This is a genomic window from Gemmatimonadota bacterium (genome assembly GCA_016712265.1).
Lineage (GTDB): Bacteria > Gemmatimonadota > Gemmatimonadetes > Gemmatimonadales > Gemmatimonadaceae > RBC101.
Genome location: JADJRJ010000030.1, coordinates 1 through 115343, shown reverse-complemented (window position 1 = coordinate 115343; position 115343 = coordinate 1). Strand labels below are relative to the sequence as shown.

Here is a 115343-nt window from a genome sequence, read left to right as displayed (position 1 = left end):
GAGTTGTTTCCGGCCCTCCTGGCGCTCGAGTCACTGGCCCTGCTGGCCCTCGGATGGACGCTGTACCATCGCTCCAGCCGGACGCGCATCGGCCCGCCCCTCGGGTTGCTCTGTCGCTTTCGATTCAACGACCAGTTGATCTGGGGTGTGGTGCTGGGCGTCACCCTGCTCGTGCTCCCCGGCCTGGCCGAGCTGCGCGCGATCGGGCTCAATGTCGCCGTGTTCTTCGGGGCGCTCTATGCGCTGCGCGGACTTGGCGTGATAGCGTGGTTCCTTGCGCCGGGGCGCCCTGCCCCGGTATTGCTGATACTTGCCGCGTGCCTCGCCGGCCCGGTCGTCGGAGTCTTCTCCGTTGGCCTTGGCCTCGCCGACACGTGGATTGACTGGCGTGGCCGGTTGCGGCCGGCCACCTAACGACTGGAGTCAACGACCATGGAAGTGATTCTGCGACAGGCCGTGGACAGCCTCGGCCACCCCGGCGACCTGGTAAAGGTCTCGGCCGGATTCGGGCGCAACTTCCTGCTCCCCCGCGGCATCGCGGTGGAAGCCACGGAAGGCAACAAGCGCCGCATCGCCCAGGAGAAGGCACGACTGGAGGCGGCCGAGGCAGAGCGTCGCCAGGCCGCGGAAGGGCTGGCGGCCAAGTTTGAGGCCGTCTCCCTCACCTTCTCCGCGCGCGTCGGCGAAGAAGGCAAGCTGTTTGGCTCGGTAACCGCCTCGGACATCGCGCATCAGCTGGAGGCTCAGGGCTTCTCCGTCGAGAAGCGCCAGATTGACCTCCATGAGCCGATCAAGGCCCTTGGGGTCTACCGGGTCCCGATCCGCCTGCACGCGGACGTGAAGCCCGAGATCAAGGTCTGGGTCATCAAGGGATAAACGCCGGGTTCCCGGCTACTGAGCACATCGCGGGCGCACGGGGTACCACCCTCGTGCGCCCGTGGCGCATCCGTACGGCTCCTGTTGCGCCCGCAGCATGGGGGCGAACCGCGGCCGCGTCCCGGGCGTACATCCACGGGAACGCCCTGCCCACCGACTAGGGTAGACGCGGCCGTGGCGTGTCGCTGGAGTGGAAGCCACCGGTTAGCTGGGGCAGTTGGCAGCACTCACGGCTCACGTACGAGGTTCACCGTTGGCAGGGACTCGCACTTCTACTCGCGCGTCGTCCGAGCAGCTGGCCCGCCGCATCGCGGACCTCTGCCTGGACAACAAGGCTCAGGACGTCCTCATCCTCGACCTGGATGGTGTGACCGACATGACGGACTACTTCGTGATCGCGAGCGGCACGTCGGACACCCATGTGCGGAGCACCGCGGACCGGGTGGTCGAGACGCTCAAGGCGGCAGGAGAGGGCCCGACCCACATGGAAGGGACCACCCAGGGGCGCTGGGCGCTCGTGGATTTCGTGGACGTGGTCCTGCATGTGTTCCACCCGTCGATGCGCAGCTTTTACCAGTTGGAACGCCTGTGGAGTGATGCCCGGGTGATCCCCGTTGCCGCACAAGGAGCCACCGTATGACCAGGATTCGCCGCCTGCTCGTGCTCGCCCTGCTTGCCGGGGCCGCGCCAGCCGCCGCCCAACAGTACTTCGGGCAGAACCAGGTGCAGTTCGACGAGTTCAAGTGGCAGGTCCTGGAGACCGAACACTTCCTGATCCACTACTACCCGGAGACGGCGGACATCATCAACGATGCCGCCCGGATGGCCGAGCGGTCGTATGCGAGGCTCTCGCGGCTCCTGAACCACCAGTTCCGCGAGAAGAAGCCACTGGTCCTGTTCCGCTCGCGAACGGACTTCGGGCAGAACAACGTCACGGGGGACCTGGGCGAAGGCACGGGCGGCGTGACCGAAGCCCTGCGCCATCGCGTCCTGTTGCCGTTTACCGGCGACTTCCAGTCGTTTGAGCACGTGTTGGCGCACGAGTTGGTGCACTCCTTTCAGTACGACATCTTCGCCCGCGGCCGCGCCGGTGGCGGATTGCAGACCCTGGCCCAGGTGCAGCCCCCCTCTGGATGATGGAAGGGATGGCCGAGTACCTGTCGCTTGGACCTGGCCACGTCCTGACGCACGCATGGATGCGGGATGCCGCGCTCAACGGCAATCTGCCGACGATCAAGTTGATGACGGATTATCCGGACCGGTTCTTCCCGTACCGGTTTGGCGAGGCGTTGTGGGAGTGGATCGGGGAGCGCTGGGGCGATGATGTCATCGGCGAGATCCTCAACGCGACCCCCAACGTCGGGGTGGAGCGCGCCTTCCGTCGCGAACTCGGCCTCTCGCTCGAGGAGCTCGGCGACGAGTGGAAGGAAGCGATGCAGACCCGCCACCTCCCCAAGGTGGCCCAGCTGGACCGCGCGCGGAAGTTCTCCGATGCGCTGCTCAACCAGCGTCGGACGGGTGGCTTTTCACAGTTGTTCATTGCCCCGGCCTATTCGCCGGACGGCAAGTACATCGCCTTCATCTCCCAGGGCAGCTTCCTGCGTGGGGAGGTCTTCCCCGACCTGTGGCTGGGCGATGGCGAAACCGGCAAGCGTATCAAGCGGCTGATCAAGTCGACGCTCGACCCCGACTTCGAAGAGTTGCGGCTGATCTATTCGCAGAGCGCCTTCTCGCCCGACGGCAAGACGTTGGCCTTCACGGCACAGCGCAACGGGCGCGACGTCTTGTACCTGATGGACGTGCAGCGCCGGAAGATCACGCACACCTTTGACAAGTTCGCGCTCGACGTGGTGATGAACCCGTCGTTCTCGCCCGATGGGAAGCAAGTCGTGATCAGCGGCTACAACTCTGGGGTGTTCGACCTGTTCATCGTGAACGTGGCCGACGCCACGCTGCGCCAGCTCACGAACGACAAACACGCGGAGATGATGCCGCAGTGGTCTCCAGACGGAAAGACGATCGCGTTCGCGACGGATCGCGGCGAGGGCACCGACCTCGACGTCCTGCGTTTTGCGAAGTGGAAGATCGGGACCCTGGACCTGACGGCAAATCGCGTGGAGGTCCTCCCGAACCAGGATGGCCTGAACCTCAATCCGATGTGGGCGCCGGACGGCAAGTCCCTGGCCTTCCTCTCGGATCGGAACGGGACGTCGAACATCTTCCTGTACGACTTCGAGAAGAAGGAGCACTACCAGCTCACCAATGTGGTCGGCGCGATCTCGTCAATTTCCGAGTACTCGCCCGCGATCACTTGGGCACGCGGCGCTGACAAACTCGCCTTTACCTACTACGAAAACGGCGACTACACCGTCTGGACGATCAACAACCCGCGCAAGCTCAAGAAGGACCCGTATCGCGCGACGCCGAACACCGTGGTCGCCAGCGCCGCCCCCGCAACGCCCGCCGTGCCGGCGGCTCCCACGCCGGCCGTGAGTGCGGCGCAGGCCGCCGAAGACATGCGTCGTGCCATCGAGACCGCCGCCCGCGCCGCAGACACCACACGTCGAGAGGAGACGGTGTCCATCTACCGCTCCGCGACGGGGCTGCGACCGTCGGCCGACATGCCGGGGACGAATGAGCGATCGGGCAATGCGCCCATCTCGGTGAGCGAACTGCTCGACAGCGCCACCTTCGCCCTCCCGGACACGAACAGCTTCCGGAGTTACCGGTATCGCCCGGGACTGCAGCCGGAATACATTTCGCGCCCCAGCGTCGGGTACGCGCAGGACAACTTTGGCCGCGGGTTGTTTGGTGGAACCGCGATCGTGCTCGGCGACATGCTGGGGAACAACCAGCTCGCCGTCGCCGGCCAGATCAACGGACGGCTCAGCGAAGCCTACTTCTACGGGGCGTACACCAATCGCGCCAAGCGCCTGCAATACAGCGCGGGGCTCGCCCAGACCCCGATCTTCTTCCTCAATGACTATCGGGAAGAGCCGGTCGGGAACGGCCTGCCCCGCACCGTCCAGAGCTACGACATCGCCCGCTTCATCATCCGGCAGGGCTTTGCCATTGCGATGCGACCGAAGAACCGGTTCACCCGATGGGAGTTCGGGCTCAACGCGACCAACCTCGCCTCGTCGGTCGCAACCATCGAGCGCCTCGTCGACTACGGGACCGGCTTCGCCTCGGACTTCGTCACCACGGCCGTGCAACCGGGGCGCAATCGCTCCTACTTCGGGCCGTTTGCCGCCTACGTCTCGGACAACTCACTGTTCGGCTACACCGCCCCAATCAGCGGACGCCGCTTCCGCTTCCAGGTCGAGCCATCCATCGGCCAGCTGCAGTGGACCGAGATCACGGCCGACTATCGCAAGTACGTCCCGATCCTGTTCAACTTCCTCACCTTCGCCTGGCGCACCCAGGCCAACGTGGGCGTCGGGCGCGACGAGCTGGAGTTCCCCAAGTACATCGGGCGCCCGGACTTCGTCCGTGGCTACGACCGCGAGCAATTCACCTCGCAGTTCTGCGGCGGACTCGTCAACGACACCTCGTCGTGCAGTGCCACCGAGTTGCTGGGATCGCGCGTTGCGTTCGCGAACGCCGAAGTCCGTTTCCCCTTGGTCCGCCGCTTTGACCTGGGCCTGATCCCAATTTCCCTGCCACCAGTTGACGGCCTCGTCTTCTACGACGCTGGCGTCGCCTTCCGGAGTGGTCAGTCGGTGTCCCTCAAGAAGCCGGCGGGCTACGACGAGGACACACAGCGCTACGTCCTGCGCAGCTACGGCGCGGGGATCCGGCTCAACCTGTTCGGCTTTGCCCTCGTCCGCTGGGACTACGCCATCCCGCTCGATCGGCCGGGACGCAAGGGCTACTGGATGTGGACGCTCGGCCAGTCCTTCTAGGTCGATCACACACCGGAACCAGCGGGGCCGCCAGCGAATTCGGCTGGAGGCCCCGCTTCGCACTGAGGGGGTTATTTTCCCCCGGTGCGCCCCCGCCCCTCCTTCCTTGCCCTGTGCTTCCTCGCCGCGTGTGGCGACCCGAAGCCCGAACCGTCGAGTGAGGGACGGATCCCGGCAGGCCCCGATCCGGTCGTCGTGCGGATCCCCCGCGGCGGCGGGCTGGTGCGAGCGTATCGCTTTGCTACCCTCGATTCCGCGATCTGGCGGTCCTCGCACAACGCACCGCCGACCGAACGTGTCCTTGCGTTCGACCAGGAGAACGGACTCCTCGCCTTCAGCGACACCGCCGGATATCCCGGGTGGATCGACCTGCGATTGGGCGCCGTGCGCCGACCGACGCGGGCCTCCTTTGCATCGGTAGTCTCCGCCGATGGATGGTCCCTCTACGGGACCACTACGAGCGGCAGCCTCGTGCGCATGACCCCAAGCGGTGACTGGCAGTCGCCGCAGTCCGATCCCATCCGCCGGGCGATTCCGGCGCCGGATGGCAACGTGGTGGTCGTGGCCAGGCGCGGCGGCGGCGACATGTTGTTTCGCATGCGCCCCCCGGATGACGCTGTTTCCGACTCGATGGCCGTCGGCACCATCTCGCGGGCCATGGTCACCTCGGTCGGAGATCGCGCGTACCTGGCCGTCGGCGGCACCCTGTGGAGCGTTCCGCCGGCAGACTTCGAGGGAGCCGAGGAGTTCATCCTCGGTGACGAGGTGCTTGCGCTCGCGCCCACCCCCTCCGGCGACCGGATCTTTGTCGCCGACGCCAGCACGGCGCGCCTGCAACGCCTCGACCGCTATGCGCGCAAGGTCAGCGGCAGTACGCGGCTTCCTGGCCTGGCCACGGAACTGCGCATGGATCCCCTCGGTCGCTATCTGCTCGTGCGACCGGTGCGAGGCGACAGCGCGTGGGTGGTCGACGTGGGGACTGAAGCGGTCGTCGGGACGATCCCCACAAAATGGCGTGCGGATCTGCCAACGGTCGCTGTTGATGGGTCGGTCATCGCGTGGCAGGCGAACGACGTGGTGTTCATCGATCCAAAGGGCTCGGCGGAGCGGCGCAGGGTCGGTAACGGCGCCAACGACATCTGGTTCTTCGCACGCTGGAATGGCTTCCGCCCCAGAGCGCGTGGTCTCGACCAGCCCGTCGCGTTCCGAAGCGGGGAGAGCGCCCCCAGGCGCGCCCCTGCCGCCAGTGAATCGGTCGCGACACCAGTTGCGCCCGCCGAGCCCCCGGGCCCACCCGCTGCTGGCAGCGACCAGCCACCTCCAGCTCCCCCGCCAGCACCGGTCGGGCGAAGTCGTTGGGTCCTCTCCTTCGCTGCGGTGCTGAGTGCCGAGCGCGCACAGGGTCTCGCGGAACAAATCTCCGTGAACGGGGAGCGACCTCGCGTCTCGACGACCGCGGCCGACGGGACGACCGTGTACCGGGTGATCATGGGCCCGTTTGGTTCGCGTGATGAGGCAGAGCGGGCCGGCCGCGCCTCCGGACACACGTTCTGGGTGTACGAGTCGGGAGGTGGGACGTGAGCGCCGAGCAGCTACTCTTTGAGAACGCCTGGGAAAATGCCGGCCAGCGAGTCGCGTCGCTCATCGACGGCGTGTCGGCTGTCGCGGTCATCGGGGACGATCCCGTGGCAATTCGCGCCGTTGCGAACGGGGTGGCGAGGGCGCAGGCCCTGCACCGGCGGGTCTTCCTGGCTCATCTCCTTCCGGAGGCGGAAACCGCCACCACGGACGACCAGCCGGGGATCAGCGACATGGTGCGGTACGGCGTCTCCCTGGGACGCGCCGCGGTGACAAGTACCGAGTCGCCCAACTTGTATCACCTGTATCCGGGGGCCGAAGGGGCATTTGCGCCGGACATCCTCTCCAGTCGGCGCTGGTTCTCCCTTAGCGAGCAGGTGCACAAGGCGGGGGCCCTCCTGCTCGTTAGCGCGCCTGCGGGGGTTCCCGATCTGGCGTCCCTCCTGACCCAACTGGACGGGGCGCTTACCGTGGGTGAAACCACCGCTCCCGCCGGCGTGAAGTGCCTCGGCGAGGTGCACACTGGGGCGACCCTGCGGACCACGTCACTGGCGTCGGTACCCCCCGAGGTGCCGGCACGGCAGGGTCCACTCTTGCGATGGGGAATCGTTGCCGCCGCCGCCCTCGCACTCCTGCTGGCCGTGCCGCAGGTGCGCTCGCGCATCGGCCTGGGCGGCGATCCCGTTCAAGCAGCGTTCGACTCGGTCGTCGCACCAACGCTGACCTCGCTGCCCGATGTGGCACCACGGGTCACCTCGGACGCGGCGTGGGTCGCTGAGCTGCGGTTCCTCAATTCGCGATCCGACGCCCAGGCGCTGGTCACCACCCTGGGCGACTCGCTCCCTGGGGCGACCTTTGCTCCCGTCAAAATGCCCGGCGACAGCGCGACCTGGTATCACGTCGTGCTGGGAGCCTTTTCAGACAGCGTCTCGGCGGAGAACTTTCTCGCCGCATTGCGGACGCGGGGAGTGGTACCTTCGGCGGGCGGTGGGGTGACTCACACCCCGTTTGCCCTGTTGGTGGATTCTGCGCTCGACAATGCCATGGCCCGCGTCAAGGTTGCCGGATATCATGGTCGCCAACTACCGGCGTACGCGTTGCGGGATTCGGCTGCGGTCTGGCGCATTTACGTTGGGGCGTTCGCGGCGGGTGCCGACGCGGCATCGTTCAAGCACGACCTGGATTCGTTGAACATTCAATCGACCCTGGTCGTCCGGGTCGGGAGCACATCGTAGTGCGGTTGACCAAGCTGGAAATGCAGGGCTTCAAGTCGTTCGCCGACGCGACGACGATGCTCTTCGACAATGGCGTGACGGCAATCGTCGGGCCCAATGGCTGCGGCAAGTCCAACGTCTCGGATGCCGTGCGGTGGGTGCTCGGCGAGCAGCGCGCCCGCCTGCTCCGCGGCGCCAAGATGGAGGAAGTCATCTTTCAGGGATCGTCGGCGCGGCGCGCCGTCAATCTCGCCGAGGTGTCCCTCCACTTCGAGAATGAAGACGGCCAGCTCCCGGTCGCCTTCAAGGAGGTCGTCGTCACTCGGCGGCTCTCCCGCTCGGGCGAGAGCGAGTACCTGCTGAACGGTGCGTCCTGTCGCCTGCGCGACATCCACGACATGCTCCGCGGCACCGGGCTGGGTGCGGATACCGGCGTGGTCATTGAATCCAAGATGATCGATGCCCTGCTGTCCGACCGCCCCGATGATCGGCGCGAGCTGTTCGAGGAAGCGGCCGGCGTCGGACTGTATCGGGATCGCCGACGGAGCACGGAACGGCGTCTCGAAGAAACGGCGCTCGACCTCAATCGCCTGGACGACCTCATCACCGAGGTCCAATCGCAGGTCCGCTCGCTGGCGCGCCAACGCAAGAAGGCGGAACGCAGCGAAGAGTTGATGAAGCGACGCTTTGGCGTGGAATTGACCCTCGCCTCGCGTGAGATGGCGGCGTGGCACGCCGAATTGCAGGAACTCGAAGTGCGCGTCGCCGACCTGCGGGAGAGTGCGCCCGATGCGGGCAGTGCGGTTACCGATGCCGAGCAGGCGCGTGCCGCCGCCCAGGAATCGCGTGCCGCCAGCGAAGGCTCCCGCAACGAACTCGCCCAGCTTCTCGCCCAGCAACAACAGCGCGTGCAGGCCCTGCGCGGTGAGATGGCCGTTGGGGAGGAACGCCGACGTCACGCCATCGAGCGCCGCCAGCGCGCCGAGGACGAACAGCGCGACGGTGCCATGACGGGTGAGCGCCTCGTCGCTGAACGCCAGCGCGCCGTTGAGGAACTCGAGGTCGTACGCGCCGACACGGCCGCGGCCCGCGAGCAGGTGGCCTTGTTGAGCGAGGCAGAGGAAGCCACGCGGACCCTGGTCACGGAACGCCGCCGCGCCGTGGAGGCCGCCGAACGCGCCTTGCGTGAGGCGCGCGACCAGGTCCGCCGCCTCGAAATGGAAGCCGACGGTGCCCGCCGCGAGATGGCCGAGCTGGACGCGCGCACGTCGCAACTCGCAGCCGAACGCGAGGTGCTCGTGGACGCCGCCGCCGCACTCCAACGAGAGATTGCAGCGTCCGACGAATCCATGATCGTCGCCGCGGCCAACGTCACCGCGGCCACCGCCGCCCTCGCCGCCGCACGGGAGGCGGCGCGCGAAGCCCGCGAACGCGAGGCCAGTGCCCGCACGGCCTGGCAGGCGTCGCAGGATAGCTGCGCCAACCTGGAAGCCCGACTCAGCGCCCTCGAGGGACTCGAGCGCGAACGCGTCGGTCTGGCCCCTGCCGCCGCACGACTCCTCCGTGAGCGTGAACGATTCGGCGACGGGGCCATCCTCGGCCCGGTCTCCGACTTCGTGAGTGCCGGCACGGCCTCGGCGGCGCTCGTCGAGCGCTTCCTCGGCATGACCCTGCACGCGGTCGTTGTACGTGACCGCGCCGCCGCCGACGCCGTGCGGGCCTGGCACGTTCAGACCAATCCGGGTCCGCTCCTGCTCCTGCCCCTGGACGCGGTCTCCAACAGTCCGGAACAGCAAGCCGGCGACCTCCTCACGCAGGTTGACGTCACCGCTGCTGCGGCCACCTGGGTGCGCACCCTGCTCGCGCAGGTCTTGCCCGTCGACGACGGCGCCGCCTTCGTGGATGCCCGCGGTGCCGTGTGGCTCCCGGGCTCCGTCTCCGGCCCCGGGCCCCTGCGTCGTCGTGCCGAACTCTTTGCCCTTCGGGCAGAGCTGCAAGCGGCACAAGACGCTCGCGCCAGGCTGCAGGAAGTCGCCGCGCTTGCCCGCGAGACCCTCGCCGAGGCCGATGCTGGAGTCTCGGCGGCCTCTGAACGCATGTCGCAGGCGCAAACCGAGGACCGGCGCGCCAACGATGTGCGCTCGGACCTGGAACGCCGGCGTCTCCGTGGCGCACGTGAGCTGGAAGAGGCGGACGCGCTCGCCGCGCGCCTCGTCCAGCGTCGTCAGTCTCTCGATGAGCGTTTGGCCACTCTCCTGGCCGATTCCTCCGGCCTCGAAGCTTCCCTTCCGGTAGCGGTGGACTCCGTGGAGTCGAGTCGCGCCGCGTCGGCCGAGGCCGATGCTGCCCTCGAGGCCGCACGTTCCGCGCGAACGGCCAGCCAGATTACCGTCGCACAACTCGACGCACGCGCGCACGTGGCCGAGGATCGCCTCGCGCGCATCGACCAGGAACACTCGAGCGCCACGGCCCGCCTCACCACCCTCGCCGCGGAACTCGGTGAACTCGGCGAGGTCGATCGCACGCTCGCCATGCAGATGGCGGAGTGGCAGGCCGATCTCGACACGCAGCTGAACACGTTGACCGATGTCGACGGCCGGCACCAGGTCGCCGTGGACGCCCTGCGCAGCGCGGACCAGGCCCTCGCGGAGGCCGACCAGCAGCTGGATGCCACACGGCGCGACTTGCACGACCGGGAGTCGTCCCTCTACCAGGGCGAGGTCCGTCTCGCCGAGTTGTCAGGCAAGCGAGCTGCCATTCGCGAGCGCCTGGAGGCCGAGTGGCGGCGTCCGCTGGAAGATCTCATGTCGAGCTACGAGGCCGTCGACATGGACGACGACACCCTGCGCGCCGAGGCCGAGCAGCTGCGCGCCGAGGTCGAACGCCTAGGCCCGGTGAACCCGCTGGCCATCGAGGAGCACGAGGAGGAGATCAAGCGCCTCGACTTCCTCACGACGCAGCGCACCGACCTCGCCGAGGCCCGGAACAAGTTGCAGCTGGCCATCCGCGAGATCGACCTGACCGCTCGGGAGATGTTCCTCACGACCTTCACACAGGTCCGTGAGAACTTCCGCCAGATCTTCATGACGTTGTTTGGCGGTGGTGAGTGCGATCTCCGCCTGGAGAATCCCGAGCTTCCGCTGGACTGCGACATCGAGGTGCATGCGTCGCCGCGCGGCAAGCGCACGCAGCGCATCAACCTGCTGTCGAGCGGCGAACGGGCGCTGGTCGCCCTCTCCCTGCTCTTCGGCATCTTCCTCACCAAGCCGAGCCCCTTCTGCCTGCTCGACGAGGTGGACGCTCCGCTGGACGACGCCAACATCGGCCGGTACGTGCGCATGTTGACCCAGTTCAAGGACAAGACCCAGTTCATCGTGATCACGCACAATCCACGGACCACCACCGAGGCGGCGGACGCGGTGTACGGCGTCACCATGCAGGAGCCCGGTGTCTCCTCGCTGGTCAGCGTGCGCATGCGCGGACTCGCCGTGGATGACGATGCGCCGGAGGCCGTGGCCGTGGTCGAGGCCGGTGTTGAGGCCGCGTAGGTCCCGTCGTCGTCAGGCACGGCTCCAGTGCGCCTGACGACGATTGGCACCGGCACTGCGGCGCCCCACCCGCAGCGGGTGCAGGCCGGGACGCTGGTGGAGGCCGGAGGCCTGCGGGTGTTGGTGGATTGCGGGAGCGGCGTCCTCTGGCGCATGGCGCAGTTGGGGCTGGACTGGAGCAGCATCACGCACGTGGTGCTGACCCACTTTCATGCGGACCATACGGCCGACCTCGTCGCATTCCTCACCGCATGGCGCTACGGGCAGTTGCCCCCGCGCGCCGAGCCGGTGACGATCATCGGGCCAGCCGGGACGGCCGCCTTCGTCGACCGCATCGCAGCTGCCTTTGCCCCGGCCATGGCGGCGTTCGTCCCGGGCCTTGAGGTGTTGGACCGTCCCCCGCACGATCCCCTCGTCCTGTCGGGCGGAGTAACGCTCGAGTGTTGCCCCGTTCCACATACACCCGAGAGTGTCGCGTGGAGTCTCTCGCACGAGGGACGGCGCATCACCTGCTCGGGTGACCTGGGTCCCTCCGACCACTTTGCCGAGTGGGCGTCGGGCAGCGATCTGTTGCTGCTCGAATGTTCACTCCCTGCCGCATTCGACGTCCCGATTCACTTGACCCCTGAGCAGTGCGCCGAGGTCGCCGCGCGTTCGCGTCCAGGAGCACTGTGGCTCAATCACTTCTATCCGCCGGTGGAATCACTCGACCTCGAGGGAATCATCGGCGCGCGATGGAGTGGATCGGTTGTTCGGGCCACCGACGGTGCGAGCGTTTTGCTCGGCCCCGGGAACGGCCCCCCCATTTCCGGGTAATCCTGCTCATGCGTGCCGCCTTCGTTGTCGCCCTTGTCCTCCCTGCACCAGTCGTTGCGCAGGCCACCGCCGCCGACTCAGCCATCGCGCGCGCCGTCGCGGCCTATGCCAGTGTGAGGACGGCGCGGGCCACCTTCGAGCAAACCATCACCAACACCCTGACCGGGTCGGTGATTCCATCGAAGGGGGAGTTCCAACAGTCGCGCCCGGATCGCTTTGCCTTTCGCTTCACCGATCCCAAGGGCGACCTGATCCTCAGCGATGGCAAGTTTGTCTGGTTGTACCTCCCAAGTTCGACCAAGGGCCAGGTGATTCGCGCGCCGCTCACCGCGGATCTCGAGGGGTCGATCGACCTGGTGGGTGCGTTCTTTACCAATCCGCGACAGCGGTACACGATCACCGACGCTGGTGCCGCGACGATCGACGGGCGCGCGACGCGCGCCGTGAACCTGGTCCCGCGCAAGGGCGACGCGAGCTTCACCCGCGCGCGCATCTGGGTGGACGTCGCCGACGGCTGGCTGCGGCAGTTCGAGGCACACGAACCCAGCGGGCTTACCCGCAAGGTGAAGATCACGAGCTTCACGCCTAACGCGCCGGTGGAGGCAGGGGCTTTCACGTTCAAGCCTCCGCGGGGCGTTCGCATCGTGGAGAGCGGGAGCATTCGATAGGGCTTCGCGCGAAGCGACCGCTGCCCCTCACCGCGAACCCCCCGCCGGATCGCGGCGATTACCACGCCCGGCTTGCCATCCTGCAACCGGTGCCCTCCGTCGGGCACGATCATGTGCACGAGGCCGAGTCGGTCGGCGACCGCTACATGCAGTTCCAGCCACACCGCCTTTGCCCGACGGCCGATCGACGTGTCAGGATTCTCCACCCGGCCCGCGGATAGCAGCGTCCCCGCGAGCTGCGGCCGACGTCCGCCCGCGGCGAGGGCCAGGCTGGCTTCCATCGCCTCGTACTCCGCGCGTGTGGTGCCCCGCATTCGGGCGCGGGCTGTCGCCTGGTTTTCACGAAAGCGTGCTTCCCCAATGATCTCGCGCTGGCGCACGAAGAATCCTGCGGGCGTGGGATCGACCAGGACCACCCCCTTTACCCGATCCGGGTGCCGCCGGGCGTAGGCCGTTGCGTACGCCCCTCCCAGTGAATGAGCCACCACGACGACCGGGGCGTGAGGTGAATGGGCCACAACGACTGAAGCCAGATCGTTCACGGCACGAAGTGGGTCGAAGAGCGTGTCTGTCGACGGCGATGCTCCAGTGCCACGACGATCGTACCGCACGACGCGCGCGAACTGACCAACGGAGTCAACCAGTGCTGCCCATGCCGCCATGCCTTCTCCCAGTCCGCTCTCGAAAACCACGGCGGTTTCCCCGGCACCCTCGAGACAGCTGTGCAGCGTCGCCTCAGTGACGGGGATCACGCGTGCGGTCCCGTCGCACTCCATTCGCGGACGCATCATCAGCCACCCTCGCGGTCTTCCATGCGCCACTCACCCAGCGGACCGACGCGCGCATCGCGCCTCGGGACCCCGCCCTATTGGATCGCCTCTACTCCCGCTGAAGCCTGAACTACGGTGGGAACGATTTCAAGCACACCCCCCCCTGCGCGCAGTTCGACCACAAGCGGACCGGTGGCGCGCAACCCGACCGTCTTCAGTTCTTCCGTGACGCGTCGGGCCTCAGTCACATCCAATACCACTCGGACCCGGTCAACGTCCGGCTTCGGGCGATCTGCGGGCTGCAGCCTCTTCAGGTACGACTCCCGGTCGACTCGCCCGCGGACCGCTGGGTTCTCCGGCCAACGTCGCGCGTTGTGTGAACTGTCGTACAGCGTATCGCAGAGCCCCACTCATCCGTTGGCGCAGCGACTCGGCGCCCTGCAGCGATCACCAGTGCAGAACGCCGAGCCACCGTCTCCGGAGCGATGCGCATATGCGTCGTGCTCGCATTGTGGTCAGGCGGAGTGCGGGTGAACGCCTCGGCGGACGCCTTGAGGGCTGCGGCGATATCTCCGTTTGCATCGAGCCCCGAGCCCTGGAGACGCTCATCGAAGGCATCGCGCAGCTCCACAATTTCCGTGGAGCTCGGCTGTCCCCGTATTAGGGCACCACCGTTCACCTCCCAACCGTCGAGGCTGAGACAGCGTAGAAGTTCACCCTCGCGATCACCGAACAGGTGCTTCGTCGGAGCATCCGCGCGGGCTGAAGCTCGTCGCAGCACCATGTCGGTAACCAGGCGATGCACGTCCAACGGCTTGGCGCGCTCAAGGGTCGAGAGCAGGTGGCTCTGGCCCTCGTACGCCGGTTCCACGATTGCTGCCTTTGCGAGCAGGACCACCACCGCGTCACTTCGCAGCGAGGCCAAGAGCTGTGCCAGTGCGGAGAGAGTCTGCCTGCCGAAGTATGAGTCATCCATGGTCAGTGATCGCCGCCTAACGTTGGTGTTCAGCAGCGAAGCCATATCATACGACGGCGGCGAAGCCGCCAACCATGCCAGCCGCGCCTGCTGCAACACATGGTTATGCCGTCCCTTGACGCGAGCCGCGTACTTGGACAAGTTCCCTGTGCAATACTGGAGGTGCTGCATGTCCGTCAAGACCAGCTACAGTCACGCCCGGGAGAACCTGGCCTCGCTCTGGGATCAGGTCGAGGAGTCGCGGGAGGCGGCCGTCATCCAGCGGCGCGGGCACGAAGACATGGCCCTCATCCCGGCCGACGAACTCGCGAGTCTGCGCGAAACCGCCTACTTGCTCCGCTCCCCCCAGCATGCCGTGCGTCTGCTGGCCGCGCTGACGCGCGCCCGCCGCGGGCGGGGCAAGGGAACGGATCTCCGCGCACTGCGTCGCGAGCTCGGGCTGGCGGAGGCCCCCTGAGCCCGTCGGCGAAGCGGCGGCGGAGCGCCGTCGTCGAGGCCGAGTGCCTGGAGGACCTACGCGATTGGGTGGACACCAATCGCAAGACCGCGCTGCGGGTCCTGGATCTGATGGAGGCCGTGCTCCGCGATCCGTTCGAGGGGATTGGCAAGCCTGAACCGCTCAAGCACCTCAGCGGGAATGTGTGGTCGCGCCGGATCAACGAGGCGGATCGCCTCGATCACAGCGCTCCATGCGCGTCTCGACACCGATGACGACTTCTGTGACGCCGCGGGACCGTTGCTCCACCTCCGCCGGCTGCGGCCTCCAACCATACACAACATCGCAGCGACCGAGCTGCAACGACTCATCCTCGGCATGGGATCCATGGCGTTCGTCGGCGCGGACATCGCGAAGACCCTGCGTGCCAACGACGTCGTTGTGGCCGATCCACGGTCCCTTGTCACGCTCACCCCCAGGGATGGCGCGCAATTCACCTGGGCACCAGCGCTCGACCCGGACCACGTGCCGAGGGTCATCGTCAATGGCCCGGGGGTGATCGGTGTGAATCTCCCCCCGTTGATGACCAAGCCCACCGGTTTCTCGAAGCTCCGCCTTCGGATCGCCACGCCCACCGACCTGATCGAGGTCGCGTTCGGCGTCGTGCGCCTGGACCCGACGGCCGATTGGGGCGATCAGGGCCACCCTCTTCTTCCCCGGATCCGCCACGATCCGGCGCCTCTCGGAACCTCCCTCGGCCGCGCACAAGATGAAGGCGGAAAGCGAGGAGCTGCTGAAGCGACTCTTCGCCCGATGACGAGCACGGTTGATTGCGCGTTGCCATCTCCTCCGCCAGGCCATAACATCGTCGCATGTGGTACCGTCGGCAGCCGCCAGGGGCTCGCCGCCACCAGGCACCTCACCTCACGAGGTCACGATGCAGACAGCGCGCTTCTTGTCGTTTGGGTTGCCGGGCCGGCCAGGCCGTCTCGTACGCGCGCTGTGCTTCACTGGTTCCGCGGTCGGACCGTCGCTGGGGGCCCAAGCACCCCCCGAACGCATCGATTACCTCACCTTTTCGCAGGGAGCCATTCCACTCACCGTCTCGGCGGCAGCCACCGCCGCCGGCGTCACCATGGACAAGGCCCTCAGCTCCGTCGATGGGAATCCCACGGGCTTCACGCTGTCACTCCGGATGCAGGGCGCAGATGGCGCCACCGAGATCACTTACGCCCTCCCCGCCCTGACCACCTTTGACCGGTTCGCGGTACCGAACGTCCTGGAGACCCCGAGCCCTGGCTCGACCTTCTCACGCATCGTTGAGGTGCACGGCTCCGCGTCCTCTCCCACCGACGGATTCGCCCTCCTCGGCTCGGCGACCCTCACCACCCACCCACAACGCGGGCAAGTCACCGAACTCACCCTGCACGCGCGCACGCCGGTGCGGTGGGTCAAGTTGCGCCTGGTTGGTGGGATCAACGTCCAGCGCGATCAGATGTTTTACGAGTTCAGCGAGATTGTCGGCAACGGCACACAGGAACCCATCGCACTGGCGACACACTTCACCGGGGCCTGGCAGGGCCGCGGCGTGCAAATCGGACTGCGGCAGCAGGGCGCCGTCGTGTCAGGGTGTTATGATGGGCTCGGCTCCCTCAGCGGGACCGTGACGGGGAACATCCTGCGGGCGACCGGCCAGGAATCACGAACCGGCGTCAAGAGCCTCTTTGTCCTGACCGTTGTCGAGGACACCCTGCTGCGCGGCGTGCGTTCCACCAACGGGGCGCCGTTTCGCCTCTATACCAGTGGTCCTGGTCCGCAGTCCGCGGCGCGCTGCCCCACCCCTCCGCCGCCGGCCCTGGGCTGCAACTCGGTCATCCACGGCATCGGGTTCGGGTTCGACTCGGCGGTCATCACCCCGGAGTCGGAGCCCGTGCTGTCGATGTTGTACGACGGCCTCCGCAACGACCCAAGCACCGCGATCCTACTGGAGGGACACACATCCAGCGAAGGGACTGAGGCCTACAACCTGTCGCTGTCCCAGCGCAGGGCCGCTGCCGTGGTCGCCGACCTCGTGCGTCGCGGCATCCCCGCCGGACGACTGCGCGCCGCAGGAATCGGCGAGGCACACCCGATTGCGACTAACGATGACGAGAGCGGTCGCTCGCTCAACCGTCGGGTCGAGGTGCGCTGCACGTGATCTCGGCACACCCGGGGCCTCGCACATCTCTGCTCTCGTGACGGGGGCAGCGGCGTTCGGCGCTCCCATCGCCAGTCCTCACCGGGGATCCTGCGGCACGACCACCTAAACCAGGCCACATGCATGACACGTTGGGCCTTCGCCACGATCACCCTCATTGGGGTCGCGCTCGCCCTTCGCGTCCCGCGCCGGGCGGTCCCACTCACCACGCCGGCGCCCACGGGCGTCGTTGATCACCACGTCCACATTCTCAGTCCGGATCTTGTGCGCGACTGGAAATCCCTCGGTGTCCCTTTCTCGCGCCCGGACTCCATCTACACTTCCGCAGCTTCCCTCCTCTCCGGCCGGGACGATTCGGTTGCGGCGACTGTGCTCGTGCCGATGGGACACCTCTACGCCAACCCGGAGTTTATTGGCGGACTCGCCATCGACACGGCGGAAGCACACGGCCGCGTCCGACGTGAGAACCGCTGGGTCGCCGCCGAGGCGGCACGATTCCCCGGGCGGGCCACCGCCCTCTGTTCGGTGCCGGCCATCGCGTCATGGGCACTCGAAGACCTCGCGTGGTGTCGCGACTCCCTGCACACCGCTGGGATCAAGCTGCACCTCGCGAGCTCCCAGGTCGATCTGCGCGACGCGGCTCACCTTGATCGGCTCCGCCTCATCGCCGCCTTCGCGACCGCCCACCACCTCCCAATCCTGCTCCACGTTGACCCACAGCGGCGTGGCCACGACTCCACACACATCCGTGCCCTCGCAGAGCGGGCCTTCGCGCCGCATCCCGAACTGACCGTGATTATCGCCCACCTTGGGGGAAGTGGGGGGTACGGCCCCTGGACGCGCACCGTCTACCGGACCCTTCGCACCTGGCTGAATGAGATCGAGGCCACCGGCCCGGTACGTCGGGTCTACTTCGAGTTGTCCGCCGTCGTCCTGGAGCGTCCCTCCGAGGGCGTGCCTGCCACCACCACTGGCGAAGCCACGCTCTTGCGCGAGGACCTGCGACGCCATGGCTTCGACCGGGTCGTCTTCGGGTCAGATTACCCGGTCTTCGACCCTCTGGACGGGGCACGCGCCCTCACCTCAACGCTCGGACTCACCGCTGCGGAGGCCGCCGGGATCGTACGCCGCGTGCCGGGACTCACCGCGCCGGCGCCGTGAGCCCTGCCGACAGCATGTTGATGAGCAACCGCGCACTCCCTGGCACTCCCGCCGACAACTGCCGCGTCAACGCCAGCGCAGACACCACCACCTGACCCCGCCCCAGTCGGGCCAACAGCAAGCTTCCACGATTCTCGCGCTCCCCAGCATCGTGCATCTCCAGCAACGAGACATACCGCGGATCGATCACCGTCGGCACGAACAACGCGCGTTCCTGCTGCCAGTTGGACCAGTCCGCGGGCCCCAACACATTCGGCCATCGCAAGAGCCGGTGCGACGGCGCCAGCAGCGTCACGCGCGCAGCCGGGTCACTCACTCGCTCCGCTGGCAAATTCCACCCGAGGGGATACGGAAGAAACGGTGTGAGCACGGTCGGCGTCGTCGAGTGGAACAGGACCAACGTACCCCCGGCGCGCACGAACGCCTGCAAACGCTCGGCAGACGCGGCGAGTGACGGAGCGCCATCGACGACCCGAGGGCCGAGAACCACGGTGGAGTACCGCGACAAATCCACAAGGGGGAGTTCAGCCGGATCGAGTTCGGTGACGGGGACATCGAGCTGCCGGAGATATGCGGCCGTGCCATCGTCCACGTTCCGCACCCACGCCACCGACAACCCGCGCGGGACGACCAGGTCCACGCTCTGCAGGTAGAGCGCACTGCTCCGGTAGAGGCGCGCTGGTGTGATATGTGGATACGCAACGGTGCGGAACCCCTCGGAGAACTGCGCGCTGTCCTCCCCAGTCCCGATCACCCCGAACTCGTAGCGACCGGGCGCGAGTCGCCCGCGCAACGGCAACCGAAGGTCAGCGCGTTCGCCCGCCCGGAGCGAGAGGGAGTCGAGCCTGGCGTCTACCTGAAGCCCATCCGGGCGCACGATTCGCAAGGCAAATCGACGTGTTGAATCCGAGTACGATTGCAGCGTCAGGCCAAGTTCCTGGCGAATCGGGGTATTGGCGCGAAGCCACTGCAGGTTGAGATCAAAGCTCATCGCCACGGGGGGGACACCAACCACGGGACGCCGCGCCTCGCCGATGGTGGGCCCGGTCACCACCGCCATCACCGGACCTGCACTCACGGCGAACGTCGCCCCCCCGATGTCGAACCCGACAGTGAGGTCGGTGAGCCGGCGAAAGTCGGCGGGCACGGCCACCGCGTTCAGCATCTCCGACGGCCCCGGGCTCACGATCCGCGCGATGCCGTCGAGTGGCGACGTTCGGGGTGGGTGCAGCCCCTGCAAGCGCGATCCCGCCCACCACGGATGGTCATCGGGGATCCCGGAGACAAACTGCGACCAGCGCACCGTACTGTCAGCGGGCACCGTGATCCGCGACGCCGCACCGTTGCGGGGTTGGCCGCCATACGCGATCCCGGTGACGACTACTGGCTCCCGCCCGCGATTGTGGACCGCGAGGGTTACCGCCACCTGCTCGCCGTACGCCACCATTTCGCGCGCGGCCGTGACCTCCAGGGTGACACCAGAGGCGAGCAGCAGCGCACGAGCTGCACGAGAGCGCATGACGTCGAGCGTCGCATCGAGGTCTGCTTGCCCCTCGGTACAGGTCGACCTCGCCGTCCCCTCACCCCACCACGGATCCATCGCCGGATGCCGGCATCGCGGCGACCTCGCGCGGGCCCGGTCCACCAACGTCACCACGCGCGCGAGCGACGGCACAGAGCGCCATGGGCGTCGCAGGTCAATCGTGTCGACGATCGAGTCGGACAACGCCGTCACGCCGAGCAATGCCATGCCGATCTCGGTAGGTGCGTCGGCGACCAGGCGCACCATGGTCGTGTCCACGCGATCGAAGAGCCCGGCGTCGTCCCCCGCGGCTTCTCCTCTCCGGCGTCGCAAGACCAACCACTCCATGCCGCCCCGTGAGCCTGGGAGCAACGCACGTCCAACCGCGGGCAGCTGCGACCGGTACATCGCCGCCGCACGCGCGGCCAAGCCGGCAGCGTCCTCCCCCGCGACCGGGTCGAACCCCTGCCCCTCGCGCGCCACGGCAAAACGACGACCATACAACTTCGTCGGCGTCCATGGGTCACCGATGGTGGCCCGCGGGAAGCGCATGGTATCCGTCGCGGCCTCGAACGACTCGGCGATGAGCGAGTCCGCGGCATCGCGCGTGGCGTTCGCCGCCCGGGGTGGGTCCGCGCCGTGCACCGACACGATCACATGCGGGCGAAAGGCGCGGATCACCGCGACCATGTCGGACACCAGGTCCTCACGTGGCCACCGCTGCAACAACTCACCCGCGTTCCGGGCAAAGCCTGGGTCGTAGGCACGCGTGAAGAACTGGCGGGCCCCATCGACCCTGCGGGCGGCAAGCGCCTCGTGCACACGCAAAGCGCCGAGTGCATCTCCGCCTTCTCGGCCGAGGGTGTTCAGGCTGACTTCACCGCGGGTGAGGGAGAGGTAGCCAGTCTCGATATGGTGCGTCCGCGTCAACGCGGCAATGAGGCGCAGGTCCTCGTCTCCGGGAAAGGCGCCGACCACGAGCACCCGCCCGGTGACCGCGATCCCTGCCGTGAGGTGTTCCAACGCGACCGCCCCTCGATCCTGCGCACCGCTCGGCGCCGCGAGGAGCAACGTGGTACACAGGACAGTCAATCGCGTACGGAGACTCATGCGCGGACGGGAAATGGTCGCTGCAATATCCCGCGCTCGCGCGGGTTCCCCGCAAGGCGACGACCGCGAACTTAACCAAACCGCAATGAGGAAGTGCCCACGCCATGGTCCCACTGGCTCGGCGCAATAGCGGTGCGAGCCAACGTGCGGGAGCACGGCCCCTGTGCCCCCTCCTCGCGGCCATCCCCAGGGCCGTCCTGCGCCCCTTGTGCGCACAAGCCGCCATATGTAGACTAAGGCACATGCAACGCCTCACGCGCACCGCAACGCGTACCCTCGTCGCCTTCCTGGATGCACCCCGGAGCTGGCGCCACGGGTACGACCTCATGAAGCTGGCCGACGTCTCCTCCGGCACCCTCTACCCCCTCCTCGCGCGCCTCACGGAAGACGGATGGCTCGAGTCGCGGTGGGAAGAGTCCGAGTTCCAGGGTAGGCCGCCGCGCCAACTCTATCGTCTCACCGCCACGGGGCGCGCCGAGGCCCGCACCGCGCTCGAACGCGCGGACGCGAACTGGCTGCGTCTCCCGAACCCCAGCGAGGTCGGACGATGAGCGCACCTGTCCCTGCGGTCACCCGACGCCTCCTGCGGTCCTTGTCGCGTTTCGTCGCTCCCTCCCGCGCCGACCTGGCGCGCGGCATGGTCGCCGAACTCGATGCCATCGAGGATCCGACCGAAGCCCGCCGCTTCGCGCTCGGCGCACTGGCGGCCATCGCCCGCATGTCCATTCGGCGCCCGCCGCAGTCCCCGGCGGCAACACCAGCACGCTTGTCTGCCCTGGGCACGGCATTCGGTTCACATCCTGGAGGCTCCCCGATGCTCCCGCTCTCAACGCGACAGCTCCTGCAACGCTGCCTCATCCCGTTCGTCACCGCACTCGTGGCAATCACAGGGGTGATGCTCTCAATGTTTGGGATGCGTGTCGTGAAGCAGTTGGGTGAACGCGGCGAATCCATCGGCACCATCCTTGGGACGATCGCCCTCGGGCTCCCCTTCACCATGGCCATGACGGTCCCGATGGCCGTCTTCGTGGCCGTCATCTGGGTCTTTGCCCGCCTGGGCGCCGAGGGAGGCCTCAGTGCCGCCAGGCACGACCGCAACGCGCTTCGTGCGCTGCTCGTCCCGGTCCTGATCGGAGCGACGACCATCGGGGCGCTGATGTTCGTCTCCAACACGCAGCTGCTCCCGCACGCCAACGCGCGCCTGGGCGAGGTGCTCTCGGGGGGCCGTTCCTACCCAAGTGACCGCACCATGACCGTCGGGGAACTCCGCGCGGCCGCCATCGTCGCGCGCGCCGAAGCTGGCACGAAGGGCAACGCACGCGCCGCGGCCTTTGAGGTGGAGGTCCAGAAGAAGTTCGCCATCTCGGCGGCGTGCATCGTGCTCGCGCTGGCCGGTGTGACGATCGCGCTGCGTTTCCCGCGTGGCGGTGCGTGGCTGGTGACTGGCTCAAGTATCATCGTCTTCATGGGGTACTACGGTGCGTTGATCGCCGGGGAAACACTTGCCGACCGCATGGTGCTCTCGCCCATGGTCGCGATGTGGACGGCGAACGCGCTGGTCCTCGGACTTGGGGCGCTGCTCTTGCGGCCGGCCATTGTTGTGCCACAGGCTGTGGCCAAATCCTTCTAGCGTTCGCTTGCCCGAGAGGCATGATCCGGACCATTCGACGTGCCGAGCGTCGCCGGCCTTCCGGCGTCAGCGGCCACGCCAGCACCGGAAACCGATCACCATGTCGCGATGGAGAAGCGCGGCATACAGCATTTGCACAGTGGCGTGGGGGGTATGGGCGCCGGCCTTGCCCCTCGGCACGACGGGAACCCCTTACGGCCTGAGGGTCGGCGCCCCCTTGGACATTCTCGCGTCACGCCCACATCTTGACGCGGTGAGCACTCCCGCCTGGCCCAACCACACCCGCCGCCCCGACCTCGAGGCCGCACTTAACGCCCTCGCCCAGATCCACCACGTCGCCGGCGAGCCGCCACAGGTCACCCTCTACGAACTCGCTCGACTGGCTACCGACGCCCTGCAGGTCGAGCGTTTCGGCGTCTGGTGCGCCACCGAGGACCGCAGCGCGATTCGCCTCTACTTCCTCTATTCGCGTTCCACCGGCGCCGTCGCCGACGGCACCATCCTGCGGAAGGACGACTTCGCGAGTTACTTCCGCGCCCCGGATGCGCGCACGGTCTGCATCGATGACGTCACCACCGATCCCATCGCGGCAGACCTCCTGGAGCCCTACCTCGCCCCCCTCGGGATCGGCGCCCTGCTCGATGCCCCGATCTACTCCGAAGGCATACCGTCCGGGATGGTCTGCCACGAGCACGTCGGTGGTCCGCGCAGCTGGACCGACGACGAACGCCTGTTCGCCGGGACCATCGCCGACAACGTTAGCCGGCTCCTCGAGGAATTCCTGCGACAACGCGCGGAGCAGAACCTCCGGGTCTACCAGCGGGAACTGCAAGTCCTCAACCGGCTCGAGGCGATGGGTCGCATGGCCGCAGGGATCGCGCACGACTTTCGGAACCTCTTGACCGTTGTATCGGCCAGCGCCGAGCTGCTCGCCGAGGAAGGACTCGCCCCGGGGCAACGCAGCCATCTCGACAACATGCTCGCGGCCGTCACCCGGGGGCAGGACCTCGCCCACGAACTGATGCACTTCGGGCGGGACGTGGCCGGGCGCCCCAGCGTGCAAGCGCTCCGTCCGTTCCTGGAGAACCTCATCCGCCTCGCTGCCCCCTCGCTCGGGCGTTGCACGGTGGAACTCCACCAGGAACGCGACGTCAGTCGGGTCCTCATCGACCGGCCGGAGCTCGAGCGCGTCATGCTGAACCTCCTCAACAATGCGCGCGATGCCATGGAAGGAACCGGGGTGATCCGCGTCGAGGTCACGCAGGCCGCCGGGGACCCCAAGTCGGCCGGGATCGGGCGCGCGGTCTCTATCGCCGTCGTCGACCGCGGCATCGGCATGGATGCCGATACGCGATTGCGCGTCTTTGAGCCCTTCTTCACAAACAAACCCGGCGGAACAGGGCTCGGCCTCGCCGTCGCACGGCAGATCGTCTCGCGCGCCGGCGGGACCATTGAGGTGGAGAGCAGCCCCGGTGTGGGGACCGCCATGCGGGTCATCCTCCCCGTGATCGAGTAACGCCACAAGGGGCAGCGTGGCGCCGCCGCCCACCATCTCGCGGGAGGCGCCCCCCCGAAATGGGTGCCTGAACCCCTACGCCGGATACGGTAAACGCCCACACACAACGAGGGCGCGGCGGCGTTGGTGGAGGTAAGGGCCGCCGCCGCGAGACCACCTCCGGTCGCACCGCGTGGCCCGTTCCGCCTGGAGGTCACATGAACCATCGCAGCGCACGTCCCAAGGCGCTCCGCCGGCTGTTCGTTGGCTCGTTGGTACTCGCCGCGTCCGTCGCCGCCTGTAGTGACGACAACGGCGTGGCTCCTGCCACCGACCTGTCACCGGCACTCACTGCCGTACTCGACACGGCGATCAATGACGAGTATCACGCCGAATACATTTACCTGCGCGTCCTGTCGGACTTCGGGAACGTGCTACCGTTCTTCAACGTGGTCGTGGCCGAACAGCGACACTCGGCGTCGCTCGCCTCGCTCTTCGAGCGACGCGCACTTCCGACGCCGGCCAATCGGTGGAACCTCGACAACGTGCCACGGTTTGCCACCCTCCCGGCCGCCTGCGCGGCCGCCGCGACCGCAGAACTGGAGAACATCGCCATGTACGATCGGTTCCTGGCGCAGGACCTGCCGTTTGATGTGCGCACCGTCCTCTCCAACAACCGACGAGCGTCGCTGGATCGACATCTCCCGGCGTTTCAGCAATGCGGCGGCTGACGAACCCTCTTCGCCCTGACGCCTAACGCTGGCGCGCGACCGTGGGACGCGGGAACAGGTCCTGCGGTTGGCGCGCCGCGCGCAGCCGGGTCGCGGCCGCCTGGACCAGGGCGTCCTCGGCCAGCGACCGACGCACCTCCGCCGCGTTCCCCAGAGTGATCCGCACCATCTCCCGGCCGAGGAAGGTCGCCACCAGCCGCGAGGCCCCATCAAACGTGGCCCGGTCGATCGCGAACCCACGGTCTTGGAGGGCACGCCACGCGCCGTCGAGGAGGTCCGGGGTCACCGCCGTGAAGGGCGAGCGGACGGCTCCGCGGACGGCCGGCGTCGTCGCATACGTCGTCAACACGTCGCGAAACTCCCGGATGCGGGATCCCAGCTGCGCCTGCAAGGCCAGCTCACCGCGCGTCGGTTCCGGGTCCGGCAACGCGACGTCCGGCGCGATGCCCCTGTTTTCGAACACTTCGCGGCCTGCATCCGTTCGGTAGGTAACCGGGTCCGTCGTTCCGTCCTCCCGGGCCTCCGCGCCGGCTCGATCGATGGACCGGCCCGACGGGGTGAACCAACGCGCCGTGGTCAACTTGAGCCCGCCGCGTCCCGCCTCGAACACCGCCTGCGCGCTCCCCTTCCCAAAGGTGGATTGCCCCATCAACAGGGCGCGATCATGGTCCTGCAGGGCGCCGGCCACAATCTCGCTGGCGCTCGCCGTCCCCTGGTCGACCAGCACCACCACCGGCAGCGTCGACCACCGCTGCGCCGTCATCGCCCGGTACGTCCGGTCGTTCGCCTCGCCGCGCCCCCGCATGCTCACGATCACCGCGGCACTGTCGAGGAACAACTCGCTCACCGCAGCCCCCTGGGTCAGCAGGCCACCGGGATTGTTGCGCAGGTCCAGGACAACCGACCGCATGCCGACGCGCTGCAGCGAATCCACGGCACGAATCAGCTCACGGTCCGTGGAATCCGAGAACACCTTGAGGTCGACATAACCAACGCCACCGTCCAGCAACGCCGTGCGCCGTACGGCCGTCCGGTGAATCTCCCGTCGCACCAGACGTACAGCGAACGACTGTGGCCGGCCCGGGCGCTCGATCTGGAGTGTCGCCGTCGTGCCGGTGTCGCCGCGCAACGCCGCCCGGGTTTCGTCGTCCGTCCATCCGCGTGTTGAGCGACCGTCGATCTGCGTGATGCGATCGCCGGACACCAAACCTGCTCGCTCCGCGGGTGTCCCGGCGATCACCGCGAGCACCATCGGCCACCCGTCGCGCGCATCAAAGCGGATCCCGAGACCGGTGTAGATACCAGCGGTCGTTTCGGTCAGGCGCGCGAGACGCGCAGAATCCAGGTACACCGTGTTGGGATCGCCGAGTTCGGCGAGCAGCCCCGTCAGCGTCCGCTCGAACAGGTCCGCGGTCGTCAACGAATCCACGTAATTGCGTCGGATCCGCTGCATGACGTCGTCCAGTAGCCGCTCACCCCGAGCATCGCCCCTCGTCGCGGGCAGCACCATCCCCTTCCCCAGCAGCCACCCTCCGCTGGCCATGGCCACGAAGAGAATCGCTGCGGCGATCGTTGTCCGGGAGCGAGAGATGGGACTCACCTGGTATCAGACCCGCGAAGGCCACCGAACGTTTCAGGGAGCCCCCTGGCCAGGGCGAGGCCGATCCGCTCCTCGACCTCAGACTCCGCTCCGGCAGCATCCACCAGGACGATCGGGCCGCACTCCGGATGCTGACCCTGCCAACCCGCCGATGCGAACTCCCGGAAGGCCAGGGCAACCCGGCGATGGAACTCCGCTTCGGCGCGTTCCAGCCGATCCGGCTCACCGCGAGCCGCCGCACGGCGCGTTCCCTCACCGACGGGGAGGTCGAGGAGCAAGGTCAGATCCGGGACCAGCGTGTTGGTGGCGAACTCGTTGGCCCGTCGCACCGCTCCTTCGTCGAGGCCACGCCCGGCCACCTGATATGCGTACGTCGAAAGGAAGAACCGATCAGTCAACACCACGGCGCCTTCGCGCAGGCGGGGTCGGATCACGTCGTCCACGAGCTGCGCCCGAGACGCCATGAACAACAACGCTTCGGCGCGGGCGCTGACGTCATGCGGCGCGTCGAGCAGCAGTCGCCGGATCTCGTCGCCCAGCGGAGTTCCCCCCGGCTCGCGCACCACCTGAACCGCCATACCTGACGCGCGCACCCGGGCGGCCAATCGCTGCAATTGCGTCGTCTTCCCTACGCCCTCGGCGCCCTCCAGCACAACCAGTGCGCCGGGCATCTCCGCCTCAGGCCAACGTGATGATCGGACTCGCCGCGCCCGCCTTGATCCCCTCGGCGATCCACTGGTTCACCTGCATCATCAGCTTGTCGAAGTTCTCTTGCGTCGCAACCGCGCGCTGGTAGGCTGCCGTCACCTGCACCTTGCCCAGCAACTCGTCCAGCTCCTGCTCCATCGCCGGCGTGGGCTCCTGGCCCTGGGAGATCATGCGCTGCGCGTCGCGACGAAGCGTCTCCATGCGCTGCAGGTTGGTCACCGCATCGCGATCGTTCCCGAGGTCGTCGTTGGCTCGCTTCAGCGCCTTGTACTCATCACTCTGTCCGATGAGCCGGCCGAGTTCCTTTGCTTTCGCGTCGATCATATCGCAGCGGGTGGGGGTCAGGTGCCGATGGAGCTTAGTCGAGCCTGGCGCACGAGGCCATCACGAATCGATCGCGCCCGGTATAGTCGGGGAGCACCCGCGTCTCGGCAAAAGCCCCCGACGCCTCGATGAGCCGCGCAACCGTGTGGGCACGTCGGCAATCCACCTCGAGCGCCAGCAGTCCACCGGGCTGGAGATGGCGGCCGGCACCAGCGACGACGAGACGCGTGACGGCCAGGCCGTCGTCATCACAGCACAGGGCCTGCGTGGGCTCCCAATCGCGAACGAGCCGCGGAAGGTCGTGGACCTCGTTCCAGGCGATATACGGCGGATTCGAGACCACCACGTCCACCCGCTCCCCGCGAAGCGGCGCAAAGCCGCTTCCCATGCGAAAGTCCACCGAGACGCGGAGCGAATCGCGAACACCGGCGGCATTGTTGCGGGCCACCGCGAGGGCATCCGCCGAGACGTCCGTGGCAATCACCCGCTCGAAGTGCCCCTCCGCGGCCAGAGCCAGCGCAATGGCGCCTGATCCGGTTCCCACGTCGACCGCGACCTTCCCTCTCCTCGCTTGAGGGCTGGCCAGGACCAGGTCGACCAGCCGCTCGGTTTCGGGCCGCGGGATCAGGACCCGCTCATCGACATCGAGATTGAGGAAGCGAAAGGCCGCGCGGCCCACCGCGTAGGCGAAGGGGGCGCCAGCGGCGCGCCGCCGGGCCGCGCGCGTTATGGCTTCCCGCTCCTGGGGCGTGGCACGTTGGGCCGCGTTGAGGTTGGGCCAGAAGCGGGGGCGATCCAACACGGCGGCAACGAGGTCCCTCGCTTCGGTCCGCGGCGCCTCGACGCCGGCATGTCCCAGCGCCACCTCTACCTCGGCGACCAGTTCACCAAACGACGCCCCTTCACCGGTGATCCCAGTGGGAACTGACCTGGGGCTCTGCCCGGGCTCAAATGCGCCGAACGTCATGAGCCGCCATCTCCCGAGAGTTTTTCCTCGAGGTCCGCGAGCTTGAGGGCATCGATCAGCCGCCCGATGTCCCCATCCATCACCGTGGGAAGGTCGTGCAGTGTCAGGTTGATGCGGTGATCCGTGACGCGGCTCTGCGGATAATTGTAGGTCCTGATCTTGGCCGACCGGTCACCAGTCGAGACGGCCGACTTACGCAAGCGCGAGCGGGCCTCCTGCTGTTCACGGATGCGCTCATCGAGTAGTCGGGCCCGGAGGACTTCCATGGCCTTCGCCCGGTTCTGGATCTGTGAACGCTGGTCCTGCTGCTGCACGACGATCCCGGTGGGGAGGTGCGTGATGCGGACTGCGGAGTCCGTGGTGTTTACCCCCTGGCCACCAGGCCCGGAGGCGCGAAACACGTCGACGCGGAGTTCCTTCTCGTCGATGTTCACGTCGATCTCCTCGGCTTCCGGCAGGACGGCCACCGTGGCAGCGGAGGTGTGAATACGCCCCGCGGCCTCGGTCACCGGCACGCGCTGCACCCGGTGTACCCCGCCCTCCCAGCGCAGGTCACCAAAGGCACCATCGCCGACGACCTTGAAGATGACTTCGCGAAGCCCACCGAGGGTCCCGGCCGACGCCGAGATGGTCTCGATGCGCCACCCGCCACGTCGCTCGATGTAGCGCGTGTACATGCGATGCAAGTCCGCCGCAAAGAGGGCCGCTTCGTCGCCCCCCGTCCCCGCCCGCACCTCAACGATGGCCGTGCGATCGTCGAGCGGATCATGCGGCACCAGGAGCGGTCGGACCTCCAGCTCAAGACGTGCGATCTCGTCATCGAGCCGCGCCGCCTCCGCGCGAGCTTCGGCCGCAAACTCCGCGTCCTCGCCGGCGGCCAGCTCGCGCGCCCCAACCAGCTCCGCGTCACAACGCTCCAGTCGCGACGCAATCACGAGGACGCCCTGCAGCCGTTGGTGCTCTCGGCCTAACGAGGCCAGGCGCCGCGCGTCACGGGTCGTGGATGGATCTGCGAGTTCTTCTTCTACCTGGCGGGCACGGCCCACCGCGTCCGCCAGGCGAGCGCGGATGAGGCTCAGGTGGCCTTACCGGCGTACTTCTGGCGGAAACGCTCCACGCGGCCGGCGGTGTCAACCAACTTCTGCTTGCCAGTGTAGAACGGGTGGCAGCTGGAGCAGATGTCGAGCGAAAGCTCGGCGACGGTCGACCGCGTTTGCCAGGTGTTGCCACAGGCGCAGCGGACAGTGCAGGTCGCGTACTCGGGATGGATATCGGTCTTCACGGCAGAGTCGGCGTTCTTTGAGAGCTGGGAAAGCTCACCAGAGAGGTAGCAAAGATCAAGTGGGACAAGGGGATAGCCACCGAAAGCCGCCGACAGTCCCCGCCCCCCCGTGCCCCCCGTGCTGCCCGTACCGCGCGGTTCCCAGCCCCCCCCGATGACCGGAAGCCCAGTCCCGAGCCCCGCCCCCCCAGCCCCCCAGCGCCCCCATATCCCCATCTGTGCCCCCCATCACCGCACCCCAGTGCCTTTCCCGCATATCCTCCCCCGCGCCTGTGACGCCGGCCTCAGTCTGGCGTCCCTCAACGTAGTGTTGCCCCCCTCGGGGGCTGCCCAAGCCCTTCCTCGTCCGGCTGATGTCGACCACATTGCTTGAAAGGCCCATCCGCGCCATGGATAACGCCGCTTTCCTTCGCTCAATTCCGCTCTTCACCAAGCTCGACGACGCCGAACTCGTCCGGTTCGGTGAGCTCATGCGGGAGAAGAACTACCCCAAGGGGAGCGTCATCGTCTTCGAGGATGACCCCGGCGACTCGCTGTTTGTGGTACGCCAGGGCCGGGTGAAGGTCGTCCTGATCGGTGAGGATGGCCGCGAGGTCATTCTGGGCGTCCTCGGCGTCGGCGAGCACTTTGGCGAATTGTCCCTCATCGACGACCAGCCCCGCTCGGCGCACGTGATCGCTATGGAGGAGACCGGCCTCCTGGTCCTCCGTCGCGACGACTTCCGCCGGCGCGTCGAGGCCAATCCGGCCGTGGCATGGTCGCTCATGAGCGAGCTGACCCGACGCTTGCGCCGCGCCGATGCCAAGATCCACGGCTTGGCCCTGCTCGACGTGCCGGGGCGCATCGCCCGTCTGCTCCTCGACTTCGCCGAAGAAGGCGGATCGGACCTCATCGAGAAGCCGCTGACCCACCAGACCATCGCCCACATGATCGGCGCCAGCCGCGAGACCGTCAGTCGGACGATCCGCGACTTCCAGATCCAGGGGCTCATCAAGGTCGAACGTCGGCGCATCTCCGTGGCCAACCGCCCGGCGCTTCGCCAGATGGCGCAGGCCCGCGTCTAACCCTCCGCGCTGGCATCGGGTCCATCGCTCCGGCGAGGGACCGAGGCCAGCGTCTCGTCACCCGCATGCGCGCGCGCTTCTGGGGTACTCGCGGTTCCTGCCCTGCCCCCGGGCCCCATACCGTCAAGTACGGCGGCAACACCACCTGCCTCGAACTCCGCACCGATGATGACACGCTCGTCATCTTCGACGCCGGATCAGGCATTCGCGAGTTGGGGCTCACCCTCGCCGCCGCCAGCAACGGCGCACCGATCCGTGGCGACCTGTTCTTCAGCCACGCCCATTGGGACCACATCCAGGGGCTCCCGTTCTTCACCCCGGCCTTCCAGAAGGGGAACCAGTTTCGCCTGTTCGGCTCACCGGCGCTGGAGCGCAGCCTGGAGGTCGTCCTGCGCCAGCAGATGAGCCCCGTGGTGTTCCCCGTGGCCTTCGACCAACTCTCGGCGCGCATGGAGTTCGCCCCCTTCAGCTCCTATGCGCACGAAGGAAGCGGATACGCGTTGCGAGCGATCAATGTCCGTCACCCCGGTGGGGCCCTCGGCTTCCGCGTCCATCCGCCTGGCCAACCCGATCGCTCCATTGTCTTCATCCCGGACAACGAACTCGACCGCGACGGTGACCGCGCCGAAGATGCGTCGACGCGTGATGCCCTCGTCGACTTCGCCCGTGGCGCGCGCATCCTCATCCACGATGCGATGTACACCGGCGCCGAGTACATGAACCACCGCGGCTGGGGCCATTCGTCCTATCGCGACGCCGTGGACTTTGCCATCGCCGCCGAGGTGGAAACGCTGGTGCTCTTTCACCACGAGCCGGAGCGCAGCGACGATGCCATGGACGCCATGCTGACCCTCTGTCACCAGATGGTTCAGGAGCGCAACGGACACGTCCGCGTCATCGCCGCGGAAGAGGGAGCCTCCCTCGAGGTTTAGCTGGCGCGCCAGCGACGCGCGAGCACCCACGCGTGCGGCAGCGCCACCAACAGCGCCACGTGCTCCGCGCGCTGCGGCGTCTGCAGCAGCCCCAACACCACCCCCACCAGGGCCAGCGCAGCCACCACGGCCACATACAGGCGCGCCCGCGGGCCGAGCGCCCCACGACGCCACACCACCCAGGCGAGCCCCCACCACAGCGGGTTGAGGTACAGCAGGTTCACGTTGCCGTACGCCCACGTGTGCCGCGTGAAGCCCCACAGGATGACGAGTAGCAGCCCGAGCAGCCCCGCCACGGTACACCAGGTGGCGGCCGCCACGCGTTCCGCGCGAGACGAGAGGCGCGAGGCCAGGGCCAGGGCCGCCGTCAGGGCAAGGGCGATGAGCGCGTAACGCCCCTGGTGATTCGCAGGGGCAGCCAGCTCGGCGGGTCGGGCGGCGCGAAATAGCTCGCGTTCGGCGGCGACCAGGGGACGGTTGGTGCCGCTCGTATCTGGCACCTGCACCTCGCGCAGGGCGTCCTGCAGGCGCATGGGGACGAACAGCGCTTCGTGCCGCGTCATCTCCCGATCCGACGGCGACCCCAGCCCGATATCGATCCCCGTGTACAACAGGTCCGCATCCGCCAGGCGACGCGCCTCATCGCGAAAGGTGCGACCGGAGCCGGTGCCCGCGAATTGGCGCTGCAAGATCCCGCCTAACGCCTTGTCGATCGCGTCGCGCGCCCGCGTGGAGCAATTGTCCCCGAAATAGTCGTACCGATAGTACTTGTTCGCCTCCAGCGCATTCCACTCCACAAACTCCCGCAGCGCCACGCGTTGCGCGGGGGTCAGGGCCAACTCCTGGATGGAGACCGACCGGTTCGCGCGGCGGTAGAACTCCACGGTGAGCTGTGCATCATACGGCTCGACGCGGTAGCGCATCTCCCCGCGGATGAAACGCGGCAGGAAGTCGGCTTCGCCAAAGTCGAAGACGCCCCAGTTGTACACCACGTCCGTCCCGGCCGCTCGGTCCCGGATGCCAACGGCGTTGTGGCCGAAGCGCTCCCAGATGAGGTCACCGGGCCCCATCGTCATGAGGTACACCTCAAGCTCCGCCCCCGGCACCGGAGGGGGCTGGGCGCCCGCGATCCCCGCCTGGGACGCGAGGAGCAGGCCACACAGCCACAGCTGACCGAGGACGCGGGTCACAGGCGCACTTCCTTGCCTTCTTCTGCAGATCGGTAGGCCGCATCCAGCACCCGGTGCACGATCACCTGGTCCGTCGGGGGATCATAGGGCACCTCGCCGCGAACCACGGCTACGAAATGCGTCAACTCGGACCGGTACGACTGGAGGAACGGGCTCTCCCGTGCCACCGCGCCCGTCGGGGTGACGTTCACTGGAACACCATTCAACTCCTTCACCACCCGCAGTGGGCCGAGGCGCGCCGTCCCGCGCTGCGCCGCCAGCTCGAACCACCATTGCTCCCCATCGCCGGCATGTGCCCAGCTCGTGTCGAAGGCGAGGGTCAGGCCGTGTTCGCACTCCACCACGAGAAGCGCGGACTCTTCCACCGCGTTCGTCCCGCGGCCTTTGTGCATACTCGCCCACACGCGTTGCGGCGCAGGAAACTCGGACGCCCACAGCGCCAGGTCGAGCAACGGCATCCCAAGCTCGAACAAGGAACCGCCCCCCGATTCCTGTCGACGCAGCCGCCACCCTTCAACGTGCCCTCGCACCTGGAGATGGCCCGTGCGAATCCCCGTCATGCGACCCAGTTCCTCACCGCGCAGGAACCCCATCAACGCCTGTACATCGGCGCGGAACCTCAGGTTGTTGCCGACCACCACTTTGCGCTTCGCCCGCGTGGCGGCGAGCAGGATGCGCTCGACCCCTCGCGCCGTCAGTGCCAACGGCCGCTCGCAGAGGACGTCCTTGCCCGCCGCAATCAACGCCAGCACATGTGGCTCGTGCAGGTGATTGGGGGTCGACACCACGGCGGCGTCGAACTCCGCGTCTTCGATGGCATCCTCGATGTCCGTAAAGACGTCCCGGACGCCGTGCCGGTCGGCCAGCGAGCGCGCCTTCGCCCGATCGTTGTCCACCAGGCACGCCACGGACACCCCGCGCGCCTTCGCCAACACCGGCAAATGCGTCAGCTGGGCAATCGCTCCAACACCGACCACGGCGACCTTCACGGGTTCACTCATCTCAACGCTCCGCGCAGCAGGACCGGTCGCCTACCGCACACGCGACAGGGTGGTTCCAGGGTAATAGGCCAGCAGGATCGTGGCCGCATCGGCCCCTGCGCGCGCGCGGGCGATGGCACCCCACTGACACATCCCCACCCCGTGCCCGTTGCCCCGTCCCCGCATGGTCAGCCCCTGCGTCGCCGACCAATCCGCCGAAACATAGGTCGACGGCAGGATCTCGCCACCGGCCGTCGCCAAGGCAAAACGCAGCGCGTTGCCGCGGAGGACGATCGTCCCTCGATCCGTCGCGAGTCGGAGCCCGGCGAGCCGACCGGATGCGGTTGTTCCGGCCTCCTCAACGCCGTGAATCGCACCGACCCCACGTCCCTCCGCACTCCGCGTCACCGTCGTCACCAGTTCCTGCTGGGACCACGATCGCTCCCAACGGAAGCGGGGAGAAATCTCGCACCACGCACGATCCGTCCCTGGCACGCGATCCGACACGGACCGGAGATACCCTTCCCCGGCGCCCGCGAAGACTTCATCCGGTGCCGCCGTCGCCCCACCGCACGTGGAGTGATACGGTGCCCGCACCACTTGCCCTCGATACGAAAGCACGATTCCCTCGGTCGCCGTGATCGCGGCGTCCGCCACCGCCGACTCCGCGTCCGATCCTCCATAGACCTGATCCACGGAACGCGAGGTGAGATCCCACGCGCGCGTCACTCCTTCCAGCGCACGCACGACGGTATAAGACCGGGCAGCAATCGCCTGCGCCTCCACCGCCGCCCGTTCGCCGCTCCCCCGCGGCCCAATTTCGAGGGGGACCACGCCGCGCAGGTACTCCTCGATCGGTAACACGTTGGCTACAAGGACCGCCGTATCGGTCGCGAGGTATCGCAGTTCGCCTCGGTACCGCCTGGTCTCCCAACTCACGCGACCACCTCCCGCCTCGTCCGCATCTGCCTGGACGGCAAACGGTTGGTCGCTCCATGCCGTCGCCCGACCGGTGGCCACCTGCACACCACGCAGGCGACGGCCATCACGCTCGATGCGCCATTCTCCAGCGCGCGATCCTCGCGCGTGCACCCGTCCCCACGCATCGAGCAACCGCCATGGCGCAGGGCCGCCAACGCCGAGGGATGCCACGCCAGACCCGAGCACCACGCGTATCTCGCGGGGCGCCCGAATGGTCGGTCCGGGTTGCGGCGGGCGAACCGCTGGAGAACCGTGAACCCGTGCGTCCCGGACTCCCCAAGCGACGAGGAGCGCGACCGCGAGGGCCTTCACCTGGCCGGCGATCGCCCGAACGCCGCGTCGGCCCCAAGTCCAACGACCGGCAGCGTTCGGCCAGTCGCCCGCGTCGCGGGGACCGGGGTAAGGGTGCGCGTGACGGTGCCCTGAAAGTCGTGGTCGTCCACGACGTCCGTGAGCTCCACCTCAACAATGGTGCCGGGCGGGGCGTCGGTGTCGACCCAGGTCACGCCGTCGATGTCATCCGCCTGGGCCGTGGTCCGTGCCTGCACCGCTCGCCCTGCGTTGCCCTTCCGATCAATGATGGCGGACACCCGCCGCCCGAGCAGCGCAGCGTAACGCTCGGCCGTGACCTGCCGCTGAAGTTCCTGCACCTGTTCGAGTCGCTCGCGTTTGAGACCGTCCGGCACGTCGTCGACCATGTCGGCTGCGCGCGTCCCCTCCTGCGGGGAATAGGTGAACGCCCCGACGCGCTCCAGCTGCACCTCATCGAGGAATTCGAGGAGCTCGCCAAATTCGGCGTCGGTTTCCCCCGGAAAGCCGACGATCACCGTCGTGCGGATCGCAAGCCCGGGAATTCGCGCCCGGAGTTCGCGGATCTTCTCCCGCTGGCGCGCCTGACGCTCCGGGCGGCGCATCCGGGCGAGCACCGTATCCGAGGCATGCTGCATGGGGATGTCGAGGTAGGGCACGATCCGCGGCTCACGGGCCACGAGGTCGATCACTTCATCGGTGAGCCCGGCACTGTAAATGTAGAGCAGCCGGAACCACGGGATCGACGTCTCGGCCACCAGGGTACGCAACAGCGCCGCGAGGCTGCGTCCGTCACGGCCGTCGCGCCCGTAGTGCGCGAGGTCCTGCGCCACCAGGTTTACTTCCCGCGCTCCCTGCGCCTCGAGCAGCTGGGCCTCGTGGACCAGGGTGTCGAGACCAAAGGACCGATGTTTGCCCCGCATGAGCGGGATCGCGCAGAACGCGCATCCGTGGTCACACCCCTCGGACACCTTGAGGTAGCGCACGTGGGGCAGGTCGCCGGTGTAGAGCCGCACCCCCGGGTGCACCAGTGACGGCGCGTCGCCCAGCAATCCGCGCGCCCCCACTTCCTCGATCAACCGGTCGGCTTCCGACGTGCCGAGGAACAGGTCGACCTCGGGCAGCGCCTCCCGCAACTCGTCCTTGTGCCGCTGAACCATGCAGCCCACGGCCGCGACCATCCGGCAGGACCCCGCCTCCTTGCGGCGAGCGGCCTCCACAATCGCGTCGATCGATTCCTTCTTGGCGGCGTCGATGAAGCCGCACGTATTCACGACGATCAGCTCCGCCCCGTCGAGGCCACTGGTCTCGCCGCCATGCGCGACCAGCTCGGCGACATAGCGTTCCGTATCGACGGTGTTCTTGTCACACCCCAACGTGACGACATGAAAGCGCATCAGTAGCCACGCTCGCGATCCACCACCCAGCGCGACGGGAGTCGTCCCGCCTCGAGGTCGGCGAGGCACTCGAGAAACCCGATCCCTGCCCCATGTGTGGTCGTCGGCCCCGAGGCGTGCGGCGAGATCATCACGCGCGGGTGGTCCCAGAGCGGGCTCGTGGACGGCAGCGGCTCGACCTCGAACACATCCAGGGCCGCCCCGGACAACCATCCCGCCTCCAACGCCTCCGGGAGGACGGCTTCGTCCACCACGGCACCGCGTCCCGCGTTAAGCAGTACCGCGCCACGACAGCGCCGCAGAAGCTCCCGGTCGAACAGGTGATACGTCGCCGGCGTGTTGGGCAGCGTCAGCACGATCCAGTCCGCCTCACCCACGAGATGTGACAGCGCCGTGACCGGGTACACGGCGCGAAAGGCAGGCTCCGTCGCGCGACCCGTGCGGGACACGCCGGTCACCGTGCAACCGAGCCCGCCAAAGGCCCGCGCGACGGCGCTGCCGACGTCACCGGTGCCCACCGCCAGCACGCGCGTCCCGGCGAGCGTGGGAATGTCGCGGCCGGTCCATTCATGCGCCGCCTGCGCGCGCGCGAGCCCCATGATGTCGAGCCGAAAACAGAGCGCGCGCGACAAGGCCCATTCCGCAATCGCCGGCCCAAAGGACTCCGGCGTGCGTGTGAGCAAGACCTCGCGACTGATTTCCACCGGGGCCATCCACGCATCGACCCCCGCCCCGGTGCAATGCACCCAGCGGATGTTGCCAAGCGTTGGCGTGGACGGGCGCCGGAACCCCACGTAGACCTCGCCCCACGCCAGGTCGGCGTCCGTCACGGCGGCGACCGGCGCACCACGCACCTCAAGCTCCGGACGCTGGACGCGGAGCCAGGCCGCGAGTTCCGCGTGGGCATTCGCCCCGATCACCACCCGGCGCGGGGCAAAGGGCAAGGTGAGAGTCATCAGCGGAAGTTGCCGAACTTCAGTTCGACCCCGAAGTCCTTGCCGCGCAGCAGCGCGATGGCGCCCTGCAGTTCGTCCTTGGAGGGAGACGCCACCCGCACCTGGTCCCCCTGGATGGAGGCCTGGACCTTCTTGAGCTTGGCCTCCTTGATCGCCGCCGAGACCTTCTTGGCGGTCTCCCCATCGAGGGCCATCGTGAGGCCGACGGTCTTCTTCACCGTATCGCCGCCGGCGGCAATGATCTCGCCCTCGTCGAGGTTCTTCACGGGCACGCCGCGCTTGATCAACTTGGTGAGCAGGATGTCGTACAACGCCCGCATCCTGAAGTCGTCGTCGGCAACGAGTTCCAGCTTGCCGTCTGCACGCGTGAAGGCGATCGACGCCTTCGATCCCTTGAAGTCGTAGCGCTGCGCGACCTCCTTCTGCGCCTGGTTCACGGCGTTGTCGACCTCCTGCAGGTCGACCCCGGTGGTCACGTCGAATGAGTAGTTGTCAGCCATGGGGACAAAATACGCAGCCGATCCCTACCGCACACGACCGCGGTCAGCTCGCGGGCCGCTCCGGACGCAGCGCGAGGTCAAAACCCAGCCAGGCGAGCTTGGAGATCGGGAAGAGGATCGCCGGGGTCACGACCAGCCCCAGGGGGACCATCACCTGCAAGGCGTCCCATGGCACCTCAGGCCAGCGCGCCGCCATGCTCCCCAGGAGGGCGAGCACAAAGACCCCCTCCCCGAGCACCAGGTTGAACATCATGGACCCGATGAAGTAGTCGGCCTCGCCACGTTGCAGGTCCAGGCCGCAGCTCCCGCAGGTCGCGCGCATCCGCCACCAGTGAACCAGGACGGGTCGCCCGCCACATTGCGGGCATCGCACGGTCAGGGCTCGTGCGGCGATACGCAGGGCAACGCCAACGCCGGGAAAGCGCAGCGGCAGGTCGGTGTTTGACTCACGGACAAGGGCGTCGCGGCCCTGCGGATCTACATCGGGGGGCACGGGGCTACCCGAGGTACGACTCCAGGGCGCGCGCGCGACTCACATGGCGCAAGCGCGAGAGCGCTTTTTCCTTGATCTGGCGCACCCGCTCGCGCGTGATCCCGAGGAGGGCCCCGATCTGTTCCAGGGTCATCGGCTCCTCCCCTTCCAGTCCGAAGTACAGCCGCAGGATCTTGGCCTCACGTTCCTTCAGGCTTCCCAGCGCATCTTCGATCGACTGCGTCAGCGCCTTCTCGAAGGTCTGCTCGTCCGGTGTCGGGTTGAGGTTGTCCGGCAGGTAATCGAGGAGGTTGTTGTCCTCGCCCTGCGAAAGCGGCGCATCGAGGCTCAGGTGCGCCTGGGCGATCGACATCGTCTTGGCCACTTCCTCGACCGTGATGTCCATCCCGTCGGCAATCTCGGCGTGGGTGGCCTCGCGCCCGAGCTCCTGCAACAGCGCGTTTGCCCGCTTGCCGATGCGGTGCAGCGTGCCGGCCCGATTGAGCGGGACCCGCACGATGCGCGACTGCTCGGCGAGCGCCTGGAGGATGGCCTGCCGAATCCACCACACCGCATACGAGATGAACTTGATCCCCTTGGTCTCGTCGAACTTGTGGGCGGCGCGAATCAAGCCGAGGTTGCCCTCGTTGATCAGGTCCGACAGCGACACGCCCTGGTTCTGGTACTTCTTGGCCACCGAGACGACAAATCGCAGGTTGGAGCGCACCAGCTTGTCGAGCGCTTCCTCATCACCCGTGCGAATGCGTCCGGCCAACTCCACCTCGTCCTCACGCGTGATCAGCGGGTACGCCGAGATGTCGCGGAGATATTGATCGAGGGACCCTTCCTCGAACGCGGATCGCTTGCTCAGGCGACCGTTGCCGACTGCCTTGCGGCGTGGCGGCGCGGGAGCGTCCGGCGGTTCAACAGGTGGAAGGTACGGATCGGTCACGCGGCGGGGCTGGGGCGGAGGGCGAAAGCTAGCGGATCCGGCGCCCAAGGCGGGACCAACGGACATTGGTCAGCCAGGCCGCCCCATCGGTCGAGTCCGGGGAATAGCTGTAGTACACCACGAGCGGCTGGCCACGAATGAGGGAATCCGAGACGAATCCCCAATACCTGCTGTCATACGAGTTGTCGCGGTTATCCCCGAGCATGAAATAGTGCTTCGCCGGGACAACGAGCGGCCCCCAGTTGTCGCGTGACGGCATATAGGAGCGCTCCGCGTATGCGGTCTGCACCAGGTGGTCCCGCTGCCAGCGGAACTCCTCTCCACCGGGATCCGTGTCCGGCGCCTCGTGCGAGACATACCGCTCCTCCACCCGAACGCCATTCCGGATCAGCACCCCACTCTTCATTTCCAGGGTGTCCCCCGCGAGTCCAACAAGACGCTTGACGAAGTTCTTGGTGGGATCCGGCGGGAACTTGAAGACCACGACGTCGCCACGATCGGGCTGACGCAGCGCTGGCAGCCGTTTACCCGCGACCGGAAGTTCCGCCCCGTACACCAGCTTGTTCACCAGGAGGAAATCCCCAACCCGAAGGGTGCCCTCCATGGACCCGCTGGGGATCTTGAAGGCCTCCATGATGAACACATGGAGAAAGAAGAACATCAGCAGCGCGAGGACCAGGGAGCGGGCCCACTCCCACAGGAACGGCCACGGGCGAAAACGACGGGTATTGACGCGCGTCAGCGCCTCGGCCTTTTGCTCGGCGGTAATCGCCAGGCCGGCTGCGTCAGCGGCTGCGCGCGTGCTCTCGCTCATTCGTGGGCTCGCGTGGAGCATTGGGCCCCGATGTCCAGCCCCGCCTGGCGTGCGGCCGCGACGAGGGCCTCGGGGACCTCGGCGATCACCACCGTGTGACGTCCCTCCGTGGCCACGGCCAACCGGCCCACATCCACGCCGGGTGGCAGGGCTCGGCGCCAGCGCGACGCCAGGTCCGGCGTGCTCTCGGCGTGGAGAATCACCAGCTGCCCCGGGGTCCGGGCCGCGGGGGGAACCACCGTCCCACCCGTCGCCGCGCCGGCCTCCCTAACCTTGCCGTGCCGGCGCGTGCCGCCGCCGGCGCGTTGTAACACGCGCCGCACCAACTCCTCACGATCGGCTGGGGTCACGTCCATAGGGAGGGGGCAATTAATGGCGTCCGTTCCGGCGACGGAAGGGACCTAGTCCGCGTACGTATCGATCTGGGCACGCTGCAGCGCCCCGGAGTAATCCACGTAACACACCTTGGTCTCCGAATAGAACTCATACACCTCCCACCCTCCTTCCCGGTGGCCGTTCCCTGTCTGCTTCACCCCGCCGAACGGCAGGTGGGCCTCAGCGCCAATCGTTGGGGCGTTGATGTAGGTAATCCCGTTGTCGAGTTCCGCCAGCGCACGGAACGACGTGTGCACGCTCCCGGTGTAGACCGAGGACGAAAGCCCGTACTTCACCCCATTGTTGACGGCAAACGCCTCATCCGCATCACGCACCCGCACGACCGACAAGACCGGTCCAAAGATCTCCTCCTGCTCGAGTCTCGACCCCGGCCGAACGGCTGAGAAAATCGTCGGTTCAAAGAAGAACCCATGCTCCAGCCCTGCCCCCGTCGCACGCGACCCACCGACCTCCAGCCGCGCCCCTTCTGACCGACCGATCTCCACGTACCGCTCCACCTTCTTGAGCGACTCCTCGTGGATCACCGGCCCCACGTCCGTCCCGGCGACGCGGCCGTCACCCAAACGCAAGGAACGCACGCGATCCACCAGCATCCCCAGGAAGCGGTCGTGAATCCCTTCCTGCAGGATGAGACGACTCGTGGCCGTGCAGCGTTGCCCCGTGGTGCCAAACGCACCCCACAACACCCCCTCGAGCGCCAGGGACAGGTCCGCGTCGTCCATCACGATCTGGGCGTTCTTGCCACCCATCTCCAGCGACAAACGCTTGTGCATCCGGCCACAGGTCTCGCCGACCTTGCTTCCCGTCTCGGTGGATCCTGTGAACGAGATCACAGGAACCTGGGGATGTGCGACCAGTGTGGCCCCCACGTCCTCCCCAAAGCCGTGCACCAGCTGGATCACCTCGGGCGGCAGGCCGGCCTCCAGCAGGACTTCCACGAACACATGGCCCGTATGCGGGACGTCCTCGGCCGGCTTGAAGACGCACGCGTTTCCGCACACCAGCGCCGGGAACATTTTCCAGGTGGGGATGGCCAGCGGGAAGTTGAATGGCGTGATGATTCCGCACACCCCGATCGGGCGGCGATAACTCATCGCCCACTTGTTGCGCAGCTCGGACGGCACCGTGTGGCCGAAGAGGCGCCTTCCCTCCACCGCCGCGTAATACGCGGTATCGATCCCTTCCTGGACGTCACCCCTGGTCTCGGCGAGCGGCTTGCCCATCTCACGCGTCATCAGGTTCGCGAGTTCTTCCTTGCGCGTCGTCAGGATATCGCCAACGCGTCGCAGGATGTCCCCACGCAGTGGCGCTGGCGTGCGGCTCCATTGCGCGAACCCGCGCTGGGCGGAAGCAACGGCGCGGGCCACATCGTCGGCTCCGGAGCGTGGAAAGAGGCCGATCACGTCGCGCGTGTCCGCCGGATTCCGATTCTCGAAGAAGGCACCAGTCGTCGGCTCGACCCACTGGCCGCCGATGAAGTTCTTGAAGGTCGTCATGATGTGCGTGTTTGGTCAGGCCACGGCACCGCGATGGTCGCGGTGCCCGCAGCGGTTATTCGCAGAGCCACACCGCAGGATGTGCCTCCGTCGGCCGCGCGTACCCCACGCGCGGCAGGATTTCGTTGGCCGCGAGGAGGCCACCCCAGAGCACCAACCCCAGCGCCACGAGGTGTCCCCGCGCCGAGCGATGGCGCCAGGTCCAGATGGCGGACCAGGCGCCCGTCACGCTGATGAGTCCCGCCGCGGCCAGGTACCCAAACAACGGAAGCCCGCACCGGGTCCCGTACGGCCAGAAGACGATCCCCACGCCAAGTGCCAGGGAGAGCAGCAGGCGCAGCATCACCCCCAGGGTTTTCGTGTTCGCCTGCTTCTCCACGGCCACCGCCTTCGCCGCCGGCGTCGCCGCCGTCTTCGCCGGGAGGAGCGCTTCGTCCGAGATCGACTCGAGCTGCCGGTCGATCTTCTTCATCTCCTCTTCCCAATTCTTGCTCACCCTTCACGCTCCAGGCTGTAGCGCTCGATCTTCTTGTAGAGATTCGACCGCGGCATGTCCACCGCGCGCGCCGTCTCGGACACGTTCCAGTTGAACGCCCGCAGCTTGTGCAGCAGGTAGGCGCGTTCGGCCGCGTCGCGGAATTCCTCAAACGTCGCCAGGTCGAGCAGGGCGCCTAACGGCGACCCATCCACCGGACGCGCCCCGGAGAGCCGCGCCACGTCCGCCGCCGTGATCACCTGCCCCGAGGCCAGGATCAGCAACCGCTCGATGGTGTTGCGCAGCTCGCGCACGTTCCCGGACCACTCCGCGTTCGCGAGTGTGTCCAGCGCGGTGGCGTCGAGGGTTCGCATGGGCGACCCGTCGCGTTCAGAGAGCAGGTGCACAAAATGGCGGGCGAGCTGCGGGATGTCCTCGCGCCGTTCTCGCAGCGGTGGGACATGGAGCGGGACCACGTTCAAGCGGTAGTACAGGTCCTCGCGAAACCGACCGGCGGCGATCTCATCCTCCAACGTCTTGTTGGTCGCCGCGAGCACGCGCACGTCGACCTGTACCCGCTTCGACCCGCCGATGCGCGTGACTTCGCCGTCCTGCAGCACGCGCAGCACCTTCGCCTGCGCGGCCAGGCTCATGTCCCCGATCTCGTCGAGGAACAGCGTCCCCTTGTCCGCCTGCTCGAACTTGCCGGCGCGATCCGCGATCGCCCCCGTGAACGATCCCTTCATGTGCCCGAACAGCTCGCTCTCGATCAGCTCGGACGGAATCGCCGCGCAATTCACCTCGATAAACGGCTTGCCTGCGCGTGGCGACAGGCGATGGATCGCGCGCGCCACCAATTCCTTGCCGGTCCCGTTTTCGCCCGTGATCAGGACGCGCGCGGGGGTCACCGCGACCTTCTCGATACGGTCCATCAACGTGCGCATCGGGAACGACGACCCTACCATCTCGTAGCGTGAGGCGATCGACGCGCGGAGCCGCTCGTTCTCCTCGACGAGCGTCAACTGCTGGCCGAGGTTGCGCAGGAGAACCAGGATCCGGTCGGTGTCGAGCGGCTTCTCCAGGATGTCGTAGGCGCCCAGCTGGGTCGCCTCGACGGCCGTCTGGATCGTCGCATGACCGGAGATCATCACGACCGTGGCGCGCGGGTCCGTCTGGCGAAGCTGGCGCAAGGCTTCCAGCCCGTCCATTCCCGCCATCTTCACGTCCATGAACACCAGGTGCGGGCGCCACTTGTCGTAGGTCGCCAGCCCCTCGGACGCGGAGGACGCGGTGCGCACCTCGTACCCTTCGTACTCGAGGAGCTGGCCGAGGGCGGCCCGGACGCCCTGCTCGTCATCGACAATGAGGATTCGGCGTGTCATGGCCTGTCCTTGTACACGGTTAGCGCGCCGTTGGCGACCCTGATGTCCCCCACCCACGACGGAAGGGAAAACCTAACCTCTCCCTCGCTTCCCCCTTTCTGCAGCTGCCGCAACAACGCATCGCGGGCCGCTCCCGGCACCTCCACCCCGCCAACGCGCACATCGGTCACCACCACCCTGGCCATTCCGCGGCCCGCCATGGACGGGCGCCCGGCAAGCTCGATGCGAGGTTCGCCCGACAGCAACGACGCGAGGGGGCCCAGCGCCCCAGCCGTTGGAACCTCCGACAGGACAAGTCGCGCGCGGACGCGCACCGTTTCCCCCACGATCGCAACTTCCGGTTCCTTGAGGACTTTCCCCGTTGCCCCATCGAGCATGGTGGCGAGGTCGCTCGCATCAAGGTTGACCCAGGCGTCTGGACGCGACCGCGTCAGGCGTTGAGTGGTCGCCGCGCTATCCTGCCGCGGGGCGCTCCAGCGAACCGACGCGCGGGGCGCTGCACCGGTGGCCCGCTCCCACCACACGTCGCGAGCCAACCACGCGCCGACCCCCACGACGAGCAGGACAACCAGGCAACCCACCCTCCGCAGGCAGCCCATCACGTCAGCTCAACGCAGACGTGCGTAAATCCATGCTGCCGCGCGGCGGCGACCACGGCGTCGCGATGCCGGATGACATCCTCGTAACCCGCCAGCGTAGGTCGGATGACCGCGAGGCGGTCCCGGCCCTCGACGACAACCTCGCCAGCGAGCGCCTGCAGCGCCGCCGCGAGTTGTGCGGCATCACCCGCGCGGCTCATGCGCCCACCCCCTCGAGGACGTTCAGCGATCCCGATCGGAAGCCGCGCAGGTCGATGGTCACGCGGCTGTATCCGGCCTCGCGCAGGGCCGCCGCGATACGTGCGGCGGCGCCAGGCGCGAGCCACAGCGCCAGCTGGTCGCGACCAAGCTCGACCCGGGCGAGGTCACCGTGGTGCCGCACGCGCAGGTCCCCGGTGATGCCTAACGCGCGCAGCGCGGCCTCGGCACGCTCCACCTGGGCCAGCCGCTCGGTGGTGACCGCGATGTGATACGGGAGGCGCGACGACAGGCAGGGCGAGGCGGGCTGGTTCGCCGTCGGCAAGCCGCGCGCGGCGGATCGTTGCCGGATCTCTGCCTTGGTTAACCCCGCGTCGGACAACGGGGACCATACCCCATGGTCTCGCGCCGCCTGGGCGCCGGGGCGAAAGTCCGTCCGGTCATCCGCGTTGCTCCCGTCGGCGACCACGGCGAGCCCCCGGGCAGCGGCGATCGGCACCAACACCGACCAGAGTTCCGTCTTGCAGAAGAAACACCGATTGGTGGGATTCGCCGCGTACCGCGGATCGTCGAGTTCGTGGGTGTCGACCTCCAGGCACGGGACCGCCAGCTGCGTCGCGACAGCTCGGGCGGCCTCCCATTGCACCGCCGGGTACGATGGCGATCGACCAATGACAGCCAGGGTGTTCTCCGCCCCGACGGCCTCCACGGCGACGGCCGCGAGGTACACCGAGTCGACCCCGCCGCTGAATCCCACGAGAATGGACCCTCGCTGCTGGAGCTGCGCGATGAGCTGCCCTTCCTTGTGCAGGGCCAGGGCGGGATCCGCGAGGGGGGCGTCCGGCGTCATGGCGACAACTTAGGGACCGCCGTTGGGCGATGGCAGCGTGTCGTTCGTTCGGAAGTGGTAGGCCACCGCCACATGCGGTGGACGAATCACGTCGTCGTCCTCGAGATCGGCCACGGTCCGGGCCACGGCGAGGATGCGGTGGTACCCGCGGGCGGAGAGCCCTGCACGTTCCGCCAGGCGCGTGAGCGTGGTCCGCGCCACCGGATCAACGGGCGTATGCGCGTCGATCCAGCGCCCGGTCGCGCGGGCGTTGCACAACCCCGGCACCCGTTGCCCGGCGAATCGTCGGACCTGGCGGCCGCGCGCCGCCTCCACCCGCGCGCGCACCTCGGCGCTGCCTGATCCGGGACGGCCGTGCAGGGCGTGCAGCGCGAGCGGCGGGACGGACACGGTCAGATCGATCCGATCCGCGAGGGGACCGGAGACGCGACCGCGATGTCGCGCCACCTCCGCCGCCGGACATCGGCACCGCCCGCTCGTGTCTCCGGCATAGCCGCAGGGGCAGGGATTCATCGCGCCGATCAGCGCGAACGCCGCCGGAAAGGTCACCGCCTGTTGCGCCCGGGCGATGAGCACCCGTCCCTCCTCCATCGGTTGGCGCAACACATCGAGTCGCGACCGGGGCATCTCCTGCAACTCATCGAGGAACAACACGCCATGGTGGGCGAGGGTGACCTCCCCGGGGCGCGGCACACTGCCGCCGCCGACCAGCGCCGCGGTGGACAGGGTGTGATGCGGGGCGCGAAACGGTCGCGGCACATGCTCCGGCGCGACCGGCACGGGCATGCCCGCCACCGACTGGATTGTCAGGACTTCCAGGGCTTCCTGTTCGGTGAGCCGCGGAAGGATCGTCGGGAGCCGGCGCGCGAGCATCGTCTTCCCTGACCCCGGCGTCCCCACGAGCAGCAGCGCGTGCCCACCGGCGGCCGCCAATTCCAGCGCGCGTTTCGCGACCTCCTGCCCCGAGACATCCGCCAGGTCAACGTCCGGAACCGGCATCGCGACGGTGGCGCGCGGAGGGGGCCGGCTGGTCACCTCGCCTCCGCTCAGTGCCCCCACGGCATCCCGCAGAGTCGACACGCCCCAGTACGACAGCCCGGGGACCAAGGCGGCCTCCGGCGCGTTGGCCACCGGACCGACCAGTGCGCGGACCTGGCCGTCGTTGCCCGCGTGCATCGCCATGGGCAGCATGCCGCGAACAGGGCGAATGGACCCATCGAGGCCGAGTTCACCCACGGCGACGACGCCCTGCAAGGCGTCACTTGGGATGAGGCCGGTGGCAGCCAACATGGCCAGGGCAATCGGCAAGTCGAACGCGGTGCCGTCCTTGCGCATGTCCCCCGGGGCGAGGCTCACGGTAAAGCGTCGCGCCGGCAGGTCGAAGCCGGAGTTTGCCAGCGCCGCGCCCACGCGTTCGCGACTCTCCTTGATCGCGTGGGCTGCGAGGCCCACGACGACCCAGAACGGGAGGCCGCGCGACGCGTCGACCTCGACCGTCACCCGCACGGCCTCGATCCCCGACAACGCAGCAGAACGGACCGCAGCCAGCATGCCGTCACGTTAGGGCGCCGATCGCCCGGTGGCGGTACCAGCACAACGCACACCGCAGCAGGTTCACTGCGGGAGGCGGGAGTCGATCGGTGGCCTAACCCGCTTGAGCGATGAGGTCGTCGATGATATCCGCGCGCGCCGTCGTGACGTCCGCCTCGCCAATCATCGCGAGGAACGCCCGTCCGACCGTCGACTCGAACTCCAGCCCGATCCGGCCCTCGATGTACGAGGCAATATCGGTTGCTTCCCACGCGATGCGATGCGGCCGGTTGGTGCGCAGCGCGTCGTACACGTCGCAGACATGGACCAGCATGGACGCGTGGTGGCAGTCGCAGCGCCGCATGCGGGTGGGGTATCCCCCGCCATCGATCATGATGTGGTGTTCGAAGGCAACGGTCGCGCACAAATCCAGGCGGTCGTCCCTCGCCAGGATGAGCCGGGCGCCGTCTGCCGGGTGTTGGCGCATCGCCTCGAGCTCCTCCGGCGTGAGCTTGCCCGGCTTGCGCAGGATCTCCACGGGCACCTTGATCTTGCCCAGGTCATGGAGCAAGCCGGCCATCCCGTATTGTAGGATCTCGCGCGACGAGAGGCCCAGGCGCTCGGCGAGCGCCATGGACAACACCGCCACGTTCAGCGCATGGGTCGTGGTGTACTGGTCGAACTCCTTGAGCTGCAGGAGCGGGACGAGCATGCGCTGCCCCGCATGGAGCGATGCCGCAAGCGAGTGGACCACGATCTCGGCTTCCTGCAGTGCCACCTCGCGCCCTTCGATGATTTCGTCGTGTAGCCAGGCGACGGCCGCCGCCTCATCGCTCAGGTCCATCGGCTCCCCGTCCACCCCACCCTGCCCCGCCGACGCGTCGCGCGCCGCGGACAGCTCCCGCAAACCGACCGCGCCATAGCGGATCCACTCCGACCCCCCGGCCGGCGTGCGCGGCTCGATGTGACCGACGTCCAGGGCCCGGCCGCGCGCCAACCTGGGGAGCAGCGAATCCAGGAACGCCCGGTACTCCTCCGTCGACACCGCATCGTGGAACTCGAGGCGCTGGACCCCAACCGCGGCCAGCTTGCGCCCCCAGTCCCACCCCTGCAGGTCGCGCAGCGGGGCATCGCCGAAGAGCACGACATCGCCCAGGAAGGAAAAGGTGACCTGCGGATGCTGCGCCTGCAGCGACCGAAGCGAGGCCAGCGACGCATCGGCCGCCCGTTGCCGCGCCGGGTGGCCGTCGGCGTACAGCCCCATGCGCGCGAGCGCCTGGGCGAGCGACGTCAGGTAGGCGATGGCATCACGCATGGGCCACCACCGGCGAACCACTCGCCGCTCGACGAAACTCCAGCTGTCGACTCGCCTGCGCGAGGCGCAACACCTCACTGGCCGCCGGGTGCCGCGGGTACCATTGGGCTAGTGCCCCAACCGCGGAAAGCGCCTCCGGCGTCGGCTTGGCCAGCCGCTCCCCCCCGAACCAGCGTCGGCGCCGACGTACCAGGGACGTGAGCCAGGTCGCCACGTCTCCACCCCCACTCGACGCCACCGCGCGGATGGCCCGCACCCGTAGCTCGGTCGTGAAGCCGGGATCGGCGTACCGATGCATCACCTCACGGGCCGCCGCGGGCGAGCAGGTACCGGCGATCGCATGGAGCCCGATGGCCACCATCCGGACATCGGCATCGCGCAGGGCCGTCAAGGTCGCGAGGTCGCGCGTCGCGGACCCCTTGAGCAGGTGCTTGATCGTCTCACGGCGCACCATGAAGTCGGGGTGGGTCATCCACTGCAGCGGGTCGAGTTGTGGGGGCCAGGCATCGAGTGCGTCGAACAGGGTCACCAGGGCACGCTGCACGCGCGGGGTCGCATCCGCCGCCCGCGCCCCGATCGGCTCGAGCGCATCCCAACCGATGCGCTGCAGCAGGTCAACGAGGATCGCGACGTCGCCCTCCGGGCGACGCTGCAGCGCATCCACCAGCGCGAGCGCCGCCCGATGCCGCAGCCGATCGACGGCTTGCCGCAAGAAGCCCACGTCGAGCACCGGCTGCGCCAGGTGCTCCCGGACGCTCGACTCATTCACCAGCCGGTTCATCAGCCGCTCGCGCACCTCGGTGGCCGGATACGCGGCAAGGAACGCCATCGTCGCGGCGAGACCGTCGCGCATCACCAGGCGCGAGAGGGCCGTATCCGTCGCCGCCCCGGTATCTCCAACCTCCAGGGCCAGATCCACCAGTCGCTCGGGCTCCACCACGTCGCGGCGGCGATCGACCCCCCGCACCTGCGGCGACGAGAGGGTCACCAGCGCCTCGTCGTACGGCAACGGGTTGGGCGACTCGAGGGTCCACTCGTGCAGCAGGCGGCGAATCGCCAGCTGCAGGAGGCGATCCCCCTTGCGGTTCGGCCGCCCGGTACGCGCCACGTCGCCCACCTTCTGCAGCATGCGCATCAGCGAGGAGGAGACCACCCGGCCCCTCGCGTCCGAGGCCCCGTGGACGAGGTCCACGGCAGCGCCGACCGGGAGCTGGTCCACTGCCCCCCGGATCAGTTGCTGTGTTCGCACTTCCCCAAGCACCTCGAAGACCCGCGCCAACCCTGCCCGTCCCAGCGATTCGATCACCGCGACCGCCTGTTCCACCCCCGCGTCTGACGGATCGGCCCCCCCGAGGCTGTGCAGAAACTCCTCAAACTGGTCCACCCGGGCGCCCTGAGCTTCTGACCGCTCCAGCAGCGCGGCGGCGATCGCCGCTGGCGAAACCACGGGCCCCTCCCCGGCGTCCGCTCCGGACTCGCTGAAAGCGGTCGATGCGAGCGCCCGCCAGGCGGCGGCGCTGGATCGCTCAACCGGGGCCTCCAGGTCGTCGATCAGCCCCAGGCGATCAAACGCGATCGCGCGAACCTCGATGTGGCTCCAGCGGTGCCGGTCGTCGTCATCGAAGCGCGGCGCGTCCGCCGCATCGGGGGAGCAGGAGATGGCGTCGATGAACTCCCCGAGCTGGACGGCGCTTACACCCGCGGTGAGCCGAAGCCCTCCCACCCGGTGCGCCGAGAGCCGCGACGCGAGATCGCCGAGCAGGGGATGGCCCGCATCGCTCTCCGTCGCCAAATGCACGAACCGCCGACCGCCAATGCCGAGATCGAGACTCCCGGTTTCCGCCAAACATGCCGACACTCGTTCCCAGACGCCGTTGACCGCCCCCCGAAGGACGGGGTGCCCGGCCGGGTAGATCGCCCGCCGCTGCACCGCTGCCGCGAGGTCCGTAAGGGCCTCATGCAGCCGTGGTGCCAGCGACCCGGCGGTCTGCGTGTGTCCAGGAGTGGAAGTGCGCATGGGGAGCCAACCCAAAAGACGAGCACCAGCACCCTCCAGTCACCCCCGGCGGCCCCCGCTCACCCTCCCTGCCAAAGTCGGGGAACATCCCTGACGACGGTCAGCAGCCCCATCGCCGCCATGGACAGCGCGACCGTCCAGCCCAGCGCGACCAGCGCCCCAGGGTGACGGTACTCCCCCACGATGTCCCGCCGCCGGGCCGCCAGGAGCATGACGCCGAGCCCCAACGGCAGGATCAAGGCGTTGAGCGCCCCCACCAGGATCAGGGTGCGGACCGGCCGCCCGATGGCGAGGAAAACGACCGCGGATCCGACGATGAACCCCACGATCCAGCCCCGGTGATTGCGGTCGATGACGGCATGGACGGTGCGAAGGAAGCTCACCGAGGTGTACGCCGCCCCGACCACCGACGTGATCGCCGCCGCCCACATCACCACGCCAAATACCCGGTACCCGACCTCCCCGGTGGCGAGCCGAAAGACCGACGCGGGCGGGTTCGAGGGATCGAGGGTGGCCCCCCCCGACACGACGCCAAGCGCGGCCAGGAACAGCACGATGCGCATGAACGACGCAATGCCGATGGCGCGCGTAGCAGCGACGGTCACCTGGGGAATCCGGTCGACACCATGGACCCCGGCATCCAGCAACCGGTGGGCACCGGCAAAGGTGATGTAGCCACCAACCGTCCCCCCAACCAGGGTGGTAATCGACAGCAGGTCGAGGTCCCGCGGCCACACGCTGCGAACCAGCGCCTCCCCGACCGGCGGTGAAGACGCCACGGCCACCCATCCGGTCAGCCCCACCATCAGCAAGCCCAGGTATTGCGTGAAGCGGTCCATCGCGCGCCCCGCCTCACGAGAGAGGAAGAGCCCGATCGCCCCCACCGCACTCAGGCCAGCGCCGAGGCGCACATCCATCCCGAGCATCACGTTGAGCCCGAGCCCTGCCCCGGCGACGTTGCCCACGTTGAATGCGACCCCGCCAATGGCGACCAGGACGGCCAGGACCGTCCCGAGCCCCGGACGCACCGCGTCGGCCACCGCCCCGGCGGGCCGCCCGGCGGCAGCAATCACGCGCCACGTGGTTAGCTGGGCCCCGAGGTCGAGCACGATGCTCGCCAGGATCGCGAACCCGAAACTCGCTCCCAACTGTTGGGTGAATACGGCCGTCTGGGTCAGGAAGCCCGGGCCGATGGCCGACGTGGCCATCAGGAACGCCGCCCCGATCAACGCCCCGCGAACGGAGCGTTCCTCCCGGGACGTCACGGCCCGCTGCGGGCCACGCTGGGCGGGGTCCCCGCCACCGGCGCGACCGCCGTGAAGTCCTCACCCGGGTTCACGTAGCGATCCGACTCTTCGCCGTACTGGCGATTGTGCAGGTCGCGGTAGCGACCGCCAAGCGCCATCAACTCGGCGTGGGTGCCGCGCTCCACAATCTCCCCCTCCTCCACCACCAGGATCTGGTCGGCGCTCTCGATCGTCGAGAGCCGGTGGGCGATCACGAAGGTCGTGCGCCCCTGCCGAAGCTTGCGCAGCCCGTCGCGAATCATCGCCTCGCTTTCGCTGTCCAGGCTCGACGTCGCCTCGTCGAGGATGAGGATCCGCGGGTCGGCGAGGATCGCGCGCGCAATGGCAACGCGCTGCCGCTGGCCGCCGCTCAGCTTCACCCCCCGCTCACCCACCACCGTGTCGTACTGCTTCTCCCACTTCTCGACGAACTCGTCCACGTGGGCGATCCGCGCCACCGACCGCACCTGCTCATCGGTCGCGTCGGGGCGCGAATACGCGAGGTTGTCACGGACGGTCCCGTCGAACAGGAAGTTGTCCTGCATCACGACGCCGAGGGTCCGTCGGTACTCCCGGAGTCGCAAGTCGCTCAGGGGGCGTCCATCCAGGAAGATCTCGCCCTGCTGCGGTCGGTTAAACGCCATGACCAAGCCGATCATCGTGCTCTTCCCCGCCCCGCTGCTCCCCACGAGCGCCGTCGTGCTCCCAGCCGGCGCGGTGAAGGAGACGTTGCGCAACACGGGCACTCCCTCCACATAGGCAAACGACACGTTGCGGAACTCCACCGCGCCACGCACGTCGCCCACCGGGCCCTTCGTCGCATCGGCGGCGTCCTCCGTCGGCATGTCCCGGATCTCGCGAATCCGGTCCAGCCCGGCGAACGCCTCGGTGATCTGCGTGCCGATCGACGCGATCCCGACGAGCGGGGCGGCGACCATCCCGATGAAGAACACGTACATGATGAAGTCGCCGAGGGTCATCTCGCCGCGGCCGATCGCGCCGCCGCCCATCACGATCAGCAGCACGCCGATGACACCGACAATGACCGTGGTGCCCGCGCCGACCGCCGACGTCCCCGTGATCGTCGATCGCACGTTGTCGAACAGTCGCTCCGCCCCTTGGATGAACGTGCGCTCCTCACGCTCCTCGGCGGTGTACACCTTCACGATCCGCACCCCGCCGACACTCTCGGCCAGACGCCCGGTCACCTCGGCGTTCAACTCACCGCGCTTGCGGAAGATCGGGCGCAAGCGCTTGAACGCCACCGCCATCATCGCCCCGAAGCCGGCGAGCAACACGATGGTCAGCGCCGTGATGCGCCAGTTGAGCCAGAAGAGCGCGCCTAACGCAATGATCGCGGTCAGGAACCCGCCAACCAGCTGCACGATGCCGGTTCCCACCAGGTTCCGCACCCCTTCGGCGTCCGACATGATGCGCGAGATCAACACCCCCGTCTTGGTCGAGTCGAAGAAGGACACGGGGAGTCGCAGCACATGCTTCTGCACCGCAATGCGCATATCGGTGATCGCGCGCTGTGCCGCAATCGACACGACCTGTGAGAGCCCGAACGAGGTGATGGCCTGCACGATCGTCGCCGCGCCGGCCGCCAGGGCCAGGGGCCACAGCAGGTCCATCCGCTGCTTGCCGATGATGTCATCGATCAGGAACTTCGAGCTCGCCGGCAGGACGAACCCCGCCAGCCGATTCACGATCATCAGGGCAAAGCCGACCCCCAACGATCGACGATGCTCCCACATCAACGCCCGGGCTTCCGCCCATGCGCGGGACATGTTCACCTTCTTCTTCGCGGGAGCGTCCTGGGCAGCCATCGGATCCGGAGTGCGGGGGTGGGAAAGCTAAGGCCTTACGGGACCGCCACGGCACAGCTCCGAAACCCTCGGCCACGCCACCCGTACGACTGACCACACCTGCACACCGGGCCGCTCACCATGTGGACGCTGATCACGACGTTGCTGACGCGCTGGGTTGCCCTCAAGGCGCTCCTCAAGGCACTCGGTAGCCTGGGATGGCTCCTTCCCCTGGCGTTCGTCCTCAAGGCCATCGGGATCCCCGCCCTCATCCTGCTCGCGATTCTCGGGCTCCCGCTGCTCATCGTCCTCTTCGTGTTCGGCCTGCCGCTGATACTCGTCGTGGTCGTCGGCGGCGCCCTCCTCGGCTTCACTTTCTGGATGCTGAGCCTGGGACTGGTCGTGCTCAAGCTCGCCCTTCCCGTCATCGTGATCATCTGGCTCGTACGCGCCTTCACGAAAAAGGGGAGCCAAACGCCAGAGCCGCCCCCGGCTACGCCGTAACCTCGACCGTCCAACCCGCGCCGCGCCACGCGCTGACGGCGCGGGTGACGTCCGGACTCCGGACGAGGACGAGGTCCGTATCGAAGGTGGAAATCGCGAAGCAGCTCACCTGAGTCGCCGCGAGTGCGCTGGTGAGGCTCGCCAAAATCCCGATCTCGGAGAAATCGAGCGGACCCGGGACCTCGAACGCCACGAAGCCGCGTTCGGCCTTGGTCCCCACGGGAACAAGGTGCTCCTCCGCCACCACCGACGTCTCCGACGGCGTCCTGGTGACCGACGTGACCCTCGAGTAGGTCGCCCACCACGGCCAGCCGTGCGACGGGTCGAGCCGTGCGACCGCGAGACGCTCGGGTCGCTGCCGAAGGACGCGCGTCACGCGACCTGCAGGATCCGCCGGATCTGCGCGATGTGGCGACGCTCGTGCTGCCCGATGAAGAGCACCCACTGGTAGAGGTCGATCTCCCCGATGGCTGGGTGCGGAAACTTGACCTGGGAGAGCGCCATCCCATCCGCCTCGGCGGCGAACTTGCGCAGGCCGGACCGACTGAACTCGAGCTTCTCCCGCCGCGCGGCGATGTCCGCCGCGTCGGTGGGCGTCACCATGGGCGGCGCCGGCAGCGGGCGGACCGTTTCCTCGATCCGTGCGCCGTCGAGCGAATGCAGGCGGCTGGCCGTCTCTGTTTCGTGGCCGAGACCGGCATCGCGCGCCGTGCGAAAAGCACGGAACAAGGCGCGCACCGACGAATCCTCGACGAGCTGCAGGTGGCCGACCACCTCACCGACGGTCCATCCACCGGTGCTGGCGCGTTGATCCCATTGTCCGGGCGCGAGGTGGTCGATGAGCGCGAGCAGGTCGGCGCGGGCGGCTTCGGTGGCCGCAAGGACTTCGGAGAGCAGAGGATGCATGCCGGAATATGGCGTTCCGGCGCGCGGGGAGCCACCGCGACGGGTCGGCGCCCCCCGGGGAGGGCGCGTTAGGCGCCGGGCGGGAGAGCGCGCCGAATCGACTTCTGTCCCGACGCCACGCCCATCCCGACACTCACGCCGAACAGGAGCGCGGTACCACCTCCAACCAGCGGAAGCAGCCCGGCCAACGCGCCACCGATCAGCGTCGCACCCACACCAGCGAGGACCGGTGCGATCCCGGACTGCGCCGCGTCGACATACCGAAGGCGCTCGCTGACAAACGCCTTCGCCTGCGTATACCCGACCAGGGCCGCCGCCGCGGCAATGATGAGCGTGATCAGTCCGAACATGGTGGTCTCCTCGTGAAGCGTTCTCTTCCTGCGTACGGTGGGGACCGGCACAGGTTTCGGCCCCCGCCGACGCGCCATAGGTTGCGCCGCATGACCGAACCTCGCCAGTCGACCATGCGCGCGGCGGTGCTCACCGCCAGCGGAGGCCCGGAGGTCCTCGCGATCCGCGAGGTCCCCAAACCCACGCCGGCCCCTGGGGAGGTCCTGGTACGCGTCCGCACCAGCGCCCTCAACCGCGCCGACCTCCTCCAGCGGGCCGGTGTGTACCCTGCGCCCCCAGGTGCGCCGCGCGACATCACCGGGATCGAGTTTGCCGGAGAGGTCGAATCGTTAGGCGCTGGGGTCCGGGATTGGTCCCCGGGAGACCGCGTCTTCGCCATCTGCGGGGGCGGCGCCCATGCCGAATGGGTCACGGTGCCGGCCGTGACCCTCGTGCGAGTACCCTCCCGCCTCGACTGGGACCACGCTGGTGCCATCCCCGAGGCCTTCATGACCGCGCATGACGCCCTGCGCACGCAGGCCGGACTGCAGCGCGGCGAGACCGTCGTCGTCCACGCGGTCGCCAGCGGAGTGGGGCTGGCGGCCGCGCAGCTTGGGCGGGCCTTCGGGGCCCAGGTGTTCGGCAGCACGCGCACCCCCGCCAAGTTGGAACTGGCCCGCCAGTACGGCATGGAAGACGGGCTGGTCGTTGACCGGGAACTCACCGGACTCCGCGACCGGGTCCTCGCATTCACTTCCGGCCGCGGTGCCGAGGTGGTGATCGACCTGCTCGGGGGTGCGTATGTTGCCGCGAGCGCCGAACTCGCCGCCCTCCGGGGTCGCATCTTACTCGTCGGCGCGATTGCAGGAGCGCAGGCCACCCTGGACCTTCGCCGCATTCTGTCACGACGGCTGACCTTGCGCGGGACGGTGCTCCGATCGCGCTCCACCGAAGAGAAAGCCGAAGTCGCCGTGGCCTTCGAACGCGAGGTAGTCCCGCTCCTGGCCGACGGCAGCGCCCGGGCGCATATCGACCGGATATTCGACCTCAGTGAGATCCAGGAGGCGCATGCCCACGTCGAGTCCAACTCCAGTGCTGGCAAGGTGGTAATCCGCCTCTCGTGAAACGGAACTTGCGACGCGAGGCGATGGTACTTATGCATTCACCATGCATAAAGTCGCAGTCCGTCGGGCTCACCCCCGTCCCCGCAGAAACACGAAGTCGCACCTCAGTGCGACTCATTTCGCGCGCGCGGCCGCGACTGGCGACGCCGCCGATGTTGCGGGGATCCTGGCGCAGTTCGCCGAGGAGGGGCAGTTGCTCCCGCGATCCCTCGGCGAGATCGAGGCGGCGATTCACGACTTCGTGGTGATCGTCGACGGAAACGACCGGGTGCTCGGCTGCGCGGCATTGACCGAGTACTCGCCATCTGTCGCTGAAGTGGGTGCGGTGGCCGTCTCACGTGACGCGCAGGGACGCGGGCTGGGCTCGCTCGCGGTACGTGGGGTCGAAGCCGTGGCGCGACGCCGCGGGATCCCGGAACTGTTCGCCATGAGCCGGGCCACCCAGTTCTTCGAGTCGTTGGGATACGCCACCACCTCGCTGGATCGCTTTCCGGAGAAGGTCGCGCGATACGAGGCACTGGCCGCTCGGGGTGTCCCCATCGCGCCGAAGAGCTGCTTTACCAAGCGCCTGGGATGACGCGGTTGTGCAGGTCCCGGTGAGGCGGGCATCTTAGCCACCGCCCAGCCGGAGGATGCCGATGCACGGCCAGATGATGGATGTCCCTCTCTCGATCCCGTCCATGATCCGACGGGCGAGACGCCTGTATGCCCACCGGGCGGTGGTCAGTCGCCGAGCGGACAAGAGCATACACCGCACGACCTACGGCGAGCTGATCTCACGCAGCGCGCGCCTGGCGAAGGCGCTGCAACGACTGGGCGTCCGGGACGGGGACCGCGTGGCGACCCTGGCATGGAACCATTGGCGACACGTGGAGGCGTATTACGCCATCCCCTCGGTCGGTGCGGTACTGCATACGCTCAACCTTCGACTGCACCCCGACGACATCAGCTACATCGCGCATCATGCGGGCGACGCGGTCGTCCTGGTCGACAAGGTCCTCTGGCCCCTGTGGGAGAAGTGCGCGTCGCGGGTGAACGCGAAACACGTCATCGTCATGACCGACGATGGGCTCGTTCCCCCCGGGACCCTGGACTACGAGACGTTGCTGGCCGCCGAAGACGACACCTTTCCCTTTGACGATGTGGCGGAGGACCGCGCCGCGGCGATGTGTTACACGTCGGGCACAACCGGGCAACCCAAGGGGGTCGTCTACTCGCACCGCTCCGTGGTCCTGCACGCACTTGGGCTCGGCCTGGTTTCCTCCTTTGGGCTCTCGGACCGCGACGTGGTGCTGCCGGTGGTCCCGATGTTCCACGTCAACGCCTGGGGGCTGCCGTTCGCCTGCGCCATGCTGGGCGCGGGGCAGGTCCATCCGGGACCGCATCTCGACGCGCCATCCCTGCTCGCGCTGTTCCAGGACGAACGCGTGACCCTCACCGCTGGTGTCCCGACGATCTGGATGGGGATCCTCGCCGCACTGGATGCCGCGCCCGGCCAGTGGGACCTCTCCCGCCTGCACACCATGGTGGTCGGCGGGTCGGCCGTGCCGCTGGCAATGATCCGTGGATTCCAGGAGCGCCACGGGCTGCGCATCGTCCATGCCTGGGGGATGACCGAGACGTCCCCGTTAGGCACGGTCAGCCAGCTGCCACCCGAGCTGGTGGATGCCACCGCGGACGCGCAGTACGCCTATCGCGCGCGCCAGGGACGGCCGACTCCGCTCGTGGAAATCCGGGCGCGCAACGAGACGGGGATCGCGCCCTGGGACGGCACGACGATGGGCGAACTCGAGGTTCGCGGGCCATGGGTCGCCGCCTCGTACTACCAGACCGAGGGGCCGGACGATCGGTTCACTCCCGATGGTTGGTTCCGCACGGGTGACATCGTCACCATCGACGCCGGCGGCTGCGTCACGATTCAGGACCGCGCGAAGGACCTCGTGAAGTCCGGGGGCGAGTGGATTTCGTCGGTCGCGCTGGAGGGGGCGCTGATGGGGCATCCCGATGTCGCCGAGGCCGCAGTGATTGCCGTGCCACATGCCAAGTGGGACGAACGACCCCTGGCCGTGGTCGTCCTGCGCGAGGGGCGGGTGTTTGATGAGGAGGCCCTCAAGGCCCACCTCGCCGGGCAGTTCGCGAAATGGTGGATTCCCGACGCCATCGTCGGGGTGCCGAGCATCCCGCGGACCAGTGCCGGCAAGTTTCTCAAGACGGCGATCCGCGAACAGTTTGCCAGCCACTACGGAGTGACGGATACGGCCGCGCGGGGGAACGTGAGCTGACCACGCCACGCCGCATCCTGCATGTCGACGCGGATGCGTTTTTTGTCGCCGTCGCTCGGCGCATCGACCCGGAGGGCGCCGGACGATCCAAGCTGCTGATCGTTGGGGGCGGCGGGACGAGGGGCGTCGTGTGTTCGGCGTCGTACGAGACGCGCGCGTTCGGTGTGCGCTCCGCCATGCCCACGGCGCGGGCGTTGCGGCTCTGCCCCGGAGCGATGGTCGTGCCGGTGCCCATGCGGGAGTGCGGGCGGATCAGCCGCGAGATCCACCAGGTCCTCGGCCAGTTCACGCCCATTGTGCAGGCAGCGTCCATCGACGAGTGGTACCTCGACATGGCGGGCACCGAGGCCCTGTACCATGGCGAGTCGCTGCGCGACACCGCGCACCGCATTCGCTCCGCGGTGATCGCGACCACCGGGCTGACGGTCTCGATTGGCGGGGGAACCAATCGCCTGGTGGCGAAGCTGGCCGTGGAACGCGCGAAACCCAAACCCGGGACAGGCGCGGATGGCGTGCACATCGTGGCCCCGGGGGACGAAGCCACCTTCGTGGCCACGTTGGCGCTCGCCGACCTCCCGATGGTAGGCCCCCGCTTTCGCGAGCGGCTCGAGTCGCGCGGGGTACGGACCATCCGCGACGTGATCGAGACACCACCGGACACCCTGCGACGATGGCTTGGGGAGCGAGCCGCTGGCTGGCTCGAGCGACGGGTTCGTGGCGTCGACGAATCCGACGTGCATGAGCGCGGGACCGCGCGCAGCACCGGGCACGAGGAGACCTTTGGCACCGACGTCGCCGACGACGACACCCTGGGTCGCGAGCTGGTGCACCTGGCGAGCCGCGTCACGCACGACCTGCGCGAGCGGGGGCTGATGGCCCGCACCATCACCGTCAAACTGCGGGACCATGACTTCAAGACGAGAAACGCCTCCCGCACCCTGCCGCACGGCGTCATCTCCGACCGCGTCGTGCTGGCCACCGCGCATGAACTCCTGGCGAAGCTGCGTCGCGCGCGGCGCGTGCCCGCCCGGCTGCTTGGCGTCTCGTTGAGTGGGCTCACCGAAGCCGATGGGGAGGCCCAACTGACGCTCTTCGACGAGGGGAGCCCCATGCTGGAGAGCGACAAGGACCGCCGGCTCTCGCGGGCGATTGACGCCGTGCGTTCCAGGTTCGGGCGTGACGCGGTGCTGCCGGGGCGGGTGACCGGTCGGACCAGCCGTCCGCGTTAGGCGTCAGCGCGTCGGTTGCGGCAGCCCGGCGGAGAGGGCCAGGGACAGCCGCTCGCTGGTCCGTTCGTTCATGGTGAACACCAGCGCCGCCAGGTTGTTGGAGGTGACCAGGAGGGGCTGCACCCGGTAGCTCCGTCGTTCCCCCTTGGGCGACACCGTCGCGCTGTCGATGGCTCCGGTGTCCTGCCGACGTGCCGCGTCCGATTCATACAGGAACACATGGAGCTCGTCCTCGCCCGCCCCAACCGTAAAGGTGCGGCGTTGGCCATGCAGCAGGTCATTCACCGGCACGCTGTCACGGGGCGTGAGGACGACGCCGGCGCGGTCCAGCCGATCGAGCACCGAGCACCACTGCCAGAGTCCGTCCTTGCGGCAGCCGTCCACCGGGGCGACCGCCGTGTCCAAGATGACCACGTCCGGCATCGCAGTGCTGTCCGCAGGCGGGGGGGGCGTCTCGCCACCGCAGGAGATCACAACAAGGGTCAGGACGGCGGCGCGGAGTCTCATGCGCCGAATGGTACGACGTGTTTCTTTTCAGCGGAACTCCACGTCTTGTCCAGACGTACTGGTCGAGCGATCGACCGCCGGCTCCTCCCGATACATTGGATCGTCTTCTTCCTCACCCGCCTTCCATGCGCGCAGACGAAATCGACTATCAGCTGATCGGCGATGACCTCCAGGGGGTCATCATCACCCTTGATCCCGGGGAGGCGGTCGTCGCGGAAGCCGGGGCGATGATGTACATGCAGTCCGGCATCAGCATGGCCACGACGCTCGACGCGACCGGCCGTGGCAGTGGCGGCGTGTGGGAAAAGCTGAAGGGCGCGGGCAAGCGCGTCCTCTCCGGCGACTCGTTCTTCGTCACGTTCTTCATGAACGAGGCGAACGTCCGACAGGATGTCGCCTTCGCCTCGCCCTACCCGGGCAAGATCAAACCGGTGGACCTGACGTCCTGGGGGGGTGAGCTGATCTGCCAGAAAGACTCGTTCCTGTGCGGTGCTCGTGGCGTGGAGGTGTCCATCGCCTTTTCGCGCAAGATCGGTGCGGGGTTCTTTGGCGGTGAAGGGTTCATCCTGCAACGCCTGCTCGGCGATGGCCTGGTGTTCGTGCATGCCTCCGGCACGCTTCACGAGATGACGTTAGGCGCCGGGGAACAGCTGCGGGTGGACACCGGGTGCATCGTGGCCATGCAGTCGTCCGTGGACTACGACATCCAGATGGTGAAGGGCGTGAAGACCGCGCTGTTTGGCGGCGAGGGGCTCTTCTACGCGCAGCTCACCGGGCCCGGCCGGGTCGTCCTGCAGACCCTGCCCTTCTCACGCCTGGCGGATCGCATCATCGCCGCGTCCCCGCGCGCGGCGGGAGGACGCCGCGAAGAAGGGAGTGTCCTCGGTGTGCTGGGCGGCATCCTGGACGGGGACCGGTAGCGGGCTCCAGCCGGGACGCCCGACCCCGGGCGATCCCGGCTATCCGTCGCGCAGCCCGAGCACGCGCTCCCACCAGGAATCGCGCCCCCGGTCCTCGCGCTCCATCAGGTCCACGAGTTCACGCCAATCATCCCGCATTTCCGCACCATCGGCATACCGGGCGGCGGGATCCGGCGTGAGCCCACTCTCGAGAAACGCGACGAGCGCCTCGGGGAGCCCGGTGAGGTCGCACTGGGCGCCCAGCTGCTGCGCCAGGATGGCCTGCGTATCTGTGCCGGCAAACGGCGGCTTGCCGGTCAGCACAAAGTAGATGATGGCCGCTGCGGCAAAGCAGTCCACCCCGGGCCCCTGCGACTCCCCGAGGATCTGCTCCGGCGCGGCGAAGGCCGGCGTCCCCGTGGCCCCGGCGTGTTCTCCCTCGGCCCGCGCAATCCCGAAGTCGGTGATGCGCCAGCGCCGGTACCGGTCGATCAGGATGTTTTCCGGCTTGAGGTCACGATGCACGATCCCCACGGCGTGCGCTGACGCGAGCGCATCCAGGACCCCATCGATCTGGGACGCCACCCCGTCGAACGGGCGGGCCCCGGCGCGTGCCACGAGGTCAGCGACTGAGCCGCCCTCGGCCAGCTCCATCGTGTACCACGAGACATCGGCGCGTGCATCCCAGTCGTAGATCGGGATGATCCCCGGGTGGGCCAGCTGCGCCGCGAGCCGTGCCTCCCGACGGAAGCGCGCCACCGCCTGTTCGTCTTGCGCCACGTTCGGATGCAGCATCTTGAGCGCGACCTCCCGTTCCAACGACAGGTCGCGGACACGCCACACGCTTCCGAACGTGCCGCGTCCGAGGAACCCCAGGACGTCGTAGTCGTCCCCCACCGCCCAACGGAGACGCCCTTCCTCCGTCTGCGCGGATGGCATCGACGGAATCGACGAGAACATCGAGCGCGTCCCGGAAACGCGTTCCAGTGCCCGCAGCATGAACGACAGCGAGCGGTGGCGCTCCGCAGGTTCGGGGCGCAGGGCCTGCGCCAGAATGGCCTCGAGGGACTGTGGGCATTCCGGCCGGAGCAGCCGCAGCGGGGGCGCATCCTCCGCCGGAGGCAGCTCACCAGTCAGCGCGTAAAAAACCGACGCGGCCAGCTGCCATTGGTCGCTCGCCGGAGTCGGCATCCAGCCGTCACTGCTCCACTCGGGGGCCATCGGCGTCCAGCGGCCATCCGGGGTGAGCCCCTCCGGTACTTCATGCCGATGCAGCGCCCACTGCCAGCCTAATACCCAGATGCGCCCGGACGGCGCCGTCCAGATCACCTCGGGCGACACCGCGCCATGCGCGTAGCCGCCGTCGTGCACGTAGACCAGCATCGACCCCACGTTCCGGAGCACCCGGACCGCCGACGGGATGTCGTCTTCACCCCGTCGCCGCACGCGGGCCCCCAGGGTTTCCGCCGAGATCCACCGGCGCAGGTAGCCCGGCCCACGCACAGCGGCGGGATGCGGCGGCCAGTAATGGTAGGTCGTCGGGATGGATGGGTGATTTCGGTGCGCCAACGCGCGGGCCTCCGCCGCCAGCCATCCCACATGCGCCGGATCTGCGGCGGACACGAGAGACAGGGAACGCCCAAGCGCGTCGCGGACCTCCTGGTAGTGGCGATGCTCCATCGTGACCCCCTCGCTGCCCCACGCCCAGTCCGGCGGCAGCTGCCACTCACGCAGGTGTGATGGAACCTCGTACGCCACGCGGTTCGGTTGTTCCGACCACGCGGGATTCCGTGGGACCCCACCGTTTTCGCCTGTGCGTCGCGACATGCTGAAAGCTACACCGCGAGGTCCAATGTCAGCGTCACCACCGCACCGCGGTCCGGACCGCGGCTGAGGTCGATCTTTCCACCCCACGATTCCACCAGTCTCCGCGAGATGGCCAGGCCAAGCCCACTGCCGCTCGTCCGGGTGGAGAAGCGGGGTTCGAAGGCCCGGGCGAGGACGTCATCGCTGACCCCGGACCCGTCGTCGCTGACCGTGACCCTCGCCCGGCCGTCTGCTATTTCCGCCACGAGCTCGATCCGCCGTGCGCCAGCGAGCCGCGCGTTCTCCAGGACGTTGAGCAGCACTTCGCGCAGCTCCCCTTCGCGAGCGCGAGCCATCAACCCTACGGGCACCGCCACGCGCCAATCGACGGTCGCCTCTCCCAGCCGCTCGAGGGCAACGACGTCTTCGGCGATCCGGCTCAGGTCCACCACGTCCGGGGGAGCCGCATCACCCGGGCGCACCCCGAATTTCGAGAACGAACGCGCGATCTCGTCCAGTCGATCGATCTCGGCGAGGACACGATCGACGTTGCGCTCGAGAATCTGGGGAAAATCCGGTCGCTGGTCTGCGTGTGCCCGACGGAGGTGCTGGACGCCAAGCCGAATGGGAGTCAGCGGGTTCTTGATCTCATGCGCGACCTGGCGAGCCATCTCGGCCCACGCAAAGAGACGCTGCGCCCGACCAAGTTCCGTGACGTCATCCAGGGTGAGGACGGCGCCTCCGTCGCCTCGGGTGAGCCGCGTCAGTCGTGCCCGGAGGTCGCGGCCCCGATATGACAGGTCGAGTTCGGCCACCTCATCGCTCCCCATCGCGAACTGCCGGACCCATCCCGCCAGCGGATGGCCTTCATCCACCGGAAGGCGTTCACCGGCGATGATACCACGTCCGAGCAGTGCTTCGGCCTGGGGATTCGACAACACCACCTGGCCCGCCGCGGAGAGGGCGACCACTCCGCTCGCCACGTCGCGCAGCACGGCCTCTGTCTGACGCCGCGTGGACTCAAGAGCGTCGCGCGAGTGACCGAGGTCGATCGCCATCGCCTGAAATCGGTCATACACGGGGGCAAATTCACTCGCGGGACGTCGTCGCAAGGCAGGAAGTTCGCGAGCGCCGCCGGCCACCTGGTCTGCCGCGCGGCGGAGTGCGTTGATCGGCTGGGCAAACGCCACCGCCGCAAGTCCCGAGAGCCCCCAGGCAATGGCCCCGCCGAACGCGAGGGCCACCAGAAGGAGCGCGAGGACGTCGCCGCGTTGCCGTTCCAGGGTCAGCTCCGAGCGCCGCGCCGGGGCCGCCAGCACCGCCCCACCACCCAGGGCGCGATAGCCCACGAGCGTGGGGACGGCACCTAACGTGATGCGGCGACTGGCCACGTCCTCGCGCCCAAAGACGACCTCGTCCGCCGCCACGGGATCCAGGAAGCGGCCGAGCGGCGCGAGATCGAGGTGCAGCGCGTCCGCCGTTGCCGTCAGGACGCCACCGTCGTACCAGAATAGCGGGGTCTGCAAGCGTTCCGACTCGGACGCGAGCGCCTCGGGCCCCGCGACGCGCACCGCGCGGAGCGTTTCGTGCACGAGCAGCGAGCGCGACGTGAGGTCCTCCGCCGCGAGCCGATCGAGGGTCCAGATCCCGAAGGCCACCGACGGCAGGACAAAAGCCCCAAACAGGGTAAGCGTCAATCGGGCGCGGTAGCTGCGCCACCAACGGCGCACGCGCCACCGGGCCAAACGACGCGCGGCAGCATCCCCCAACCCGAGCAGGGCCCACAGGATACCGAGGACGGCGAGGTCGACGAGCACGAGCAGCGCGCCACGGGCGAGCAACACGTCCGGGGGACGCAACTCCACCTCCACGTGGGCGAACAGGTTGTCCGCCACCGCGTCGACCCGCCAATCGCCGTGCCATTCGTCGTCGCGACGCTCCCACATGGCCGGCGGTGACGAATCCCGCGACGAGGTGGACGAAATGGAGAGGTGATACGGCGGCTCCCCACTCGTGGGAACGTCCAGGCCGACGAGGGCAGCGAACGGATCATCACCCGCCAGTTGGTTGCGGGGCGCGACGACCGCGCTGAACACGCGGCCGCCGCCGAGCGGCGCGGCGAGCACGAGCTGGGTGCCCTGCCGAGACGGCACGTCGCGCAGGAGCGGCCCCCCCGTCTCTGCGGCCGCCCGGACGATCACGCGCTCGCCTTCTGCACGTCGCTGCAGTTGGGCGACGACGAGTTCGGCTGCCGGGGCATCCGCACTCGCCGCACTATCCCAGACCGCAAGTTCGGCGGGGTTGCCGGCGGCGGCCAACTCCGACCCCACGTAGAGCTTGAGCAGCGCGCTCCTCGAACTCGCCGGGGGCTGCCGCAGGGCCCGTTGGTAGAGCCGTTCGAGCAGGGGCTGCGTCTCGATATCCGGGACGGTGAGGGCAGCGACGTCCCCTTCCGCCAGCTCAATGCGCTGGGCGGTCACGGTCGCCCACGCCAGGCTCGTCACCCCGCAGGCTGCCACCAGGGCCACGTGCAGGATTACCGCGGGCCCCCAGCGCGATGCCACGAGCAACCCCAGCATGACGGCCCAGGTGGCGTACCACCACCCCGGGAGTCCACTCTGCGCGCTCCATAGCAGTGGCGTGAGGGCCCCGCTCACCACGGCGAGCAGTGAAGCGATCCACCCCAGGGTCGGGCGGTGTCCGCGTCGCGCTCCGCCCCACACCGTCAGGACGCCGAACGGGAAACTGACGAGGAAGAGCCCCACCCCCCACGTCACCCAATGGGCGGCGCCGGCCCCACGCTGGGGCAGGCTGACGCCGCGGGTCAACACCTCCACGAGCCACAACGCCGCAGCCGAGCCCACAATCGCGGCCCCCCATCGCACCGGGCCGGCCGGCCGCCAGCGCGCGTGCCGCACCACCAGGAGCGCGAGCAGGGTGCCTAACGCCCCCATCACGCCGAGCGCGCCTGCGTTCGCCGTGTAGGGACCGCCCCAGGGGGAGTAGTACCACGCCGCGGAAAAGGCGGGCGCGAGGTTGGACAGCGTACTGAGGGGCGCCACGAAAAGCACGACGACGGCGACAGCTAGTGCCACGATGCGGCGGCGCACACCACCGCCAGCAACCACCACGAGGACCAGGACCCCGGCCGCCGCCAGGAGCACCTCGGCGCGCGCCCGCGCCTCGCGGCGGGCCAGCGCCACCGTCGGCGCGGCGCTGATCGGCCGGAGCCACGCGAGCGCCACATCGCCTGCGGTGAGCGGCACCGCCCCGTCCGGCGTGTCCACGACCTCGACGTCCGCAAAGCCAACCACGCTCGCGGCCGCCCGGGTGAACGGCCGTGACAGCTCCCCGGCGGGCGCTTCCGCGCCCAGGGTGCGAAATGCCAACGCGGTCCGGTTCCCATGCATCGCCCGCGCCCAGGCCACTGTATAGAACGCGTTGCGGGCGACACCCACATCCCCCTGCAACGAATCAATCGCGACACGAACCGGGCCGGCCCACGCCACCGGTCGGCCAGCATCGAGCACGACGCCGGCCGCTTCGCCAAGCACCGTCTTCGGCAACACCGCCTCGATGGCCGTGTGACGACGGCCGGGTCCGGAGCCGATCGGTGCACGGGCCATGCGCATGGCTGCAGCCTGCAACTCCGGGATCACCGAACGGGAGAGCGCTGCCAACTGCGCGGTTCCCTCCGCTGGGCGCGGAACCCCTTCGGCCCCGGCGCGCCCGACTCGCCAGGCGCGTACCGCGAGCCCGGCCAGACAAACGAGGCCACCCAGGACCACCCACCGGCCGACGGCGGGCCGTCGGAGCACCGTCAGGACACCCGCCACGCACGTGGCTGCGAGCGTCGCCACCAAGTATGGTAGTCCCCAGGCTCTCGTCAGAACCACGGCCGCGAGACACCCCACGGCGACCGCGGCCAGCATGAGGCGCTCTCCCTGCACCGCCTTCATCTCCGACATGTCTCAAGCATCGCTGATCCCGCTGCGCCTCAAGGAGATGCTCCCCTCCGAGGTCCAGGAGGCGGTCACTCGTGACCCCCGCCTGCTCGTCCCGGTCGGGACGTGCGAACCGCACGGACAGCACCTGCCCTTTGGTTGCGACACGCTCATTGCGGAGCGCCTGTGCGACGAACTGTCGGCGGAAGTGGGGATCCTCCGCGCGCCGACCATCGAGTACGGCGTCATGACGCCCCATGACCGCCTCAGTCCCGGTGCCAGCGGCATGCGACGCAAAACCTTGCTACGCAGCCTCAACGACCTCATTGAAACCTGGGAAACGGGGGGAATCAGGGAGTTCATCCTGGTCACGGCGCACGGGCACGACGGCCACCTCGAGGCGCTCTCGACCGTGATCACCCGTGGCGCCCGCGTGCAGGCTGTGGACATCCTCGGCATCGACCTCCCCGAGCTGACGAGCGGGCGGGCAGCGCTGCACGGAGATGAAGCCGATACCTCGCTGATGTTGCACCTGTTCCCCCATCTGGTGGAAATGGCCCGCGCCGTGGACTTCGACCCGCGGCGAACGACGCGCCGCCAGAAGCTGAAAGTACCGCGCGCCTCCTCGGGCTCCATTGGCAGCCCTCGGCAGGCCAGTGCGGCGACCGGTGAAGCTATCTACCGACGGATCAAGCGGTTAGTCCGCGACCGGGTCCTGATGGCGCCACAGGAAGACGACGAATGAGTGATTGCACATTGAACGGGACCCTGCCCCACGGGTACTGTTCACCCATGAACGCGCGCACGCTGTTCGCCCTGGCCTTTGCGATCCCGGCCCTCTCCAGTGCCCAGGGGGTCAAGGTCCTGGACAAGGGGACCTTCACCGTCACCGTAAACGGCACCCGGGCGGGCCGCGAGGACTTCACGATCTCGTCCACCCCTGGGGGAAGTGGCGCGGAGTACCTCTCGCATGCACGCGTCTCCCTGGGGGATCGCCGACTGAACCCCAAGTTGATGACCGATTCGACGGGTCGGCCGTCGCGGTACGAGATCGACGTCAGGGGCACCGCGGGTGGCGAGCGATGGATGGGGAGCATTGTTCGGGGCCGGGTGGCGGCGAAGATGGAAACCGCCACCGGGATCAAGGAGCGTGAGTACCTGGCGGCCGATGGTGCCCTGCTGCTCGACGACGAGGTCTACCATCAGTACTACTTCGTGATGCAACGTGCGGAGCGGGTCACCATCCCCGTGGTGATCCCCAGACGGAACGTGCAGATGGTCCTGCGGGCGAGCCCGGTCACCGCAGACAAGGTCACCATCGGCCAGGTCACGCTGGACGCGCGGCACGTGGTGTTGACCGAACCCACGGGGGTGACCCGCGAGGTCTGGGTCGATGCAACCGGTCGCCTGCTGAAGGTGACTATCCCGTCAAAGGGGATCGTGGCGCTCAGGGACGATCCCCCTGCCAGCTGATCGTCTTTCCGTGTTGCCGCCCCGAAACATCGGGGCGGCTGTCGCAGTTTGCTTCATGAAACTGCGCCCGAAAGGGCCCCGTACGGCCCGCGGCACCCCACATCAACCGCATTCCCGCTCCATGAGACGTATCGCTTCCCTCGTGCTGGGACTTAGCGCCATTGGCACCCAGGCCATGGCCCAGGCGGCCGGGCCCGTCCTCACCCTGCAAGAGGCGGTTGATCTTGCGGTGCGCAACAACCCGACCTACCTGCAGTCCACCACGGGTCGCACCCGGGCCGGCGCCGCGGTGCGGTCCGCCTACGGCAACCTGCTCCCGAATGTGAACACCTCGTTCGGGTCGTCGTATCGCGAAGGGCGCCAGCAGTTCTTCGCCGGCCAGGCCTTCGGTTCGACCTCGGACGTGTTGTCGTCCAGCAGCGACCTGAACATCAGTGCGCAGTACTCGCGCCAGAGCTTCCTCGGGATCAAGCAACAGAAAGCGAATCTCGAGGCGGCGGAGGCGGACGTAACGAACGCCGCGGCGCAGCTGCGGATGAACGTGATTACCCAGTACCTCAACGTGCTGCAGGCGCAGGCCCGAGCCGCGTTCCAGGACACCCTGCTGGTCTCCACGCAGGCCCAGCTGGAGCTGGCCCGAGCGCGCTTGCAGGTGGGCGCGGCGATTTCTCTCGACGTCCGGCGCGCCGAAGTCCAGGTGGGGCAAGCGCAAGTCGGTCGCCTGCGCGAGCAGAACAGCGCTGAGCTTGAGAAACTGCGCCTGTTTCAGCAGATCGGGGTCGAGCAGCCGGCGAATGTCCAGCTGACCACCACATTCGGGATCGAGGAGCCGAAAGTCCAGTTGCAGGAAGTGATGGACCTCGCCCGCCGTTCCAACCCGGCACTGCAAGCCCTCCAATCCCGCCAGCGGGCGGCCGACGTCGCGGTCAGCTCGGCGCGGGCGTCGTACCTGCCGACGTTATCACTGCAGACCGGTCTCTCCGGCTTTTCGCAGCAGCTCACCAACCTCGACGGGCAGATCCAGCAGGCGCAATCGCAGGCGGCCGGCTCGCGCGCCTCGTGCTTCACGACGGATTCCCTGCGGCGCGGGGCCGGGATGTCCAGCATTGGCGCGGTCTGCAACAAGATCGTGTTCACCCCGGCGCAGGAAGCCCTGCTCCGCGACGCCAACGCCCAATTTCCATTCAAGTTCACGCGCAGCCCGATCAACTTCGGCATGCAGGTTTCACTGCCGATCTTCGACGGCTTCCAGCGCGAGCAGCGCGTGCAGGAAGCGGCGGCGCAACGCAGTGACACCCGGTACCGCCTCCGGGAGCAGGAACTGCGGCTCACGACCGAGGTGACGTCGGCCTACCGCAACCTCACCACGGCGTACCAGACGGTGCGGCTCCAGGAGCAGAACGCCACGACCGCGCGGGAAGCGCTGGCCCTGGCCCAGGAGCGCTTCCGCATCGGCACCAACACGTTCGTCGAGGTCACCCAGGCGCGCAGCGACTACGAACGCGCCGAAACGGATCGCATCAACGCGATTTACGACTTTCACAAGGCATTCGCGGCCCTCGAAGGCGCCGTCGGACGCCCTCTTCGTTAGGCAAGGACTCCCATGAGCAAGACAGCCCGTTGGTCCCTCATCGTCGTGGCGCTGGTCGCCACGGGCAGCATCGTCGCCAACATCGCCGCCAAGCGCGGCAAGAAGGCCACGGACGTGCGGATCGACACCGTCGAGCCCCGTGACCTCGTGGCCTCGGTCACCGCCTCCGGCCAGGTCCAGCCGCAAACCAAGGTCGATGTGGCGGCCGATATCTCGGGGCGCATCGTGCGACTCGCCGTCAAGGAAGGACAGGCCGTGAAGAAAGGCCAGTTCCTCCTTGAAATCGACCCGCAGGAGTACGTCGCCGCCGTCCAGCGCAGCGAGGCCGCCCTCTCCGCCTCGCGCGCCCAGGCGGCCCAGGCGCGGGCCAACCTGCTCCAGGCGCAGCGCAACTACGAGCGTTCGGCCGAGATCAAGAAGGCCAACACCAACCTGATGTCCGATGAGCAGCTGGAACAGCTCAAGACGCAGGTCGAGGTGAACCAGGCCCTGCTCGAAGCCCAGAACCACAATGTGGACCAGGCCGTCGCCGGCCTCACGGACGCAAAGAGCCGGCTGTCGAAAACCGTGATCATGGCCCCGATGAGCGGCCGCATCACTCGCTTCGCCGTGGAAGAGGGAGAGACCGCCGTCCCGGGCAACTTCAACAAGGACGCGGCCCTTCTCCTCACCATCGCCGACATGAGCGTCCTCGAGACCAAGGTCAAGGTCGATGAGACCGACGTCTCGCGCATCGCCCTCGGGGACTCGGCCGTCATCCAGATCGACGCGTTCACGGACACCACCTTCCTCGGCAGGGTGGTCGAGATCTCGAACAGCTCCGTGCGGTCCGCCACGGCCGCGTCCACCGACCAGGCGATCGACTACGAGGTCACGATTCAGCTGCTCAACCCGCCTGCCGACACCCGCCCCGACTTCTCCACCACGGCCAAGATCGTCACCGACCAGCGCGGCAAGGCGCTCTCCATCCCGATCATCGCCCTGACCGTGCGCGAGAACGAGGACATCACCCCGGGCGACACGACCATGCCGGTGGGGCGTCAACCGCAGAAGGAAGTGGGCAAGAAGGACGTCGAGGGGGTCTTTGTGGTCGGCGCGGACAACACAGTGACCTTCCGGCCCGTAAAGGTGGGGATCGCAGGCGACCGCTTCTTCGAGGTGATTTCCGGCCTCAAGCAGGGTGACCGGATCGTCGGGGGTACGTACCAGGCGATTCGCGAGCTGAAGGACGGGGACCTCGTCAAGCAGGCGGAGGAAAAGAAGCCCACCACCGGACCGAAATCGTGACCGACCACTTTGGAGCCGACGCAGGACTGAGCACCACCGGCGAACACCCGCTGAGCACCACCGCCGAACGGCGCGCGGTGGTCAGCGCCCCGGGCGCGACCCCCGACAAGGACTGGGTGATCGTGACCCGTGGCCTCAAGCGGGAGTATGACATGGGGGGCGAGGTCGTCCGCGCCCTGCGTGGCGTCGACATCGCCATCCGCCGCAACGAGTACGTGGCGATCATGGGACCGTCGGGGTCGGGCAAGTCGACGTTCATGAACCTGATCGGCTGCCTCGACACCCCGAACGGCGGCGAGTACTGGCTCAACGGGATGCTCGTCTCGAAGATGTCGGACGACGAGTTGGCCCGGGTGCGCAACAAGGAGATCGGGTTCGTCTTCCAGACGTTCAACCTGCTCCCCCGCGCCACCGCCCTGCACAACGTCGAGCTCCCGCTGGTCTACGCCGGTGTCTCGTCCGACGAGCGCAAGCGACGCGCCAAGGCCGCCCTCGCTGCCGTGCAGCTGGATAACCGCATGCACCACCGCCCGAACGAACTCTCGGGCGGACAGCGCCAGCGTGTCGCGATCGCCCGGGCGCTGGTCAACGAGCCGTCCATCCTGCTCGCGGACGAACCGACGGGTAACCTCGACTCTGCCACCTCCACCGAAATCATGAAGGTGTTCGAGGAGTTGGCGAGCACCGGGCAGACCGTGATCATGGTGACCCACGAGCCGGACATCGCGGCCCACGCCCGGCGTGTCGTGGTACTTCGGGACGGGCTCGTCGCGTCCGACGACAAGCGTTCGTCGTTCAAGCAGCAAATGGGGCTGGCGTAAGCCAACGACGGGCGACGGCTCGACCCCAGGGGCGCTCCGCGATCCGCGTAGCGCCCTTCGTGTATCTTCCGACGTCCTCCTTCCCAATTCGGCGCCTCCCTTGCAGAACCGCGATGTCGTCGCGACCGCGCTGGGCCAAATTGCGGCGAACAAGCTGCGGTCGTTCTTCACGCTGCTCGGGATCATCGTTTCCGTCACCTTCCTGATCGCGGTCCTGGCGATCATCCAGGGGATGAACGTGTACGTGCAGGACAACGTCGCCAGCGCGATGATCGGGACCAACACCTTCCAGGTGCGGCGCTCCCCCATCAACATCACGCGTTTCGCCGACGAGGACCTGGACCGGATCGCCCGTCGCCCGATCATTTCCAAGGATGACGCCGCCGTTGTCCGCGACGCGATGCCCAACGCGGACGCGGTGTCGATGCAGTCGGGCTGGCCGACCCCGTTGGCCGATGTGACCTGGCGTGGCCGCACGGTGGGTGACGCCCTCGTTTTGGGCGTCACGGCGCCCTACCAGGTCGTCCAGGACTATCGCATCACGCAGGGCCGCCCCCTGACAGAGGTGGACGTCGAGGAACGGCGGCCCGTCGTCGTGCTGGGTGCCGATCTCGCCGAAAAACTCTTCGAAGAAGTCGACCCCATCGGCAAGGACGTGCGCCTCCTCGGCGAGTGGTTCAGCGTCATTGGAGTGAACGGCCGCAAGGGCCAGGTGCTGGGGCAATCGTTTGACGGGTTCGTCCTGATGCCCCTCACCCGCTTCGAGATGATTTTCGGGCGTCGTAACACCACGACCGTCTCGGTGAAACTCGCGACGGCCGACGAGGTGGCGCCCGCCATGGCCCAGGTCGAGGAGGCCTTGCGCGTGTCCCGTCACCTGAGGCCAACGCAGGAAAGCAATTTCACCCTCGAGACCTCGGACGCATTGGTCGACTTCTGGCGCACGCTCACGCGGGTGCTGTTCGCGATTGTCCCGGCGATTGTCTCGATCGGCATCGTGGTGGGCGGGATCGTGATCATGAACATCATGCTGATGTCGGTGACGGAGCGCACCCATGAGATCGGGATCCGCAAGGCGATGGGCGCCCGGGCGCGCGATATCGAACGCCAGTTCCTCGTGGAAGCCATCGTCCTCGCCACCCTCGGGGGGCTGCTCGGGGTGTTCGTGGGATGGTCGATGGCGTCGCTGGTCGCCGCCGCCTCTCCCCTGCCCGCCCGGGTGACCACGTGGTCGGTGGCCCTGGCCCTCGCGCTGGGAGCCGGCGTGGGGGTGATCTTTGGCGTGTACCCGGCGCGCCGCGCCGCCCGCCTGGACCCGATCAGCGCGATGCGCGCCGAATAGCGATGATCCTCGCCGACCAGCTGCGCGAGAACGTCGGGATCGCGCTCGAAACCCTGCGGGCCTCCAAGCTCCGCGCTGGACTCACGATCCTCGGCGTGGTCATCGGCATCAGCACGGTGATGGCCATGGCCACGCTGATCAACGGCGTGCAGCAGCAGATCGTGCGCACCATCGAGACGGCGGGCCCAACGACGTTCTACGTCTTCAAGGTCTTCTCCCAGACGCCGATCAACCCCGACGCACCCCCCGCGTGGGTTCGCATCCGTCCCGATCTCCAAATGCGCGAAGCGCAGACGATCGCCGAGCTTCCCGAGATCGGCTACGCGTCGCTCTGGGCCATCAAGGTGGGACGCGTGGAGTACAACGGCGAGCGGACCCAACCCAACCGCATCTACGGCGCCGATGATGGCTTTTCGTCGATCATTGGCGGCGACCTCGTGACCGGGCGGTGGTTCACGCGCCAGGAGGAGCTGAGTGGCGCCAACGTCGTGGTGCTCAACGAGTCGTACGCCCGTCGCCTGATGGGCCGGGAAAACCCGATCGGGAAGATCGTCAGGTTGGGGGCGCGCCCGGCGGAGGTCATCGGGCTCTACGCGCCGGAGAACAACGTCTTCCAGCCCCCCGGCGTGGAAACCGCGGGCATCGTGCCGTTCCGCATGCTCGATCACCAGTTCGACGTGAACCGCGACCAGGAGATGTTCATCACGATCAAGCCGCGGCCCGGGGTGACGATCGCGCAGGCGCAGGAGGCGGTCACGATTGCCATGCGCGAGATGCGGCGGCTGCGACCGGCGGACAAGGACAACTTCGACTTCGTGACGCAGGCGCAGATCCTGGACGTGTTCAACAAGCTCACCGGCGCGTTTTTCCTCGTGATGGTCGCCCTGTCGTCGGTCGGGCTGCTGGTGGGTGGCATTGGCGTGATGGCGATCATGATGGTGTCGGTCACCAGTCGTACCCGCGAGATCGGCGTGCGCAAGGCGTTAGGCGCCTCGCGGCGGGACATCCTGCTGCAATTCCTCATCGAGTCCGCCACGCTCACCGGGATTGGCGGCGTGCTGGGAGTCCTGACCGGGCTCCTCGTGGGGAAGGTGGCCACAGCCTTCGTCGCCGTGGACTCCCCCGTCCCCGTCAGTTACACCGTGGTCGCCGTGGCGGTCTCGGTGCTGATCGGGGTGACGTTCGGGATGATCCCCGCCCGTCGCGCCGCCCGCATGGACCCGGTAGAAGCGTTGCGATACGAATAGGCGCATCGCAATGCCGTCTGCCGTCGCGCACCATCTGCCGCTCCTGACCGCTCCCACCATCGTGTAGTTTCCCGCCATGGCACCTCCCGCCCCCGACCTCGACCTGCTGGCCATCGCCCCGCACCCTGACGATGCGGAGTTGATCTGCGGTGGCACGCTGGCCAGGGCGGCGCGTCAGGGTCATCGGGTTGGGATCCTCGACCTCACCCACGGCGAAATGGCGAGCCGTGGCACCGTGGCCCTGCGCGCCGCGGAGGCCGAGGTGGCAGCCCGCTTGCTCGGCGTAACCGTACGGGCGAACCTCGGGCTCCCCGATTCGGGGATCACCAACACCCCGGAGACCCGACGCGCACTCGCCCTCGTGTTCCGCCGATTGAGGCCACGTGTGGTCATCGCGCCGGCTCCCGCCCCGTTCGGTCGGCATCCCGACCATCGCGTCGCCGCGGAGCTGATCCGCGACGCGGTGTTTGTCGCCGGGCTCGCGAAGACCGACACCACCACCCCCCCGTTCCGGCCGTTCAAGGTGCTCCACGCGATCACCTTCCGCGAAGACCACCAGCGCCCCTCCTTCGTGGTGGACATCACCGATACCTTCGACGCCAAGCTGGCCGCGATCCAGGCCTACCAGTCGCAGTTCGAGGGCGCGACGCAGGCCGGTGAGGTCTACCCGAACGGCGAGCCACTCGCCGAGATCATCCGTCACCACTGCGCCCACTACGGCTCGCTCATCCGCGTGCGATACGGCGAGCCGTTCGTGACCACGGAGACGATGGCCGTGGACGACGTCGTATCGTTAGGCGTCTCGACCTTCTGATGACCTGGCACGACCTCAGCATTCTCGTCCATCCCGGGACCCCACCGTGGCCGGGCGACACACCGTTCGACTGTCGGTGGGCCTGGCAGATCGCCCAGGGCGCCTCGGTCAACGTCTCCTGCCTGAGTGGGAGCCCGCACGTGGGCACCCATGCCGACGCCCCCCTGCACGTCCGTGATGGCGCGCCGGCTTCCGAGTGGCTGCCGGTCGAGGCCTTTCGCGGCAACGCCATCGTTGTCGACGTGCGTCCCTGCACGGGCGCCCTCGAGGTGGAACAACTGGCGCTGCCACCGGGCCCGGTCCCACGCCTCCTGCTGCACACGGGCGCCACGATCGCAGAAGGCGCCTTCCCGGACGGCTGGCCGTCGCTCAGCACGCGATGCATCCATGCGTTGGCCGAACGGGGCCTCCGCCTGCTCGGGGTCGACTGCCCCTCGGTGGACGACCGTGAGAGCAAGACGCTGGAGAACCATCATGCGCTGTTTGGCGTTGGCGCCTGCGTGCTCGAGAACCTCGACCTGCGGGGCGTGCCCGCCGGTCCTGGGGAGCTGCTCGCCCTGCCGATGCGACTGCGCGGCCTCGACGCCGCCCCGGTCCGCGCCCTCTTTCGCCCCAGGGCATGACGGCTGCCATCCTCGCGCGCGGGCTGGTGCGCGACTTCAAGACCGTACGCGCGCTGGACCACCTCGACCTCGAGGTGCCAGCGGGAACCGTCTTCGGGTTCCTCGGCCCGAATGGCGCAGGTAAGACGACCTTGATTCGCGTCCTCCTTGGTCTCGTGACGCCTAACGCGGGGGAGGCGCGGGTGTTTGGCGTTGACCCGGCTCGTGATGGCGCCGCCGTGCGTGCCCGGACCGGCGCCCTGCTGGAACACCACGGCCTGTACGAACGGCTCACCGCCGAGCAGAACCTCGCGTTCCACGCGCGGGCCTGGCGCGTCCCCCGACCCGAGGCGCTCGCGCGGATCGCCGAGCTGCTGCGCGGACTTGGGCTCTGGGAGCGCCGCGGAGAGCGCGTCGGCACCTGGAGTCGCGGGATGAAGCAGAAGCTGGCGGTCGCGCGGGCCGTGCTGCACCGCCCGCCGCTGGTTTTTCTCGACGAACCCACCGCCGGCCTCGACCCCGTGGCCAGCGCGACCCTGCGAGACGACATCGAACGCCTCGCGCGCGACGAGGGTGTCACCATCTTCCTGACGACGCACAACCTCCAGGAAGCGGAACGGCTCTGCGCGTCGGTTGGCGTCATCCGGCGCGGGACGTTGCTGGCGGTCGGGAGCCCGGGCGACCTGCGGGCCCAACGGTCGACCAGCGTGGTCCGCGTGCAGGCGCGCACCTGGCCCCCTGGAGGTTCGCGAGGCGTTAGGCACGCACCCGGTCGTGCATGCCGTGGCCGATGACGCCGGCACCCTCCGGGTGACGCTGCACCGTCCCGATGCCACCCCCGAGCTGGTGCGGTGGCTGGTAAGCCACGGCGTCGACATCGAGGCCGTCACGCCGGAGCGCGCCTCGTTCGAGCAGGCGTTCCTCGACCTCGTCCGCGACGCCGACGGAGCGCGGCCCCAATGATCACCGACCTCTGGACCGTCATCCGCAAGGAGTGGATCGAGATCCTCGACCAGTTCTCCCGCTTCAAGCGCGGCGGGTGGTCGGTGCTCCTCGTCATCCTCTTCCTCGGCGTGTTTGTCCCGCTGCAGATCGGCCCCGAATGGGCGGTCACGCCCGCCATGTTCTTCTACTGGCCGTTCCTCACGGCCAGCATGACGTCGACCATCGTCACAGACTCGGTCGCCGGCGAACGCGAACGCCACACCCTGGAGACCCTGCTGGCCTCCCGGCTCCCGGATGCCGCGATCCTGCTCGGCAAGGTCATCGCCGCCGTGTTGTATGGCTACGCCTTCGCCCTGACCAACCTCGCGATCGGGATGGTCACGGTCACGGTGCGCTTTGGGGAGGCCGCGGTGTACATGCCCTGGACCCGCTTTGCCGTGTTGCTCTCCCTGATCGGCAGCTCCGCGCTACTCGTTTCCGGACTGGGGCTCGCGGTCTCCCTGCGAACGGCGACCGTACGCCAGGCCCAGCAGCTCTTCGGCGTGTTCCTGCTGGCGGCAACCATGATCCCGCTGGCGGCGCTGGCAGCGCTCGGTGAGACGCGACAGGCGGCGGTCGTCACCTGGGCGCAGGAGTCCGGAATCGAGGCGCTTGGCGCCTGGGCATCCGTCATCATGACCGGGGTTGGCGCCGTGTTGACTGGGTGGGCGGTCCTGCGCTTTGGCCGTGGGACCCGCGTCCTCGAGGACTGAGGGGAAGGCGCTACCACGCGGCGCCCGGACACCGCATTTTCCCTAGATGCCTGCCCCGATCTACCTCGACCACGCCGCGACCACGCCCGTCCGCCCGGAAGTCCTGGACGCCATGCTCCCGTACTTCGGGCCGCGCTTTGGGAACCCGAGCAGCGGGCACCGATGGGGCCGTGAGGCCCGTGCGGCGCTGGATGAGGCGCGGGAGCGTGTCGCACATGCACTGGGCGCCCAGCCGGACGAGTTGTGCTTCACCTCGGGGGGCACCGAAGGTGACAACCTGGCCGTTCTCGGAAGCTGGCGAGCGTTGCGCGACCTTCGCCCCGCACTCGTCACCACACCCATCGAGCACAAGGCCGTTCTTGCCGCGGTGCACCAGGCGGCGAAGGAGGGCGGCGAGGAGCGCATCGTCGGCGTGGACGGAATGGGACGTGTCGACGAAGCCGCCTACCGCACGCAGGTCGACGCCCGCGTCGCCTGTGTGAGCGTGATGTGGGTGAACAACGAGGTCGGTGTGGTGCAGGACATTCCAGCCCTTGCCGCCATCGCGAAGGACTGTGGCGCGCTGGTACACACGGACGCGGTGCAGGCGCTGGGAAAGGTCGACATTGACCTCCGCGCCCTTCCGGTGGACTACCTCACGGTGTCCGGCCACAAGATCGGTGCACCGAAGGGCATCGGCGCGATGTATATCCGGCGCGGGACGCCGTTGGAGCCGTTGATGCACGGTGGTTCGCAGGATCGCGGCCGGCGCCCCGGAACCGAAAACGTCGCGATGACGATCGGCTTCGCGCGCGCGGTGGAGCTGACCCTCGCCGAAAAGGCCGCGGAGTGTAGCCGGCTCCAGGCGATGCGGGACGAACTGGAAGACGCGCTCCTGGCGCGCATCCCCGATGCCGTCATCCACGGGCGTGGGGCGCCGCGTGCCCCACACATCCTGAACATCTCGGTCCCCGGCACCGATTCCGAGTCGTTGCTCATGGCCTTGGACCTCAAGGGCGTGGCCTGCTCGGCAGGATCGGCGTGCCAGAGCGGGAGCATTACGCCCTCGCATGTGTTGTCGGCGATGGGCGTCCCGACGGCACTCGCCGTCGCCGCCATCCGCATGTCCCTCGGCGCACTCTCCACCGACGACGACGTGCGACGCGTGGCCGAGTTGTTCCCTGCCCTCATCGGCAAGGCGCGTCGACTCGCCGGCGTGACCTGAGCATGCGCCCGCGCGTGCTCGTGGCGATGTCTGGCGGCGTGGACTCGTCCGTGGCCGCGGCCCTCCTCGTGCATGAGGGGTACGATGTGGTTGGGGCGACCATGAAGCTGTTCTGCCACGGCGACGACCTGCCCGACCGGCCCTGCTGCTCGCTGGATTCGGTCAACGATGCGCGGCGCGTCTGCGAGCAGCTGGGTGTCCCGCATTACGTGTTGAACCTCGAAGACGCGTTTGGCCACGACGTGGTCGACGACTTCGTCGCGGAGTACGTGGCCGGGCGCACCCCGATCCCCTGCGTGCGCTGCAACACCTTCACGAAGTTTCGTGACCTGTTGCGTAAGGCCGACGCGATTGACGCGACGTTCATCGCCACCGGACACTACGCGCGCATCGTGGACGGCGCGCTGCACCGCGGCCTCGATCCGGACAAGGACCAGACGTACTTCCTCTGGGGGATCGACCGCCGCGTGCTAACACGGATGTTGCTCCCCGTTGGCAACCGGACGAAGGCCGAGACGCGCCAGGTCGCCCGTGAGCTCGGGCTGCAAGTGATTGCCGACAAGGTCGAGAGCCAGGACATCTGCTTCGTGCCCGACGGCGACCACGCGAAGGTCATTGCGGCCCGCCTCGGCGCGGACACGCCCGCGCTCCAGCCCGGCCCCGTGGTCACTATGGACGGACAAGTGGTTGGCGAACATCAGGGCTACGCGCGATACACGATCGGCCAGCGCCGGGGCCTGCCCGGCGGGTTCCTGCAACCCATGTTTGTGGTCGCCATCCGTCCCGCGACGCGTGAGGTGGTCATTGGTCCCCGCGATGCGCTCCTCGGCCATGGTGTGGTCGCCGGGTCCATGAACTGGCTGGGCGAGCCGGCGCAGGTCGGGGATCGCGTCCACGTGCGGGTTCGCCATCGGGCGCCCCTCGCCGCCGCCGAGATCGCGCGCGCAGAAGGGCGCGTCATCGAACTGGCGCTCGACGAGCCGGTCGCGGCGATCACACCCGGGCAGTCGCTCGTGCTCTACGACGGGGAACGGGTGATCGGCGGGGGGCTTATCGATCGCGCGGCGGGAGCGCGTCGCCCACTGGCACTGCTCGCAGGGTAGGCGGGCGCAACCCTCGCCCGGCCGACGGTGTCACACGCGACCCTTCCCGCTCCCGTGCGACGACTCCACTTCGGCCTCCTTGCGCTCGTCGGTTGTGCCCCGGCGACCCCCGCATCCGATTGCATCGCGGCTTCGGCCCGCGACTCCCTCATCGCCGTGCTCTCGCGTGCGCACGCGCGCAATCCGGTGCCCGGGATCTCCGGGGCGATGTATGCCCCGTCCCGATGGCCGGCGCCGGTGGCTGCGGCCGTGGGATTTGCCGACCGCGAAGCGCGGCGCCCCATGACGACGTCCGACCGGCTGCTCGCCGGGAGCGTCGGCAAGACCATGTGGGCGGCGATGGCGCTGCGGCTCGCCGCGCGCGGCGCCGTGGACCTGGATGCGCCGATCGACTCCTTCCTGCGCGTCCCGCGCGCGTCAAGGATCACGCCGCGGATGTTGCTGCTGCACACGACCGGATACCCGGAGTACGATGCCCCCTTCATGGAGGCGTTGATCCGCGATCCCCTCCGTGCGCGCGGCCCCGACGACTGGTTTGGCGTCCTGGAGCGCGCGACGCTCTCGGATACGGGGAAGGTCCGGTACAGTGACCTGAACTACGTGGTCCTCGCAGCGGTGCTGGACCAGGTGATCCGAGCCGATTCCTACCAGTGGATTGCCGACACGTTGTTTCGCGCGGCCGGGTTGACCGCGAGCACCGGCGCCCGTGCCGCGCAGATCGACGGCTTGGCCGTGGGCTACGACGGTCCGCGCGGGCTCTTTGGGCAGGCGCGGCTCATGCACGATGGCCGACTGGTGTACAACCCGCAATTCGAGTGGGGTGGCGGCGGGTGGGTCTCCACCCCCTCCGACCTCGCGCGCTGGTTCGCCGGCTGGCGTCTTGGCGTGTTGTTCCCGGACAGCTTGTGGCCCGCCATCACGGCTCGCCCCAGCGGCCTCCCCGATAGCGTCACCACCTGGAAGGGGCTCGGGGTTGACGTCGTGACGCGTGGGAACCGGGTGGATGTGTACCACACGGGCTACATCCCCGGTTACCTCAGCTTCGTGCGATGGTTCGAGCCGGAGGGTGTCGCCATCGCCGTGCAGGTCAACTCGAGTGACGACGCCCAGCTGCCTCAGGACCCCATGGAGTGGCTGGACGAACTCGCGGCCGCCTTCCGAGCCAGCTGCACTGCCCCGTCACGGGGCGGGTAAGGGCCGCAGCGCCCGCACCCCGTCCCCCGGGAAGTCGCCGAAGATCCCGTCGACACCTAACGACGCGAACAACTTCCACTCGGCGAGCGGATCGCCGTTGAAGGCACGAGCGAGGAACGGGGCATCCGAGCGCATCGTCCAGACATGCACCGCGAGCCCGGCGGCATGCGCGTCGCGCACGAGGGTCGTCGGGGGCAGGAGGGTGCCCTCGCGCGAGACCGGCTGCACGAGTGCCTTCGCCGGCCCGAGACCGAACGCATAGGTCGCGACCTCACGCAACCCGGCCGGCGTAACCATCGCCGCATACGTTCGCCCACCGGCGCCCCGTTGGTCCCAGGGCGACCCTGCCCCATCCACCAACTGGATCAGGCGAATGGAGGTGCGCTCCCGCAGCGCCTTGAGGTTCCCGACCTCAAACGATTGGATGAAAACCGCGTCGTCGCGACCGGTGAAGCCATGGTTGGCAAGGACGGCCAGCAGGCGATCCTCGAGCGGGAGCCCGATCGAGCGGAAGTGTGACGGGTGCTTGGTCTCCGGATACACGCCGATCACGCGCCCCGTTTCCCGTTCGCGCCGCCGGACGAGCGCCAGCACCTCGTCGAGGGTTGGCACCAGGAACGTCCCATCATTCGCGTGGGAGCGGGACGCCAGGCGTTCGCGGGTGCGGAGGGTCTTCAGTTCAGCAAGCGTGAAATCCTCGACAAACCACCCGGTGACGGTCACGCCATCGACGACGCCCGTTCGCTGTCGCCCCGGGAATTTCGTCGCGACGTCGGTCGTTCCCCCGATCTCGTTTTCGTGGCGGGCGACGAGCACACCGTCCTTGGTGCTGACTACGTCTGGCTCCACGATGTCGGCGCCCTGCGTGATCGCGCGGTCGTAGGCTTCGAGCGTATGCTCGGGAAGCTCGCCGCTGGCGCCGCGATGCGCGATGATGAGGGGAGCTGCTGACGTCATCGGTCGGAGGGCGGGCGGAGCCGCCCGACAGGCGGCGACGAGGAGCGCCGAGAGGAAGAGGAGCCGGGTCACCGCGCCAATTTCGGTGCGCGGCGCGGAGGCGCCAAGAGGCGCGGCGGAATCGTGACTCGCGAGCCGGTGCGTCGGTGCCTCCTAGAACTTCAGGCCGGCGGACTCGGCAAACGCCTTGAACTGCGCTTCCTGCTCCTCCGTGAGCGCCTCAGGCACGGCGATCCCGGTCTCGACGATCAGGTCGCCCCGTTGTCCGTCCTTCTCGATCCCCTGGCCACGGACCCGGAACCGCTTTCCGCTCCCCGTGCCCGGAGGGACCTTGAGGGTGACCTTCTTCCCGTCCAGCGTGCGAACGGTGATCCGCGTGCCTAACGTGGCCTGCGCGATGTTCAGCGGGACGGTCGCGACAAGGTCGGTGCCCTCGCGCGAATAGAACCGGTCCTCGTGGACCTGCAACGTGATGATCAGGTCGCCGGGCGGCCCGCCGTTGCTCCCCTTGGTGCCCTGTCCCTTCAGCCGGATCTTGGTGCCCGTGTCCGCGCCCGGGGGCACGGTCACGACGACCTTGCGGCGCGCGCGCACTTCGCCGGCGCCATTGCAGGTCGCGCAGCGCTCGGTTGGAACCTGGCCTCGACCGGCACAGAGTGGACACGGTCGATTGACGGCGAACCCACCCTGGCCAAACGAGATGACGCCGCGCCCCTTGCACTCCGGACAGGCCGCGAGGGTGGCCCCGGGTGCCGCGCCCGACCCCCCGCAGCTGTCGCAGTCGTCGTTGACGTCCAGCTCAATGGGCACCTTTCCCCCGGCCGCGGCCACACGGAACGGGACCTCGAGGGTGCTCTCGATGGTGTGCCCGGCTTCCGGGGCGCGCGTGCGCCCGCCCTTGCCACTCCCCCCAAACATGGAGGAGAACAGGTCGCCAAGCCCGCCGAGGCCACCGACGTCAAAGTCCTGGTAGCGGCCGGCACCCGGCCCAGCGCCGGGCGGGGTCGACGTGCCCGGACGCGGGCGCGTGCCCGACCCCGCGCCACCGCCGAACCCACCAAACGACCCCATGCGCCGCATGTCGTCGTATTGCTTGCGCTTGTCGGCGTCGCCCACCACCGCATACGCCTCGGAGATCTCCTTGAAGCGTTCCGCCGCCTTGGGATCCGACGCGTTGGCGTCCGGGTGATACTTCTTGGCGAGTCGGCGGTACTGCTTCTTGATCTCGTCGGGGGTCGCGGTGGACGACACGCCGAGCACGGTGTAATAGTCGCGTGGGGCCATGCCTAACGCCGGCTCAGCCGTTCCACTGACGTACCACCACCCGCGCGGGCCGCAGCATCTGCCCCTTGAAGACGTAGCCGCACTGGTACACGCGGGCCACCGTTTGGTCGTGCCCTTCGGACTCGGCGGGCTCGGTCGCCACGGCATCGTGCAGCGCCGGGTCGAAGGGCTGGTCGACCGGGTTCACCACTTCGAGCCCCTGCGTCGTGAGCGCCTTCATGGCCTTCTTCTCGACCATCGACACACCATCCACCACGGTGCGCGCATCCGTCGTCGACGGATCGACCTGGGAGAACCGGCCAAGGTCATCCAGCAACTCCACCAAGCTTCCGATCAACTCGCCCTGGCCCCGGACGCCGGCCTCCAGCCGTTCCTTGGCCGCACGCTTGCGGAAGTTCTCGTGGTCTGCGGCGAGCCTCAGGTACTTGTCCCGCTGCTCTTCGTACGCGGCCTTCCATTCGGCCACGGGGTCACCGGAAATACCGGTGTCACTCCCTCCGCCCTCTCCTTCGGCGGGGGAGGACTGCACGGGGTCGATGGCGGCGGTTTCGATGGTCGGATCTGACTCTGACATATGGCAACGACTACATGGATCACGAAGGGGGAGTTTCGACCCGAAATCTAGCGGACTGAGGCGAGTTGCCGGCGCACGATATCGAGCGCGGCCTGGGTGGCGCGAAAGCGGATTTCCGCACGGTCGCCGATCATCTGCCCCCGGATCGCCATCGGCTCATGCCCAGAGATATCGACCGCGATGCAGACCGTGCCTACCGGCTTCTCAGGGGTGCCACCGCCGGGCCCTGCAATCCCGGTGATTCCCACCCCCACTGCGGCCCCGGTCCGCGCGCGAGCGCCCGACGCCATTGCCCGCGCCACCTCCTGGCTCACCGCCCCATGCGCGAGCAGCACCGACGCATCGACGCCGAGCACCTGTTCCTTGACCTCGTTGGCATAGGCGATCACCCCACCGAGGAAGACGTCACTCGCCCCTGCGATTGATGTGAGCCGTTCACCCAGCAGGCCCCCGGTGCACGACTCGGCCACGGCGAGGGTCAGGCCACCGCTCCGGCACAGGTTCAATACCACCTCGGCCAGATCCGTGGCCCCTCGGGCATAGACCGGGGTTCCGACGCGCTCTTCGAGGACCCGTGCAGCCTCGCCGAGCCGCACCTCGGCCACGTCAGCGCTGAGGCCGCGGGCGGTGAGCCGGAGGTCCACCCCTTCCTGACCCGGGAGGTACGCCAGCGAAAGTCCGAGGACCCCGCGCGCCGCGTCGCCCAGGCGCTCTGGGAGCGCACTTTCGGCGATCCCGGTGGTGCGGATGGTGGTCGACCGGATCGGAAGCCCGGCCGGCCCAATGCGCGACGCGAGGCGTGGCCCCAATTCGTCGGTGTAAATACCGCGCATTTCGCGGGGGACTCCCGGCAACATCGCCACCCATCGCCCGCGATCGTCCTCGAGCCAGATTCCCGGGGCGGTCCCGTGCCGGTTGACCAGGACGTGACAACCTACCGGAAGCATCACCTGCTGGCGGTTGACCTCGGGCGGTTCGGTCCCGCGACGGGTGCGCCATAGGGTGCGGATGTGCTCCCACTGCGCCTCGTCGAAATACAGGTCGCGACCAAACAACGCGGCGATAGCCGGCTTGGTGATGTCGTCTGCGGTGGGGCCGAGTCCCCCGGTGGTGATGACGGCCCCGGTGCGCTCCAGGGCGTCCTGCACGGCGGCGGTCATGGCGGCGCGCTCGTCTCCTACCGATCCACGGCGCGTGACCGGGATGCCAAGCTCACCCAGCTGTCGCGCGAGCCAGGCGCCGTTGGTGTCGATTGTGAACCCGAGGAGGAGTTCATCGCCGATGGTGACGATTTCTACTGCGCGCACGCGGTCAGGGTCGGGGACGCTGCGCGAGGACGAGCGGCCCGTACCGCTGCAGGTAGAGCCACAGGGAGTACACGGTCAGGGAGACGGCCCCCACCATCGATAGCGCGCCGACAATGCCGTTGAAGTGGGCGAAGGCGTGCCACGCGTCACTCTGCCACCGGTGTTCAGCAGCCGCGGCCGCGGCGAAATACCAAAAAAAGGCAGCGCCGGCCCAGATCGACTGGAACGCGGTCTTCCATTTGGCCGGCCCGATGGCGGCAATGACGATCCCGCGGCGCTGGGCGTAGTGGCGGAAGAATGTCATGAAGGCTTCGCGCCCGAGGACGATGCCAATGATCCAGAGCGGGGCCCCCACCAGCCCGATCGGCGTCACGAACGGCCAGGCGATCTTGGCGTTCTGGACGATGGGGCCGATGGTGCCGGCGGCCGCCCAGTCGTCAGGCCCTGGCGTGGACGCCAGGAGGGCGACGTCGCGCGTGAGCCAATACATCGGGAACAGCGTCGCCAGGAGGAGGAGCTTGTCGGCGAGTGGGTCCAGCACCTTTCCCAGGTTGGTGACGAGCCCCCGGTCCCGCGCGAGCTTGCCGTCCACGTAGTCCGTCACCGCGGCCACCACAAACAGGACCCACGCGCTGAACCTCGGCACCCAACCCGCGTTGAAGATCAACGCCACGATCACGGGGGTCGCGGCTATGCGGCTCAGCGTGATCGCGTTGGGGAGGTTCATGCGGGAGGGGGCATCAGGACAGCGACTTCAGGACCAGCTTCGAAACTGCCTTCAAGGTATCGAAGACTCCGTCCCCCGTCACTGCCACCGCCTCAAAGTAAGGGGCCCGTTCCACCCATTCCCCGGTCGGCAGCTGCTGCACGAGGTACTCCCCGGCATGATACGCATCCGGCACCGCCCGCTTTCGTACCGGGTCGGTCACTTCCCAGCCCGGATTCAGGGCGGACTGCAGCTCGCCGAGGGCGGCGGCGTTGGGCAGGTCACGCTTGTTGTACTGGATCACGAAGGGGATCCGGGTGAGGTCGAGGCCGTATTCCTGCATGTTGTCATACAGGTTCTGCATCGACTCCTGGTTCGCCTCCATCCGGTCCATTTGGGAATCGGCGACAAACACCACGCCATCGACCCCCTTGAGGATGAGCTTCCGGCTGGCGTTGTAGTACACCTGCCCCGGCACCGTGTACAGGTGAAAGCGGGTCTTGAAGCCGCGGATGGTCCCCAGGTCAACGGGGAGAAAGTCGAAGAAGAGGGTGCGCTCGGACTCGGTGGCCAGGGAGATGAGCTTGCCGCGGGTATTGGGCGACACCTTCTGGTAGACATGCTCCAGGTTGGTGGTCTTGCCGCCGAGCCCGGGGCCGTAATACACGATTTTGCAGTTGATCTCGCGCGAGGCGTAGTTGATCATCGACATCGGAAGGGCCTCGTGCTACTGGAAGAGACGGTCGATTTCATCCTCGATGTCACCGAGGAGGGCCGGCGCGGAACCCGCCGGCTTCTTGAGGCCGGCCGAGAACATGCGCTCGAAGAGGCGCCCCAGTTCATCCACCGCACCGCGCAGCTTGAGCTTCACCATGCCGAGGGTCGTGCGATGGTCGAACAGCACGACAAGGATCACCCGTCGGGAGACATCGGCCAGGAGCATGGATTCGCGTTCGCCCTGGTGAAACAGGGTCGAGAAGTCCCGCTCCCCGATCAAGCGCGCCAATTGGTCGTTCGCGGCGAAGTCCGCCGCGGCGAGGGTCGCGAACGCTGTCACGTCAAAAGCCGGGCGCTCGCCCGTCGTGGTGATGAGCTGCCCACTCTTGTCGACCAGCAAGGCACACCGCGCCTTGCTGTCAAAGAGGAACCGCTGCAACACCTGCCCGATGGAGGTGTGATCGGCTTCTGAAAGGGACCAGCTGGTGGCACCGAAGTTCATACCCGACTCGTTAGGGAGACCGGGAGCGATCCACCTAGGTCATCTCGCGCCGGGCGAACAACGCCTGCGCGATCGTGCCACCGTCCGCGAACTCGAGGTCTCCCCCCAGGGGAAGTCCGCGAGCGATGCGCGAAACCCGAACACGGTATGGGGCGAGCGACTGCTGGATGTACAGCGCCGTTGCCTCCCCTTCCACGCTCGGGTTGGTAGCCACGATGACCTCCGTGACCCCTCCCGCGGCGACCCGTCGCTCGAGCTCCCGAACCGTCAGTTGGCCGGGACCCACGCCGTCCAGGGGCGAGATCCTGCCCCCCAGCACATGGTACCGACCACGGTACTCCCCCGCCCGCTCGATCGCACTGATATCCGCTGCTTCTTCGACGGCGCAGATGAGCGTTCCGTCACGCCTCGGATCCCGGCAAATGGCACATTCGGCCTCCTCCGTGAGGTTATAGCAGCTCGAGCAGGGGTGGATCCGCTCGCGGAGCACCGATAACGCGTGTGCGAGACGCTGCACCTGGTCCGGCGGCTGCTTGAGCAGGTGGTAGGTCAGCCGGAGTGCGGTCTTCCGCCCGATCCCCGGGAGCCGGGCCAGCTCGGTCGCCAACGCGTCGATGGCGGACATGTGCGTCGAGGAGCTAGAAGGGGAGCTTGAACGGCAGGTTCAGCCCGCCGGTGAGCTTCCCCATCTCCGCCTGGGTGGCGTCCTTCGCCTTCTCCGCAGCCCGCTTCTGGGCCTCGGTAATGGCGACGACCACCAGGTCCTCGAGCATCTCCACATCGGCCGGATTCACGGCTGCGGGGTCGATCTTGACCTTCTTGATATTCCCCTTGCCGTCGGCCTCGACACTTACCATACCACCTCCGGCCGAGCCCGTAACTGTAAGCCTGCCAAGCTCTTCCTGAAGTTGCTCCATCTTTGACTGCACCTGCTGCGCCTGCTGCAGGATCTTGAAAAGGTCGGCCATGGCCTGGCGGGTGAGTGTGGCTAGAGGAGGTCGAGGTCGAGCGCGTCGATCGCCGCCGCAATGATCGGCGACTTCTTGCGAAGGGCGGCGAGGGTGTCTGACTTCACCGACTCCGCGGTCATCCGGGTTGCCTGGCGCGAGGCCGCGGCCTGCCCGGCAAACCCGACCCTGGTGAGACCGGCGATGTGCGGGATGAGCGCGGCAAGAAGGTCCTTCGCCGGAACCGAACCCTCGTCGCCGGCATCGGTCTGGATGGTCAGGAGCCCGGTCGCCGTAACAGCGGTCGGCAGGGAGTGCTCAAGGACCGCGGCAACGAGGGGACGTTCAAGTCGCACCGCCGCCGTGATGTCGTCCCATCGCTCGACCACGGAATTGATGTCCATGGTCGAAACGGGGCGCGGCCCGCTGCCGCCCCTGGGAGCCCTGTCAGCCACGACTTCCGTCGCCACCGACGGTGTGGCCCCTCGGGAGGGCTGCGGCCGCTCGTCTGCCCGCTGGGGGCGCTCCGGGGGAGCCGCGGGGGTCGGTTCAGCGACGCGCCGGATGGCAGAGGCGGCTTCGGCCGGCGGAGCCGCCCGATAGCCCTCACCACCGCGCTGGGGTGCTCGCTCCGGCCCCGGGGCCGCGCGCCGTGCCGGCGGGCCGCTCGCTCCCCCTCTGCCCCCGCTGCCACCACCGGTCTCGCGGAGCACTTCCTCGAGGTCGATGGTGCGGTCGAGCAGGGCGAAGCGGACCAGGAGCGCCTCGAGCAGCAACTGTTGCTGCGTGCTCTTCCGGAACTTGGGCTCTAGCTCGGCGAGGCCGTTGAGCATCCGGAGGAGGTCGCCGGGGGAAAGCCGTCCCTTGCGTGCCTCGAGGCCGGCGCGCGCGGCCTCACTCACTTCCACGCTCGCGGACCCCAGGGACAGGGCCAGGTACGCCCGCAGCATCTCTCCGAGCCCGGTGACGAACTGGCCAAGGTCGATCCCCTGCTCCGCGAGGCGGGAGACCGTGGGAAAGACATCACCGGCCCTCCGATCGGCCACGAGGTCAAGAATGGCGAGGTATTCGTCCTCCGCGACCAAGCCGAGCGCCTCGCGCACCGCGGTCGCCGTCACGGTCCCCGCGCCTAACGATAGCACCTGGTCCGTGAGCGACAGGCCGTCCCGCATGGAGCCGTCGGCCGCGCGGGCGATCATCCCCAGGGCGTCGTCGTCCGCCTGGACCCCTTCCTCCGCGAGCACGGCTCCCAACCGTTCCCGGATATCGCGGGGGCTCATGCGCCGGAAGTCGAACCGCTGCAGACGGGACAAGACCGGTGCCGCCGCCTGCGCGATTTTCTGTGGCTCCGTCGTCGCGAACACAAAGACCACACGTGGCGGCGGCTCCTCGAGGATCTTCAGGAGGGCGTTCCAGGCCTCACGCGTGAGCATGTGGGCCTCATCGACGATGTAGACCTTGTACCGGTCATCGCCCGACGGCGCGTACATCGCGCGTTCGCGAAGCTCGCGGGCATCGTCCACCCCACGATTGGACGCCGCGTCGATCTCCACCACGTCGAGTGAGGCACTCCCCGCCCAGATGCGCTCGCAGGAGGCACACCGCCCGCACGGCTCGCCATCCGGCTGCTTGTCCTCGCAATTCAGTGCCATCGCCAGCACGCGCGCGAGGGTCGTCTTTCCGACGCCACGCGGGCCGCACAACAAGTAGCCGTGCGCCACGCGACCACGCGCGATCGCGCCCTTCAGCGTCGTCGAGACATGCGACTGCACGGCGACGGTCTTGAAGTTCCGCGGGCGGTACTTTCGGGCGAGGGCGAGCACGCTGGAGGACGAGGATCGGAGGAACGAAAAACGGCAGACGGCAGACGGCAGACCGCGATTCGTCGATCGTCGGCTACCTGCAAGCCCCAGCCATCGGGAACAGGGAACAAGCACCCCACCAACGACTCGCGCGGGGCTTGATCGACCCACGATCAACACCCCGCGCGATACTCCAGGTCTGACGAAGCGACGCTCGACATCGCGTACCGCTGCTACCTTCGGGGTCCTCACGGGGTTGGCGCACTTACGCCCTTCGGGACCTGGAGCGAAGGGAAAGCTAGGCGGTGCCTCCCCCCTCCGCCACCGGCCATTCAGACGTATCGCCGAGGGCGCGCCACGACTCGTCGAGCGCCGCCAGGACCACCTCGCCCGCGCGCTGCACCTCTGCGGCCGACACATCGAGGTGAAAGACCGTACGGAGCCGCGACGAGGTCCACACCCCCATGGCCACCCCCGCTTCGCGCGCGCGACCTGCCACGTCGTGCGCCGACATCCCGGGGGCAAGGTCGATCATCACGATATTGGTCTCCGGCGGTACGACGGACGCCGCAATCGCGCGATCGACGACGGCCGCAAACTCGGCCGCATGGTGGTGATCCGTCACCAGCCGGTCCAAGTGGTACTCAAGGCCGTGCAAGCACCCCGCCGCGAGGATCCCGCTCTGCCGCATCACGCCGCCCAACCGCTTTCGGTGTTCGTCGGCTCGGCCGATCGCCACGGCATCACCCACCAGGACCGCCCCAGCCGGCGCGCCGAGTCCCTTGGAAAAGGAGACCATGACCGTATCCGCCAGCTCGCCGAATTCGGCCAGCCCCGTCCCGGTCGCCACGCAGGCGTTCCAGAGTCGAGCCCCATCGAGGTGCACTCGCATCCCGTGCCGGCGCGCGACCTGGCTCATGGCCTGGATCCCGGCGCGCGGGATCACCATGCCACCGGCGCTGTTGTGCGTGTTCTCCAGGCAGAGCAGGGTCGCGCGCGGGAAAAACGGCGAAGGATGCCGGATGGTGCCTTCCAGGTCGACCGCATCCATCATCGGCCCGTCGCCCTCAACCGTACGCAGTTGCATCCCCGCCAGGGCAGACGCGGCCGCCAGCTCGCGATCGACGATATGCGCGTGGCGATCCACATACAGCTCGGTGCCGGGCTCCCCCAGCGCCCAGATGGCCCCCTGGTTGGCCATGGTCCCGCTGGGAAAGAACAACCCACGTTCCTTGCCGAACCGCCGGGCGACCTCCTCCTCCAGCCGGCGCGTGGTGGGATCGCCATCGAGGTAGTCGTCCCCGACGACGGCGCTGGCAATCGCCTGGCGCATCTCGGGGGTGGGGCGCGTGACGGTGTCGGAGCGAAGGTCGATCACGGGAAGATGGACAGAGGACGGCAGACGGCAGACAGCGCCTCGAATCTACCCGGGCTTCCCCGGGGCGTCAGGCGTCAAAACGGGCACGTTGCAGCCGCCTAACGCGGCGGAGTTCGTGCGCCTGCGCCACCTCGCCGCCCAGGATGAACATCAGCGCCGCGTAGTAGACCCAGAAGACCACCGAAATGAGGGCGTACAGAGTGCCGCTATACACCGAGCCGGGATCAAACGACTTGGTGTACGCCGTCCATAAGTTGCGCGCGATCTCCAGGAGCACCGCCGACGACACCGCACCCACCAGCGCCTGCCGCCATCGAATGCGACGGTTGGGCAGCACCTTGTACAGCGAAAAGAGGATGGCGACCACAAAGCCAAAGGCGATCGCCCGGCCGGCGGCATACTCCAGCCATCCCATCACCTCTGCCTGCACCCCCGCCTCGGCCAGGATCCCCAGCCCGCGGGAGCGTGCGACGGCGAGGTAGAGCGACAGCGCCACCCAGGCCAGCAGGAGGATGGTCGAGTACACGGTGATCCGCACATCGAACCACTTCCCCGACAGGATGCTCCGGTCGGTCTCGATGTCGAAGATGTCGGCGAGCACGGTCCGCAGCGACCCGAAGAGCCGCGTGGAGAACCAGACGTACAGCAGGGCCCCGTACACCCCTAACGACTGTCGGGCGGCGACGACGTCCGCGATGAGGCGGTGCACGGCCTCGGCCGATGCGACCTGCGGGGGCAGGAACCGGTCGACCAGTGCCACCACCTCGGCAATCGAGGCGTCCTCCGAGAGGCCGAGGACATAGGTCAGCCCCGACATCAGCAACAACACGAACGGGACGGCGGCCAGCAGGATGTTGAAGGCAATGGCCCCGGCGAGGAAGAAGATCCGATCCTCGCCGGAATTCACCCAGACGCGGCGGGCGTAGTCGCCCAGCGCGAGGGCGACGCGAATCGCCTGCTGCCGGAGCCCCGAGAGGGTCAATCGCTCAGCGTCGCGTCGTCCGGCGCGGCCTCAACCACCACGGCCCCCGGCGTGCCGGGCAACGGGCGATGCACCGCGAGCGGCTTGACCGTTTGCTTCACGATCGCGCGCGTCCCTCGCATCCCCAACTGGGTAAAGAGGAAGGTGAACTTCGCGTCGTACGCCGCGGCCAGCCGCGCCATCGCGTCCGCCGGGAGCGCCCAGAGCTTCGCCTTGAACGGCCCTAACGCCTTCTTGCGGGTCTTGTAGAAGAACTGCTCGTCGGAGTCGGTCGCCTTGCGTTCGTCCTTCGCGTTCTCCCGCAGCCAACCGTAGATCTCGTCCCGCAACCCGGCAGGCAGGTGATCGTACAGCATGTTCTGGAAGTTCGTCGCCAGGTGGATCTCGGCGGTTTCTGTGCGCGGGAAGTTGTGGAACGCATCGTCCGGCAGGGTCGACGCGCCATGCTGGACCGCGCCGGACAATCCATACTCCTTGCGCGCCACCACCGACAACTCTTCCAGCGTGTTCAGGTCCAGCTTGACATCGGCGATCGAGCCGTCGGCCAGCACAACCCCACCGTGCGAGGTCCCCGACTGCACCGAGATCTTGCTGAGCCCCACGGCCCCGGGGGCCACGCGCGCCAGCGCGGCGTTGTAGCCGTCCATAAACGCCCGCAGCTCGTGGACGGTCGAGTTCTCCGTCCCCACTTCGCCGATTTCCCCACCGATCGACACGTTCACTCCCTTGGGTTCGCGCTCGCGAATGTAGCGGGTGATCTCGGCGCAGATCTCGTAGTTCAGGCGCTGCTGCTCCACCAGGGTGGGCTTGGAGAGATCCACCAGGGTCGACGTGTCCACGTCGATGTTGTAGAAGCCGGCCTCGATCGCCTCGTTGGCCAGCTTCTTCACTGCATCGACCTCGGTGACCGGATCGGCGGCGAACTTCTTGTGGTTGACCTGGAAGTGGTCGCCCTGGATGAACAGCGGCCCTCGAAAGCCTTCGCGGAGCGCCGCGGCGAGCATGACCGCGACGTACTCCGAAGGCCGCTGATCGGTGTAGGCAATTTCGGAGCGCGCGATCTCGAGGAGGAACGCCCCGGCGTCCATGGACTTCGCGACGCGAAAGATCGAGCGCGCAGTGTCGTACGAGGCGCCACGCACGTTGATCGCCGGGACCGTGAAGCCGTGGGTCTCGCCGCGGCCGCGCGCCATGTAGAGGTCGTGGATGGAGCACGGCCGGACCCCCACCGCCTGTCCAAGCTCCCACAGCAGCCAGCGCGCATAGTCCTTCGCCTTGGCCTCGCCGAAGACCGCATCGCGGACCACCGCGTCCATGGCCGGGCCGGCGAGGGCGCTTTCGTCGTGGACGGTCACCTTGGCGTCAACGCGGGTGACGGCCTGGCCAAGGGCGGAGTGGGCAGAGATCGGAGCAGTCATGGCAATCGAGCGTTCGGAGGATGTGGCGGGTACCACGTTTGCCGGGGAGACTGGCGGCGACGGGCCAAAGTTACATCACCTGTGCGGGCCCCTACACCCGGCAATCCGCTGACGGCTGCGGCAGGCGCTCGAACGCTTCCCGCGCGGCGTCAAAGCCCGGGCGCCCCATGATCCCGTAGGTGAAGAGTTTCCCCTGCTCCACCCCGGGCTGGTCGAAGGCGTTGACCCCGTATAGCGCCCCGGCGTAGGCCGTCGCGAGCTCGAAGAACATCATCAGGCCGCCGAGGTGCCAGGGATCCACCCGTTCGAGGGTGATCGTTGCACTGGGCCGACCGCGTGAGGCCAGCGCCCCGGCGGTGGCCCGTCGCTCCGTGTTCAGCAGCTCCCAGAGCGAGTGGCCGGCCAGGTAGGCCAGGTCCGGGACGTCCGAGTGAAGGGCGGGTATCGTGACATCCACGTCCGGCTGCTCCACCGCGATGAAGGTCACCGTCTTGTCCTCGGGGCCCTCCATGAACAGCTGGACCTGGCTGTGCTGGTCGGTGGCCCCCAGGGCGGGCACCGGGGTGGGGCCGACGTGCGCGCCACCGGGCTGGATCTTCCCCAGGCTTTCGGCCCACAGCTGCACGAACCAGAGCGCCAGGTCGCGCAGCGGGTCACTGTAGGGAAGCAACACATGGATCGGTTTGCCCCCTCGAGTATCCGCCAACCACTGGAGCACGGCCCAGATCCCGGCCGGATTCCGGTCAAGCTCAGGGGTCGCACAGCGCGTCGCCATGTCCGCGGCCCCGCCCAGCAGGGCGCGGATGTCGATCCCCATCAACGCCGCGGGCAGCGTGCCCACCGGCGACAACACACTGAAACGCCCACCGACGTTGGCGGGAATGTCCAAAGCCGGAATGCCTTCCGCCGTCGCGATCGGCCGCAGCGCCCCCTTGGCCGGGTCAGTCACGAAGCACAGGTGTCGCGCCAGGGATAGTCCCGCAGCGACGAGACGCGAGCGGACGACCAGGTACTGGGCCATCGTCTCTGCGGTCCCGCCGGACTTGGACACCACCAGGAACAGCGTGTCGGCGAGCGTGACGCGCGTAACCACCGCGTCGATCGTATGTGGGTCCACGTTGTCCAGCACGTGGAGGCGCGGAAAACCGCCGCGCGCCGCGGCGTCCAGCTGGTTCCAGTGCGGGGGACGCAAGGCGGTACGCAGGGCCACCGGCCCGAGCGACGACCCGCCGATCCCGAGAAGCACGACATCCGTGTAGCGGCCGGCCGTGCCTGCCACAAAACGCTCGACCGATTCGACCAACGACATGTTGCCGGGCAGGCCAATGAAGCCCAGCTCACCTGACGCCCGCCGCCGCTCCACATCGGCGGCGGCCGCGCGAAAGGCCACGTCGGCGCCCCGCAAGTCGGCGCGCGGCACCCCGCCCCGCACCGCCTCGGACAGCATGAAGGTGTAGTCCAGCGTGATGCTCATCGCCGCGTCTCTCCTCGTCCCGTCAGGTGAAGTGCCATCATCACAGTTCGACCACCAGGCCGTCGTACGCCGGTACGATCCCCGCCGGCAGCTCGGCCTCTAGCGCCGCGTGGAAATTTTCGTGCGTCAGGTGCGTGAGGTAGGTCCGCCGGGCGCCCACCTGCTGCGCGACACTCACCGCGTCGCTGATGCTCAGGTGCGTCGGATGCGCCTTGTGGAACAAGGCATTCAACACGAGGACCTCAACGCCGCGCAGCCGGTCCACCGTCTCCACGGGGACGGTCTTGGCGTCGGTGACGTAGGCGATCGGACCCACCCGGTAGCCAAAGACGCGCACGAGCCCATGGGGCACCGCGATCGCCTGCACCTCCAGGTCACCCACGCGACTGATGTCGCCATCCTCGATCGGGCGGGCCATCCCCTCCGGCTTTGACGTCCCCGGCAGTGGCTGCATTCCGTCATCGAAGATGTAGCGGAAGCGTTCGTGCAGGCGCCGCAGCGTCTCCGGCGGCCCATACATCGGGAGGGCTCCCCGCTGCCGCACGGTGAACGCTCGCAGGTCGTCGATCCCGTGGATGTGGTCAGCGTGATCGTGCGTGAAGAAGACCGCGTCGATGCGATCGATGCCGCACGCAATCACTTGCAGGCGGAGTTCGGGCGGAGTGTCGAACAGGATCCGCGTGCCGGTCGCCGACTCGATCACCGCGCCGCAGCGGGTGCGCTTGTCACGCGGGTCCGTGGAGGCGCAGACCGCACACGGACAGCCAATCTGGGGCACGCCAAAGCTGGTGCCGGTGCCGAGAAAGGTGAGCCTCATGAGGGTCTGCGCCGCATGATGGGGAACCTACCGCCGCCCCCCATCACCGTGCCAACCCCGGCTCAGACCACTTCCACCTTCATCAGGTTGGTCGAGCCGGGGACGTCAAACGGCACCCCGGCCGTCACCACGACACGATCCCCTTCCCGGGCCAGGTCCCGCTGCAGGATGGCCGCGTGGGCCTTCTTGAACATCTCCATGTAGGTCTCGCTCGGCGACACCAGCACGGGGATCACCCCCCAGACCAAGGCGAGCTGGTGGTAGGTCCGCTCGATGTCGGTGAGGACGAGAAGCGGGACCCCAGGTCGCTGCGCGGCGACGATGCGGGCGCTGAAGCCACTCTTGGTGAACACCACCACCAGCGGAGCACCCAGCAGGCGAACGGCGGTCGCGGTCGCCGCGGCGATGGTCTCTTCTGTGGACGCCGCCCCCTGGGCGAGACGTCGCGTATCCCGCGCCGGGGCCGGATGCTGCTCGATCTCGGTGATGATCCGATGCATGGCCTGCACGGCCAGGCGCGGATAGGCCCCCGAGGCCGTTTCGGCCGACAACATCACGGCATCCGTTCCGTCCAGGATCGCATTGGCCACGTCGCTGGCTTCGGCGCGCGTCGGCCGCGGATTCTGGATCATCGACTCCAGCATCTGGGTCGCGGTTATGACCGGCCGGCCCATCACGTTCGCGAGGCGAATGATGCGCTTCTGTACCAGCGGCACTTCCTCGAACGGCAGCTCGACCCCCAGGTCCCCACGCGCCACCATCACCGCATCGGTCGCACGCAGGATGCTCTCGATCTGCGCGAGTGCGGTGTCCTTCTCGATCTTGGCGACGATCAGCATCCCCTTGGGAAGCAGCGCCCGCAATGAGGCGATATCCTCGGCGCGCCGCACGAACGACAGCGCGAGGTAGTCGACCTTTTGCTCGATCGCAAAGCTGATGTCGACCCGGTCCTTGTCCGTCAGCGACGGCGCGGACACCGCGACCCCAGGCAGGTTGAGCCCCTTGTGGCTCTTGATGGGCCCACCGTAGACGACGCGTGCATGCACACGGGGACCAGCGATGTCGAGGACCACCAGCTCGAGGAGCCCGTCGTCGACCAGGATGCGGTCGCCCACCTTTACGTCGGTGGCCAGGTCCTCGTAGGTGACCGGGATGTCTCCGGCCGCGGCAACCGCCTCATAACACAACACGACGTCCTGCCCCGATTCCACGAGGATCGGGGTCGCGAGGTCGCCGATGCGGATCCGGGGGCCCTGCAGGTCGCCGAGGATGGCGACCGGGCGACCACGGCGACGCGCTTCCTCGCGAACGATGCGGATCCGTTCGGCGTGCTGGTCGTGGGTGCCGTGGGAGAAGTTGATGCGCGCGACGTTGAGTCCCGCGTCCATGAGCGCCCCGATCGCCTCGGGGGTCGAGGTGGCCGGGCCCAGCGTGCAGACCACCTTGGTGCGCGGGATATGTGAGGTCACGTCAGGGCGGGATGTGGGCGGTCCCCCGGAGTATCGGCCGGGGGACCCGGGGGACAAGGGTGGCTCAGGCGCGGGCAGCGCCTAACGCCTGTCGCTTGGCAGCCAACCCCCCAATGAGCGAATCGAACGACTTCTGGAACGACGCGAGCCCTTCGGCGAGCAGCTGGTCGGTCACCGCGTCCATTGCGATCGAGTGCCGAGCCAGGGCGGCAAGGAGCGCCTCGGCCTGGTCCCACCCCTGGTCGACCGTGCGGGGCGACTCCCCATGGTCACGGAAGGCCTGCAGGGTCGCGGGCGGCATGGTGTTCACCGTGTGAGGCCCGATGAGGGTCTCGACGTAGATCACGTCACGGTAGGCCGGGTTTTTCGTGCTCGTGCTCGCCCAGAGCGGTCGCTGCACCCGGGCGCCGCGCGCCTGGAGGCGCTCCCAGCGCTCGCCGGCGAACCGCTGCGTGAAGAGCCGGTAGGCCAGTCGCGCGTTCGCAATGGCAGCGCGTCCCTGGAGGGCCGTCGCCTCCCCGCCGATGGCCGCGAGGCGCTTGTCGATCTCGCTGTCGACGCGGCTCACGAAGAACGACGCCACGGAGGCCACGTGGTCGATCGGGTGGCCAGCGGCCGCGCGATCCTCCAATCCGCTGAGATACGCCTCAATCACCCGATCGTGCGCGGAGATGGCGAACAGCAGGGTGACGTTGACGTTGATGCCGTCGGCGATGAGGCGGCGCACCGCGCGGGCCCCCTCGACCGTGCCCGGCACCTTGACCATCACGTTCGGCCGGTCTACCGAGGCCCAGAGTCGACGGGCCTCGGCCACGGTGGCATCGGCGTCGTGGGCAACCCCCGGCGACACCTCGATCGACACGTAGCCGTCGTCCCCACCGGACGCGCGGTAGATCGGGAGAAAGGCGTCACATGCTGTGCGCACGTCGTCCGTCTCGATCAGCTCAAAGACCTCGTGCGCCGTGAGATGGTCGGGGGCGGCCCCGACCTGCGCGTCATAGGCATCACTTTCGGCGAGGGCCTTCTCGAAGATCGTGGGGTTCGAGGTCATCCCTCGCACCCCTTCCTCGATCAGGCGAGCCAACGAGCCGTCCTGGAGGATCCGCCGATCAATGAAGTCCAGCCAAATCGATTGTCCGGCGTCGAGCAACGCCTGAAAACGAGGGTGGCTCACTTCATCGCCCAGGTCGTCGTGAACTCACGCGTGCCCCAGACGATCCGCAGGTCGCCCTTCGGGCTGCCGTCGCCGGCCGGGACCAGGGAAATGACAAACGACTCCAAGCTGACGGGCAAGGTCTTCGCGGCCAGGTCAACGGCCGCCAGGTCGTGCTCCTTCGCGTACTCCGTGCCCCACTGCCCCGTGTTCTTGTTGATGATGAGCTTCCAGCCCCCGCGCGACGACGTGCGCGCGTACAGCGAGTAGGCCCCCTTGGGGACTGAGGCGCCGCCAATCACCAGATCCACCTCGGTCGTGAGGGTGGTCGAGGTGTTCGCGCCGAGCCGCCACACCGTGTCCAGGTCCGCCTTGAGGGCGCCTTCCACGACGCGGCCGCGCGCGTGAGGCTGTCCATAGTCGAGCTTGATCTTTGCTGGCGTGCCCGCCGGCTGGCCTTGCGCGGGGCGCGGCGGGTTGAGCGTCACCTCAACCGTGACGCGGGTGCTCGGTGCCGAGCGGAGTTGGGCAGCGACGGGAGTCGCCGCGGCGACGAGGAGAAGGACGGAGAGACGCAACGGAGGGACCGGTGAATGGTGGCGAGGCTGAGGGCGAAATCTGCCCGGTTGCGAGGGTGCCGGGCAAGCGATTGACGTGGGGGCGTTGCGAGGCATCAGCTGTCCATGCGGGGGATGCGTCACGGTGGCGTATCCGATCGCTGCGCGCCTACAGGCCGGGCCACGCGGGGTCATTTCCGGCGAGCTGCTCCAGAGGTGACCGCCTGCGGGGCTCCCGTCCGGGCTGAATGGAGTGCTACTTATCCGCCACGTCACGCCATCCTGGAGCCCACCGCAATGAAGGTCCGTGCCTTTCGCCCTTTCCTCATCGCCGCGACTGTCGGCCTCACCGGCTCGCTTCTCGCCCAGTCTGCGCCACGCCCGGACCCCCGGCTGGAACGCCTCAAGACGGAGGCACTGACCAAGGTCGAGGGTCGGGCGAAGATGGTGCAGGAAATCGTCGACATGCTTTTTTCCTTTGGCGAACTCGGCTTCCAGGAAGTCGAGACGTCGAAGTATCTCACCGGGCTGCTTGAACAGAACGGGTTCACGATCGAACGCGGCGTGGCCGGCATGCCGACCGCGTGGGTGGCGAAGTGGGGGTCCGGCAAGCCGGTGATCTCCCTCGGCTCGGACATCGACGGCATCCCACAGGCCAACCAGAAGCCCGCCTTCGGCTATCGCGAGGCCATTGTCACGGGAGCACCCGGTCACGGTGAAGGCCACAACTCCGGCCAGGCCGTGAACATCGCCGCAGCGATCGCGGTGAAGGAGATCATGGAGCGCGAGAAGATCCCCGGCACGCTCATGTTGTGGCCCGGAGTGGCCGAGGAACAGCTCGCCGGCAAGGCTCACTTGGTGCGCGCGGGGGTCTTCAAGGACGTGGATGCGGCCCTCTTCACCCACGTGGGCAACAACCTGCAGGTGTCGTGGGGCCGCTCCGGTGCCCTGGCCATGGTTAGCGCCGAGTTCCGGTTCAAGGGGCAAACCGCCCATTCGGCCGGTGCCCCGTGGCGTGGGAAGTCCGCCCTCGACGCGGTGATGCTGATGGCGCAGGGCTGGGAATACCGCCGGGAGCACCTCGAACCCAACCAGCGCTCACACTACGTGATCAAGGACGGTGGCGACCAGCCCAACGTCGTCCCGCAAACCTCCAGCATCTGGTTCTACTTCCGGGAGAACGACTACAACGGCGTGGTGCGCAACTTCGAGACCGCCAAGCGCATCGCGCGCGGGGCGGCCATGATGACGGACACGCAACTCGACACCGTCCTGATGCTGGGCTCGGCCTGGGACATCCATCACAACCGACCGATTGCCGAAGCGACCCACGCCAACATCAAGCGCGTCGGGCTCCCGCGTGGGACGCGAATGACCAGGGACTGGCCAAGGCACTCCAGCGCGAACTCAGCTTTCCCGAGACCGGGCTCCTGACGCAAACCACGCAGGACCTCCAGGGACCCGCGCCAGCCAACGTCGCGTTCGGCGGCTCCGACGACATCGGCGACGTGTCGTGGAACGTGCCCACGGTCACGCTCAGCTACCCCTCGAACATCCCCGGCCTCCCGGGGCACAACTGGTCCAACACCATCGCGATGGCGACCCCCATCGCGCACAAGGGCGCCCTCGCCGGGGCCAAGGTGCAGGCCTTGACCCTGCTCGACCTCATGCTCACGCCGGCCACGGTCGCGAGCGCCTGGAAGTACTTCAACGAAGACCAGACGAAAACGACGAAGTACAAGTCGTTCCTCGCCCCGGCGACACCCCGCCCATCTGGCTCAACGCCGAGATCATGGCCCGGTTCCGTCCCGAGATGCGGAAGTACTACTACGACCCCACGCGCTTCAAGACCTACCTCGAACAGTTGGGGATCAAGTACCCGACCTTGAAGCCCGTGCAGTGACCGGAGAGGGGGGATTCCCGACAGGACCGGGAATCCCCCCTCAAGTGGCAACGGGTGCTGCCGACGCTTGTGACACAGCGCACACCTGAGGCCCCCCAATGCTCGTTCGCGAAGCGATGACCCGGAACGTCCCCACCATCCGTGTGGACAAGAAACTCGCGGCCGCCCGGTCGATCATGGAGTGGGCGCACCTCGCACAGTTGCCGGTTGTTGACCACCAGGGCGAGCTGGTCAGGGTGATCACCCCGGATTCGCTGCGCGCCGCCCTGCCCCGCGAGGCGGTGTTCCCCGCGTGGAGCTGGATCGCCGCCTCGCCGTGACGCCGGTCGCCAACGCGGTCATCGCGGACACGCCAACCGTCGCACCGGAAGCACGGGCCTGGGTGGCCGCGGACCTGATGGCGCGCCACCAGGTGACCACCCTGCCGGTGGTGGAGAACCGCCGCGTCACGGGGATGATCACCGCCAGCGACCTCGCCGCGATCCTGACCCACTACGAAGAGCCTGGTCGCGTGTGACGCAGCTCCCGTTCGGCGAGGGGCGCACGGCACGTTAAGAAGGGCATCACGTCACAGACAAGGACGGCTCATGGACGGAGATTCCCGGTGCATTCACACCGGCCCGACATGCGCCCCACTTCGCCACCACCGGTTTCCCCATTTCCGCGCCTCGCCCCCCGCGACGTCGTCGCCGTGGTGGTGCTCGTAGCTACACTCGGCGGTTTGTCCGAGTCGGCCGTGACCTGGATTCGCAGCTGGGGCCTGCATGAGCCGACTGACCTGATCGTCGGCCTGGAGGCGCTCTGGACCGGCCCCCTCGCCGCCCTCGCCGTCCTCCTTCCGGTGGCGCTCGGACTCCTCGTCGTGGATCGACTGGTCCCGCGTCTCCGTGCGGCGCCTCATCGTTCCGCTGGTGGCTTTCGCCGCCGCGTACAGCCTCATCATCGGAGCCCGCGTCGGGATCAGCAGCTGGCCCGCCCGACTCCTCGCCGCTGGTGTCGCCGCCACCGTCGCCCGACTCCTGTCGCGTGATGGGGTGCGCCTGCGGTTCCCCGTGCGCCGCCTGGCGGTCGCCACCTCCGCTGCCTTGCTCCTCGCGGCCCTGGCCATCCCCGCGCAGCGCGCCGTGCGCGAACGCCTGTCTGTGGCCCAGTTGGCCGAGGCTGCGGCGGGGGCACCGAACGTGATCGTGTTGATCTGGGATACCGCGCGTGCCGCGAGCCTCACGCCGTGGGGCGCGCCCGCCGACGTGACGCCGACCCTCGCCGCACTCTCGACGAAGGGCCTCACCTTCGACCGCGCCTTCGCCCCGGCCTCGTGGTCGCTACCGTCGCACGCCTCGATGTTCACCGGCCGTTGGCCGCACGAACTCACCGCGAGTTACCGCGCGCCGCTCGACGACGCCCCGCTGACCATCGGCGAGGCCATGCAGCAGCGCGGCTACGTCACGTCTGGCGTCACCGCCAACCTGTTCTTCGGACGCTCCACCTTCGGCATCGGACGCGGCTTTCAGCACTACGACGACCGCCCGGAGCTCTCCCCGCAGTCCATCGGCCAGTCCTGGACGTCGCGCGTCGCGTCCTGAGAAGGCGCGTGACCGCTTCGGCGATCGACACCAGAGCCTCGTGCGGCGATCGGCCGAGCAGATCAACACCGCCTTCCTGACTGGGTGGACCAGCGCCCCAGCGATCGTCCCTTCCTCGCCGTCCTGAACCAGTTTGATGCACACGAGCCGTACCTCCTGCCGGGCGAGCACGCCGCCAGGCTCCGCGCCGCTGGCACGCGCTACTGGTTCGACGAAGACACGGAAATCAGCACGCGGCAGACCCAGCGTGACCTCGAGGCCGCGTATACCGAATGCCTCGGTACCTCGACCGGCAGCTCGCCCACCTCCTTGGCGACCTCGACCGCCGCGGCCTCCGCGAGAATACGATCCTCGTGATCACGTCGGATCACGGCGCAGAGTTTGGTGACCGCGCCTCGATGATCGTCGGCCACCAGCCCAACCTGAACGCCCCGGTCATTGGCGTCCCCCTGCTGATCGTGGATCCGCGTCGTCGCGATGGCGGCACGCGCGTCGCCGCCGCGGCGAGCCTTCGCGACATCCCCCCGCCACCATCCTGAGCTGGTCGACGGTCGGGCGTCCAGCACGTTCCCCGGGCAGTCGCTCGTCGCCCTCGCCGAGGGGCGACTGGGCGAGCAGCCGCAGTACGCGTCGCTGGAGCAGCATCCGTGGATCCGCAACAACCCCGCGGTCCCCTCGTCGTTCGGCCGGATGTACTCGGTGATCGATGGCGACGACCACTACATCGTGGATGGTCGCCAGGCCGAGTGGCTGTACGATCTTGAGACGGATCCGTGGGAACGACAGAACCTGCGCCGCCTCGACCATGTCGCCGTACGGGAGCGCTCCGGCGCCGCGCGCGCGACGGTCGCCTCGATCCAGCGGGACGGTCAGACCCCGGGAGCCGGGCGGGTCACGCTCGCCGGCGACGTGGACGTGCAGCGCTCCGCAGGTCCGGCGGGTACGCGGTAGGAGGGGAAAGCCCCCGGGCGCGGAGCTCAGGGGCTTCCGGCGCCCAGGCGAAGCCCGCCCCCGCTCCCAGAACCCGATCCTCGACTCGAGAGCTTAAGGTCGAGGCGATCGCCAAGATCGATGAGCGCGCCAAGCTCATCCAGAGATCATCGACCATAGGTCTTCTCTTCGGCGAACTCGGCATGCAGGAGTTCGAGACCTCGAAGTACCTGACCGGGCTCCTCGAGAAGAACGGATTCAAGGTGGAGCGCGGAGTCGCGGGGATGCCCACGGCCTTCGTCGCCACGTGGGGCTCGGGCAAGCCGGTGATCGCGTTAGGCTCGGACATCGATGGCATCCCGCAGTCGAACCAGAAGCCGGCGTTCGGCTACTTCGAGCCGCTGGTCCTGGTGCCCCGGGCCACGGTGAAGCGCCACAACTCGGGGCAGGCGGGTGAACATCGCCGCCGCGCTGGTGGTCAAGGACATCATGGAACGCGAGAAGATCCCCGGGACGCTCAAGATCTGGCCCGGGGTCGCTGAGGAGCAGGTGGCCGGCAAGGCGCATTTGGTGCGCGCCGGCGTGTTCAAGGACGTCGACGTCGCGATGTTCACCCACGTCGGCAACAACCTCGGCGTCTCCTGGGGACAGTCGGGCTCGAACGCGATCGTGACCGCGCTGTTCAAGTTCAAGGGCCAGACCGCGCACGCCGCCGGCGCCCCCTGGCGCGGCAAGTCGGCGCTCGACGCCGTGATGCTGATGGCCCAGGGATGGGAGTTCAAGCGCGAGCACCTCGAGCCCGCGCAGCGCTCCCACTACGTGATCAAGGACGGCGGCGACCAGCCGAACGTCGTGCCACAAACGGCGAGCATCTGGTTCTACATCCGCGAGCGCGACTACGACAAGGTGGTGGCCAACTTCGAGGCGGCGAAGCGTATTGCCCGCGGCGCCGCGATGATGACCGACACCCAGCTCGACACCGTGATGATCCTCGGCTCCGCCTGAGCGGTCACTTCAACAAGTTCATTGCACAGGCGACCTACGACAACATCAAGCGGGTCGGCAACCCGAGTGGGACGCCAACGACCAGGCGCTGGCCAAGGGGATCCAGCGGGAGTTGAACTTCCCGGAGACCGGGCTGGTGGACCTGCCGGGGAACCTCGAAGGGCCGGTCGACATGTCCCGTTCGTTAGGCGGCGGCTCGGACGACATCGGGGACGTGTCGTGGAACGTGCCGACGGTCACCCTGCGCTACCCGTCGAACATCCCGGGGATGCCGGGCCACAACTGGGCCAACGGGATCTCGATGGCCACCCTGATCGCCCACAAGGGGCGGCGTGGCTGGCGCCAAGGTGCGGCGACCACGATGCTCGACATCCTGCTCACGCCCAAGCTGGTCGCCGACGCCTGGGACTACTCAACAATGACCAGACGAAGGTCACGAAGTACAAGAGCTTCCTCGGACTAACGACGGACCGCCGACCTGGCTGAACGAGGAGATCATGGCCAAGTACCGCCCGCTGATGGCGAAGTACTATTACGATCAACCAAGCACAAGACGTACCTCGACCAGCTCGGCATCAAGTACCCGACCGTAAAGCCTGTCGCGCAGTAAACCGACACCGGTGGGGCCGCTACGCGCCTCCACCCCGTGATGGCCCGCTCCCGCCGGCCGCACGGGGAGGAGGCGGTCGGGTGCGGGCGGCGACGAGTGTGACCTGCATTGCGACCGAGGCCGCTCGCGGCCGGTATCCCGGGGAGGTAGATCACCCCTTCCTCTCCGTGGAATCGCGGGAACTAGGTGCTTGCCCAACCCGTCATTCAGTGACCATGCGCCTCCTATTCAATGGTGGAGAAGACTCCCACGTCGGCGGGCAGATGGCAGTCGCTTGCTGGCGAGATCCAGGACCGCGGCGCGACGTGTCGTTCCGTCAGCTGGCTGGTCTTGGATGGCAAGCGATCAAAGGTCATCGCTCCGCACATCAACGAGCCCGAGGGCGACGTTCGCCTTCAGGGCTGCGGGATCATGACGATTCCGTCTCCGCTGTGCGGCGGGTCATCGACCTAACGCGGCACAGCGCTGATTCAGACAAAGCTACTTCTTGCTGCTTGTCCGGGGCCTGCGTGAGAACCGAGGCCGCCAGTTTCTTCGCGTCTTGCGGAGTGGCCTTCTTCTCGCCCGCTTCCAGAATCTTCCCGGCAAGGGACGCCATCTTGCCAGATGACTTCTCGTTCTTGGACATAAATCTCACCTCCTTTTCGTCGGCTAGGGTGAATTACTTCTTGCCCCTTTGATGCGGGCGGTTTCCCGCGTTTCAGTGCAGCCCTAACGGCCTCTTTCCAGTCACCCTCGACCTTGAGGATTTCTGGCTTTAGGGTGGGATTCTTCATGTGGGCGGCTTCTTTGCCGTACTTCTTGCGCCGCTCCTGTGCGGTCGGCGGGAGTTGAACCGCAAGCGCGAATTTGCAAAGCAGGTTCAAGTCTATCGCGTCTACCAGTTTCGCCACGACCGCGTCCTGCACCTAGCCGCCGGCGGCGCAACCGGTTCGGCAGACGGCGCTGGCGGTTTGAAAGTGGTTGGGCGACCCACGTCGGGCCGAACCTGCCCGTCCCGTCAGACTAGAAACCAGCTTCAGGACGTAGGGCAGCAACATGTTACTGCCCGTTTTGGATCAAACGTTGATCAAGTTCTCAGGCCGTCTTCGCCTTCGTCCCATTCCATCGAGTAAGAAGATCACGTAGGAAATGTCGAACTGGTAAACCGCGTCTTCGTCGCTTTTGGCCACAAGCGAACGAGCGCGGCCTTCAGGTCTTCCCGCAGCTCGGGCAACTTGAATGTCTAGCTTGACCCCACTTCCTTTACTTCCTTGCCCGGAGGAATCGTGAGGTAATCATCGCGATGCTTGAACCGCACGCCTTCAAGCACGATTTGCGAAATCCGGGAGTTTCACGGAGAGAAGACCTCCATTTGATGAGAGTTGCCCTCGCTCTCCACACGGTCGGCCACGCACCAGAGAAGTGTTTCGCCTTTCCGGGCACGCGGAACAGCAGCACGCTAGGCGTGGCGGTGGGCGCTTGCGTTGTGCGCGCAACGGCCACCGCTGGGGCGGGCGCAGGAATCGCTACCTCGACGCCCCTAGTTCTTGCCCACTTGGCAAATACTTCCGGTTCATGGAGTGCGACCCACAGACCTAGGTTGGCCGCACCGGTTGGCGGCACCGTGCCGCGCTCCCAGCGTCCCACCACGTTCTTGCCAACGCCTAGCGCTTTCTCAAACTCGGCTTGATTCAAGCCATATTGCGTGCGGGCGAGTTCAATCTCTTCCGTCGTAAGCAGCCCGCGCCTTGGCGCGAATGGCGTTCGTAATAGCCATTTGTCGGGCGTCCGACTGTTCCTCGGTGAAGTATTCGCGCCCGCAGTTGTTGCAGCAGCGCATGAAAGTCTCGTTGAACGAGACTGTCTCGCCGTCGTGTGTGTGCTCCGCGTCTACCGTTACCGGCGACACCATGCCCTTACGGCAGCGCGTGCAAGTCTCCTTTTGCATCTCGGTGTTGTTCATCGGTTATGAAGACCCCACTCGTGGAATGAGATCAGTTCTCCTGAGTCCAGATCGGGAAGGGCAAGCCCAACCTTCACATAGAACGGCTTATGAAACCCCTCGACGGGCACCCTGAGCACCACGAGGTACTCGAAGACGTCCGGATACTTGTCGAGGGAAACCGGTCGCGAATCCCCCCTCGTGCTCCAAGATGAGCGCCCTGGCTCCGCGCATATCAAGGCCGTAGTCCAGCAGCTCGTTCTCGGCCTTGCGTGTACGGGTGAACTGCCGCCGCACGGCCGCCTTGAGGCGGTCGAGCAGCACTGTGTTCGCAAGGGCCTTGGCGGCCGCGATGGCTTGGTCTTCGCTCATCCGTGAGACAAAACTAGCACTGTGCTCTTGGACGAGTCAATACACCGGCCGTCACCGAAGATTCCAGAGCACGGCGCTCTTGGCTGCGCGTCGTGCGTCAAGTATCCTGATGTGCCCCAACGTCGCCAGCAAGAAGCCTGCCGGGAGTTAAGGATCCCACGCGCCTGCGCCGACGAGGGGCGCGGCGGTCGCCTTCTTCGAGGAGCAGCGGTGGGGCGATACGCCTTGCTGCCCCCGCTGCGGCGATACAGCGGTGCGTCAAATGATGGCGAAGGACGGGACCATGGGAATCGCCGCCATCTGTGGCGGTGCTACGGCTGCAAGCAGCGTTCACCGTGCGCGTAGACACGCTCGCGGAGGACTCCCCAATCCCCTTCCGTTTCTGGTGTCTCGCGTTCTACCGCGCCTGCGCATCAAAAGAGGGTGTGAGCGCGCTCCAGATTCAGCGCGAAACGGGGCTGGAGCTGCGAGCGCCCTGTTCCTCATGCACCGCGTGCACTGGGCGTTGAAGCCAGCGAATGAGGCCGAGACGCGGCAATGCGGCGACGGCAGCGTTATCGAGTGACCTTCAGGGTTATCCGCCCTTGCAGTAGTGCTTGAGCGCCACGTCGCCGAACGACCCCGCGATCGTCGGCCCGTACCGGGACCGGTTCACCTTGTGCTGGTAGGTCTTTCCGGTCTTCTCGTTGAAGTAGATCCAGCTCTCCCTTCACCGGCGAAGGTCTTCGCCGTGCAGTTGAACATGGCCTCCGTGGCCTTGGAGGCCGTGAGCGAGTCCTTCTCCCCCGGAATAGCGACCTTCTTCGCGTAAACCACGCGGACCGTGGCCGAAATGATCCCGTCCTGCCTTTCTGCCAGCGACGGAGTTCACGTAGACCGGGTTCCCCGTTCGGTCTTCCGCCGACTTCCGTCCAGCCGCCCTGAAGCAGCAGGGGGAAGATCGCGGTGTGCCCAACGCCGCATGGACCTCCATCGTCTGCCGTCTGCCGTCTTCAGACATCATCCCAGTAGTCGCTGTCCCCACCCGGCCGCCGAGCTGGCGCCGGCTGGCCGGCCGCCTTCGCCGCCTCTTCCGCCTTGCGCTCCTCCTCGTACGTCGTCGTCGGAATGCGGAACGCCTCGGTGAGCGCAGGATCGGTCGGCTTTCCCAACACCCGCTTGGCCACGTACTCGCCAAACACCGGCCTGCTTGAACGCCTCGGCATTCCCGCCGCCGGCGATCCACGCGTTCTTCAGGTCCGGTGCTTGTCGATGATGAAGTTGCGCGAGACCGTGCTCTCGTAGTGGCACGCGCGCTGCTCATTGATCGGCGCGTCCTTCAACAAGGGGAACCGCTCGGCAAGGAAGGTGCGCAGGCGCGCCACGTTAGGCGCTCCACCATCCGCTCGCTGGAATCCGGGTCGCCAGCCGTGACCGCCCCGATCCGCGTCCGGAAGCCATGGTTGTCGATCGGGACCGCCGGCCACCCGTAATGCCGGGAAGTTGTGGCTCGCCGCATGCGGCGCCTGAAAGCGCGGATCGCCCACCGGGGTCGCCGTACAGAAGACATTCCCCATCGGGGCGCGCATGCGCGGGGCCCAACAGGCCGGCGAAGACCTTGCCCAGCCGGCCCACAGGCAAAGACGTAGTGGCCGGCGCGAACTACATCCCCGTTGGAGAGGAGCAGGTGGTCGATCTAGCCGTCGCCGCGCATGATCGTCGTCACGCGCTCGATGGTGAGGGTCCCGCCCATCTTCAGCAATGCGCGCCGCCACCAGCTCACAGGAGCGGCGCGCGACCTACGCCAGCTTGCGGCTCGAGAGCACCGCGTTGATCCCGTCCAGGTTGAAGACCGGCCAGCGATACCTCGCCTCGTCCACGGTCAACGTCGTGTGGGGATCTTGTTCTTCACCCACAATTCGCGGGTCTTGGTGAGGAACGGCTCCCGGGCCGCGCGCGGGTGATCAGGGTCGCCGGTCTGGAAGAAGACGCGGGCTCCATCTCCTTCCAGAAGATCTCGTTCCACTCGTTCCACTTCGCGATCGCCTCGTGCGCCCAGAGCATCCACTGCTCGCCCTGCGGACGGTCGCCGTACGAGGTCGCGAAAACCGCGGGTGAAGTCCCCGACGTGGAGCGCGAGTTCCCCAGGCCGTAGGCGTCGATCACGCCGACCTTCGCTCCCATCAGCTGCAGGTGATGCGTGGTCCATCCACCGATACACCCCGCACCAACCACCACGACATCCGGTGCCGCGGTCGACAGGCCGGGAGCCCGTGGGCGCGGTTGTTGCGCTGCCGCAGGTCCTGCACCATCACGCCTAACGACGACCCACCAGCGACGATCAGCCCCGCTTGGGCGCCCGCCGTCTTGAGGAAGTCGCGACGATCGAGGGTGCTCACGGGCGCGGCGGATGGTGTCGATCTGGACCAGCTGAGCGCGCTTCCGGGATCGTTCGGCAGCTCGGCTCACCGGGCGGATAGCCGTTGAGATTCAGGATGTACGCCACGATGTCGACCAGCTCGTTCTGGGGAATGCTCCCGGGTTGTCATTCGGCATCGTGGTCCGGATCAACTCGAACAGGTCGAACAGGGTCTGGCCTTCCATGCCGCCTCGAAATCGGCACCCGTATACGCTTCGGCGCCATGGCACGACGCGCACTGCGCCCGGTGACCCGCTCGCCCGCGGGCGACCTGCTCGGTGTTGAACACCCCCGTAATGACCGATCGGGTCGTGGGAGTTACGGTAGAGTCCCCTTGGGCGGGGAGGATCTGCAAGGCAACAAGGCCGCTGGCAGGACGGCCAGCAGGCGGCGACTGGGTCGGGACATCTTCCTCGAAATCGGGACCCCGGGCAACGGGTCGTGCGCGAACGGGGGAAATGTTCGCTTGGCCACCTCCGGTGCCAGTGGGGTGCCGGGGTCGGGAGGCGGCGATGGTCGACCGGACGGTGGATCGAGTGAACCGCCAAGGCGCGGCACGGGCGGGTACGGGCAGCACGAGGGGCACGCCGGGGGCACCGGGCAAATTGCGCGGTACGGGCAGCACGCGCGGCACGAGCGGTACGGGGCAGCACGCGGGGGGCATCGGACGCCCCGCGACTCGCCCTTGGCGGTTTACCGGATCGGGAGGCGGATCATCATCCGGTGCACGATGGCGCGCCACCATCAAAAGTGAGCGGGAGGCCGGCGCGGCGATGATCCCCCGCCCTGCGTCGGCGACGCGGCGGTGATCGACACGTCATCGCCACCGGGCTCGGCGTGCGCGCTCCCGAGAAGCAGGTCATCCGCACGTTGTACAGCAGCTCGAAGTCGCGCGACTTGTAGTGGTACCCCAGCGTGGGGCCCATTCCATCCAGTGCTCGTTCTGCACGCGATCGGTGCGCAGCACGTTGTTCCGCTGCTGAGGCGGTAGTTGACCGTGCCCAGCGCGAGCCCGAACTGAAAGCCGGAGACCGTGCCCGTTGCGCTTGCTCGCCTGCTCGCGACCGATCCCGAGGCGCATTTTCGTGTTGAGAAGCGGAAGGTATTCTCCACCGTCTTCCCGCCAGCGGGGATGGTGCCGCCCCGGCGATTGCGGTGTCCCGCGCGGCATCCTGGAAGCCCAAGTCTCGAAAGATGGGTTCATAGATAAAGTCGACGCCAAGGTGGCCGCGTCGGTCACCTTGCCAAGCCAACACCGAGGTTGAACGCGTTCGTGTTCCCGGGTCGCGCGGAATGTTCATCAACCGATAGTTGGGGATCTTGGGATGCGACAACCGATTGGCGTAGCCAGCCAACCCACGCGCCACCCTCCGTGCCCATCGGACGCACATACTCGTGTGCAGCCCCAGATATTCGTCTTGTCCGCATTGTGGTCCCGGTCGCGCTCCGCATGCCCCAGATCCGGTTTGTCGAGTCGAACCCGAATGTTGTGGTGTGCATCGTGCGTCATCGCCGATCGATTGTGCACCATCACCACCTCGAACATGCGGTTCCCTCCCATAACCCCCTTGGTCAGCCTGCCGCGAAAGTCGGCCGCGGACCCGTCCTGTCGGATGGTGTCACTCCCGGCATAGAGCAGGTCAACGCCATCAGATTGCGCCGAGTCCGCGAACTGACGACGGCCGCCCCACATTTCACCTCTTACCAGGCGTAGGCGTCCCGGGACGCCGGTGAAATATCGGTTGATGGCACTGCGCTCGGAGAGCGGTACACCGAACCCACATTCGCGCGATCGATCTGCTGGATGGCCACGGTCGCCGCGCCGGCCCACTCCCCGGAGGCGAAGAACCCGCCCACCGGCATGGTCATCCCGCCACTTGCGATTGCCGGAGTTGCCGTCGGAAGTACGGGAGCGCAAACACGGCACTGGAGCCGTGTCGCGTGGACCTTGGCGGGGGTGGCAAGGGGATCGAGAGCGGTCATCGAGCGCGATCCAGACACTGGCCATCCCGGACCGGCTCGACGGCAGGATGTCAAACTTGTTCCCGGCGCACCGGACGGACTTTGGCGGCTGACTGTCTGGGCGCTGGCAGTCGCGCTGCCTAACGCGATGCCACGAGCAAGGGGAGCACACGGGACAGGACGTGGAACCGGCTGTGGAGGTGGTCGCAACCACAGCTGACACCCAGGCGACCCTATCACCCCACGTCCTGTCACGCGCTTGGGACGAACCGCTGCGGCCCCGCCATACGCCTTAATACTCGTCGGTGACCGACGTCGCGGCGTCGGGGGGTCTCAGCCCCGGGCGCGGGCGCAACCAGATCGCGATACTTCCGCACCGGTGCCGGTTGGTGAATCGGCCGGCCCGCATCGCTTCGCGGGATAGACCTCGATCCCCAACAAGTCTTCCGCCAGCCAGCGATCGTAGTCGTCCGACGGGTCCAGCACCCCATCCACGTACAACGATGGGGCGCAGTAGTCGAGCCCGGGGACGCGGCTCGTGGCCTTCATCACCACCATCGCGAACTGACCCGCGCCGCTGATCTCGATCCTGCACCCTGCAACAAGGCACGGCGTCATCGGACGGCTCTGCGCGGTCTAGCGGCGTGAGGAATTGCCGGAACTGGGTGCGTCGCCGCCGCCTTCGAATCACCAGTTTGCGGAGCACCACCTCCCCGCGGACATATCCGGTCGTTATGCGGTGATGGGGTCTCCTTATGTGATCGCCGCCCGCGCAATGACTCCCCGGATGAGGCGCACCACCTGCCGCCAGGGCGCTGCCTCAGCGCGCGCACCTGTAAGGGTCCACGTCCGCTCGGCAGGGAGTCCGAAACGAAAAAGCTGGTCTTATTGGCGAGCCCATCGACCTCGGCGCCCAGCAGCGCCAACTGGCTCCTGCCACGGCGCGCCCTTCCACATCGCGAAACGATCCCAGCCAGCCGCGCCTTCGCCGCTCCAGCGCGACTCAGCCGAGTCGTCGCCAGGCCACCTGGACGTCCACCACCCACCACCTCAGCGCGGTGGCGTACCCCGCCGGACGGCACCCGGAACTCGATGTAGCCGGTATGCCGTCTCGGCGAACGCCCCACGCGCGAGCACGGGAGGTTCCTGGGCAGGTCGCAAAAGACGAAGAGCCTGCTTCGCGCGCTAAGTCAACGCTATGTCCGCACGGTCCACCACTTCCACACGTCCTTCGCTCGCCGAGCTTTGGTCTCCGTCCACTCGATCGCCACGCCGCGCGCTGTCGCGAACGGCGGTGCCGGTGCGCGCGTGTCGAACGTTACCATAGAGTATCCCGGTGTTGTCCGTCACCTCCCGCGGGACGCTCCATGGTGCAGGGTGGAAATGCGCTGAGGCGCTCGCGTCGCCGGTGGCAACCGGTCGAGGTCGCGATCCACGCGCACCACGACCGGAAGTTGCATGAGCCCGAGGAATCGAGCGGCGATGATGAAAACTGGCGAGGTAGTCGCCACGTGGACGGCATCGATGGTTCAATCGCCGACGAGCCGGTCCGCGCAGCTCATGCCTTCCGCCACGCGGAGTGGTCCGCGCCACCAACCAAACCGTGGCATCCAAGCGCCAGTCCGTGACAGCGGGAGTCAAAACGAAGCCGGAGACGCGCTCAAGTGCGTCGGGGGCGGTGGTGAACCGGCCTCGAACAGGACGCAGACGAGGGCCGACGAGGGGCGCGCGCATCGCCGTCATCGTTCACCTGACAACGCCCCTCGTCAACCCCGGCTTGCGCGCCAGAACCTGGCACCACGGAGGCAAGCCCCGTGTGGTACTTCAATCACCTCTCGATCGATCCGGTGCGCGACGACGCATTTTCAGCCCGGCGAGTTCCCCATGCAGATCTACCACACTTCATCAGGAGCTCCGCTGAGCGAGGGCCCCGGGCGGCGGGCGAGTTGTGCGGGCGAATACGCCTCCTGAGGATGAACACTTCTGGGCGCAATCCGGCCACCACCCCACGGTGCACCTGCTGGCGTAGCGCCTGTGGCAGGTGGGCCAAGATGGACTACGATCCCATCCCAAGCGCCGATGCGGATCTCGAACTCGGCGAGGTCGGCCGCGGTCGTTGTGGGGTACCCCACGCTCGGCGGCGAGCAATCTGCGCCTTCTCCAGCCTGGGCACCGAGTTGGTCCACTGTGGTTACCGCGCACCCGGAGCGTCGCTATGGAAGACGGCGTTTCTGCCCCTGCCCTTCAGCAAGGCAGAGGACCTGACCGCCACCCGGGATGTCGCCCACGCGGTCGCGCAGGGAAGTCACACCTGTGCCGTAGGTCCATCCCCGGTTCGGCAAAGCGTTGGTCAAAGTCCGGCTGTGACATGGCAGGGAAGATGGAGCCTGGAAGTCGGTGCGGCCGCGGGAGGGGGTTGCTGACGGAGCATTCGGCGCGAGATTCAGGGATCCCCACCCGGCCCAACGCGCCTAATGACCGCCAAGCGGTGTCATTCCTGCTGGTCCCACGCTGCCGGCAGCCTCGTTTATTGTGCGCCGAAGTCGTCCACCGTCTCGACTGGAACGACGACCGCCGCCACAGCGAGTACGATGGCTGCGGACGCGGCCACCCCTGCACCGACCTCCCGCAACCCGGACAGCTTTGCTTCGAGGAGGAAAAGTCGACCGTGGCCAAGCCAGGGGTGGGGAATGCGTTCGACCTCGTCCGGCGGCTACGACCGAACTTCTTGCGAGTGAACGAGCGGACGAGCATGCGGCAACCCCATTTTGCCCACTATTCGTAGTCTTCAACGGGTAGTAAAAGCCATGAAGTGACCGAACTCCGCGGAGCGAGATCGGGGTGATCCAACAGATCCGGTACTACCCATCGCACAGGCTGAGAACACTTTTCGGGCGATCGCGGGCGGCTGGTGACTGTCACGACGAAAAGCTGACCAACAACGCCTGTCAGCCGCCGCGGTCGGGAGGCCAAGGTGTGGCCGGGCGGCGTCTCTTCCCGTCCGTTCGGCGCTCACGGGCCGTCCTTTCACCGACTGGCTGCCGAGCGTTCATCTTCGGCGTACGCCCATCCGCCGCCCCGTGCCCGTATGAACGACAAGGCAGATGCAGGCCCCGATCAAGAAGATGAGGAAGCAGGGAAAGCAGAAGGCCGGGCCTGCGCGTTGGCAGGATCCGACGCTGGCGGCCACGCAGAAGGACCCCGAGGAGAAGGTCGAGGCCGTACAGGAAATCTTCCAGGAGATGAAGCGCCGCGAATTCTGATTCGCGGCGTTTTTGTCGTCCGAAGTCCCG

Annotated in this window: 109 protein-coding genes, 1 tRNA gene and 4 pseudogenes (1 of these 114 running past the window's edge); 48 read left to right on the top strand and 66 right to left on the bottom strand. The window is 67.8% G+C overall.

Annotated elements, in window-relative coordinates; translation table 11 throughout:
- The 10 genes from IPK85_15775 to lolA all read left to right on the top strand — a co-directional run.
- Nucleotides 1-414: the 3' end of a DUF2232 domain-containing protein gene (locus IPK85_15775; protein MBK8248841.1), read on the top strand. Its footprint begins 633 nt before the window's first position; only the last 414 of its 1047 coding nucleotides appear in the window; its start codon lies beyond the left edge, outside the window; the stop codon is at nt 412-414.
- Between the two features lie 18 nt (nt 415-432).
- The gene (locus tag IPK85_15770) at nt 433-876 is read left to right on the top strand and encodes a 50S ribosomal protein L9 (protein MBK8248840.1); all 444 of its coding nucleotides are present in this window, start codon (nt 433-435) and stop codon (nt 874-876) included.
- 253 nt (nt 877-1129) lie between these two features.
- Entirely contained in the window at nt 1130-1516 is a 387-nt protein-coding gene (rsfS, locus tag IPK85_15765) for a ribosome silencing factor (GenBank protein ID MBK8248839.1), read from the top strand.
- On the top strand, nt 1513-2013 hold the full coding sequence (locus tag IPK85_15760; GenBank protein ID MBK8248838.1) for a hypothetical protein: 501 nt from the start codon (nt 1513-1515) through the stop codon (nt 2011-2013). Before rsfS ends, IPK85_15760 begins: the two co-directional genes overlap by 4 nt.
- Complete coding sequence (locus IPK85_15755; GenBank protein ID MBK8248837.1) at nt 2010-4781, top strand: PD40 domain-containing protein; 2772 nt, start codon at nt 2010-2012, stop codon at nt 4779-4781. Before IPK85_15760 ends, IPK85_15755 begins: the two co-directional genes overlap by 4 nt.
- Nucleotides 4782-4865: 84 nt before the next feature.
- Nucleotides 4866-6362 carry an SPOR domain-containing protein gene (locus IPK85_15750; protein MBK8248836.1) on the top strand — a complete coding sequence of 499 codons (1497 nt, stop codon included), beginning with the start codon at nt 4866-4868 and terminating at the stop codon, nt 6360-6362.
- Complete coding sequence (locus tag IPK85_15745; protein ID MBK8248835.1) at nt 6359-7594, top strand: hypothetical protein; 1236 nt, start codon at nt 6359-6361, stop codon at nt 7592-7594. The genes IPK85_15750 and IPK85_15745 overlap by 4 nt, the downstream gene beginning before the upstream one ends.
- The gene (smc, locus tag IPK85_15740; GenBank protein ID MBK8248834.1) at nt 7594-11121 is read left to right on the top strand and encodes a chromosome segregation protein SMC; all 3528 of its coding nucleotides are present in this window, start codon (nt 7594-7596) and stop codon (nt 11119-11121) included. The genes IPK85_15745 and smc overlap by 1 nt, the downstream gene beginning before the upstream one ends.
- Nucleotides 11122-11148: 27 nt before the next feature.
- Entirely contained in the window at nt 11149-11937 is a 789-nt protein-coding gene (locus IPK85_15735; protein ID MBK8248833.1) for a ribonuclease Z, read from the top strand.
- Between the two features lie 8 nt (nt 11938-11945).
- Nucleotides 11946-12605 carry an outer membrane lipoprotein chaperone LolA gene (lolA, locus tag IPK85_15730; protein MBK8248832.1) on the top strand — a complete coding sequence of 220 codons (660 nt, stop codon included), beginning with the start codon at nt 11946-11948 and terminating at the stop codon, nt 12603-12605.
- A gap of 194 nt (nt 12606-12799) precedes the next feature.
- Here lolA and IPK85_15725 read toward each other — a convergent pair.
- Nucleotides 12800-13396: pseudogene (locus IPK85_15725) on the bottom strand (alpha/beta fold hydrolase).
- Nucleotides 13397-13685: 289 nt separating this feature from the next.
- A complete protein-coding gene (locus IPK85_15720) occupies nt 13686-14522 on the bottom strand; it encodes a hypothetical protein (GenBank protein ID MBK8248831.1) in 837 nt (278 codons plus the stop codon).
- On the opposite strand from IPK85_15720, the gene IPK85_15715 reads away from it, so the two are divergent.
- The 4 genes from IPK85_15715 to IPK85_15700 all read left to right on the top strand — a co-directional run bounded on the left by IPK85_15715 (nt 14521) and on the right by IPK85_15700 (nt 18145).
- Nucleotides 14521-14808, top strand: coding sequence for a type II toxin-antitoxin system prevent-host-death family antitoxin (locus IPK85_15715; GenBank protein MBK8248830.1), 288 nt, complete (start codon nt 14521-14523; stop codon nt 14806-14808). The two genes, IPK85_15720 and IPK85_15715, sit on opposite strands and share 2 nt — an antisense overlap.
- Nucleotides 14805-15062, top strand: a complete 258-nt coding sequence (locus tag IPK85_15710) for a Txe/YoeB family addiction module toxin (GenBank protein ID MBK8248829.1) — start codon at nt 14805-14807, stop codon at nt 15060-15062. The genes IPK85_15715 and IPK85_15710 overlap by 4 nt, the downstream gene beginning before the upstream one ends.
- Nucleotides 15063-15724: 662 nt before the next feature.
- Nucleotides 15725-16984, top strand: coding sequence for an OmpA family protein (locus IPK85_15705; protein MBK8248828.1), 1260 nt, complete (start codon nt 15725-15727; stop codon nt 16982-16984).
- 123 nt (nt 16985-17107) lie between these two features.
- Complete coding sequence (locus IPK85_15700; GenBank protein ID MBK8248827.1) at nt 17108-18145, top strand: amidohydrolase family protein; 1038 nt, start codon at nt 17108-17110, stop codon at nt 18143-18145.
- Here the strand turns inward: IPK85_15700 and IPK85_15695 are convergent.
- Nucleotides 18126-20777 carry a PIG-L family deacetylase gene (locus IPK85_15695; protein MBK8248826.1) on the bottom strand — a complete coding sequence of 884 codons (2652 nt, stop codon included), beginning with the start codon at nt 20775-20777 and terminating at the stop codon, nt 18126-18128. The two genes, IPK85_15700 and IPK85_15695, sit on opposite strands and share 20 nt — an antisense overlap.
- 242 nt (nt 20778-21019) lie before the next feature.
- Between IPK85_15695 and IPK85_15690 the strand changes: the two genes are divergently transcribed.
- From IPK85_15690 to IPK85_15675, 4 genes are all read left to right on the top strand, one after another.
- On the top strand, nt 21020-21328 hold the full coding sequence (locus IPK85_15690) for a helix-turn-helix transcriptional regulator (GenBank protein MBK8248825.1): 309 nt from the start codon (nt 21020-21022) through the stop codon (nt 21326-21328).
- Entirely contained in the window at nt 21325-22407 is a 1083-nt protein-coding gene (locus tag IPK85_15685; protein MBK8248824.1) for an LptF/LptG family permease, read from the top strand. The genes IPK85_15690 and IPK85_15685 overlap by 4 nt, the downstream gene beginning before the upstream one ends.
- 253 nt (nt 22408-22660) lie before the next feature.
- Nucleotides 22661-23923, top strand: coding sequence for a GAF domain-containing protein (locus tag IPK85_15680; GenBank protein ID MBK8248823.1), 1263 nt, complete (start codon nt 22661-22663; stop codon nt 23921-23923).
- A 197-nt stretch (nt 23924-24120) separates the two neighbouring features.
- Nucleotides 24121-24633 carry a DUF2202 domain-containing protein gene (locus tag IPK85_15675; protein MBK8248822.1) on the top strand — a complete coding sequence of 171 codons (513 nt, stop codon included), beginning with the start codon at nt 24121-24123 and terminating at the stop codon, nt 24631-24633.
- A 22-nt stretch (nt 24634-24655) separates the two neighbouring features.
- Here IPK85_15675 and IPK85_15670 read toward each other — a convergent pair whose 3' ends face one another.
- Genes IPK85_15670 through rpmE form a run of 6 tightly spaced genes read right to left on the bottom strand, consistent with a single transcriptional unit; the run spans nt 24656 to nt 29514 of the window.
- A complete protein-coding gene (locus IPK85_15670; GenBank protein MBK8248821.1) occupies nt 24656-26233 on the bottom strand; it encodes a S41 family peptidase in 1578 nt (525 codons plus the stop codon).
- Nucleotides 26230-26904, bottom strand: a complete 675-nt coding sequence (gene tmk / locus IPK85_15665; protein MBK8248820.1) for a dTMP kinase — start codon at nt 26902-26904, stop codon at nt 26230-26232. Before tmk ends, IPK85_15670 begins: the two co-directional genes overlap by 4 nt.
- Nucleotides 26905-26911: 7 nt before the next feature.
- Nucleotides 26912-27265: a YlbF family regulator gene (locus tag IPK85_15660; protein MBK8248819.1), complete on the bottom strand. Its 354-nt coding sequence runs from the start codon at nt 27263-27265 to the stop codon at nt 26912-26914.
- A 34-nt stretch (nt 27266-27299) separates the two neighbouring features.
- Nucleotides 27300-28232, bottom strand: coding sequence for a peptide chain release factor N(5)-glutamine methyltransferase (gene prmC, locus IPK85_15655; protein ID MBK8248818.1), 933 nt, complete (start codon nt 28230-28232; stop codon nt 27300-27302).
- The gene (gene prfA, locus IPK85_15650) at nt 28229-29311 is read right to left on the bottom strand and encodes a peptide chain release factor 1 (protein MBK8248817.1); all 1083 of its coding nucleotides are present in this window, start codon (nt 29309-29311) and stop codon (nt 28229-28231) included. The genes prmC and prfA overlap by 4 nt, the downstream gene beginning before the upstream one ends.
- A complete protein-coding gene (rpmE, locus tag IPK85_15645; GenBank protein MBK8248816.1) occupies nt 29308-29514 on the bottom strand; it encodes a 50S ribosomal protein L31 in 207 nt (68 codons plus the stop codon). Before rpmE ends, prfA begins: the two co-directional genes overlap by 4 nt.
- 389 nt (nt 29515-29903) lie before the next feature.
- Between rpmE and IPK85_15640 the strand changes: the two genes are divergently transcribed.
- Both IPK85_15640 and IPK85_15635 read left to right on the top strand, forming a co-directional pair.
- The gene (locus IPK85_15640; GenBank protein ID MBK8248815.1) at nt 29904-30578 is read left to right on the top strand and encodes a Crp/Fnr family transcriptional regulator; all 675 of its coding nucleotides are present in this window, start codon (nt 29904-29906) and stop codon (nt 30576-30578) included.
- 65 nt (nt 30579-30643) lie between these two features.
- Entirely contained in the window at nt 30644-31510 is an 867-nt protein-coding gene (locus tag IPK85_15635) for an MBL fold metallo-hydrolase (protein ID MBK8248814.1), read from the top strand.
- On the opposite strand, the gene IPK85_15630 is transcribed toward IPK85_15635, so the two are convergent.
- From IPK85_15630 to IPK85_15530, 21 genes are all read right to left on the bottom strand, one after another.
- On the bottom strand, nt 31507-32700 hold the full coding sequence (locus IPK85_15630) for a DUF4105 domain-containing protein (GenBank protein MBK8248813.1): 1194 nt from the start codon (nt 32698-32700) through the stop codon (nt 31507-31509). The genes IPK85_15635 and IPK85_15630 overlap by 4 nt on opposite strands.
- Entirely contained in the window at nt 32697-33701 is a 1005-nt protein-coding gene (locus tag IPK85_15625) for a Gfo/Idh/MocA family oxidoreductase (protein MBK8248812.1), read from the bottom strand. Before IPK85_15625 ends, IPK85_15630 begins: the two co-directional genes overlap by 4 nt.
- A gap of 30 nt (nt 33702-33731) precedes the next feature.
- Entirely contained in the window at nt 33732-34832 is a 1101-nt protein-coding gene (locus IPK85_15620) for a SpoIID/LytB domain-containing protein (protein ID MBK8248811.1), read from the bottom strand.
- A gap of 137 nt (nt 34833-34969) precedes the next feature.
- Nucleotides 34970-36367, bottom strand: coding sequence for a 30S ribosomal protein S12 methylthiotransferase RimO (gene rimO / locus IPK85_15615; protein ID MBK8248810.1), 1398 nt, complete (start codon nt 36365-36367; stop codon nt 34970-34972).
- Nucleotides 36367-37323 carry a D-2-hydroxyacid dehydrogenase gene (locus tag IPK85_15610; protein MBK8248809.1) on the bottom strand — a complete coding sequence of 319 codons (957 nt, stop codon included), beginning with the start codon at nt 37321-37323 and terminating at the stop codon, nt 36367-36369. Before IPK85_15610 ends, rimO begins: the two co-directional genes overlap by 1 nt.
- Complete coding sequence (locus IPK85_15605) at nt 37323-37823, bottom strand: YajQ family cyclic di-GMP-binding protein (GenBank protein ID MBK8248808.1); 501 nt, start codon at nt 37821-37823, stop codon at nt 37323-37325. Before IPK85_15605 ends, IPK85_15610 begins: the two co-directional genes overlap by 1 nt.
- 43 nt (nt 37824-37866) lie before the next feature.
- Nucleotides 37867-38316, bottom strand: coding sequence for a DUF983 domain-containing protein (locus IPK85_15600; GenBank protein MBK8248807.1), 450 nt, complete (start codon nt 38314-38316; stop codon nt 37867-37869).
- Nucleotides 38317-38320: 4 nt separating this feature from the next.
- Nucleotides 38321-39313, bottom strand: a complete 993-nt coding sequence (locus tag IPK85_15595) for an RNA polymerase sigma factor RpoD/SigA (GenBank protein ID MBK8248806.1) — start codon at nt 39311-39313, stop codon at nt 38321-38323.
- The gene (lepB, locus tag IPK85_15590; GenBank protein ID MBK8248805.1) at nt 39276-40061 is read right to left on the bottom strand and encodes a signal peptidase I; all 786 of its coding nucleotides are present in this window, start codon (nt 40059-40061) and stop codon (nt 39276-39278) included. The genes IPK85_15595 and lepB overlap by 38 nt, the downstream gene beginning before the upstream one ends.
- On the bottom strand, nt 40058-40417 hold the full coding sequence (locus IPK85_15585; protein MBK8248804.1) for a hypothetical protein: 360 nt from the start codon (nt 40415-40417) through the stop codon (nt 40058-40060). Before IPK85_15585 ends, lepB begins: the two co-directional genes overlap by 4 nt.
- Before the next feature lie 45 nt (nt 40418-40462).
- Nucleotides 40463-41953, bottom strand: a complete 1491-nt coding sequence (locus tag IPK85_15580; protein ID MBK8248803.1) for an aldehyde dehydrogenase family protein — start codon at nt 41951-41953, stop codon at nt 40463-40465.
- Nucleotides 41954-42008: 55 nt separating this feature from the next.
- The gene (locus tag IPK85_15575; GenBank protein MBK8248802.1) at nt 42009-42449 is read right to left on the bottom strand and encodes a hypothetical protein; all 441 of its coding nucleotides are present in this window, start codon (nt 42447-42449) and stop codon (nt 42009-42011) included.
- Nucleotides 42446-43810: a sigma-54-dependent Fis family transcriptional regulator gene (locus tag IPK85_15570; protein ID MBK8248801.1), complete on the bottom strand. Its 1365-nt coding sequence runs from the start codon at nt 43808-43810 to the stop codon at nt 42446-42448. The genes IPK85_15575 and IPK85_15570 overlap by 4 nt, the downstream gene beginning before the upstream one ends.
- Complete coding sequence (locus IPK85_15565) at nt 43807-44412, bottom strand: hypothetical protein (GenBank protein MBK8248800.1); 606 nt, start codon at nt 44410-44412, stop codon at nt 43807-43809. The genes IPK85_15570 and IPK85_15565 overlap by 4 nt, the downstream gene beginning before the upstream one ends.
- Nucleotides 44409-44609, bottom strand: coding sequence for a hypothetical protein (locus tag IPK85_15560; protein ID MBK8248799.1), 201 nt, complete (start codon nt 44607-44609; stop codon nt 44409-44411). Before IPK85_15560 ends, IPK85_15565 begins: the two co-directional genes overlap by 4 nt.
- Nucleotides 44606-45457 (bottom strand): ATP-dependent sacrificial sulfur transferase LarE, encoded by an 852-nt coding sequence (gene larE / locus IPK85_15555; protein ID MBK8248798.1) that lies wholly within the window; start codon nt 45455-45457, stop codon nt 44606-44608. Before larE ends, IPK85_15560 begins: the two co-directional genes overlap by 4 nt.
- A gap of 9 nt (nt 45458-45466) precedes the next feature.
- Entirely contained in the window at nt 45467-47008 is a 1542-nt protein-coding gene (locus tag IPK85_15550) for a YifB family Mg chelatase-like AAA ATPase (protein ID MBK8248797.1), read from the bottom strand.
- Nucleotides 47009-47102: 94 nt separating this feature from the next.
- Nucleotides 47103-48302, bottom strand: a complete 1200-nt coding sequence (locus tag IPK85_15545) for an HD domain-containing protein (GenBank protein ID MBK8248796.1) — start codon at nt 48300-48302, stop codon at nt 47103-47105.
- A complete protein-coding gene (locus IPK85_15540) occupies nt 48295-50319 on the bottom strand; it encodes a hypothetical protein (protein ID MBK8248795.1) in 2025 nt (674 codons plus the stop codon). The genes IPK85_15545 and IPK85_15540 overlap by 8 nt, the downstream gene beginning before the upstream one ends.
- A 59-nt stretch (nt 50320-50378) precedes the next feature.
- Nucleotides 50379-51527 carry a divalent metal cation transporter gene (locus tag IPK85_15535; GenBank protein ID MBK8248794.1) on the bottom strand — a complete coding sequence of 383 codons (1149 nt, stop codon included), beginning with the start codon at nt 51525-51527 and terminating at the stop codon, nt 50379-50381.
- A gap of 53 nt (nt 51528-51580) precedes the next feature.
- On the bottom strand, nt 51581-53434 hold the full coding sequence (locus tag IPK85_15530) for an ABC transporter ATP-binding protein (protein ID MBK8248793.1): 1854 nt from the start codon (nt 53432-53434) through the stop codon (nt 51581-51583).
- Between the two features lie 120 nt (nt 53435-53554).
- Between IPK85_15530 and IPK85_15525 the strand changes: the two genes are divergently transcribed.
- A complete protein-coding gene (locus IPK85_15525; GenBank protein ID MBK8248792.1) occupies nt 53555-53917 on the top strand; it encodes a hypothetical protein in 363 nt (120 codons plus the stop codon).
- On the opposite strand, the gene IPK85_15520 is transcribed toward IPK85_15525, so the two are convergent.
- The 3 genes from IPK85_15520 to IPK85_15510 form a co-directional block, all read right to left on the bottom strand.
- Nucleotides 53907-54293: an ACT domain-containing protein gene (locus IPK85_15520; GenBank protein ID MBK8248791.1), complete on the bottom strand. Its 387-nt coding sequence runs from the start codon at nt 54291-54293 to the stop codon at nt 53907-53909. The genes IPK85_15525 and IPK85_15520 overlap by 11 nt on opposite strands.
- Nucleotides 54290-54823, bottom strand: a complete 534-nt coding sequence (locus tag IPK85_15515) for a DinB family protein (protein MBK8248790.1) — start codon at nt 54821-54823, stop codon at nt 54290-54292. Before IPK85_15515 ends, IPK85_15520 begins: the two co-directional genes overlap by 4 nt.
- 68 nt (nt 54824-54891) lie before the next feature.
- Nucleotides 54892-55173 carry a hypothetical protein gene (locus tag IPK85_15510; GenBank protein MBK8248789.1) on the bottom strand — a complete coding sequence of 94 codons (282 nt, stop codon included), beginning with the start codon at nt 55171-55173 and terminating at the stop codon, nt 54892-54894.
- Between the two features lie 114 nt (nt 55174-55287).
- On the opposite strand from IPK85_15510, the gene IPK85_15505 reads away from it, so the two are divergent.
- The 3 genes from IPK85_15505 (at nt 55288) to IPK85_15495 (ending at nt 59788) form a co-directional block, all read left to right on the top strand.
- Complete coding sequence (locus IPK85_15505) at nt 55288-56277, top strand: NAD(P)H-quinone oxidoreductase (protein ID MBK8248788.1); 990 nt, start codon at nt 55288-55290, stop codon at nt 56275-56277.
- Between the two features lie 43 nt (nt 56278-56320).
- Nucleotides 56321-56854: a GNAT family N-acetyltransferase gene (locus IPK85_15500; protein MBK8248787.1), complete on the top strand. Its 534-nt coding sequence runs from the start codon at nt 56321-56323 to the stop codon at nt 56852-56854.
- A 1563-nt stretch (nt 56855-58417) separates the two neighbouring features.
- The gene (locus IPK85_15495) at nt 58418-59788 is read left to right on the top strand and encodes a DNA polymerase IV (GenBank protein MBK8248786.1); all 1371 of its coding nucleotides are present in this window, start codon (nt 58418-58420) and stop codon (nt 59786-59788) included.
- 3 nt (nt 59789-59791) lie between these two features.
- Here the strand turns inward: IPK85_15495 and IPK85_15490 are convergent, their stop codons facing one another.
- The gene (locus IPK85_15490; GenBank protein ID MBK8248785.1) at nt 59792-60295 is read right to left on the bottom strand and encodes a hypothetical protein; all 504 of its coding nucleotides are present in this window, start codon (nt 60293-60295) and stop codon (nt 59792-59794) included.
- Nucleotides 60296-60420: 125 nt separating this feature from the next.
- Between IPK85_15490 and IPK85_15485 the strand changes: the two genes are divergently transcribed.
- Nucleotides 60421-61215 (top strand): TIGR00266 family protein, encoded by a 795-nt coding sequence (locus IPK85_15485; protein MBK8248784.1) that lies wholly within the window; start codon nt 60421-60423, stop codon nt 61213-61215.
- Between the two features lie 39 nt (nt 61216-61254).
- On the opposite strand, the gene IPK85_15480 is transcribed toward IPK85_15485, so the two are convergent.
- Entirely contained in the window at nt 61255-63021 is a 1767-nt protein-coding gene (locus IPK85_15480) for a protein kinase (GenBank protein ID MBK8248783.1), read from the bottom strand.
- An 8-nt stretch (nt 63022-63029) separates the two neighbouring features.
- Nucleotides 63030-66968 carry a hypothetical protein gene (locus tag IPK85_15475; protein ID MBK8248782.1) on the bottom strand — a complete coding sequence of 1313 codons (3939 nt, stop codon included), beginning with the start codon at nt 66966-66968 and terminating at the stop codon, nt 63030-63032.
- On the opposite strand from IPK85_15475, the gene IPK85_15470 reads away from it, so the two are divergent.
- The 15 genes from IPK85_15470 (at nt 66967) to IPK85_15400 (ending at nt 81319) form a co-directional block, all read left to right on the top strand.
- Complete coding sequence (locus IPK85_15470; GenBank protein ID MBK8248781.1) at nt 66967-67689, top strand: creatininase family protein; 723 nt, start codon at nt 66967-66969, stop codon at nt 67687-67689. The genes IPK85_15475 and IPK85_15470 overlap by 2 nt on opposite strands.
- A 47-nt stretch (nt 67690-67736) precedes the next feature.
- Nucleotides 67737-68417 (top strand): hypothetical protein, encoded by a 681-nt coding sequence (locus tag IPK85_15465; protein ID MBK8248780.1) that lies wholly within the window; start codon nt 67737-67739, stop codon nt 68415-68417.
- Between the two features lie 121 nt (nt 68418-68538).
- Nucleotides 68539-70008 (top strand): TolC family protein, encoded by a 1470-nt coding sequence (locus IPK85_15460; GenBank protein ID MBK8248779.1) that lies wholly within the window; start codon nt 68539-68541, stop codon nt 70006-70008.
- Between the two features lie 12 nt (nt 70009-70020).
- Nucleotides 70021-71295, top strand: coding sequence for an efflux RND transporter periplasmic adaptor subunit (locus IPK85_15455; protein MBK8248778.1), 1275 nt, complete (start codon nt 70021-70023; stop codon nt 71293-71295).
- Nucleotides 71296-71447: 152 nt separating this feature from the next.
- Nucleotides 71448-72116 (top strand): ABC transporter ATP-binding protein, encoded by a 669-nt coding sequence (locus tag IPK85_15450; GenBank protein MBK8248777.1) that lies wholly within the window; start codon nt 71448-71450, stop codon nt 72114-72116.
- A 100-nt stretch (nt 72117-72216) separates the two neighbouring features.
- Complete coding sequence (locus IPK85_15445; GenBank protein ID MBK8248776.1) at nt 72217-73458, top strand: ABC transporter permease; 1242 nt, start codon at nt 72217-72219, stop codon at nt 73456-73458.
- A 2-nt stretch (nt 73459-73460) separates the two neighbouring features.
- Nucleotides 73461-74705: an ABC transporter permease gene (locus tag IPK85_15440; protein ID MBK8248775.1), complete on the top strand. Its 1245-nt coding sequence runs from the start codon at nt 73461-73463 to the stop codon at nt 74703-74705.
- A 76-nt stretch (nt 74706-74781) separates the two neighbouring features.
- Nucleotides 74782-75519 carry a bacillithiol biosynthesis deacetylase BshB1 gene (gene bshB1 / locus IPK85_15435; GenBank protein MBK8248774.1) on the top strand — a complete coding sequence of 246 codons (738 nt, stop codon included), beginning with the start codon at nt 74782-74784 and terminating at the stop codon, nt 75517-75519.
- Nucleotides 75519-76142, top strand: coding sequence for a cyclase family protein (locus IPK85_15430; GenBank protein ID MBK8248773.1), 624 nt, complete (start codon nt 75519-75521; stop codon nt 76140-76142). Before bshB1 ends, IPK85_15430 begins: the two co-directional genes overlap by 1 nt.
- Nucleotides 76139-76915 carry an ABC transporter ATP-binding protein gene (locus IPK85_15425; GenBank protein MBK8248772.1) on the top strand — a complete coding sequence of 259 codons (777 nt, stop codon included), beginning with the start codon at nt 76139-76141 and terminating at the stop codon, nt 76913-76915. Before IPK85_15430 ends, IPK85_15425 begins: the two co-directional genes overlap by 4 nt.
- On the top strand, nt 76905-77084 hold the full coding sequence (locus tag IPK85_15420; protein MBK8248771.1) for a hypothetical protein: 180 nt from the start codon (nt 76905-76907) through the stop codon (nt 77082-77084). The genes IPK85_15425 and IPK85_15420 overlap by 11 nt, the downstream gene beginning before the upstream one ends.
- Nucleotides 77081-77818: an ABC transporter permease subunit gene (locus tag IPK85_15415; GenBank protein ID MBK8248770.1), complete on the top strand. Its 738-nt coding sequence runs from the start codon at nt 77081-77083 to the stop codon at nt 77816-77818. The genes IPK85_15420 and IPK85_15415 overlap by 4 nt, the downstream gene beginning before the upstream one ends.
- A 46-nt stretch (nt 77819-77864) precedes the next feature.
- Nucleotides 77865-79022 (top strand): cysteine desulfurase, encoded by a 1158-nt coding sequence (locus IPK85_15410; GenBank protein ID MBK8248769.1) that lies wholly within the window; start codon nt 77865-77867, stop codon nt 79020-79022.
- 2 nt (nt 79023-79024) lie between these two features.
- Nucleotides 79025-80125, top strand: coding sequence for a tRNA 2-thiouridine(34) synthase MnmA (gene mnmA, locus IPK85_15405; GenBank protein MBK8248768.1), 1101 nt, complete (start codon nt 79025-79027; stop codon nt 80123-80125).
- 54 nt (nt 80126-80179) lie between these two features.
- Entirely contained in the window at nt 80180-81319 is a 1140-nt protein-coding gene (locus IPK85_15400; GenBank protein MBK8248767.1) for a beta-lactamase family protein, read from the top strand.
- Here the strand turns inward: IPK85_15400 and IPK85_15395 are convergent.
- From IPK85_15395 to IPK85_15310, 18 genes are all read right to left on the bottom strand, one after another.
- On the bottom strand, nt 81305-82276 hold the full coding sequence (locus IPK85_15395; protein MBK8248766.1) for a glycerophosphodiester phosphodiesterase: 972 nt from the start codon (nt 82274-82276) through the stop codon (nt 81305-81307). The two genes, IPK85_15400 and IPK85_15395, sit on opposite strands and share 15 nt — an antisense overlap.
- 153 nt (nt 82277-82429) lie before the next feature.
- The gene (locus IPK85_15390; protein MBK8248765.1) at nt 82430-83560 is read right to left on the bottom strand and encodes a J domain-containing protein; all 1131 of its coding nucleotides are present in this window, start codon (nt 83558-83560) and stop codon (nt 82430-82432) included.
- Nucleotides 83561-83573: 13 nt separating this feature from the next.
- Nucleotides 83574-84089 (bottom strand): nucleotide exchange factor GrpE, encoded by a 516-nt coding sequence (locus tag IPK85_15385; GenBank protein ID MBK8248764.1) that lies wholly within the window; start codon nt 84087-84089, stop codon nt 83574-83576.
- 92 nt (nt 84090-84181) lie between these two features.
- Nucleotides 84182-85441 (bottom strand): competence/damage-inducible protein A, encoded by a 1260-nt coding sequence (locus IPK85_15380; protein ID MBK8248763.1) that lies wholly within the window; start codon nt 85439-85441, stop codon nt 84182-84184.
- A gap of 4 nt (nt 85442-85445) precedes the next feature.
- Nucleotides 85446-86168: a CDP-alcohol phosphatidyltransferase family protein gene (locus IPK85_15375; GenBank protein ID MBK8248762.1), complete on the bottom strand. Its 723-nt coding sequence runs from the start codon at nt 86166-86168 to the stop codon at nt 85446-85448.
- Nucleotides 86169-86181: 13 nt separating this feature from the next.
- Nucleotides 86182-86859, bottom strand: a complete 678-nt coding sequence (locus tag IPK85_15370) for a gliding-motility protein MglA (protein MBK8248761.1) — start codon at nt 86857-86859, stop codon at nt 86182-86184.
- 15 nt (nt 86860-86874) lie between these two features.
- Complete coding sequence (locus IPK85_15365; protein ID MBK8248760.1) at nt 86875-87366, bottom strand: roadblock/LC7 domain-containing protein; 492 nt, start codon at nt 87364-87366, stop codon at nt 86875-86877.
- Between the two features lie 34 nt (nt 87367-87400).
- Nucleotides 87401-87991 carry a recombination protein RecR gene (gene recR / locus IPK85_15360; GenBank protein MBK8248759.1) on the bottom strand — a complete coding sequence of 197 codons (591 nt, stop codon included), beginning with the start codon at nt 87989-87991 and terminating at the stop codon, nt 87401-87403.
- A 13-nt stretch (nt 87992-88004) separates the two neighbouring features.
- On the bottom strand, nt 88005-88334 hold the full coding sequence (locus IPK85_15355) for a YbaB/EbfC family nucleoid-associated protein (GenBank protein MBK8248758.1): 330 nt from the start codon (nt 88332-88334) through the stop codon (nt 88005-88007).
- A gap of 20 nt (nt 88335-88354) precedes the next feature.
- Nucleotides 88355-90136: a DNA polymerase III subunit gamma/tau gene (gene dnaX, locus IPK85_15350; protein ID MBK8248757.1), complete on the bottom strand. Its 1782-nt coding sequence runs from the start codon at nt 90134-90136 to the stop codon at nt 88355-88357.
- A 277-nt stretch (nt 90137-90413) separates the two neighbouring features.
- A complete protein-coding gene (locus IPK85_15345; GenBank protein ID MBK8248756.1) occupies nt 90414-91493 on the bottom strand; it encodes an aminotransferase class I/II-fold pyridoxal phosphate-dependent enzyme in 1080 nt (359 codons plus the stop codon).
- Between the two features lie 67 nt (nt 91494-91560).
- On the bottom strand, nt 91561-92475 hold the full coding sequence (locus IPK85_15340; protein ID MBK8248755.1) for a YihY/virulence factor BrkB family protein: 915 nt from the start codon (nt 92473-92475) through the stop codon (nt 91561-91563).
- Nucleotides 92472-93893, bottom strand: a complete 1422-nt coding sequence (locus tag IPK85_15335) for a class II fructose-bisphosphate aldolase (protein MBK8248754.1) — start codon at nt 93891-93893, stop codon at nt 92472-92474. Before IPK85_15335 ends, IPK85_15340 begins: the two co-directional genes overlap by 4 nt.
- A 91-nt stretch (nt 93894-93984) precedes the next feature.
- The gene (locus tag IPK85_15330; protein MBK8248753.1) at nt 93985-95367 is read right to left on the bottom strand and encodes a glucose-6-phosphate isomerase; all 1383 of its coding nucleotides are present in this window, start codon (nt 95365-95367) and stop codon (nt 93985-93987) included.
- A 40-nt stretch (nt 95368-95407) separates the two neighbouring features.
- Nucleotides 95408-96184, bottom strand: a complete 777-nt coding sequence (locus IPK85_15325; protein MBK8248752.1) for an MBL fold metallo-hydrolase — start codon at nt 96182-96184, stop codon at nt 95408-95410.
- A 62-nt stretch (nt 96185-96246) separates the two neighbouring features.
- Nucleotides 96247-97641, bottom strand: coding sequence for a pyruvate kinase (pyk, locus tag IPK85_15320; protein MBK8248751.1), 1395 nt, complete (start codon nt 97639-97641; stop codon nt 96247-96249).
- Between the two features lie 76 nt (nt 97642-97717).
- Nucleotides 97718-98827: a transaldolase gene (tal, locus tag IPK85_15315; GenBank protein ID MBK8248750.1), complete on the bottom strand. Its 1110-nt coding sequence runs from the start codon at nt 98825-98827 to the stop codon at nt 97718-97720.
- Nucleotides 98824-99480: a DUF2911 domain-containing protein gene (locus tag IPK85_15310; protein ID MBK8248749.1), complete on the bottom strand. Its 657-nt coding sequence runs from the start codon at nt 99478-99480 to the stop codon at nt 98824-98826. The genes tal and IPK85_15310 overlap by 4 nt, the downstream gene beginning before the upstream one ends.
- A 180-nt stretch (nt 99481-99660) precedes the next feature.
- Here IPK85_15310 and IPK85_15305 point away from each other — a divergent pair.
- From IPK85_15305 to IPK85_15295, 3 genes and pseudogenes are all read left to right on the top strand, one after another.
- Nucleotides 99661-101266, top strand: a pseudogene (locus IPK85_15305) (amidohydrolase).
- Nucleotides 101267-101364: 98 nt separating this feature from the next.
- Complete coding sequence (locus tag IPK85_15300; GenBank protein ID MBK8248748.1) at nt 101365-101586, top strand: CBS domain-containing protein; 222 nt, start codon at nt 101365-101367, stop codon at nt 101584-101586.
- The gene (locus tag IPK85_15295) at nt 101559-101783 is read left to right on the top strand and encodes a CBS domain-containing protein (GenBank protein ID MBK8248747.1); all 225 of its coding nucleotides are present in this window, start codon (nt 101559-101561) and stop codon (nt 101781-101783) included. Before IPK85_15300 ends, IPK85_15295 begins: the two co-directional genes overlap by 28 nt.
- Before the next feature lie 93 nt (nt 101784-101876).
- Here IPK85_15295 and IPK85_15290 read toward each other — a convergent pair whose 3' ends face one another.
- The gene (locus IPK85_15290; protein ID MBK8248746.1) at nt 101877-102167 is read right to left on the bottom strand and encodes a hypothetical protein; all 291 of its coding nucleotides are present in this window, start codon (nt 102165-102167) and stop codon (nt 101877-101879) included.
- A 10-nt stretch (nt 102168-102177) separates the two neighbouring features.
- Here IPK85_15290 and IPK85_15285 point away from each other — a divergent pair, with 10 nt between their 5' ends.
- The 3 genes and pseudogenes from IPK85_15285 (at nt 102178) to IPK85_15275 (ending at nt 105394) form a co-directional block, all read left to right on the top strand.
- Nucleotides 102178-102849 carry a sulfatase-like hydrolase/transferase gene (locus IPK85_15285; protein MBK8248745.1) on the top strand — a complete coding sequence of 224 codons (672 nt, stop codon included), beginning with the start codon at nt 102178-102180 and terminating at the stop codon, nt 102847-102849.
- A gap of 272 nt (nt 102850-103121) precedes the next feature.
- Nucleotides 103122-103388, top strand: a complete 267-nt coding sequence (locus tag IPK85_15280) for a sulfatase-like hydrolase/transferase (GenBank protein ID MBK8248744.1) — start codon at nt 103122-103124, stop codon at nt 103386-103388.
- A 234-nt stretch (nt 103389-103622) separates the two neighbouring features.
- Nucleotides 103623-105394 (top strand): annotated as a pseudogene (locus IPK85_15275) (amidohydrolase).
- A gap of 409 nt (nt 105395-105803) precedes the next feature.
- Here the strand turns inward: IPK85_15275 and IPK85_15270 are convergent.
- From IPK85_15270 to IPK85_15255, 4 genes are all read right to left on the bottom strand, one after another.
- Nucleotides 105804-106022 (bottom strand): hypothetical protein, encoded by a 219-nt coding sequence (locus tag IPK85_15270; GenBank protein ID MBK8248743.1) that lies wholly within the window; start codon nt 106020-106022, stop codon nt 105804-105806.
- A gap of 187 nt (nt 106023-106209) precedes the next feature.
- A tRNA-Ser gene (locus IPK85_15265) sits at nt 106210-106293 on the bottom strand.
- A 346-nt stretch (nt 106294-106639) separates the two neighbouring features.
- Nucleotides 106640-107071, bottom strand: coding sequence for a hypothetical protein (locus tag IPK85_15260; GenBank protein ID MBK8248742.1), 432 nt, complete (start codon nt 107069-107071; stop codon nt 106640-106642).
- 22 nt (nt 107072-107093) lie between these two features.
- Nucleotides 107094-107339 carry a hypothetical protein gene (locus IPK85_15255; GenBank protein MBK8248741.1) on the bottom strand — a complete coding sequence of 82 codons (246 nt, stop codon included), beginning with the start codon at nt 107337-107339 and terminating at the stop codon, nt 107094-107096.
- 532 nt (nt 107340-107871) lie between these two features.
- Here IPK85_15255 and IPK85_15250 point away from each other — a divergent pair.
- A pseudogene (locus IPK85_15250) lies at nt 107872-108255 on the top strand (transposase).
- 427 nt (nt 108256-108682) lie between these two features.
- On the opposite strand, the gene IPK85_15245 reads toward IPK85_15250, so the two are convergent.
- From IPK85_15245 to IPK85_15215, 7 genes are all read right to left on the bottom strand, one after another.
- Nucleotides 108683-108871, bottom strand: a complete 189-nt coding sequence (locus tag IPK85_15245; protein ID MBK8248740.1) for a hypothetical protein — start codon at nt 108869-108871, stop codon at nt 108683-108685.
- Between the two features lie 51 nt (nt 108872-108922).
- Nucleotides 108923-109258 (bottom strand): hypothetical protein, encoded by a 336-nt coding sequence (locus IPK85_15240; GenBank protein ID MBK8248739.1) that lies wholly within the window; start codon nt 109256-109258, stop codon nt 108923-108925.
- A 319-nt stretch (nt 109259-109577) separates the two neighbouring features.
- Complete coding sequence (locus IPK85_15235) at nt 109578-109904, bottom strand: FAD-binding oxidoreductase (protein ID MBK8248738.1); 327 nt, start codon at nt 109902-109904, stop codon at nt 109578-109580.
- Nucleotides 109853-110068: a twin-arginine translocation signal domain-containing protein gene (locus IPK85_15230; GenBank protein ID MBK8248737.1), complete on the bottom strand. Its 216-nt coding sequence runs from the start codon at nt 110066-110068 to the stop codon at nt 109853-109855. The genes IPK85_15235 and IPK85_15230 overlap by 52 nt, the downstream gene beginning before the upstream one ends.
- Nucleotides 110069-110804: 736 nt before the next feature.
- Nucleotides 110805-111014 carry a hypothetical protein gene (locus IPK85_15225; GenBank protein ID MBK8248736.1) on the bottom strand — a complete coding sequence of 70 codons (210 nt, stop codon included), beginning with the start codon at nt 111012-111014 and terminating at the stop codon, nt 110805-110807.
- A gap of 775 nt (nt 111015-111789) precedes the next feature.
- Nucleotides 111790-111957: a hypothetical protein gene (locus IPK85_15220; protein ID MBK8248735.1), complete on the bottom strand. Its 168-nt coding sequence runs from the start codon at nt 111955-111957 to the stop codon at nt 111790-111792.
- A 426-nt stretch (nt 111958-112383) separates the two neighbouring features.
- Complete coding sequence (locus IPK85_15215) at nt 112384-112668, bottom strand: hypothetical protein (protein MBK8248734.1); 285 nt, start codon at nt 112666-112668, stop codon at nt 112384-112386.
- Nucleotides 112669-115175: 2507 nt separating this feature from the next.
- Here IPK85_15215 and IPK85_15210 point away from each other — a divergent pair.
- Nucleotides 115176-115313: a hypothetical protein gene (locus IPK85_15210; protein ID MBK8248733.1), complete on the top strand. Its 138-nt coding sequence runs from the start codon at nt 115176-115178 to the stop codon at nt 115311-115313.
- Nucleotides 115314-115343 lie beyond the last annotated feature (30 nt).

Excerpts from the sequence above, each read along its gene's own strand:
- IPK85_15770 (MBK8248840.1), top strand. The coding sequence starts at position 433 with ATGGAAGTGATTCTGCGACAGGCCGTGGACAGCCTCGGCCACCCCGGC.
- IPK85_15760 (MBK8248838.1), top strand. The coding sequence starts at position 1,513 with ATGACCAGGATTCGCCGCCTGCTCGTGCTCGCCCTGCTTGCCGGGGCC.
- IPK85_15755 (MBK8248837.1), top strand. The coding sequence starts at position 2,010 with ATGATGGAAGGGATGGCCGAGTACCTGTCGCTTGGACCTGGCCACGTC.
- lolA (MBK8248832.1), top strand. The coding sequence starts at position 11,946 with ATGCGTGCCGCCTTCGTTGTCGCCCTTGTCCTCCCTGCACCAGTCGTT.
- IPK85_15715 (MBK8248830.1), top strand. The coding sequence starts at position 14,521 with ATGTCCGTCAAGACCAGCTACAGTCACGCCCGGGAGAACCTGGCCTCG.
- IPK85_15720 (MBK8248831.1), bottom strand. The coding sequence starts at position 14,522 with ATGCAGCACCTCCAGTATTGCACAGGGAACTTGTCCAAGTACGCGGCT.
- IPK85_15705 (MBK8248828.1), top strand. The coding sequence starts at position 15,725 with ATGCAGACAGCGCGCTTCTTGTCGTTTGGGTTGCCGGGCCGGCCAGGC.
- IPK85_15700 (MBK8248827.1), top strand. The coding sequence starts at position 17,108 with ATGACACGTTGGGCCTTCGCCACGATCACCCTCATTGGGGTCGCGCTC.
- IPK85_15695 (MBK8248826.1), bottom strand. The coding sequence starts at position 20,777 with ATGAGTCTCCGTACGCGATTGACTGTCCTGTGTACCACGTTGCTCCTC.
- IPK85_15690 (MBK8248825.1), top strand. The coding sequence starts at position 21,020 with ATGCAACGCCTCACGCGCACCGCAACGCGTACCCTCGTCGCCTTCCTG.
- IPK85_15685 (MBK8248824.1), top strand. The coding sequence starts at position 21,325 with ATGAGCGCACCTGTCCCTGCGGTCACCCGACGCCTCCTGCGGTCCTTG.
- IPK85_15675 (MBK8248822.1), top strand. The coding sequence starts at position 24,121 with ATGAACCATCGCAGCGCACGTCCCAAGGCGCTCCGCCGGCTGTTCGTT.
- tmk (MBK8248820.1), bottom strand. The coding sequence starts at position 26,904 with ATGCCCGGCGCACTGGTTGTGCTGGAGGGCGCCGAGGGCGTAGGGAAG.
- IPK85_15660 (MBK8248819.1), bottom strand. The coding sequence starts at position 27,265 with ATGATCGACGCGAAAGCAAAGGAACTCGGCCGGCTCATCGGACAGAGT.
- prmC (MBK8248818.1), bottom strand. The coding sequence starts at position 28,232 with ATGACGTTCGGCGCATTTGAGCCCGGGCAGAGCCCCAGGTCAGTTCCC.
- IPK85_15640 (MBK8248815.1), top strand. The coding sequence starts at position 29,904 with ATGGATAACGCCGCTTTCCTTCGCTCAATTCCGCTCTTCACCAAGCTC.
- IPK85_15635 (MBK8248814.1), top strand. The coding sequence starts at position 30,644 with ATGCGCGCGCGCTTCTGGGGTACTCGCGGTTCCTGCCCTGCCCCCGGG.
- IPK85_15625 (MBK8248812.1), bottom strand. The coding sequence starts at position 33,701 with ATGAGTGAACCCGTGAAGGTCGCCGTGGTCGGTGTTGGAGCGATTGCC.
- rimO (MBK8248810.1), bottom strand. The coding sequence starts at position 36,367 with ATGCGCTTTCATGTCGTCACGTTGGGGTGTGACAAGAACACCGTCGAT.
- IPK85_15610 (MBK8248809.1), bottom strand. The coding sequence starts at position 37,323 with ATGACTCTCACCTTGCCCTTTGCCCCGCGCCGGGTGGTGATCGGGGCG.
- IPK85_15605 (MBK8248808.1), bottom strand. The coding sequence starts at position 37,823 with ATGGCTGACAACTACTCATTCGACGTGACCACCGGGGTCGACCTGCAG.
- IPK85_15595 (MBK8248806.1), bottom strand. The coding sequence starts at position 39,313 with ATGTCCGTTGGTCCCGCCTTGGGCGCCGGATCCGCTAGCTTTCGCCCT.
- lepB (MBK8248805.1), bottom strand. The coding sequence starts at position 40,061 with ATGAGCGAGAGCACGCGCGCAGCCGCTGACGCAGCCGGCCTGGCGATT.
- IPK85_15585 (MBK8248804.1), bottom strand. The coding sequence starts at position 40,417 with ATGGACGTGACCCCAGCCGATCGTGAGGAGTTGGTGCGGCGCGTGTTA.
- IPK85_15580 (MBK8248803.1), bottom strand. The coding sequence starts at position 41,953 with ATGACGACCTTCAAGAACTTCATCGGCGGCCAGTGGGTCGAGCCGACG.
- IPK85_15570 (MBK8248801.1), bottom strand. The coding sequence starts at position 43,810 with ATGACACGCCGAATCCTCATTGTCGATGACGAGCAGGGCGTCCGGGCC.
- IPK85_15560 (MBK8248799.1), bottom strand. The coding sequence starts at position 44,609 with ATGAGCCGCGCGGGTGATGCCGCACAACTCGCGGCGGCGCTGCAGGCG.
- larE (MBK8248798.1), bottom strand. The coding sequence starts at position 45,457 with ATGACGCCGGACGCCCCCCTCGCGGATCCCGCCCTGGCCCTGCACAAG.
- IPK85_15550 (MBK8248797.1), bottom strand. The coding sequence starts at position 47,008 with ATGCTGGCTGCGGTCCGTTCTGCTGCGTTGTCGGGGATCGAGGCCGTG.
- IPK85_15545 (MBK8248796.1), bottom strand. The coding sequence starts at position 48,302 with ATGCGTGATGCCATCGCCTACCTGACGTCGCTCGCCCAGGCGCTCGCG.
- IPK85_15540 (MBK8248795.1), bottom strand. The coding sequence starts at position 50,319 with ATGCGCACTTCCACTCCTGGACACACGCAGACCGCCGGGTCGCTGGCA.
- IPK85_15535 (MBK8248794.1), bottom strand. The coding sequence starts at position 51,527 with ATGGCCACGTCGGCCATCGGCCCGGGCTTCCTGACCCAGACGGCCGTA.
- IPK85_15530 (MBK8248793.1), bottom strand. The coding sequence starts at position 53,434 with ATGGCTGCCCAGGACGCTCCCGCGAAGAAGAAGGTGAACATGTCCCGC.
- IPK85_15525 (MBK8248792.1), top strand. The coding sequence starts at position 53,555 with ATGTGGACGCTGATCACGACGTTGCTGACGCGCTGGGTTGCCCTCAAG.
- IPK85_15515 (MBK8248790.1), bottom strand. The coding sequence starts at position 54,823 with ATGCATCCTCTGCTCTCCGAAGTCCTTGCGGCCACCGAAGCCGCCCGC.
- IPK85_15510 (MBK8248789.1), bottom strand. The coding sequence starts at position 55,173 with ATGTTCGGACTGATCACGCTCATCATTGCCGCGGCGGCGGCCCTGGTC.
- IPK85_15505 (MBK8248788.1), top strand. The coding sequence starts at position 55,288 with ATGCGCGCGGCGGTGCTCACCGCCAGCGGAGGCCCGGAGGTCCTCGCG.
- IPK85_15500 (MBK8248787.1), top strand. The coding sequence starts at position 56,321 with ATGCATAAAGTCGCAGTCCGTCGGGCTCACCCCCGTCCCCGCAGAAAC.
- IPK85_15495 (MBK8248786.1), top strand. The coding sequence starts at position 58,418 with ATGGTGGATTCCCGACGCCATCGTCGGGGTGCCGAGCATCCCGCGGAC.
- IPK85_15490 (MBK8248785.1), bottom strand. The coding sequence starts at position 60,295 with ATGAGACTCCGCGCCGCCGTCCTGACCCTTGTTGTGATCTCCTGCGGT.
- IPK85_15485 (MBK8248784.1), top strand. The coding sequence starts at position 60,421 with ATGCGCGCAGACGAAATCGACTATCAGCTGATCGGCGATGACCTCCAG.
- IPK85_15480 (MBK8248783.1), bottom strand. The coding sequence starts at position 63,021 with ATGTCGCGACGCACAGGCGAAAACGGTGGGGTCCCACGGAATCCCGCG.
- IPK85_15470 (MBK8248781.1), top strand. The coding sequence starts at position 66,967 with ATGTCTCAAGCATCGCTGATCCCGCTGCGCCTCAAGGAGATGCTCCCC.
- IPK85_15475 (MBK8248782.1), bottom strand. The coding sequence starts at position 66,968 with ATGTCGGAGATGAAGGCGGTGCAGGGAGAGCGCCTCATGCTGGCCGCG.
- IPK85_15465 (MBK8248780.1), top strand. The coding sequence starts at position 67,737 with ATGAACGCGCGCACGCTGTTCGCCCTGGCCTTTGCGATCCCGGCCCTC.
- IPK85_15460 (MBK8248779.1), top strand. The coding sequence starts at position 68,539 with ATGAGACGTATCGCTTCCCTCGTGCTGGGACTTAGCGCCATTGGCACC.
- IPK85_15455 (MBK8248778.1), top strand. The coding sequence starts at position 70,021 with ATGAGCAAGACAGCCCGTTGGTCCCTCATCGTCGTGGCGCTGGTCGCC.
- IPK85_15450 (MBK8248777.1), top strand. The coding sequence starts at position 71,448 with ATGGGGGGCGAGGTCGTCCGCGCCCTGCGTGGCGTCGACATCGCCATC.
- IPK85_15440 (MBK8248775.1), top strand. The coding sequence starts at position 73,461 with ATGATCCTCGCCGACCAGCTGCGCGAGAACGTCGGGATCGCGCTCGAA.
- bshB1 (MBK8248774.1), top strand. The coding sequence starts at position 74,782 with ATGGCACCTCCCGCCCCCGACCTCGACCTGCTGGCCATCGCCCCGCAC.
- IPK85_15430 (MBK8248773.1), top strand. The coding sequence starts at position 75,519 with ATGACCTGGCACGACCTCAGCATTCTCGTCCATCCCGGGACCCCACCG.
- IPK85_15425 (MBK8248772.1), top strand. The coding sequence starts at position 76,139 with ATGACGGCTGCCATCCTCGCGCGCGGGCTGGTGCGCGACTTCAAGACC.
- IPK85_15415 (MBK8248770.1), top strand. The coding sequence starts at position 77,081 with ATGATCACCGACCTCTGGACCGTCATCCGCAAGGAGTGGATCGAGATC.
- IPK85_15410 (MBK8248769.1), top strand. The coding sequence starts at position 77,865 with ATGCCTGCCCCGATCTACCTCGACCACGCCGCGACCACGCCCGTCCGC.
- mnmA (MBK8248768.1), top strand. The coding sequence starts at position 79,025 with ATGCGCCCGCGCGTGCTCGTGGCGATGTCTGGCGGCGTGGACTCGTCC.
- IPK85_15395 (MBK8248766.1), bottom strand. The coding sequence starts at position 82,276 with ATGACGTCAGCAGCTCCCCTCATCATCGCGCATCGCGGCGCCAGCGGC.
- IPK85_15390 (MBK8248765.1), bottom strand. The coding sequence starts at position 83,560 with ATGGCCCCACGCGACTATTACACCGTGCTCGGCGTGTCGTCCACCGCG.
- IPK85_15375 (MBK8248762.1), bottom strand. The coding sequence starts at position 86,168 with ATGAACCTCCCCAACGCGATCACGCTGAGCCGCATAGCCGCGACCCCC.
- IPK85_15370 (MBK8248761.1), bottom strand. The coding sequence starts at position 86,859 with ATGTCGATGATCAACTACGCCTCGCGCGAGATCAACTGCAAAATCGTG.
- IPK85_15365 (MBK8248760.1), bottom strand. The coding sequence starts at position 87,366 with ATGAACTTCGGTGCCACCAGCTGGTCCCTTTCAGAAGCCGATCACACC.
- recR (MBK8248759.1), bottom strand. The coding sequence starts at position 87,991 with ATGTCCGCCATCGACGCGTTGGCGACCGAGCTGGCCCGGCTCCCGGGG.
- IPK85_15355 (MBK8248758.1), bottom strand. The coding sequence starts at position 88,334 with ATGGCCGACCTTTTCAAGATCCTGCAGCAGGCGCAGCAGGTGCAGTCA.
- IPK85_15335 (MBK8248754.1), bottom strand. The coding sequence starts at position 93,893 with ATGACTGCTCCGATCTCTGCCCACTCCGCCCTTGGCCAGGCCGTCACC.
- IPK85_15330 (MBK8248753.1), bottom strand. The coding sequence starts at position 95,367 with ATGAGCATCACGCTGGACTACACCTTCATGCTGTCCGAGGCGGTGCGG.
- IPK85_15325 (MBK8248752.1), bottom strand. The coding sequence starts at position 96,184 with ATGAGGCTCACCTTTCTCGGCACCGGCACCAGCTTTGGCGTGCCCCAG.
- IPK85_15310 (MBK8248749.1), bottom strand. The coding sequence starts at position 99,480 with ATGCCTCGCAACGCCCCCACGTCAATCGCTTGCCCGGCACCCTCGCAA.
- IPK85_15300 (MBK8248748.1), top strand. The coding sequence starts at position 101,365 with ATGCTCGTTCGCGAAGCGATGACCCGGAACGTCCCCACCATCCGTGTG.
- IPK85_15290 (MBK8248746.1), bottom strand. The coding sequence starts at position 102,167 with ATGAGGCGCCGCACGGAGACGCGGGACCAGTCGATCCACGACGAGGAG.
- IPK85_15280 (MBK8248744.1), top strand. The coding sequence starts at position 103,122 with ATGCCTCGGTACCTCGACCGGCAGCTCGCCCACCTCCTTGGCGACCTC.
- IPK85_15270 (MBK8248743.1), bottom strand. The coding sequence starts at position 106,022 with ATGTCCAAGAACGAGAAGTCATCTGGCAAGATGGCGTCCCTTGCCGGG.
- IPK85_15255 (MBK8248741.1), bottom strand. The coding sequence starts at position 107,339 with ATGAACAACACCGAGATGCAAAAGGAGACTTGCACGCGCTGCCGTAAG.
- IPK85_15240 (MBK8248739.1), bottom strand. The coding sequence starts at position 109,258 with ATGCGCGCCCCGATGGGGAATGTCTTCTGTACGGCGACCCCGGTGGGC.
- IPK85_15225 (MBK8248736.1), bottom strand. The coding sequence starts at position 111,014 with ATGGGCCCCACGCTGGGGTACCACTACAAGTCGCGCGACTTCGAGCTG.
- IPK85_15220 (MBK8248735.1), bottom strand. The coding sequence starts at position 111,957 with ATGACCATGCCGGTGGGCGGGTTCTTCGCCTCCGGGGAGTGGGCCGGC.
- IPK85_15215 (MBK8248734.1), bottom strand. The coding sequence starts at position 112,668 with ATGACGCCGTGCCTTGTTGCAGGGTGCAGGATCGAGATCAGCGGCGCG.
- IPK85_15210 (MBK8248733.1), top strand. The coding sequence starts at position 115,176 with ATGAGGAAGCAGGGAAAGCAGAAGGCCGGGCCTGCGCGTTGGCAGGAT.